Origin of the sequence: Mangrovibacter phragmitis, from assembly GCF_001655675.1 — a bacterium.
In the GTDB taxonomy this organism is placed as follows: Bacteria; Pseudomonadota; Gammaproteobacteria; order Enterobacterales; family Enterobacteriaceae; genus Mangrovibacter; species Mangrovibacter phragmitis.
The window spans coordinates 1-115,343 of the sequence record NZ_LYRP01000002.1 but is presented as its reverse complement, the minus strand read 5'-3'; the positions used below and the strand labels follow the sequence as shown (position 1 = coordinate 115,343).

Annotated in this window: 111 protein-coding genes, 2 tRNA genes, 1 other RNA gene, 1 pseudogene and 1 other annotated feature (1 of these 116 running past the window's edge); of the genes and pseudogenes, 62 read left to right on the top strand and 53 right to left on the bottom strand. The window is 49.1% G+C overall.

Features of this window, described 5'->3' with window-relative positions; genetic code table 11:
• From A9B99_RS06270 to A9B99_RS06230, 8 genes are all read left to right on the top strand, one after another.
• Positions 1 to 201: the 3' end of an aspartate aminotransferase family protein gene (locus A9B99_RS06270; RefSeq protein ID WP_064595743.1), read on the top strand. Its footprint begins 1,020 nt before the window's first position; only the last 201 of its 1,221 coding nucleotides appear in the window; the start codon falls outside the window, past its left edge; it ends in the stop codon at positions 199 to 201.
• The gene (gene astA, locus A9B99_RS06265) at positions 198 to 1,229 is read left to right on the top strand and encodes an arginine N-succinyltransferase (protein ID WP_064595741.1); all 1,032 of its coding nucleotides are present in this window, start codon (positions 198 to 200) and stop codon (positions 1,227 to 1,229) included. Before A9B99_RS06270 ends, astA begins: the two co-directional genes overlap by 4 nt.
• The gene (gene astD, locus A9B99_RS06260) at positions 1,229 to 2,710 is read left to right on the top strand and encodes a succinylglutamate-semialdehyde dehydrogenase (RefSeq protein WP_064595740.1); all 1,482 of its coding nucleotides are present in this window, start codon (positions 1,229 to 1,231) and stop codon (positions 2,708 to 2,710) included. Before astA ends, astD begins: the two co-directional genes overlap by 1 nt.
• Positions 2,707 to 4,035, top strand: coding sequence for an N-succinylarginine dihydrolase (gene astB / locus A9B99_RS06255; protein WP_064595738.1), 1,329 nt, complete (start codon positions 2,707 to 2,709; stop codon positions 4,033 to 4,035). Before astD ends, astB begins: the two co-directional genes overlap by 4 nt.
• A gap of 20 nt (positions 4,036 to 4,055) precedes the next feature.
• Entirely contained in the window at positions 4,056 to 5,042 is a 987-nt protein-coding gene (gene astE, locus A9B99_RS06250; RefSeq protein ID WP_064595736.1) for a succinylglutamate desuccinylase, read from the top strand.
• A gap of 401 nt (positions 5,043 to 5,443) precedes the next feature.
• Complete coding sequence (gene spy / locus A9B99_RS06240) at positions 5,444 to 5,938, top strand: ATP-independent periplasmic protein-refolding chaperone Spy (RefSeq protein WP_064595732.1); 495 nt, start codon at positions 5,444 to 5,446, stop codon at positions 5,936 to 5,938.
• 388 nt (positions 5,939 to 6,326) lie between these two features.
• On the top strand, positions 6,327 to 6,623 hold the full coding sequence (locus tag A9B99_RS06235) for a YfcZ/YiiS family protein (RefSeq protein WP_064595730.1): 297 nt from the start codon (positions 6,327 to 6,329) through the stop codon (positions 6,621 to 6,623).
• A 436-nt stretch (positions 6,624 to 7,059) separates the two neighbouring features.
• Positions 7,060 to 7,608, top strand: coding sequence for a HutD family protein (locus A9B99_RS06230; protein ID WP_064595729.1), 549 nt, complete (start codon positions 7,060 to 7,062; stop codon positions 7,606 to 7,608).
• Between the two features lie 37 nt (positions 7,609 to 7,645).
• Here the strand turns inward: A9B99_RS06230 and yddG are convergent, their stop codons facing one another.
• Both yddG and nadE read right to left on the bottom strand, forming a co-directional pair.
• Positions 7,646 to 8,578, bottom strand: a complete 933-nt coding sequence (gene yddG / locus A9B99_RS06225) for an aromatic amino acid DMT transporter YddG (protein ID WP_064595727.1) — start codon at positions 8,576 to 8,578, stop codon at positions 7,646 to 7,648.
• Between the two features lie 138 nt (positions 8,579 to 8,716).
• Entirely contained in the window at positions 8,717 to 9,541 is an 825-nt protein-coding gene (gene nadE / locus A9B99_RS06220) for an ammonia-dependent NAD(+) synthetase (RefSeq protein ID WP_064595725.1), read from the bottom strand.
• Between the two features lie 254 nt (positions 9,542 to 9,795).
• On the opposite strand from nadE, the gene osmE reads away from it, so the two are divergent.
• Together osmE and cedA are read left to right on the top strand one after the other, a co-directional pair.
• On the top strand, positions 9,796 to 10,134 hold the full coding sequence (gene osmE / locus A9B99_RS06215; RefSeq protein WP_064595723.1) for an osmotically-inducible lipoprotein OsmE: 339 nt from the start codon (positions 9,796 to 9,798) through the stop codon (positions 10,132 to 10,134).
• A 196-nt stretch (positions 10,135 to 10,330) separates the two neighbouring features.
• Positions 10,331 to 10,564: a cell division activator CedA gene (gene cedA / locus A9B99_RS06210; protein WP_064595721.1), complete on the top strand. Its 234-nt coding sequence runs from the start codon at positions 10,331 to 10,333 to the stop codon at positions 10,562 to 10,564.
• Between the two features lie 93 nt (positions 10,565 to 10,657).
• Here cedA and A9B99_RS06205 read toward each other — a convergent pair whose 3' ends face one another.
• From A9B99_RS06205 to hxpB, 4 genes are all read right to left on the bottom strand, one after another.
• Complete coding sequence (locus tag A9B99_RS06205) at positions 10,658 to 12,049, bottom strand: L-cystine transporter (protein WP_064595720.1); 1,392 nt, start codon at positions 12,047 to 12,049, stop codon at positions 10,658 to 10,660.
• Positions 12,050 to 12,169: 120 nt separating this feature from the next.
• Positions 12,170 to 12,760, bottom strand: a complete 591-nt coding sequence (locus tag A9B99_RS06200) for a metal-dependent hydrolase (RefSeq protein ID WP_064595818.1) — start codon at positions 12,758 to 12,760, stop codon at positions 12,170 to 12,172.
• A gap of 105 nt (positions 12,761 to 12,865) precedes the next feature.
• Positions 12,866 to 13,627, bottom strand: coding sequence for a 2-dehydro-3-deoxy-D-gluconate 5-dehydrogenase KduD (kduD, locus tag A9B99_RS06195; protein ID WP_064595719.1), 762 nt, complete (start codon positions 13,625 to 13,627; stop codon positions 12,866 to 12,868).
• Between the two features lie 88 nt (positions 13,628 to 13,715).
• Positions 13,716 to 14,381: a hexitol phosphatase HxpB gene (hxpB, locus tag A9B99_RS06190; RefSeq protein ID WP_064595717.1), complete on the bottom strand. Its 666-nt coding sequence runs from the start codon at positions 14,379 to 14,381 to the stop codon at positions 13,716 to 13,718.
• A gap of 165 nt (positions 14,382 to 14,546) precedes the next feature.
• Between hxpB and A9B99_RS06185 the strand changes: the two genes are divergently transcribed.
• Entirely contained in the window at positions 14,547 to 15,083 is a 537-nt protein-coding gene (locus tag A9B99_RS06185) for a YniB family protein (protein WP_064595715.1), read from the top strand.
• A 9-nt stretch (positions 15,084 to 15,092) separates the two neighbouring features.
• Here the strand turns inward: A9B99_RS06185 and A9B99_RS06180 are convergent, their stop codons facing one another.
• Together A9B99_RS06180 and pfkB are read right to left on the bottom strand one after the other, a co-directional pair.
• Positions 15,093 to 15,953: a fructosamine kinase family protein gene (locus tag A9B99_RS06180; protein WP_064595713.1), complete on the bottom strand. Its 861-nt coding sequence runs from the start codon at positions 15,951 to 15,953 to the stop codon at positions 15,093 to 15,095.
• 156 nt (positions 15,954 to 16,109) lie between these two features.
• Positions 16,110 to 17,039, bottom strand: coding sequence for a 6-phosphofructokinase II (gene pfkB / locus A9B99_RS06175; RefSeq protein WP_064595711.1), 930 nt, complete (start codon positions 17,037 to 17,039; stop codon positions 16,110 to 16,112).
• A gap of 286 nt (positions 17,040 to 17,325) precedes the next feature.
• Here pfkB and A9B99_RS06170 point away from each other — a divergent pair, with 286 nt between their 5' ends.
• The 3 genes from A9B99_RS06170 (at position 17,326) to A9B99_RS06160 (ending at position 19,194) form a co-directional block, all read left to right on the top strand.
• On the top strand, positions 17,326 to 18,084 hold the full coding sequence (locus A9B99_RS06170; RefSeq protein WP_064595709.1) for a DUF481 domain-containing protein: 759 nt from the start codon (positions 17,326 to 17,328) through the stop codon (positions 18,082 to 18,084).
• A gap of 265 nt (positions 18,085 to 18,349) precedes the next feature.
• The gene (locus tag A9B99_RS06165) at positions 18,350 to 18,592 is read left to right on the top strand and encodes a hypothetical protein (RefSeq protein WP_064595816.1); all 243 of its coding nucleotides are present in this window, start codon (positions 18,350 to 18,352) and stop codon (positions 18,590 to 18,592) included.
• Positions 18,593 to 18,855: 263 nt separating this feature from the next.
• A complete protein-coding gene (locus tag A9B99_RS06160; protein WP_064595707.1) occupies positions 18,856 to 19,194 on the top strand; it encodes a GlpM family protein in 339 nt (112 codons plus the stop codon).
• 110 nt (positions 19,195 to 19,304) lie between these two features.
• Here the strand turns inward: A9B99_RS06160 and A9B99_RS06155 are convergent, their stop codons facing one another.
• The 4 genes from A9B99_RS06155 to A9B99_RS06140 form a co-directional block, all read right to left on the bottom strand.
• On the bottom strand, positions 19,305 to 21,296 hold the full coding sequence (locus tag A9B99_RS06155; protein WP_064595705.1) for a methyl-accepting chemotaxis protein: 1,992 nt from the start codon (positions 21,294 to 21,296) through the stop codon (positions 19,305 to 19,307).
• Positions 21,297 to 21,502: 206 nt separating this feature from the next.
• Positions 21,503 to 23,092, bottom strand: a complete 1,590-nt coding sequence (locus A9B99_RS06150) for an EAL domain-containing protein (protein ID WP_064595703.1) — start codon at positions 23,090 to 23,092, stop codon at positions 21,503 to 21,505.
• A 366-nt stretch (positions 23,093 to 23,458) separates the two neighbouring features.
• Positions 23,459 to 25,456, bottom strand: coding sequence for a choline BCCT transporter BetT (gene betT / locus A9B99_RS06145; RefSeq protein ID WP_064595701.1), 1,998 nt, complete (start codon positions 25,454 to 25,456; stop codon positions 23,459 to 23,461).
• Between the two features lie 344 nt (positions 25,457 to 25,800).
• Positions 25,801 to 26,241 carry a multidrug/biocide efflux PACE transporter gene (locus A9B99_RS06140; protein WP_064595700.1) on the bottom strand — a complete coding sequence of 147 codons (441 nt, stop codon included), beginning with the start codon at positions 26,239 to 26,241 and terminating at the stop codon, positions 25,801 to 25,803.
• Between the two features lie 115 nt (positions 26,242 to 26,356).
• Here A9B99_RS06140 and A9B99_RS06135 point away from each other — a divergent pair, with 115 nt between their 5' ends.
• Positions 26,357 to 27,244, top strand: coding sequence for a LysR family transcriptional regulator (locus tag A9B99_RS06135; RefSeq protein WP_064595698.1), 888 nt, complete (start codon positions 26,357 to 26,359; stop codon positions 27,242 to 27,244).
• Between the two features lie 83 nt (positions 27,245 to 27,327).
• On the opposite strand, the gene A9B99_RS06130 is transcribed toward A9B99_RS06135, so the two are convergent.
• The 3 genes from A9B99_RS06130 to A9B99_RS06120 all read right to left on the bottom strand — a co-directional run bounded on the left by A9B99_RS06130 (position 27,328) and on the right by A9B99_RS06120 (position 29,584).
• Positions 27,328 to 28,089, bottom strand: coding sequence for an MBL fold metallo-hydrolase (locus A9B99_RS06130; RefSeq protein WP_064595696.1), 762 nt, complete (start codon positions 28,087 to 28,089; stop codon positions 27,328 to 27,330).
• 66 nt (positions 28,090 to 28,155) lie between these two features.
• Positions 28,156 to 28,881, bottom strand: a complete 726-nt coding sequence (locus A9B99_RS06125; RefSeq protein ID WP_064595694.1) for an alpha/beta hydrolase — start codon at positions 28,879 to 28,881, stop codon at positions 28,156 to 28,158.
• Positions 28,882 to 28,924: 43 nt separating this feature from the next.
• A complete protein-coding gene (locus A9B99_RS06120) occupies positions 28,925 to 29,584 on the bottom strand; it encodes an HD domain-containing protein (protein ID WP_064595692.1) in 660 nt (219 codons plus the stop codon).
• Positions 29,585 to 29,784: 200 nt separating this feature from the next.
• Between A9B99_RS06120 and A9B99_RS06115 the strand changes: the two genes are divergently transcribed.
• From A9B99_RS06115 to A9B99_RS06100, 6 genes and pseudogenes are all read left to right on the top strand, one after another.
• On the top strand, positions 29,785 to 30,750 hold the full coding sequence (locus tag A9B99_RS06115; protein ID WP_064595690.1) for a GlxA family transcriptional regulator: 966 nt from the start codon (positions 29,785 to 29,787) through the stop codon (positions 30,748 to 30,750).
• Between the two features lie 558 nt (positions 30,751 to 31,308).
• A pseudogene (locus A9B99_RS23565) lies at positions 31,309 to 31,561 on the top strand (antiterminator Q family protein); the annotation flags it as partial.
• Between the two features lie 195 nt (positions 31,562 to 31,756).
• Positions 31,757 to 31,984 (top strand): hypothetical protein, encoded by a 228-nt coding sequence (locus A9B99_RS06110; protein ID WP_064595688.1) that lies wholly within the window; start codon positions 31,757 to 31,759, stop codon positions 31,982 to 31,984.
• 338 nt (positions 31,985 to 32,322) lie between these two features.
• The gene (locus tag A9B99_RS06105) at positions 32,323 to 32,535 is read left to right on the top strand and encodes a cold-shock protein (protein ID WP_064595686.1); all 213 of its coding nucleotides are present in this window, start codon (positions 32,323 to 32,325) and stop codon (positions 32,533 to 32,535) included.
• A 13-nt stretch (positions 32,536 to 32,548) separates the two neighbouring features.
• Positions 32,549 to 32,740 carry a cold shock small protein YmcF gene (ymcF, locus tag A9B99_RS24130; protein WP_231889161.1) on the top strand — a complete coding sequence of 64 codons (192 nt, stop codon included), beginning with the start codon at positions 32,549 to 32,551 and terminating at the stop codon, positions 32,738 to 32,740.
• Positions 32,741 to 32,826: 86 nt separating this feature from the next.
• The gene (locus A9B99_RS06100) at positions 32,827 to 33,054 is read left to right on the top strand and encodes a hypothetical protein (RefSeq protein WP_064595684.1); all 228 of its coding nucleotides are present in this window, start codon (positions 32,827 to 32,829) and stop codon (positions 33,052 to 33,054) included.
• Positions 33,055 to 33,217: 163 nt separating this feature from the next.
• Here A9B99_RS06100 and A9B99_RS24480 read toward each other — a convergent pair whose 3' ends face one another.
• Positions 33,218 to 33,313: a YnaM/YnfT family protein gene (locus tag A9B99_RS24480; RefSeq protein ID WP_414855551.1), complete on the bottom strand. Its 96-nt coding sequence runs from the start codon at positions 33,311 to 33,313 to the stop codon at positions 33,218 to 33,220.
• A gap of 675 nt (positions 33,314 to 33,988) precedes the next feature.
• On the opposite strand from A9B99_RS24480, the gene thrS reads away from it, so the two are divergent.
• From thrS to A9B99_RS06035, 14 genes are all read left to right on the top strand, one after another.
• Positions 33,989 to 35,917, top strand: a complete 1,929-nt coding sequence (gene thrS, locus A9B99_RS06095; protein WP_064595681.1) for a threonine--tRNA ligase — start codon at positions 33,989 to 33,991, stop codon at positions 35,915 to 35,917.
• A 3-nt stretch (positions 35,918 to 35,920) separates the two neighbouring features.
• Positions 35,921 to 36,463 (top strand): translation initiation factor IF-3, encoded by a 543-nt coding sequence (infC, locus tag A9B99_RS06090; protein ID WP_072006946.1) that lies wholly within the window; start codon positions 35,921 to 35,923, stop codon positions 36,461 to 36,463.
• Between the two features lie 90 nt (positions 36,464 to 36,553).
• Positions 36,554 to 36,751 carry a 50S ribosomal protein L35 gene (rpmI, locus tag A9B99_RS06085; RefSeq protein WP_001124225.1) on the top strand — a complete coding sequence of 66 codons (198 nt, stop codon included), beginning with the start codon at positions 36,554 to 36,556 and terminating at the stop codon, positions 36,749 to 36,751.
• Positions 36,752 to 36,909: 158 nt separating this feature from the next.
• Positions 36,910 to 37,266 carry a 50S ribosomal protein L20 gene (gene rplT, locus A9B99_RS06080; protein WP_013366084.1) on the top strand — a complete coding sequence of 119 codons (357 nt, stop codon included), beginning with the start codon at positions 36,910 to 36,912 and terminating at the stop codon, positions 37,264 to 37,266.
• A 113-nt stretch (positions 37,267 to 37,379) separates the two neighbouring features.
• Positions 37,380 to 37,504, top strand: a sequence feature (Phe leader region).
• Positions 37,385 to 37,429 carry a pheST operon leader peptide PheM gene (gene pheM, locus A9B99_RS23785; protein ID WP_106120997.1) on the top strand — a complete coding sequence of 15 codons (45 nt, stop codon included), beginning with the start codon at positions 37,385 to 37,387 and terminating at the stop codon, positions 37,427 to 37,429. Its footprint overlaps the feature before it by 45 nt.
• Positions 37,505 to 37,632: 128 nt before the next feature.
• Complete coding sequence (pheS, locus tag A9B99_RS06075) at positions 37,633 to 38,616, top strand: phenylalanine--tRNA ligase subunit alpha (protein ID WP_064595678.1); 984 nt, start codon at positions 37,633 to 37,635, stop codon at positions 38,614 to 38,616.
• 14 nt (positions 38,617 to 38,630) lie between these two features.
• Positions 38,631 to 41,018, top strand: coding sequence for a phenylalanine--tRNA ligase subunit beta (gene pheT, locus A9B99_RS06070; RefSeq protein WP_064595676.1), 2,388 nt, complete (start codon positions 38,631 to 38,633; stop codon positions 41,016 to 41,018).
• Positions 41,019 to 41,022: 4 nt separating this feature from the next.
• On the top strand, positions 41,023 to 41,322 hold the full coding sequence (ihfA, locus tag A9B99_RS06065; RefSeq protein WP_036108549.1) for an integration host factor subunit alpha: 300 nt from the start codon (positions 41,023 to 41,025) through the stop codon (positions 41,320 to 41,322).
• Between the two features lie 223 nt (positions 41,323 to 41,545).
• The gene (btuC, locus tag A9B99_RS06060) at positions 41,546 to 42,529 is read left to right on the top strand and encodes a vitamin B12 ABC transporter permease BtuC (protein WP_064595675.1); all 984 of its coding nucleotides are present in this window, start codon (positions 41,546 to 41,548) and stop codon (positions 42,527 to 42,529) included.
• An 11-nt stretch (positions 42,530 to 42,540) separates the two neighbouring features.
• Entirely contained in the window at positions 42,541 to 43,092 is a 552-nt protein-coding gene (locus tag A9B99_RS06055; RefSeq protein ID WP_064595673.1) for a glutathione peroxidase, read from the top strand.
• The gene (gene btuD, locus A9B99_RS06050; RefSeq protein WP_064595672.1) at positions 43,093 to 43,833 is read left to right on the top strand and encodes a vitamin B12 ABC transporter ATP-binding protein BtuD; all 741 of its coding nucleotides are present in this window, start codon (positions 43,093 to 43,095) and stop codon (positions 43,831 to 43,833) included.
• Between the two features lie 81 nt (positions 43,834 to 43,914).
• Complete coding sequence (locus tag A9B99_RS06045) at positions 43,915 to 44,379, top strand: NlpC/P60 family protein (RefSeq protein ID WP_064595670.1); 465 nt, start codon at positions 43,915 to 43,917, stop codon at positions 44,377 to 44,379.
• Between the two features lie 294 nt (positions 44,380 to 44,673).
• Positions 44,674 to 45,402, top strand: coding sequence for an EAL domain-containing protein (locus A9B99_RS06040; protein ID WP_064595668.1), 729 nt, complete (start codon positions 44,674 to 44,676; stop codon positions 45,400 to 45,402).
• A 55-nt stretch (positions 45,403 to 45,457) separates the two neighbouring features.
• Positions 45,458 to 46,912 (top strand): protein adenylyltransferase SelO, encoded by a 1,455-nt coding sequence (locus A9B99_RS06035; protein ID WP_064595666.1) that lies wholly within the window; start codon positions 45,458 to 45,460, stop codon positions 46,910 to 46,912.
• Between the two features lie 10 nt (positions 46,913 to 46,922).
• Here A9B99_RS06035 and A9B99_RS06030 read toward each other — a convergent pair whose 3' ends face one another.
• A complete protein-coding gene (locus tag A9B99_RS06030) occupies positions 46,923 to 47,978 on the bottom strand; it encodes a 3-deoxy-7-phosphoheptulonate synthase (protein WP_064595665.1) in 1,056 nt (351 codons plus the stop codon).
• Positions 47,979 to 48,092: 114 nt separating this feature from the next.
• Entirely contained in the window at positions 48,093 to 48,923 is an 831-nt protein-coding gene (gene ppsR, locus A9B99_RS06025; RefSeq protein WP_064595663.1) for a posphoenolpyruvate synthetase regulatory kinase/phosphorylase PpsR, read from the bottom strand.
• A gap of 652 nt (positions 48,924 to 49,575) precedes the next feature.
• Between ppsR and ppsA the strand changes: the two genes are divergently transcribed.
• From ppsA to A9B99_RS06010, 3 genes are all read left to right on the top strand, one after another.
• Positions 49,576 to 51,954 (top strand): phosphoenolpyruvate synthase, encoded by a 2,379-nt coding sequence (gene ppsA, locus A9B99_RS06020; RefSeq protein WP_064595661.1) that lies wholly within the window; start codon positions 49,576 to 49,578, stop codon positions 51,952 to 51,954.
• A 258-nt stretch (positions 51,955 to 52,212) separates the two neighbouring features.
• On the top strand, positions 52,213 to 53,604 hold the full coding sequence (locus A9B99_RS06015; protein WP_064595659.1) for an MFS transporter: 1,392 nt from the start codon (positions 52,213 to 52,215) through the stop codon (positions 53,602 to 53,604).
• A gap of 3 nt (positions 53,605 to 53,607) precedes the next feature.
• On the top strand, positions 53,608 to 55,986 hold the full coding sequence (locus tag A9B99_RS06010; protein WP_064595657.1) for a glycoside hydrolase family 3 N-terminal domain-containing protein: 2,379 nt from the start codon (positions 53,608 to 53,610) through the stop codon (positions 55,984 to 55,986).
• Positions 55,987 to 56,052: 66 nt separating this feature from the next.
• On the opposite strand, the gene rprA is transcribed toward A9B99_RS06010, so the two are convergent.
• An RNA gene (rprA, locus tag A9B99_RS06005) (antisense sRNA RprA) lies at positions 56,053 to 56,158 on the bottom strand.
• A gap of 189 nt (positions 56,159 to 56,347) precedes the next feature.
• Positions 56,348 to 57,445 (bottom strand): AI-2E family transporter YdiK, encoded by a 1,098-nt coding sequence (gene ydiK / locus A9B99_RS06000; RefSeq protein WP_064595655.1) that lies wholly within the window; start codon positions 57,443 to 57,445, stop codon positions 56,348 to 56,350.
• Between the two features lie 232 nt (positions 57,446 to 57,677).
• Here ydiK and ydiJ point away from each other — a divergent pair, with 232 nt between their 5' ends.
• The 8 genes from ydiJ (at position 57,678) to sufE (ending at position 67,074) form a co-directional block, all read left to right on the top strand.
• On the top strand, positions 57,678 to 60,734 hold the full coding sequence (gene ydiJ, locus A9B99_RS05995) for a D-2-hydroxyglutarate dehydrogenase YdiJ (RefSeq protein WP_064595654.1): 3,057 nt from the start codon (positions 57,678 to 57,680) through the stop codon (positions 60,732 to 60,734).
• Positions 60,731 to 61,141 carry a 1,4-dihydroxy-2-naphthoyl-CoA hydrolase gene (gene menI, locus A9B99_RS05990; protein WP_064595652.1) on the top strand — a complete coding sequence of 137 codons (411 nt, stop codon included), beginning with the start codon at positions 60,731 to 60,733 and terminating at the stop codon, positions 61,139 to 61,141. Before ydiJ ends, menI begins: the two co-directional genes overlap by 4 nt.
• A 389-nt stretch (positions 61,142 to 61,530) precedes the next feature.
• The gene (gene sufA, locus A9B99_RS05985) at positions 61,531 to 61,908 is read left to right on the top strand and encodes a Fe-S cluster assembly scaffold SufA (protein ID WP_064595650.1); all 378 of its coding nucleotides are present in this window, start codon (positions 61,531 to 61,533) and stop codon (positions 61,906 to 61,908) included.
• 2 nt (positions 61,909 to 61,910) lie between these two features.
• Positions 61,911 to 63,386 carry a Fe-S cluster assembly protein SufB gene (gene sufB, locus A9B99_RS05980; protein ID WP_064595649.1) on the top strand — a complete coding sequence of 492 codons (1,476 nt, stop codon included), beginning with the start codon at positions 61,911 to 61,913 and terminating at the stop codon, positions 63,384 to 63,386.
• A 23-nt stretch (positions 63,387 to 63,409) separates the two neighbouring features.
• Positions 63,410 to 64,156 (top strand): Fe-S cluster assembly ATPase SufC, encoded by a 747-nt coding sequence (sufC, locus tag A9B99_RS05975; RefSeq protein ID WP_064595647.1) that lies wholly within the window; start codon positions 63,410 to 63,412, stop codon positions 64,154 to 64,156.
• Positions 64,131 to 65,411, top strand: coding sequence for a Fe-S cluster assembly protein SufD (gene sufD / locus A9B99_RS05970; protein ID WP_064595645.1), 1,281 nt, complete (start codon positions 64,131 to 64,133; stop codon positions 65,409 to 65,411). The genes sufC and sufD overlap by 26 nt, the downstream gene beginning before the upstream one ends.
• Positions 65,411 to 66,631 (top strand): cysteine desulfurase SufS, encoded by a 1,221-nt coding sequence (gene sufS, locus A9B99_RS05965; protein ID WP_064595814.1) that lies wholly within the window; start codon positions 65,411 to 65,413, stop codon positions 66,629 to 66,631. Before sufD ends, sufS begins: the two co-directional genes overlap by 1 nt.
• Positions 66,632 to 66,657: 26 nt before the next feature.
• Positions 66,658 to 67,074: a cysteine desulfuration protein SufE gene (sufE, locus tag A9B99_RS05960; protein ID WP_064595643.1), complete on the top strand. Its 417-nt coding sequence runs from the start codon at positions 66,658 to 66,660 to the stop codon at positions 67,072 to 67,074.
• 465 nt (positions 67,075 to 67,539) lie between these two features.
• Here the strand turns inward: sufE and lpp are convergent, their stop codons facing one another.
• The 5 genes from lpp to mdtK form a co-directional block, all read right to left on the bottom strand.
• Positions 67,540 to 67,776, bottom strand: a complete 237-nt coding sequence (gene lpp / locus A9B99_RS05955) for a murein lipoprotein Lpp (protein ID WP_036108615.1) — start codon at positions 67,774 to 67,776, stop codon at positions 67,540 to 67,542.
• A gap of 305 nt (positions 67,777 to 68,081) precedes the next feature.
• Positions 68,082 to 69,494 carry a pyruvate kinase PykF gene (gene pykF, locus A9B99_RS05950; protein ID WP_064595642.1) on the bottom strand — a complete coding sequence of 471 codons (1,413 nt, stop codon included), beginning with the start codon at positions 69,492 to 69,494 and terminating at the stop codon, positions 68,082 to 68,084.
• A 615-nt stretch (positions 69,495 to 70,109) separates the two neighbouring features.
• Positions 70,110 to 70,186 (bottom strand) — tRNA-Val (locus A9B99_RS05945).
• Between the two features lie 13 nt (positions 70,187 to 70,199).
• Positions 70,200 to 70,276, bottom strand: a tRNA-Val gene (locus A9B99_RS05940).
• Between the two features lie 150 nt (positions 70,277 to 70,426).
• Entirely contained in the window at positions 70,427 to 71,800 is a 1,374-nt protein-coding gene (mdtK, locus tag A9B99_RS05935) for an MdtK family multidrug efflux MATE transporter (RefSeq protein ID WP_064595640.1), read from the bottom strand.
• A gap of 227 nt (positions 71,801 to 72,027) precedes the next feature.
• Here mdtK and A9B99_RS05930 point away from each other — a divergent pair, with 227 nt between their 5' ends.
• A complete protein-coding gene (locus A9B99_RS05930) occupies positions 72,028 to 72,684 on the top strand; it encodes a riboflavin synthase (RefSeq protein WP_064595638.1) in 657 nt (218 codons plus the stop codon).
• 122 nt (positions 72,685 to 72,806) lie between these two features.
• Here A9B99_RS05930 and cfa read toward each other — a convergent pair whose 3' ends face one another.
• Both cfa and punC read right to left on the bottom strand, forming a co-directional pair.
• Positions 72,807 to 73,955 (bottom strand): cyclopropane fatty acyl phospholipid synthase, encoded by a 1,149-nt coding sequence (gene cfa / locus A9B99_RS05925; RefSeq protein ID WP_064595636.1) that lies wholly within the window; start codon positions 73,953 to 73,955, stop codon positions 72,807 to 72,809.
• Between the two features lie 280 nt (positions 73,956 to 74,235).
• Entirely contained in the window at positions 74,236 to 75,426 is a 1,191-nt protein-coding gene (gene punC / locus A9B99_RS05920; protein ID WP_064595634.1) for a purine nucleoside transporter PunC, read from the bottom strand.
• A 107-nt stretch (positions 75,427 to 75,533) separates the two neighbouring features.
• On the opposite strand from punC, the gene punR reads away from it, so the two are divergent.
• Positions 75,534 to 76,463, top strand: a complete 930-nt coding sequence (gene punR, locus A9B99_RS05915; RefSeq protein WP_064595632.1) for a DNA-binding transcriptional activator PunR — start codon at positions 75,534 to 75,536, stop codon at positions 76,461 to 76,463.
• Here the strand turns inward: punR and purR are convergent.
• A complete protein-coding gene (purR, locus tag A9B99_RS05910; protein ID WP_064595630.1) occupies positions 76,460 to 77,485 on the bottom strand; it encodes an HTH-type transcriptional repressor PurR in 1,026 nt (341 codons plus the stop codon). The two genes, punR and purR, sit on opposite strands and share 4 nt — an antisense overlap.
• A gap of 292 nt (positions 77,486 to 77,777) precedes the next feature.
• Between purR and cydH the strand changes: the two genes are divergently transcribed.
• Positions 77,778 to 77,867, top strand: coding sequence for a cytochrome bd-I oxidase subunit CydH (gene cydH, locus A9B99_RS23780; protein WP_036108633.1), 90 nt, complete (start codon positions 77,778 to 77,780; stop codon positions 77,865 to 77,867).
• A 253-nt stretch (positions 77,868 to 78,120) separates the two neighbouring features.
• Positions 78,121 to 79,287, top strand: a complete 1,167-nt coding sequence (locus A9B99_RS05905) for an MFS transporter (protein WP_064595629.1) — start codon at positions 78,121 to 78,123, stop codon at positions 79,285 to 79,287.
• A gap of 64 nt (positions 79,288 to 79,351) precedes the next feature.
• Here A9B99_RS05905 and sodB read toward each other — a convergent pair whose 3' ends face one another.
• Together sodB and A9B99_RS05895 are read right to left on the bottom strand one after the other, a co-directional pair.
• A complete protein-coding gene (gene sodB / locus A9B99_RS05900) occupies positions 79,352 to 79,933 on the bottom strand; it encodes a superoxide dismutase [Fe] (protein WP_036108636.1) in 582 nt (193 codons plus the stop codon).
• Between the two features lie 121 nt (positions 79,934 to 80,054).
• On the bottom strand, positions 80,055 to 80,894 hold the full coding sequence (locus tag A9B99_RS05895; RefSeq protein ID WP_064595627.1) for a C40 family peptidase: 840 nt from the start codon (positions 80,892 to 80,894) through the stop codon (positions 80,055 to 80,057).
• Between the two features lie 330 nt (positions 80,895 to 81,224).
• On the opposite strand from A9B99_RS05895, the gene A9B99_RS05890 reads away from it, so the two are divergent.
• Positions 81,225 to 81,569 carry a Grx4 family monothiol glutaredoxin gene (locus A9B99_RS05890; RefSeq protein WP_064595625.1) on the top strand — a complete coding sequence of 115 codons (345 nt, stop codon included), beginning with the start codon at positions 81,225 to 81,227 and terminating at the stop codon, positions 81,567 to 81,569.
• An 85-nt stretch (positions 81,570 to 81,654) separates the two neighbouring features.
• Here the strand turns inward: A9B99_RS05890 and rnt are convergent, their stop codons facing one another.
• The 5 genes from rnt to eptA form a co-directional block, all read right to left on the bottom strand.
• A complete protein-coding gene (rnt, locus tag A9B99_RS05885; protein ID WP_064595623.1) occupies positions 81,655 to 82,320 on the bottom strand; it encodes a ribonuclease T in 666 nt (221 codons plus the stop codon).
• A 257-nt stretch (positions 82,321 to 82,577) separates the two neighbouring features.
• The gene (gene gloA, locus A9B99_RS05880; protein WP_036108645.1) at positions 82,578 to 82,988 is read right to left on the bottom strand and encodes a lactoylglutathione lyase; all 411 of its coding nucleotides are present in this window, start codon (positions 82,986 to 82,988) and stop codon (positions 82,578 to 82,580) included.
• An 88-nt stretch (positions 82,989 to 83,076) separates the two neighbouring features.
• Positions 83,077 to 84,174: an alkene reductase gene (gene nemA / locus A9B99_RS05875; RefSeq protein WP_064595620.1), complete on the bottom strand. Its 1,098-nt coding sequence runs from the start codon at positions 84,172 to 84,174 to the stop codon at positions 83,077 to 83,079.
• Between the two features lie 43 nt (positions 84,175 to 84,217).
• Positions 84,218 to 84,820, bottom strand: coding sequence for a TetR/AcrR family transcriptional regulator (locus A9B99_RS05870; RefSeq protein ID WP_064595812.1), 603 nt, complete (start codon positions 84,818 to 84,820; stop codon positions 84,218 to 84,220).
• Between the two features lie 78 nt (positions 84,821 to 84,898).
• Positions 84,899 to 86,515 carry a phosphoethanolamine transferase EptA gene (eptA, locus tag A9B99_RS05865; RefSeq protein WP_064595618.1) on the bottom strand — a complete coding sequence of 539 codons (1,617 nt, stop codon included), beginning with the start codon at positions 86,513 to 86,515 and terminating at the stop codon, positions 84,899 to 84,901.
• 234 nt (positions 86,516 to 86,749) lie between these two features.
• Here eptA and A9B99_RS05860 point away from each other — a divergent pair, with 234 nt between their 5' ends.
• Together A9B99_RS05860 and A9B99_RS05855 are read left to right on the top strand one after the other, a co-directional pair.
• Positions 86,750 to 86,992 (top strand): DUF1289 domain-containing protein, encoded by a 243-nt coding sequence (locus A9B99_RS05860; protein ID WP_197499257.1) that lies wholly within the window; start codon positions 86,750 to 86,752, stop codon positions 86,990 to 86,992.
• Between the two features lie 53 nt (positions 86,993 to 87,045).
• Positions 87,046 to 87,939, top strand: coding sequence for an aldo/keto reductase (locus tag A9B99_RS05855; RefSeq protein ID WP_064595615.1), 894 nt, complete (start codon positions 87,046 to 87,048; stop codon positions 87,937 to 87,939).
• Positions 87,940 to 88,117: 178 nt separating this feature from the next.
• Here the strand turns inward: A9B99_RS05855 and A9B99_RS05850 are convergent, their stop codons facing one another.
• Genes A9B99_RS05850 through A9B99_RS05840 form a run of 3 tightly spaced genes read right to left on the bottom strand, consistent with a single transcriptional unit; the run spans position 88,118 to position 91,244 of the window.
• Positions 88,118 to 90,139 carry an FUSC family protein gene (locus A9B99_RS05850; protein WP_064595613.1) on the bottom strand — a complete coding sequence of 674 codons (2,022 nt, stop codon included), beginning with the start codon at positions 90,137 to 90,139 and terminating at the stop codon, positions 88,118 to 88,120.
• On the bottom strand, positions 90,136 to 91,002 hold the full coding sequence (locus tag A9B99_RS05845) for an efflux RND transporter periplasmic adaptor subunit (protein WP_064595610.1): 867 nt from the start codon (positions 91,000 to 91,002) through the stop codon (positions 90,136 to 90,138). The genes A9B99_RS05850 and A9B99_RS05845 overlap by 4 nt, the downstream gene beginning before the upstream one ends.
• A gap of 5 nt (positions 91,003 to 91,007) precedes the next feature.
• Positions 91,008 to 91,244 carry a DUF1656 domain-containing protein gene (locus tag A9B99_RS05840; protein WP_064595609.1) on the bottom strand — a complete coding sequence of 79 codons (237 nt, stop codon included), beginning with the start codon at positions 91,242 to 91,244 and terminating at the stop codon, positions 91,008 to 91,010.
• Positions 91,245 to 91,420: 176 nt separating this feature from the next.
• Between A9B99_RS05840 and slyA the strand changes: the two genes are divergently transcribed.
• The gene (slyA, locus tag A9B99_RS05835) at positions 91,421 to 91,855 is read left to right on the top strand and encodes a transcriptional regulator SlyA (RefSeq protein WP_156519006.1); all 435 of its coding nucleotides are present in this window, start codon (positions 91,421 to 91,423) and stop codon (positions 91,853 to 91,855) included.
• A gap of 271 nt (positions 91,856 to 92,126) precedes the next feature.
• On the opposite strand, the gene slyB is transcribed toward slyA, so the two are convergent.
• The gene (slyB, locus tag A9B99_RS05830) at positions 92,127 to 92,594 is read right to left on the bottom strand and encodes an outer membrane lipoprotein SlyB (RefSeq protein ID WP_064595606.1); all 468 of its coding nucleotides are present in this window, start codon (positions 92,592 to 92,594) and stop codon (positions 92,127 to 92,129) included.
• Between the two features lie 261 nt (positions 92,595 to 92,855).
• Here slyB and anmK point away from each other — a divergent pair, with 261 nt between their 5' ends.
• The 5 genes from anmK (at position 92,856) to pdxY (ending at position 97,458) form a co-directional block, all read left to right on the top strand.
• A complete protein-coding gene (anmK, locus tag A9B99_RS05825; RefSeq protein ID WP_064595604.1) occupies positions 92,856 to 93,980 on the top strand; it encodes an anhydro-N-acetylmuramic acid kinase in 1,125 nt (374 codons plus the stop codon).
• An 83-nt stretch (positions 93,981 to 94,063) separates the two neighbouring features.
• Positions 94,064 to 94,384, top strand: a complete 321-nt coding sequence (locus A9B99_RS05820; protein WP_064595602.1) for an MliC family protein — start codon at positions 94,064 to 94,066, stop codon at positions 94,382 to 94,384.
• 56 nt (positions 94,385 to 94,440) lie between these two features.
• A complete protein-coding gene (gene pdxH / locus A9B99_RS05815) occupies positions 94,441 to 95,097 on the top strand; it encodes a pyridoxamine 5'-phosphate oxidase (RefSeq protein WP_064595600.1) in 657 nt (218 codons plus the stop codon).
• A 145-nt stretch (positions 95,098 to 95,242) separates the two neighbouring features.
• A complete protein-coding gene (gene tyrS / locus A9B99_RS05810) occupies positions 95,243 to 96,517 on the top strand; it encodes a tyrosine--tRNA ligase (protein ID WP_064595598.1) in 1,275 nt (424 codons plus the stop codon).
• 80 nt (positions 96,518 to 96,597) lie between these two features.
• Positions 96,598 to 97,458 (top strand): pyridoxal kinase PdxY, encoded by an 861-nt coding sequence (pdxY, locus tag A9B99_RS05805; RefSeq protein WP_064595596.1) that lies wholly within the window; start codon positions 96,598 to 96,600, stop codon positions 97,456 to 97,458.
• Between the two features lie 65 nt (positions 97,459 to 97,523).
• Here pdxY and gstA read toward each other — a convergent pair whose 3' ends face one another.
• The 10 genes from gstA to A9B99_RS05755 form a co-directional block, all read right to left on the bottom strand.
• Positions 97,524 to 98,129: a glutathione transferase GstA gene (gene gstA / locus A9B99_RS05800; RefSeq protein WP_064595594.1), complete on the bottom strand. Its 606-nt coding sequence runs from the start codon at positions 98,127 to 98,129 to the stop codon at positions 97,524 to 97,526.
• A gap of 181 nt (positions 98,130 to 98,310) precedes the next feature.
• Positions 98,311 to 99,816 (bottom strand): dipeptide/tripeptide permease DtpA, encoded by a 1,506-nt coding sequence (gene dtpA / locus A9B99_RS05795; protein ID WP_064595593.1) that lies wholly within the window; start codon positions 99,814 to 99,816, stop codon positions 98,311 to 98,313.
• A 613-nt stretch (positions 99,817 to 100,429) separates the two neighbouring features.
• A complete protein-coding gene (gene nth, locus A9B99_RS05790) occupies positions 100,430 to 101,065 on the bottom strand; it encodes an endonuclease III (protein WP_064595591.1) in 636 nt (211 codons plus the stop codon).
• Complete coding sequence (locus A9B99_RS05785) at positions 101,065 to 101,754, bottom strand: electron transport complex subunit E (RefSeq protein ID WP_064595589.1); 690 nt, start codon at positions 101,752 to 101,754, stop codon at positions 101,065 to 101,067. The genes nth and A9B99_RS05785 overlap by 1 nt, the downstream gene beginning before the upstream one ends.
• A complete protein-coding gene (gene rsxG / locus A9B99_RS05780; RefSeq protein WP_064595587.1) occupies positions 101,751 to 102,377 on the bottom strand; it encodes an electron transport complex subunit RsxG in 627 nt (208 codons plus the stop codon). The genes A9B99_RS05785 and rsxG overlap by 4 nt, the downstream gene beginning before the upstream one ends.
• Positions 102,378 to 102,388: 11 nt before the next feature.
• On the bottom strand, positions 102,389 to 103,438 hold the full coding sequence (gene rsxD, locus A9B99_RS05775) for an electron transport complex subunit RsxD (protein ID WP_064595585.1): 1,050 nt from the start codon (positions 103,436 to 103,438) through the stop codon (positions 102,389 to 102,391).
• Positions 103,439 to 105,595, bottom strand: a complete 2,157-nt coding sequence (gene rsxC / locus A9B99_RS05770) for an electron transport complex subunit RsxC (RefSeq protein ID WP_064595583.1) — start codon at positions 105,593 to 105,595, stop codon at positions 103,439 to 103,441.
• Complete coding sequence (gene rsxB, locus A9B99_RS05765; protein WP_064595581.1) at positions 105,588 to 106,163, bottom strand: electron transport complex subunit RsxB; 576 nt, start codon at positions 106,161 to 106,163, stop codon at positions 105,588 to 105,590. The genes rsxC and rsxB overlap by 8 nt, the downstream gene beginning before the upstream one ends.
• Positions 106,163 to 106,744, bottom strand: coding sequence for an electron transport complex subunit RsxA (gene rsxA, locus A9B99_RS05760; RefSeq protein ID WP_036108832.1), 582 nt, complete (start codon positions 106,742 to 106,744; stop codon positions 106,163 to 106,165). The genes rsxB and rsxA overlap by 1 nt, the downstream gene beginning before the upstream one ends.
• A 74-nt stretch (positions 106,745 to 106,818) precedes the next feature.
• A complete protein-coding gene (locus tag A9B99_RS05755; protein ID WP_064595577.1) occupies positions 106,819 to 107,259 on the bottom strand; it encodes a DUF2569 domain-containing protein in 441 nt (146 codons plus the stop codon).
• Between the two features lie 504 nt (positions 107,260 to 107,763).
• Between A9B99_RS05755 and A9B99_RS05750 the strand changes: the two genes are divergently transcribed.
• Both A9B99_RS05750 and A9B99_RS05745 read left to right on the top strand, forming a co-directional pair.
• Positions 107,764 to 108,804: an oxidoreductase gene (locus tag A9B99_RS05750; RefSeq protein WP_064595810.1), complete on the top strand. Its 1,041-nt coding sequence runs from the start codon at positions 107,764 to 107,766 to the stop codon at positions 108,802 to 108,804.
• Between the two features lie 191 nt (positions 108,805 to 108,995).
• Positions 108,996 to 109,979, top strand: coding sequence for a bile acid:sodium symporter family protein (locus tag A9B99_RS05745; RefSeq protein WP_064595576.1), 984 nt, complete (start codon positions 108,996 to 108,998; stop codon positions 109,977 to 109,979).
• Between the two features lie 13 nt (positions 109,980 to 109,992).
• Here A9B99_RS05745 and add read toward each other — a convergent pair whose 3' ends face one another.
• From add to manA, 4 genes are all read right to left on the bottom strand, one after another.
• A complete protein-coding gene (gene add / locus A9B99_RS05740) occupies positions 109,993 to 110,994 on the bottom strand; it encodes an adenosine deaminase (RefSeq protein WP_064595809.1) in 1,002 nt (333 codons plus the stop codon).
• Between the two features lie 107 nt (positions 110,995 to 111,101).
• Complete coding sequence (locus A9B99_RS05735; protein ID WP_064595575.1) at positions 111,102 to 111,596, bottom strand: GNAT family N-acetyltransferase; 495 nt, start codon at positions 111,594 to 111,596, stop codon at positions 111,102 to 111,104.
• 187 nt (positions 111,597 to 111,783) lie between these two features.
• Positions 111,784 to 113,328, bottom strand: coding sequence for a YdgA family protein (locus A9B99_RS05730; protein ID WP_064595572.1), 1,545 nt, complete (start codon positions 113,326 to 113,328; stop codon positions 111,784 to 111,786).
• Positions 113,329 to 113,421: 93 nt separating this feature from the next.
• Positions 113,422 to 114,600: a mannose-6-phosphate isomerase gene (gene manA / locus A9B99_RS05725; protein ID WP_064595571.1), complete on the bottom strand. Its 1,179-nt coding sequence runs from the start codon at positions 114,598 to 114,600 to the stop codon at positions 113,422 to 113,424.
• 300 nt (positions 114,601 to 114,900) lie between these two features.
• On the opposite strand from manA, the gene A9B99_RS05720 reads away from it, so the two are divergent.
• Positions 114,901 to 115,343 (top strand): fumarate hydratase (locus tag A9B99_RS05720; protein ID WP_197499255.1); only part of this gene is annotated, 443 nt, incomplete at its 3' end.

Sequence of the window (115,343 nt, the reverse complement as noted above, 5' to 3'; positions counted from 1 at the left end):
TGCGAACTGAATGAGGCGCATGCGGGGAAAGCCAAACTGATTTCGCAGCGAGCGGCACAGGAAGGGGTAATGATTCTGATTGCCGGAGCGGGTGTAGTGCGGTTTGCCCCGGCACTGAATATACCTGAAGAAGATATTCGCGAAGGGCTAAGCCGGCTGAAACGTGCCTGTGAAGCTTTGATTGCGGAGGGCGCGTTATGATGGTTATTCGCCCTGTCAGGCATGATGATTTGGCCGGGTTATTACACCTTGCCAGTAAGACAGGTGGCGGCCTGACTTCTCTGCCTGAAGATGCGGATACACTGCGCGCCCGTATTTCCCGTTCTGTTGATACCTGGGCTGGTGTTTTGCCTCGTGCTGAACAAGGCTATGTCTTTGTTCTCGAGGATACAGAGCGTGGGCAGGTGGCAGGCATTTGCGCTATTGAGGTTGCCGTGGGGCTGAAGGAACCCTGGTATAATTACCGGGTTGGTACTTTGGTTCATGCTTCAAAAGAGCTGGATATTTATAATGCATTACCCACGCTGTTTCTCAGTAATGATCATACTGGCAGTAGTGAATTGTGTACGCTCTTTTTAGATCCAGACTGGCGGCACTCCTCAAATGGCTACTTGCTCTCCAAGTCCCGATTCCTGTTTATGGCCGCGTTCAAAGAAGCGTTCAGTAATAAAGTGGTGGCAGAGATGCGCGGCGTCATTGATGAACAAGGCTTTTCACCGTTTTGGGAGAGTTTGGGGCAGCGTTTCTTCTCGATGCCTTTTTCTCGGGCAGATTATTTGTGCGGAACTGGCCAGAAAGCATTCATTGCAGAATTGATGCCCAAACATCCTATTTATACCGACTTTCTGTCTGAACAGGCGCGCGCTGTGATTGGTGAAGTTCACCCCCAGACGGCACCTGCCCGCCGTGTGCTGGAAAAAGAAGGTTTCCGTTACCAGAACTATATCGATATTTTTGATGGCGGCCCGACACTGGAGTGCGAGCTGAGCGCTATCAGGACGGTTGCCGGCAGCCGGCAGCTCACTGTGAAAATTTGTGAGGCTCAACAGAATACACTGCCACTGTGTCTGGTAGCGAATGACGATTACGAAAATTACCGCGCAACATTAGTTCATGCAGACCCACAGGGAACATACCTGGAGATGGATGCGACAACCGCAAATGTACTGAATTGCCGGGCGGGTAGCACTGTACGGTTGGTGCAGTTATGCCCGGAGGAGACAAAATAATGACACAGTGGATTAATGGTGAATGGCTACCCGGTACTGCTGGTGCCATGGAAAAGCGCGATCCAGTAAACCTGGATTTATTATGGCAGGGTCGCAGTGCTGACAGCCTCCAGGTAAACCAGGCATGCCAGGCTGCACGCGGTGCATTTCCTGGCTGGGCCCGTCGCACGAGGCCTGAACGCCAGACTATTATTGAAGCCTTTGTTGGGTTACTGGAACAACATAAAACCCGGCTCACGACAACCATCGCTCGTGAAACAGCTAAACCCCGCTGGGAAGCGGAGACTGAAGTGACAGCGATGATCAACAAGCTGGCTATCTCAGTCAAAGCGTATGAGCAGCGTACAGGTGAACAGGTGTCACCACTGGCAGATGGCGCTGCTTCATTACGCCATCGCCCGCATGGCGTACTGGCTGTCTTCGGGCCGTATAATTTCCCAGGCCACCTGCCTAACGGACATATTATTCCGGCACTACTGGCAGGAAATACGGTGGTGTTTAAGCCCAGCGAACTGACGCCAGGCACTGGCGAATGTGTTATGCGTTTATGGGAACTGGCCGGTATTCCTGCGGGGGTTATCAATCTGCTGCAGGGGGGGCGGGAAACCGGGCAGGCGCTGGCCGCTAACCCTGAGCTTGACGGTTTGCTGTTTACCGGAAGCTCCGGTACCGGTTTCCAGTTACACCAGCAATTCGCCGGGCAACCGGACAAAATTTTGGCACTGGAAATGGGCGGCAATAACCCTCTGATAGTTGACGACCCTGTTGATATTGACGCAGCTGTACATATCGCTATTCAGTCTGCTTTTATTACCGCGGGCCAGCGTTGTACCTGTGCTCGTCGCCTGCTCGTGAAAAATGGTCCGCAAGGAGATGCATTTTTAGCGCGTTTGCTGGAAGTCGCAGGCCGTATTAAGCCCGGTGCGTGGGACAATGATCCGCAACCCTTTATGGGAGGCCTGGTTTCAGCCAAGGCTGCTTTGCATGTATTAAAGGCCTGGCAAGGGCATCTGGACCGCGGTGGAAAGCCTTTACTCACGCCGCGCATCCTTGAGACGGGGACATCACTGATAACCCCTGGAATCGTCCTGGTCAACATGGCGCAAGAGGTGCCGGATGAAGAGGTGTTTGGCCCGTTGTTGACAGTATTGCGTTACGACACACTGGATGATGCTATTACTCTGGCAAACCAGACGCGCTTTGGCCTTTCATGCGGGTTGATTTCACCGGCCCGTGCGGCATTTGACCGGTTATTAATTGAGGCGCGAGCCGGGATTGTTAACTGGAACAAACCGTTAACCGGTGCGGCCAGTAGCGCGCCTTTTGGTGGCGTTGGAGCATCTGGCAATCATCGTCCGGGTGCCTGGTATGCCGCAGATTACTGCGCCTGGCCCATGGCTTCACTGGAAAGTGACAGCCTGATAATGCCGAAAACACTTAACCCAGGGCTGGATTTTAGCGCCGGAGAGCAGCAGGCATGAGAGTTCGTGAAGCAAATTTCGATGGTTTACCCGGGTTAACTCACCACTATGCAGGTCTGTCATTTGGTAATGAGGCATCTGCGCGCCATCAGTACCAGGTATCGAACCCAAAACTGGCAGCCAAACAAAGTCTGCTGAAAATGAAAACCCTGGCGGATGCCGGGTTTTGGCAGGGGGTGATTCCACCACAGGCCCGGCCTAATATTCCGGTTTTACGCCAGCTTGGTTTTACCGGGCGTGACAGCGAGGTGTTGGCAAAAGTCTGGAAGTATTCGCCAGACCTGTTGTCTGCAGCCAGTTCTGCGTCATCAATGTGGGTGGCTAATGCGGCAACAGTTTGTCCTTCAGCCGATGCGATGGACAAACGAGTGCATTTTACTGTTGCCAACCTGAATAATAAATTTCACCGGTCAAGTGAAGCGCAGCAAACAGAACGCACCCTGCGAGCGATATTTGCTTCCGGGAAACATTTTTCTGTCCATGAGGCACTACCGCAGGTGGACTTATTTGGCGATGAAGGGGCCGCTAACCATAATCGTTTTGGTGGCGCTTATGGTGAGCCGGGGCTTCAGCTCTTTATTTATGGGCGTCAGGGTAACACAAATGGGCTTGCACCTTCTCGTTATCCAGCTCGTCAGACCCGGGAAGCCAGTGAAGCCGTGGCCCGCCTGAATCGGGTGAGGCCTCAGTCATTACTCTTCGCACAGCAAAACCCCGCAGTGATTGATCAGGGGGTATTTCATAATGATGTTATTGCGGTCAGTAACCAGCAAGTATTGTTCTGCCATGAACAGGCGTTTGTCGACCAACAGGCCTTGTTAAGTACTCTTCATGAGCGCGTTCCGGGTTTTTGCCCGCTGGTTGTTCCTTCCCAGGCAGTATCTGTTGCAGATGCGGTAAATACCTATCTGTTTAACAGCCAGTTGCTGAGTCACGAATCGGGGGGAATGACTCTGGTTTTACCACAGGAAGCGCGTGAGCATGAAGGTGTCTGGCAGTACCTGAATTTTCTGTTGGCTGAAGATAACCCGATTGAGCGGTTGCACGTTTTCGACTTACGGGAAAGTATGGCTAACGGTGGAGGGCCTGCCTGCCTGCGCCTGCGAGTGGTTTTGACCGAAGACGAATACCAGGCGGCTAATCCGGCAGTAATAATGAATGATACTCTGTTCACTGTGCTGAATCAGTGGGTTGACCGTTGGTATCGTGACCGCCTGACTCAGGCCGACTTAGTGGACCCACAATTATTGCAAGAGGGGCAGGATGCGCTTGATGAACTGACCCGAATACTTAACCTCGGTGCTGTTTACCCATTTCAGCAATAGCTGCGCAGGGAGATGTAATAATGGATGAGTTTGTACAAAAGACACTGGCGGGGTTGGTTCCTGCACAAACAAAAGGAGAAGGCCCCGGGTTTCGCTGGCAATGGCTGGAGCAGGGGGTTATCCGGCTAACACCACACAGTAAGGTGACTCAGTCGTTAATATTGTCAGCCGGAATCCATGGCAATGAAACAGCGCCAGTGGAAATATTATCGCAAGTGCTTGATGCTCTGTGGCGGGGTGACATCAATTTATGCTGGGATGTCCTGGTTGTGTTAGGTAATCCACTGGCACTGCAAACCGGTAAGCGCTACCAGGCCTGCGACCTTAACCGCCTGTTTGGTGGGCGTTGGGCGAAACTCGAACCAGGCACTGAATGTGCGAGAGCTGAGTTGCTTGAACAGGTGGTGGGTGACTTTTTCGCAAACTGCGCTCCGGTTCGCTGGCATTTGGATATGCACACAGCCATTCGCGGCTCACTCCACCCGCGTTTTGGGGTGTTACCTGCCCGTAATACCGCCTGGCCTGCGGCTTTTTTGCACTGGCTGGAGCTGGCCGGTTTGGAAGCACTGGTCTTTCACCAGACACCGGGGGGAACCTTCACACATTTTACAGCGCAATATTATGATGCTCTCAGTTGCACAATGGAACTGGGTAAAGCAATGCCATTTGGGCAGAATAATTTGAGTGTGTTCTCTGTAACCCGCCATGCACTGGGAGAATTGTTAGGTCGTGGCCCGGAGACGTTGCTGGCTCAGCAGCAACCTGTTGCGCGTTGCTACAAGGTTAGCCAGCAGTTAACGCGCACCGGGGAGAAATTTATTCTGCACATTCCTGATGATACGGTAAATTTCACACCGTTCAGTAAGGGGGTGTTATTGGCAGAGGATGGTAAGAATAAACAGGTCGTTCAGCAAGAAACCGAGTATGTGTTGTTTCCCAACCCGCTGGTGGCACAAGGTCTCCGTGCCGGGTTGATGCTGACAGAAATACCACATCCGTATGGGTAAGGATCCTGCGCCAGACAGCGGTTATGTGCCATGGACGGTACAGCTATGCGGCTCAGGCAGTGCTGTGTCAGCATAGCCAGAATGCTGGAACACACAACCAGCACCATTCTGATATTGCACCCAGCCATGGAATAAATAAATCAGTGAATATGCCTTTTCTTTATGCTAAATTAACAATTAATAATGAACTCTTCGCCATTATTTAAATATATCCTCATTAATTCTCCTTATTTTAATCATAATTGGCTTATTTTTGCTTTTTATCCTTTCATGGCTTTACGCTCGTTTTGGTTTGTTGACGAATTAGCACGTAGAATTATTTTCGTCAACGCAACAGAATGTTGTTGCTTATTTAAATGAATCCGCAATTTCGGGTTTGTTCTATAAAGAAAGGATAATATATGCGTAAGTTAACTGCGATTTTAGTAGCATCTGGTCTGGCCCTTGGCGCAGCTAATCTGGCCCACGCGAATGATACCTCTGCACAGACTTCAGATAATGGCCGTCCAATGATGAAACACCACCGTGGTCATCCCGGTGGCCCTGAAGGGATGATGTTCCGTGGACTGAATCTGTCAGATGCCCAGAAACAGCAAATCCGCGATATCATGAAAGCGCAACGCGAAGAAATGAAACGCCCGTCAGTGGAAGAGCGTCAGGCAATGCACGATATTATTGCCAGTGATACATTTGACAGCGCAAAAGCGCAGGCTCAGGTGGATAAAATGTCACAGCAAAACAAACAGCGTATGCTGGCTCGCATGGAAGCGCAGAACAAGATGTACAACATCCTGACACCTGAGCAGAAAAAGCAATTTAATGCTAATTTTGAGAAGCATCTTAAAGATAATGGCCCTGCAGAAGGTAAAATGCCTCCTCCACCAGCCGCTGAGTAATCAGGCTAAACCAGATTGAATATGGTGCGGCACACTCATAATACGTAAGCTAAACTTATTCAGAACCGTCATTTTTGCCCATCAAATGTAGTACAGGTGGGCATGGGTGGCGGTTCTATTTTTTAACGGCAGACTAATCTTATTTTTTCTTTCACTTTATTTATTTGTTGTCATTAGCAAAACATGTCGGCATAACCAGATCAAAGAAACCCGGTAGGGGAATTGTGCGTAATCGCGGGTTATTATGATCCTGGTCAATCTACACAGAAAGGCATTGCGGTTTATACTATCACCATGTTTATATGCCGGTGGCTTTCAGGTTGGCGCCTTTTGTACCACCTGGCGTGTTGTATCAATCACTGTATCAACAATAACCATGGAATAGCAGATGAAAACAACCTGTGATAGCACGTCAACACGTGAAAAAGAGACCTGTGGCTGCATGGATGTCGGCACCATTCTCGACAATGCAGATTGCGTCGCAACTTACAGCAAACAGTTTGCGACTAAAGAGGACGCGCTGGCCGCTCAGGAATCACTGGTCGCCAAAGCCCGGAGTATTGAATCTGAACCTTGCCAGATTTCCGCAGATTTAACTCAGGTGGGCAATGCTTACCAACTTGATATGAGTTTTGTATTCAGCTGCCAGGCTGAAACACTGATTTTTCAGTTAGGTACTCGTTAATTTCCAGCCACAGGGATGAGGTTACCCTCATCCCTGTGGCTTGTGTACTGCTGCCTTTCCCTTCCCAGAGTTTGCCCAGGATCGTGTTTTTACGACACCGATGACCAAAAAAACATCACTGATTTATAGTGCCTATTGCCAGCAGATTTTTTATAGATATTCTCATATATCAGCGACACAGCATGCATGGTGGTTGGGTATAGCGAATGTGTACCTTCTCCAGCCATGTCAATAGCACAAATAAAGCATGCCCTGATTAATGCCGGTAGCATTTTGTACGCCAGGTAATATGGCGGTGGGGAATGCGATAAAAGTACGCTGCACTCGGTGCCAGGAATGGCAATACCTTGGCTTCAGGGGATTTCGCACGTTATACGTGTATTTTATGGTGGGTATGAGAGCCGGCTAAGAATGACGGCAGGCTCCAGGAGTCACAATGGAATTTTTCGAACTGAGCAAACTCCCGGTTAACTTGTGGCGTAATGGCGCGGGTGAATCCAGGGAGATTTGTTGCTTTCCTCCGGATACGGGTAATTTCAACTGGCGAGCGAGTATTGCTTCCCTCGCCAGTAGTGGTGAGTTTGCTTCCTTTGCCAATGTGGACAGGGCGATAACCTTACTGGAAGGGGGGGAAGTGTTGCTGGATGGTGTGGGCAATTCCGGGCATGTGCTAAAACGCCATCAGCCCTTTTTTTTCCCGGGCGATAAACGTGTTTATGCGGAATTGACCCAGGGGATGATGTCAATGAACTTTAACCTGATTACCCAACGGGCGCGTTGCAAGGCGCGAACACGCGTGGCGGACAGAACCTTTAGTACACTGGGTACCCGGGGAGGAATAGCTTACGTATTGAGTGGTGAGTGGCAGTTTGGTGACAAACTATTACGCCCGGACCAGGGCGCCTGGTGGGGTGATGGGTTGCACACTGTCAGGTTATTAAAAAATACCGGCACATTGCTCTATAGCGAAATCACCTATCTCTAGCCCGTGCTGACTCCGGCCTGAACGCCGGAGTTTGGTATTATTCTTTGGCTGAAGAGGTGGATACAAGGTCTGAATGTGCTGAGGCCCGGCGTGTTGCCAGCCAGCACAGCAGAGAACCCGCTACGACCAAAAACACACCCTGCCAGAACCCCCACCCTGGTGTCAGACCCAGCCATAATGAAGCAATGAAGGCCGAAAGCACTGGCGTGAAATAAGAGGCTGTTGCCAGTAGTGTCAGGTTGCCATGTTGCAAACCATGATTCCAGGCTGAGTAGGCAACAGCGGTTGAAATTCCCATAAACAGTAGCTCAGGCATTGTTCCGCTATTGATATGCATGGGAGGTTGTGGAAAAAGCAGGTATTTCACCCATAGCACCAGTGCCGTAGCACAGAAAAAAAGTGGCACAGGGTTTTGCCCGTCAGACCAGCGACGGGTAAGATTGCAATAGAGAGCCCAAATAATTGCTGCACCGAATGCCAGCCCGTATGCAACAGGGTTACCCGCCAGGTTATGTACAAGCATTGCCGGGCTCCAGTCACTATCGCCTCGCATCACCTGTATAACACCGCCAAGTGCCAGTAACAGGCCGGGCACAATAAACCATTGCGCCCGTTGCTGGTTAATATACAGTGCGAACAGTAGTGTAAGACCCGGCCATAAATAATTGATCATGCCCATTTCAAGTGCTTGTGTGCGAGAGCTGGCAAGACCAACCGCCAGTGCCAGGCTGATTTCATACACCACAAACAGTGTGCCTGCTGCCAACATGTGCCATGACAGTACCAGTTGAAGCAATGCCTGCCTGTTACTTATAACCAGGCACAGGGCACTCACGGTGTAGATAAGCGCGGCGCCGCCTGTTGGCCCAAGCGCTTCACTGATACTGCGCAGTAGCCCGACAGATGTGCTCCAGAGCACTATTGCCAGCAACCCGGCAATAGTGGCCCGGGGGCCAGTTAAACAGGGCATAATCGTTATCCTGAATGGAGAAGCGGCCTGTTGCCAGACCGCGATAAGAGAAGAAATAACCAGCCGGAAGAAAAACGATTATTTTTTCAGTGTCGCTGTGTTAGCCCTGAAAAATAATCGATGAAAATGACAGGCGGCTTATTTCCAAAAATCATCGAATACAGTAATTGGCGGGCGGCGCTTGTGCTCGGTTTTAATATACCAGCTCTCAATAATCTGGCTGACTGCGTTGTCGAGGGTTTTGCCTTCCAGATAGTCGTCAATTTGTGCGTAGGTTACCCCCAGAGCTGCTTCATCGGGCAGAGAAGGGCGGTCATCTTCCAGATCCGCAGTGGGGGCTTTGATATATAAATGTTCCGGGCAGCCAAGTGATTGCAGTAACTGTTTACCCTGGCGTTTATTCAGACGGAAAATAGGGTTGATATCGGTACCTCCATCACCGTATTTGGTGAAGAAACCAGTAACTGCTTCTGCTGCGTGGTCCGTTCCCACCACAACACCATGAGTCATGCCGGCAATGCTGTATTGTGCTTTCATTCTTTCGCGGGCCTTTTCATTGCCGCGCACAAAATCACTCAGTGTAATACCGGCATCTTTTAATGTTTGTTCGCTTGCCAGTACGGCTGCTTTAATATTTACCGTCAATACCCGGTCTGGCTGGATAAAGTTGATAGCATCCTGGCAATCCTGCTCATCGGCCTGGACACCATAAGGCAGGCGAACAGCAATAAACTGGTAGCTGTTATCACCTGTTTCCTCACGCAATTCGCGAATTGCCATCTGGCAGAGTGTACCTGTCAGTGTGGAGTCCTGCCCGCCACTCAGGCCCAGAACCAGGCTTTTTAAGAAGGGGTAGCGCGAAAGGTAAGCTTTGAGAAAGTCGACACTACGCCGAATTTCTTGCTGAGGGTCGATTTGTGGTTGTACACCTAACGCCTGAATAATTTCTTGTTGCAAAGTCATTTGGGCCTCTCCTGTCCGCGGGCCTGATAAGGCCTGGTGGCAAAAAACAGATATGCTAAAGCTACCGCTTTGCCATTAAAACAACAAGCTGTGTACAATAGTAAAAACCTCTGAGTGCTGGAAATTAAAGCAGTTTTACGCAAATTTTCCTGGAAAAGAATAGTCTTAAAGTGGTTCAATTTCTGCTATCAGGTTGAAAAAACGGGGGCAGTCAACCAGGCTTGACTGGAACCGCAACGAAAGGAGGATAAAATATGAACAAAAATGTAACAGGGTTAGTCATGGTGGCGGCGGCACTGGCAGTCCTTGCGGGCTGTACAACTTATGACAGAGCAAAAGATCAATTTACTGAACCTGTCGTGAAAGATGTTAAAAAAGGTATGACGCGTGAGCAGGTAAGCCAGATTGCCGGTAAGCCCGCGTCTGAAGTCACGATGATCCATGCCCGCGGCACATGCCAGACGTATATTCTCGGCAAACGGGACGGGCAAATGGAAACCTATTTTGTCGCGCTGGATGACACGGGGCATGTTATGAACTCCGGGTATCAAACCTGCGCAGAATATGACTCAGATCCGCAAACTCATAAATAATCTTTTGTGGCTTTTGTCAGCACTGTACCTAAAATGCCAAAAAACGATTTTCAGACCGTTTTTTGGCATTTCCCACCCAATCAGTGAGCTGGCGCACCAGAGAGTAATCATATTGCCATTTTCAGAGAAAGCACCGCGGGGAAAAATCCGTTATTATGGGTGCTACTGTTAACGTGTTTTATTGTATTTTCCCGTTATGAAAACATTTCGTCACCCAAATAAAGCGATTATTACGTATAAACCGCGAGTGGAGCCTGCTCCGCCTGAGCACGCATGGCGTGTGGAAGGTTTCAAAGATGTCTATTTATTGCGTGGCAACTATGTCGCTTTTGTGCTGGTTGGCAGCAGTTTCCAGCGCTCACCTGTTTTCACGTTACCTGAATCTGCCCAGCGCTGGGCAAACCAGGTGCGACAGGAAAATGATGTTTAAATAAGCGGACAGATATTATGAATCCCTAACCGCCCCATTTCAGGAGCGGTTTTTCTCGTGAGAGATGTTTTTTTAACTGTTCAGAAGCAGCGCTTAAAGTTGAGCCAGTTCAGTATCGTCATCACTGTGCAAACGGCTGGCGTCTGTTTGCTTCATTAGCTGGCTGGTCACTGTTCCCGCGGTCATGGCACCATTGACGTTCAGCGCTGTTCTGCCCATATCAATGAGTGGTTCAACCGAGATAAGCAACGCGACCAGTGTTACCGGTAGCCCCATCGCAGGCAGAACAATCAGCGCAGCAAATGTTGCACCACCCCCAACACCAGCCACACCTGCTGAACTCAGTGTGACAATGCCTGCCAGTGTGGCAATCCATACCGGATCCATTGGGTTGATGCCGACGGTTGGCGCGACCATCACTGCAAGCATTGCAGGATAAAGGCCCGCGCACCCGTTCTGACCAATCGTTGCCCCAAATGAGGCAGCAAATGTAGCAATAGATTCAGGGACACCCAGACGGCGTGTTTGCGCCTCCACATTCAGTGGGATGGATGCTGCGCTGGAACGGCTGGTGAATGCAAAAGTCAGTACCGGCCATACCTTACGGAAATACTTGACTGGGCTGACGCCGGCAATGCTCAAAACAATGCCATGCACCACAAACATAATGCCAAGCCCAAGGTAGGAGGCCACAACAAAGCTCCCCAGTTTGATAATGTCCTGCATGTTTGACCCGGCGACGACTTTTGTCATTAAGGCCAGTACACCATAAGGTGTGAGTTGCATCACCAGGCGTACCAGTTTCATGACCCAGCTTTGCATGACATCAATGCCAGCAATAACTCGCTCACCCTTTGGTTTATCATCAGCAAGAAGTTTGAGTGCCGCCATGCCCAGAAAGACAGCAAAAATGACAACGCTGATAATGGACGTGGGGTTGGCACCGGTCAGGTCAGCAAAGGGATTTTTGGGAATGAATGAGAGTAACAACTGTGGGACACTGAGATCGGCCACTTTGCCCATATACTGGGTTTCCAGAGTATTTAACCGGGTACTTTCAACTGCCCCCTGAACCAAACCTTCGGCAGTAAGACCAAACAGGTTGGTGACAAAAATCCCCACCAGTGCGGCAATCAGTGTAGTAAAAAGCAGTGTGCCGATAGTCAGAACGCTTATCTTCCCCAGAGAAGATGCGTTATGCAGGCGGGCAACAGCACTCAGAATCGACGCAAATACCAGCGGCATCACAATCATTTGCAGTAACTGCACATAGCCATTACCCACAATGTTGAACCACTGTACTGACTGCCTGAGGACAGCGCTGTTATCACCATAAATCAGTTGCAATCCCAGGCCAAAAAATACACCCAGTACCAGCCCCAGCAAAACTTTCTTCGCCAGGCTCCAGTTCGTTTTTCGAGTGGCGGCCAGCCCCATTAGTAAAATAACAAACACAACAAGGTTTGCTATAAGTGGAAGATTCATCTCCATTCTCCTGATTATATTTTTACCCTTACCGGGCTCGCACGAAGAATAGCAGATGACGTTTGGCGTTGATTATAACTAAACGTTATTTATTATGTTTTTTGCGGCCTTGTTGGCGAATTATTCTTCTTTTTGTGCGGTTACATAGCGGTAAAATGCATTTTGTAGTGCATTAATGGTTTGTGATGACCAGCGTATTGCGCTGTTTTCCGGTAATGACTGTGGCATCCATAAAGCAAAACTGAACAGGGCGATACAAAGTACTCGTTCAAGTTGGTTACCTTTTTGAGGACGGATAATCGGCAGGCAAAAGCGCCAGCGGCACGGCCACAATAATGGTACCCCTGCCGGGGTCAGCATATCAGCGAGAATATGACTGAGGTACCCGATTACCATGCCCTGCAATACATCCGCAGGGATAATCCAGCTTTGAGGCACTTTTAAATAAAACAACGCCAGGGTAACAAATACAGCCAACAAACTATGAGTAAACCCGCGGTGCCCAAAGGCTCGCGCGATGGGTTTAGATAACCAACTGAGTCGCTGGCCGAGAAATGACTTTGGGTGGTCAATATCGGGTAGCAGGCAGGTCAGTACTGCTGCGGGCACGACATGCCACCAGTCACCATTGGTGAGCACAGGTGTCAGTTGCGCGTTTTTGGCAAACACGGCGCAGGCAATAGAAAAGAGCAGGTGACCTTCGGCCGTCATGATAAAACCCGGTATAACTGTCAATTCATCCAGTATAGGGTTTTTATACAGTAGGAAAAAGAGGTGACGTTGTAACACTTTGTCAATATCACCTCAAGTGATTAATTATCGTGCAAGCCAGCCACCATCTACGGCCAGTGTGTAACCATTGATATAGTCTGAAGCACTTGAGGCAAGAAAAACAGCGGGACCTTTCAGGTCTTGAGGTATACCCCAACGACCAGCGGGAATACGTTCCAGTATCGCCTGATTGCGTGCTTCATCATCACGCAGTTGCCGGGTATTGTTGGTTGCCATATAACCCGGAGCTATCGCATTCACGTTTATCCCGTGAATGGCCCATTCGTTCGCCATTAACCGGGTTAGCCCCAGGACGCCACTTTTAGAAGCTGTATATGACGGAACGCGGATTCCACCCTGGAAAGAGAGCATGGAGGCAATATTGATTATCTTTCCTCCTGAACCCTGGGCAATAAATTGCCGGGCAACAGCCTGCGAAAGAAAGAAGACCGATTTCAGATTCAGGTTGATTACATCGTCCCAGTCTTTTTCGCTGAAATCGATGGCATCATTGCGGCGAATCATACCTGCGTTATTAACCAGAATATCCATACGGCCCATTTCACTGACAGCCTGTGTCACCAGGCCGGGAATAAGCTCCTGGCTGCTCAGATCTGCCTGTAAAGCCAGAAAACGCCTGCCCAGAGCGATGACCTGTTCAGCTGTTTCATGGGGGATTTTACGGTTGACACTGATAATATCGCATCCGGCTTCCGCCAGCGCCAGCGCCATTCCCTGACCCAGACCCGTGTCACAACCAGTGACCATAGCGACTTTCCCGGCCAGGTTAAACGCGTTCAATATCATAGTTACCTCGGATTATGCTGTGCAGGTGAGTATTCAGGCACAGCATAATCCGGCTGAACAGTTAATTCAAATAAAATGAAATATCGTTTTATTTTAGGTGCGCGGCGGTCAATTCTTCGAGGCTGCTCAGATGGGCATCGGCCAGAACCCAGCGCGGATTGCCTGCATTCTCTCTTGAGGGCACAACAATTGAGCGCATACGGGCTGCTTTGGTGGCAATCATCCCATTCACAGAGTCTTCCAGTGTGACGCAGTTCAGCGGATTTATACCCAGTTTTTCAGCCGCATTGAGGTAAACTTGTGGGTGTGGTTTGCTCCATGCAAGATGTTCGGCAGAAGCCAGAGCGGAGAAATAGGGGCGCAATGAAAACATTTCCAGTACTTGCTCAAGCATGTGTAAGGGGGATGCGGACGCCAGGCCGATTCTCAGACCAAGGTTTTGGCATAAACTCAGCGCCTCCCGTACTCCGGGCAACAGTGGGCGGGTTTCTTCAACCAGCTCGATAGCACGACGTATAATTTGTTGTGTTACTGTTGCGCGGGAGGCTCCTTTCCAGGGTTGTTGCGCATACCAAAGGTCTACAACCACGTCAATTCGCAAACCCAGCAGGTCGGGGAGTTCGTTGCGGCGCGTAATGTCTACACCCTGAGAGGCGATAACCTCCAGTTCAGCCTGGTCCCACAATGGCTCTGAATCTATCAGTAATCCGTCCATGTCAAATATTGCTGCGAGGGTTCCTGTTACACCTGGCATACGCTATTGCTCCTTTTTACGATACGATTTCCATGAAAAGTAACATATAATTCACGACCCTGGGTGAGAGCATTAAAAAACAGGCATAATTTGCCCGTCTGGGTAGACTTGAAGACGTAACGTGAATACTTCAGCTTTCAGTATGGGAGCTGGTGAGGGGAAAAAATGACTTACCAACAAGCTGGACGCCTGGCGATTGTAAAACGCATTGCAGGATGGGTGATTTTCATTCCTGCTGTAATCTCTACGTTGATTTCGCTGCTGAAGTTCATGGATCAACACAGTGAGAAAAAAGCGGGCATAAATGCTGTTATGTCAGATTTTGCTCATGTCATGATTGATATGATTCGGTTTAATACGCCATTTTTGAACATCTTTTGGTACAACTCGCCGTTGCCTGATTTTGCTCACCAACTCAATGTGTTGTTCTGGATTATTTTTGTGCTGGTTTTTGTCGGTATGGCATTGCAGTCTTCAGGCGCTCGTATGAGCCGGCAAGTGCGTTTTATTCGCGAAGGGCTTGAAGATCAACTGATTCTGGAAAAAGCAAAAGGGGACAGCGGGCTTACTAAAAGCGCACTGGAAGAAAAAATTGTTGTGCCGCACCATACCATCCTTTTGCAGTTTTTCCCGCTGTATATATTGCCCATCGTCATCATTGTGGTTGGTTATGTCTTTTTCTCTCTGCTTGGCTATATTTGACTACCTCTGTCAATTATCCAGTATCTGCTCAAGGACCTGTTGCGCGACTGGCAGATGCTGGCCACCAAACAACCTGGCCCGGTTGAGTAGTGTATACAACTGGTAAATGGGCTGGCGTTCAATAAAATCATTGGGAAGCGGGCAGACAGACTGGTAGCCATCGTAAATTTGTGCAGGCTGTTCTGGATGCAACGGGAGCATTGCCAGGTCACATTCCCTGTCGCCCCAGTAACATGCTGGATCGAATATATAAGGGCCATTTGGCCCTACCGCGCAATTTCCAGACCACAAATCGCCATGGAGCAATGACGGTGCAGGTTGGTGCGAGGAAAGACGTTCACGTACCTTTTCAACGATGATATCTATATTACCGAACGTTATCCCTTTTTCGGCTGACAACTCAAGTTGCCAGCCAATGCGCTGCTCGGCAAAAAACGTTGACCAGCGCCGTTGCCAGGTATTGGGTTGGGGAGTGGTGGCAAGATGGTTGTCGTAATCCAGCCCAAACTGCAGTTGTTCACTCCATTGGTGAAGCTTTGCCAGCTGCTGGCCTAATAAAAATGCATTGTGGGCATCAAATGGCCGGGGGGCAAGGTAGTCCAGAACTAAAAAGCTTTGTTCACGCTCACTGCCAACCGCCCACACGCGTGGAACATTTACTGTCTGGCTACGGGCCAGCAGTATCAATTGATCGGCTTCGGCAGTGAAAAGTGGCAATAATGCCCGGTCATCACATTTAATAAATAAATCATGGCCAGCATAGCGGGCACTCCATGCACTGTGCACCTCGCCACCGGGAAGGGGGCGTTGGTCTTCGAACGTAGATTCTCCCAGAGTGTCCTTAAGTAAACGACTGATAGCCTGCCACATAGCATCTCTCCCGTGTCGTCCGATAGAAAATAAAGTTAATGTATTTCTTGCTGATAAAAGGCGATACAGCGCACATCTGAGCGGCAAAGCCACGTAAAGCCTGGCTTTTACGTGGCCTGAAGATAATTAGAGTTACCCACATGGGCGTTGTACTACTTAACTTTGCAGGAAGTAACGGTAAATTTTCTCGGTATTCTCAAAGGAGCATAAGCGTGTGCCCTGGTTTAATGTAGCCGCGCTACCTGCTGCGACACCATAACGCACCATATCTTCCAGACCTGCCCCGTCTGCCAGTTTGAGTGTCATCGCACCTACCATACTGTCGCCAGCACCAACAGTACTCTGGCTACGAACAGGTGGTGGAACCACCTGAACGCAGGCATCACGGCTTACACCCATGGCACCTTGTGGGCCCAGAGAGACAACCACGTTTTGTGCTTTACCACTTTGAATGATTTCTTGCGCTGCAAGCCGAACATCATCAGGTTGGTTGAGAGGGTGTTTGACCAGAGCACTTAATTCTTTCTGGTTCGGCTTAACCAGTGCAATATTGCCCACTTCCAGCGCCGCACTCAGCGCATCGCCAGAACTGTCTATAATACAGCGAATACCTTGTTTTTGTGCCAGATGAATCAGGCCGCATAAATAGTCGGTATCTGTTCCCGGAGGCATACTTCCACTAATAACTAACAGTGAATCAGCCGGGATGGCTTTAATTTTGGCCGCCAGTTGCTGGCATTCAGCACTACTTAACATAGCACCCGGCATTACAAAACGGTACTGTTCACCACTGGAATCAATGTGAACATGCAGGTTCTGCCGGGTCCATTCTTGTGCGGGGACGGGAATAACTGCCACATCCTCTTCCTTTAAGAGGTGGCACAAGTGCTCGCCTGTCGCACCACCTGCGGGGAAAATAGCGGTTGCGTTCCCCCCCAGATGATTGATTGCGCGTGCCACATTAATACCTCCGCCTCCTGGCTCAAACACTGGTGCACTACAACGCAATTTCCCTTCAGGATAGATTTGACTGGTACGCGTTGCACTATCCAAAGAGGGCGCCAGCGTAAGTGTATATATGTTCACTTTTTTCCTCCGGTTGCAGTTTATCTTAAATGGTAGCACTACCTTAAAAGGTATGCTGAAAATAACTCAATGATTTATTGATGGAATTGTAGAGATCGCACAGGTTTATATATAAATATAATCTCTTTTTAAGACGCGCCTTATTCAAAAAATGAAATAAGAATTCATTGCTATGTTATTCGGAGATTTTTATAATTTGTAACCTTTCCTGGGCACATAATCCGTTGATCCTCGGAAAAGTTTCCGGGACCTTTGTGGTCTCTTTTTTTGTTGTGCGGACATTATAATGAAGCTTTTTAAGACAGTACCTGCGGCAATGTTGCTGGCAGGGGGAATGCTGGTAAGTCATATCGCCAGCGCAGATGATTCTGTTTTTACTGTCATGGATGACCCTTCGACGGCAAAACAGCCGTTTGAAGGATCGGTTAATGCGGGTTACCTGGCGCAGTCAGGTAACAGTCGCAACTCTTCGTTAACGGCGGACAGCACGTTAACCTGGTACCAAACGTCCACTGCATGGTCTTTGTGGGGCACAGCGAATAATACGTCTTCCAACGACGAACGTTCTTCTGAAAAGTACGCAGTCGGTGGGCGTAGCCGGTATAATATGAACGGTAGCAACTACCTGTTTGGTCAGGCCAGTTGGTTATCAGACCGTTATAACGGCTACCATCAACGTGACGTGCTGACGGCAGGTTATGGTCGCCAGATCCTCAATGGTCCTGTTCATAGCTTAAGGCTGGAATTCGGTCCTGGTGTTCGTTATGACGAGTATACCGATGGCACGGATAAAACGCAGGCATTAGGTTATGCTGCCGGTTCTTACACCTGGCAGTTCACTGACAATGCTAAGTTTATCCAGGGGGTTTCCGTTCTGGGCAGTGATGACACGACAGTCAACTCTGAAACAGGGCTGGAAGTTGCGATTAACGCCCATTTTTCTTTGAAAGTGGCTTATAACGTAACCTGGAATTCTAATCCACCTTCAACTGCACCTGATCACACTGACACCAAAACATCAGTTACATTGGGTTATAAAATGTAAATCACTGGGCCGAATATATCGGCCCATTTTTTTATTTCTCTCTTTTGTTGTTTTAATTGTTTTAAAAAACCATTCTGGATTACTTTCTTTAAATATCCTTACACTTCGTTCCATCCTTCCTTCATTTTTTATTGCTACTTTTTTGCATGTGTTATTTTTGGCACAAATAGTTAAATAATCGCACTGGAAAAAAGTGTGATCCAGATCTACCATAATGGTATGGCTTAATCAGGCCAGAATAAATGAGTTAACCGAGAAAAATATTATGAAAACTGTAAACATTACCGTCGCAGCCCTGGTGCTGTCAGCGATGTCTTTTAGTACATTTGCTGCGCAGAGTACACAAACTACCTCATCAAATACGACCATTACAGCAACAACCGCTAACCTACAGCATGCCAGTGATATTGAAGCTGGCTCTAATATTGCGCAGGGGTCACAAAGCACCGGGCAGTCCATGGATGATGCATTTAACGTATACACACTGGTTGCTGGTGGTTGGTCGTAATAACATTGCTTATTGATATTATATTATCTTATGAAGAATAAAGCCGGAGAACGTTGTACCGGTTTTTCTTATCCAAAACTCACTCCCTTTCATCAAAAAACTGGTGCTGAGAAATAATTTGCGATAACCAATACTTAGGAATTTTTTATATATTCGGTTATTTAGATTGTTTGTCCAATACCATTCGTTAATTATTGTTTTCTGGTGTTGAACCCCCCCTGTTGGTATGCTGCTGTCTTTATACCAGACGTTTGGTGGGTTAGATGGGGTTATTGTTTAAATCAGTGATTGGTGCTGCGGTTGTTGTCCTGATAGCTTTACTTTCTCGCACCCGCAATTACTACATCGCGGGGTTAGTCCCCTTGTTTCCAACCTTTGCATTGCTGGCTCATTACATTGTTGCCTCTGAACGAGGAACGGCTGCGTTGCGCACTACTGTTATTTTTGGTATGTGGGCTATCATTCCCTATTTTGTTTACCTGCTGGCGTTGTGGTACTTCAGTTCATTAATGAGAGTGCCTCTGGCATTAGTGAGTGCCGTATCATGCTGGGGTGTGGCAGCCTGGTTACTGATTGTTTGCTGGACCCGGTGGCATAGCTAACGCCGTGACAATAGACTATCTGTATATCATGTGTGTATGACATATGTCATATGACAAAGGGCAGGGGAAGCGACCTGAAAACGCTCCCCCTGCTGTTGATGTGCATAAACTTAATCCGCAGTGTCTGCCAGCATTAGTGCTTCCTGAGACGCCATTGCATGCGAACTAACGGTTAACTGGAAAAAGGCCATCGTTTCTTCCAGTACTTTTGCCTGCTCCTCCAGTGACATTGCTGCCGCTGAGATTTGCTGCACCAAAGAGGCATTTTGTTGTGTGGCTGTGTCCATTTCATTGACTGCGATAGTCACCTGGCTGATACCCTGAGTCTGTTCATCCAGAGCCTGAACGATGCCAGTTATGACGTGCTGAATATCTTCGACTGCCGTCATAATTTGCTTCATCATTTTGCCGGTATTATTAACCAGTTCCACACCGTGAGTGACGCGCTGCGCAGACTCATCAATTAACTCTGAAATTTCTTTTGCTGCATTAGCACTGCGTTGTGCAAGGTTTCTTACTTCCCCGGCAACAACTGCAAAGCCACGGCCTTGTTCACCAGCCCGGGCAGCTTCAACGGCAGCGTTAAGCGACAGAATATTAGTCTGGAAGGCAATACCATTGATGATGTTGGTAATATCATTGATTTTGCTGGAACTCTCATCAATTTGCGACATGATAGTGACAACCTCACTCATCAGGGTGCCGCCCTCGGCAGCGATGCGTGTTGCGTCATTTGCCAGAGAAGTTGCAGTATGAGCATTATCCGCATTGTTTTTTACCGTTGATGTGAGTTCTTCCATACTGGCCGCAGTTTGTTCGATTGCCGCAGCCTGTTGCTCCGTACGTGACGCAAGATCCAGGTTTCCGGCGGCAATTTCGGCACTGCCACTACGTACTGAGTTGCTGGCAACATGAATGTCACTGACCATATCATGCAGGCGTGTTTGCATGGTATTCAGTGCGTAGAAAATACTTTGCTTATCTGAAGGGGCGACAGGAATAGAATTACTCAGTATTCCCTGTGAAACTGACAATGCTATCATTGCAGCATCGCCGGGTTCACCACCAACCGGGCGGGCTACTTTGCGGGTAAATATTAAGCCAATCACTACACTGACTACGATAATGCTCACCAGCATCAGCAAAAGTGACTGGGTCAGATCGCGCCATGCCTTAGCCATTACCACGCTGACCGGCGTGACAATGGCCAGTTTCCATGGTGTATTACTGTTACCTACTATAATGGGTTCCCAGGCAATAAAAGCGGGCTCTTTCAGTACTGGATCATCAAACTGGGTAACTTTTTCGCTGAACGGTTGGCCTTGCCATTTTTTACCTGTCTGTGCAGGCACAGGGCTTGCCACAACCCGTTGCCCGGCCGACAACAGTACGGCATAACCTGCGCCATCCCAGGGTTTAATGGCGTGAATGGTTTTTTGCAGTGTTTCCAGTGAAAAATCGGAAGTAACTGACCCCATAAACTCACCATTGCGTACAATGGGAGCAGCAATTGATGTCAGCATGACATCCACCCCGTTGTAAGGGTAAACATAGGGTTCAATGATGACGTCGGTTTTACGTTGTTTCGGCAGTAAATAATAATCGCCTGCGCCAGGCGTTGTGTAATCTACCAGGTTGTGTAACGCAGGGTTTCCGTCGGGGCCACGATCGACATATTTGGCATAGGAGCCAAAACTATTTTGCCCCGGTTTATTGGCGAACTCAGCGTCTTTACCATCGAATGCGTTATGTTCAAAACCGAGAGACATTGATAAAAAACTGGGGTGGGTGTTCAGGTATGTTTTCATCAGTTGATCAAGCCCGGCGCGGTTTGTCATTCCTGCCTCTTTCAGTGCCCATGCACTGTCCCCAAGATCGCGGGCAGTAACCAGTGCATTATTGAGTTGCCTTTGCACCTTGAGTGATTCACTTTGGGCTATCTGTTGGATATAACGTTTAGCGACAATCTCTTTTTGTGACATTGATTGCCAGGTCAGGTAGCCAATCGTAAGAACAAACCCTAGAGTGATGGTGAGAAAACTGCTGACCAACATCAATGTGCGGGTTTTGATTTTCCGTGGTGGAGTTGTAAGAAGAGCCATAGAGCCCCCAAAATGTAAAAAGAAATGCTCCTGCAGCGGTATTCCTTACTTGTGTTATCGGTTTCGGTTCGGAGAACGTTACAAATAAATCTCTGAACGGATACAATTCAGCAACAAAATGTGAGCAAACTTAAGCATCAGAAACTATGACTGCGCAGGATACTGGAGAGAAAGGTGAGTACGGTGCGTGATTTACCCCGCGCTGGTTAACCCATCGGGGAGTGTGGAGAGTATTCTTCGTTGCTATTTTGGGAAAACATTTCCTGTATTTCAGGCAACTCACGCGCCTTTGAAAAAAACCACCCCTGGCCAAGGGCATTCGGAAAATGTGCCAACAGGTAATCAACTTGTGCTTGTTTTTCAATACCTTCAAATACTACCGTCGGGTGCATGTTTTTTAATAAACTAATCAGGTTGGGGAGCAACACTTTATTGAGTGAATCGGTTTCAATAGAATCTGTTATCGACTTATCAATCTTTATTTCATCAATAGACAGGTGAGAAAGCCAGTTCAGATTGGAATACCCGGTGCCAAAATCATCAATAGCGATATTGACACCACTGAGTTTGAAGCGTTCAACCATCTCTTTAAGCGAATTGGTATTTGCACCCTGACGCTCAGTGATCTCAAGGACCAGGTTGCTGGCCGGGAATTGTGCATCTGTGATGGCATGTTGTAGAAAAAGGAGATAGTCAGTCGAACACAAGTCATGTGAGCTAATATTGATACTGATATAGAGGTTATGTTTCCTGACCAGCTCACCTGTATCATGAATAGCTTTTCGGGTAACGAGTTGTGTTATTTGTGTCATCAACCCTTTTGCTTCCGCCAGAGGAATGAAAATATCAGGGGAAATAAAACCAATATCCGGGTCTTTCCAACGTAGCAAGGCTTCAATACCAATAATTTTATTTTTTTTAAGATGGTAAATAGGCTGGTAAACCAGATGCAGTCGGTCTTTGTTAATCGCATCAAGCAGTCGTTTCTCAAGAGAACGTTTTTTATCGATATAAAGGTTGATGCTTAATGAAATAAGCAGGCCGATAAAAATAGAAATAAAAATTAGCGATGAAAGAAGCACCGCGCTGGCATTCACTATACTGTCTGGCTTACCACCCGCGATAACACAGAAATCGTACTGCTGTGAACAGGTTTTCCATACAAGAAAACGCAGGTTACTGGTGTTTTGTTTATCTCCTTCCAGCTTGTTTACATCACGGCCGTAGGTGATGATATTGTGTTGCTGATTTTTATTACTGATAATAAAGCTTAATTGGTGGCGGTCGGTGTCATCTTTGAAAGATCTGAAGACATAAGGTGATAACACAATAGCATAATTACCAAACAGCACCAGATCACCATAAATATTCTCATCAATGCCAGCATTGATAACCCAGGTGCTGTCTTTCAGTTTTATTTTTTGGTTATATAAATTAATTGCCAGAGGTGGGGATAGTTCATCCCATAATGCAGTACATATCATAGTATTGTTCTGCATCCAGCCAATGTCTTTGATCAACGTGAACGACCACAAACTGAGGCGTAAACGGCGTAAAAAGGCGGCGCTGCACGGGGTATATAACTCGAATGACTGGCTTTTGTGTTTTACAGTACTAATTTCGTTAAACAGCGTATTACTTCTGTTCGTCAATGCTTCAGAGAAGGCCTGAACATGCTGTTTACTGGCGGAATAAAACCAAGCTTCAGCCAGAATCATAACAATAGCCAGGGTCACAGCAGTAGTGGCAAGTGTAATGGGAAGACGCCTGTAAATAACCCGAAGTAATGTCTGCACTACTCACCTGAAAATGTCACATTGCCAGTATGTAAGTTACAGATTGATAGGGAATTCAATAAAAATCAAGTGGAAAAAAAATGAAGATGTGAGATATACCATCGCCGTCGGATAATTTAATTTATGGTGAGGTAATTGTATGGTTGATAAAAATAAATTATCTCATGACAATGATGAGATGATTTTAATTAAGTTGTTTGCTTTTCAATGAGATGGCTATCTAATTTTTGATGGGCTTGTTTTAATATGACCGATTCAGCTGTAAAACGGGATGCTAATTTTTTGAGGTGCAACGCCTGGGTATATAAACGGGCAGGGCATAACGTATCAGATAAGGCCCCTCTATTGGGTAAAGGGGCCTGCCCATTAGCGCACTAAATGCAGGAAGTGGAGGTGTTTTTCATACTGATCAAGAATGTCGTGAATGATTTGCTCCTGGTTCCAGCCCATCAGGTCGTAATCCTGTCCACCTTCTTTCAGGTAAACTTCAGCACGATAATAACGGTGTTGCTCAGCATTTTGACTGTCATTATCGAGGCCCGACATGGCAAATGCTGGCTGGCTATAACCGCGTAACCGGACTTCATAGATGAAATTGAGTGCTTCGCCTAAATCAACTTCCAGATGCAGCCTGTCGTCAGAAGATGAATCAATAACACTCCGTGTGCCCTGTTTACCCAGTTCTTCTTCAACCAGTACCATGGCGGGCTGAATGACTTCATCCAGGAAACGTTTGACCTGAGAACGTTTAGGAAGATAAGAGATGTTTCGTAACCTGCGCTGCCACGGAATCGGGTTACGCGATGCAGTCGGTGCTATTGTTGCCAACGTCTGGCTGTCGCGTTTGGTGATATCCACTCTCAAGGCTTTAAGTAGCCCATAGATGGAAATCAGCAGGATAATTGAGAAGGGCAAGGCACTGGCTATTGTCACTGTTTGTAATGCACTTAACCCGCCAGCTAAAAGCAGTGCGATAGCGACAATCCCCATGGCGGCGGCCCAGAAAATACGTTGCCAGACAGGCGTTCGTTCTGCTCCGCCGGATGCCAGTGTATCAACGACCATTGCACCGGAGTCGGCTGATGTGACAAAGAAGACGACGACCATAGCCATAGCAATAAAGGACAGTACGGTCGAAAATGGGAAATGCTCAAGAAAATTAAACAGGGCGAGCGACACATCCTGTTGTACGGTATTGGCGAGGTCCAGGGCTCCTTTATCTTTTATCAGATAAATGGCGCTGTTCCCAAAAAATGTCATCCACATCAATGTAAAGCCAGCGGGCACAAACAGCACGCCAGTTACAAACTCACGAATGGTTCGCCCACGGGAAACACGGGCAATAAACATGCCTACAAACGGCGACCAGGAAAGCCACCATCCCCAGTAAAGTAAGGTCCAGCCACCCAACCAGTTGCTGGATTTTGGCTCGTAGGCATACAGATTAAATGTTTTACTGACTATTTCTGAAAGATAACCCCCGGTATTTTCAACAAAGGATTTCAGCAACAGAACCGTTGGGCCCAGAATAGCGACAAGCAACAGCAGTAACACGGCAAGGCCGAGGTTTAGCTCTGATAATATCCTGATGCCTTTATCCAGACCGGACACAACAGAGATTGTTGCCAGTGCGGTAATAACCACAATCAGAATGACCTGGGTTGTTTCATTTATAGGCACACCAAACAGGTGATGCATCCCGGCATTGACCTGCAGTACGCCATAGCCGAGCGAGGTGGAAACACCAAATACTGTACCGATGACGGCAAAAATATCAACGGCATGCCCCAATGGGCCGTAAATACGTTCGCCAATGATTGGGTAGAGTGCTGAGCGCAAGGTCAATGGCAACCCGTGACGATAACTGAAGAATGCCAGAATGAGTGCAACAATGGCGTAAATGGCCCAGGCATGCAGGCCCCAGTGGAAGAATGTAAGCCTCATTGCTTCTTTGGCGGCTTCCACTGTTTCAGGCGTACCTACTGGAGGTGAGAGGTAGTGCATTACCGGTTCGGCAACACCGAAAAACATCAAACCTATCCCCATACCCGCGGAGAACAACATCGCGAACCAGGAAACGTAGCTGAAATCAGGTAATGCGTGATCCGGCCCGAGCTTGATGCCGCCATAACGGGATAACCCAAGGAAGGTTACAGTCAGGAGGATGAGTGCGACGGTCAGAATATAAAACCAACTGGCATTGGTGAATATTTGTTGTTGTAGTGCTTTAAATTTTTGATCGGCTATTTCAGGAAATAGTGCTGCAAAAGCTACTACGATGACGATGAGTGCAGCAGAAATATAAAAAACGGGCGGATTAATTTGCTTGCGGGGAACACCCGTATTAAGTTCAGTCTGAGACATAGTGGTTATAGTCCGTTAAGTTAAAATTAGGTGATTTCTCCGTTTGACAAAAAGCCAGGATGCCCGTCTATATTAGTATAATTCACTGTTTGTTGCAATTTTTGTGATATTAGTGATTGAGCTGTCCTATTTTTTGGTGAGGAAAAATCGCTTTAATCTTCGTGCCAGCCCATAAGGCAGAGTCCCATCCTGGCATATTACAATGTTATTACCTCGATAATTACCCTAATGAACACCTGACAGAACATTACTACTTATATGGAGATTGGGGGGCCAGCGGGGCTTTATTCCATAACCGTTGTGTGCTGCCCGGCTGGCCCGGGCTCGACTGGTAAGTGAGTGTGCTACACACGCAGCCCGATAAAACGAGCTCGTAGTGTGTCATACCCCCAATTATAGAAAAGTGTATAGGGCAAAAAGAAAAGTAAAAAACCGACCTCAAGTAGAAACGCGTTCAGGAGTGTCGTACTGAGAAAAAAAGCAGCAAGTGAAACACCTATTATCAGAAAACCACCTTCAAATCCTGATGCATGAATAAGGCGTATTTTCAATGTCCTGGCTGTTTGATTATGGGGTACGAAAATATCAAATACTGCGTTATAAAGGATATTCCACAGCATGGCTGCAGTCGCCAGGAGCAGAGAAAGCATCCCCATTTCAAGCAGTTCACGTTGCATTATCCAGGCTGCCAGTGGTGCGAGTATTACCGTTGCTAACCCTTCGAAACAGATAGCGTGCAGTAATCGTTCAGGTAGAGTTCGGTGCACGGTATTGACTTTTTTCATATCTATTGTCCTTGTCATTACGGTAATCAACACAAATGTGTGATGTAATGACTGGCGATACTATCGATATTTAAGATAAAATAAAGATAGATACCATCTGGAAAATCGATACATTATGCGTTATTCCCCGGAAGCCCTGCTTGCCTTTGTCGAAACCGTCTCGGCAGGTTCATTTTCTGCCGCGGCACGGCGTCTGCGAAAGAGCCAGTCAACAATCAGCTCTGCCGTGGCAAATTTAGAAACAGACCTGGGTATCACGTTATTCGACCGTTCTGCCAGACAGCCAGTTTTGACACAACAGGGCGAGCAAGTGTTGAGCTATGTGCAGGCTATCCTTGCCGCCAGTAATAGACTGGATGATCTCGCTGTGTCATTGGTGGCAGAAACGGAAGCAAAATTGTCATTTGTGCTCTCCGACACACTGGATGCAGATGTCCTTGAAAATTTACTTGCCGGGTTCGCCAAACACTTTCCTCATACTGAATTTGAATGCCTGATTGGTGAGAACGAGGATGTTATTGATTTATTGCAAAAAGAGAGAGCACATATTGGTTTGATGGAAGCACGAGAGCATTATCCTAATTTTATTGGTGCCAGCCGTATGCCTTTACTCAGTTATATGGGGATTTATGCTGCTCCCGGACACCCACTGGCAATACGTGAGAGCCTGGTGTTTGATGAGTTACATGCCTGGCGAGAGTTACGGCTCACTACTTATATCGACAGAGGTGACAACGCGGGGCGTGGGCCTGTTTGGTCAGCACCAAACTATTTATTACTGTTGAGTATGGCTGTCCAGGGGTTTGGCTGGTGCGCGCTGCCCTGTGCACTGGTGGAGGAGTTCGCGGGTGAAGGAAAACTGGTGGCATTACCTGTCGCGGGCTGGCCCAGAGCACTGTCTGTTGATGTGGTCTGGAATAAAAATGCGCCACCTGGGGTGGCGGGGCGTTGGTTAAGAGAATATTTGCTGAATCGCAACCATGAGCACCATACACAGAAGTGAACAAGGCCTGGTTTACCTGGCCGGATTTTTCTGAAAATTCAGCTATTCGGCGCGGCCTTGAGCAGTTTTGACACTAAATTTGACTAATCATGTTGGTGTCCACATTTGCCTGAAGCGCATGAATTGCCTCCCAGTCTCGCCAAAGCTTGAGCATGGCGCAGCACCTCCCGAGCCGCCAAAGGCCCCCCGTGACCCATGTGAAAACGCAGTCCGCCATTTTCCACCATCCGAATCAGTTCGCGCGACACAGTGGCGGGGTCATCTTCGAACGGTGGCCGGATTGCGCGTCCCTTCATCATTAATCCACCGATAAGAATGCCTGAGGCGACCAGGTCTCCGACCATCATGTCTTGTGAGGATAGCTCTACCGCAATTGATCCCGGTGTATGGCCCCCCGTGTGCCGCACGACACCATCTACTCCAAAATCGAGTAGATTGAACGCATTACCGTGGTTCATCATGATGTCAGGGATAAAACCTTCATACACTTCATGCGGAACTGGGGTCTTGAGAAACAATTTTCCGACCCAACTCGTCGTGCAATACGTCATCGGTTCCTTGCGGCTATAAAAATCTGCGTCGTCCTGATGAGCAAGAATGGGCGCACCTGACAATTTGCGCAAGTGTACGGCGCTGCCGGCGTGGTCGGTATGGGCGTGCGTGACGACGATCAGATTAATGTCGCGGAACGTCAGGCCATGTTGTGCAAGAACCTTACCGATCTTGAACTCTGATCCGGGAATGCCCGTGTCGATGAGTATGCAGCCAGCATCGCTGCGGATAAGATGAGCATTGACCATACCGAAGGGTAAAATCGGAATGGTAATAATCTGGGGTTGATACATGGATTATCCTTAGATATGTAAACGCCGATGACATTCGGCATATCGTATGCTGAGGTACGCATGACATTACTCCTGAAACAACCTACCGTTATGCATGTTACCATCACCTTGACATCCGGCAGCAGCCAGAGCGATGAAGTCAGCCACGACAAGCGGATGTGACAACATCGGAACATGGCTGGAAGCGACTCGTTTGATCGTTGCATTCATACGCGTGGCCATGCGTTCCTGCTCAACGGGCAGGATTGCCAAATCATTCTCGCCAATCAGATAGAAACCAGGACGACTGCGCCATGCGGCCTGTGTCAAGGTGCCGCCGAGTGCGGCGCCATTGATCGGGCCCTGAGTTGCATGCAGAATCGTCTGCTCGGCGGGATCGAGATCTTGTGCAAACAGGGTGGCAATACCTTTGGGGGTTAGCGACAGGAAGCCTTCTGCGTCGGGCCTGATTTCGTTATTGAGAGGAGCGGCTTCAAACTTGGCGAAGAGTGATCCTGCCGATTCTCCTGCGTCCGGTGCAAATGCGTCGATATAGACAAGCCGTTTCACCTTTGGTGCGTTGCCTGCCTGCCCGATCACTGCACCGGCATAGCTGTGCCCAACCAGAACGACATCCCCCTGCGCGAGCGCAATTGCACGGCTAACCGTCGCGACATCGGCATCGAAACTGGTAAGCGGGAGTTGGACGGCTGCGACAGTCATACCTTTGTCTCTCAGCAGTGGAATGACTTTGGCCCAGCTGGAGCCATCAGCCCAGGCACCGTGAACAAGGATGATGTTAATAGAACTCATGATATTTCTCCTTTGGTAATAATGGATTTGACGGGAAAGACTATTAGCCGTGCCAATGTGAGCATCGGATGAGGGAGCAGAAATTACCGCGATGGGAATGCGGTTCTTTGTCGGCGATCACGTCTGCCTTGACGTTGCCAAAGGTGGTAGCGGGCTTATGCTTGATGCCGTCGTAAAAGGCCTGGATGATATCTTCTTTGAAATCTGGTGTGCGGGGATAGGCTGCGACCACGGCCTCTCGGATTTCAGCGGAAAAGCGGTCATAAGTAAGACCCAGTACATCCATTTCGACGCCAGCGGTCGTCAGGGCGATCACCGGGTCCATGAATTCCGGTATACCCGGTGTGGTGTGCAGCGCAATGCCAGTCCACACTTTTTCAATGTCGGCCGGATCAAGCCTGTAGCTTTGCAAGAAGTCACGGGCGGCATTCGCGCCATCGACTTCGAAGCGAAGTTCGGTGCTACTATAAGATGGCATCAGGCCAATATCGTGAAACATCGTAGCGGCATACAGCAGCTCTGGATTGGCGTTCAGGCCACGTAGCTGCCCGGCGATGGCCCCGAAAAAGTAGACCCGGCTCGAATGATTGAAAAGCAATTCTGTTTCAGTGTCGCGTACAAACTCAGTGATGGCGCGGGCCAGGGTACTGTCGGGAACGACGATACCGTGAATCGCCTGCGCTGCGTAGTGAAGGCTTGTCAAAATATGTTTCCTGTTGTGTAGGTTGGTTTTCGAAGAAGGCCTTATAGCCTACCTACTCATCATCACGGCAACTGAGCCTGGCAGCAATCGCATTGCTACGCTGAAAGCTGCCAAGTGTCTGTGATAAACTGCCAAAGGCAGTTTTAGCGGGTTAGTTACCAGAACCTCGGATCATTTTTGACAAAAGTAAAAGGGTCCTGATGGCAAAGAAAGAAGTTGCACTTGTCATTTTCGAAGGCGTTCAGGCGCTCGACGTTGCCGGTCCGCTCGATGTGTTCACAACGGCTAATGGCTTTTTGCCCGAAGAGGACCATTACCACTGTGTCCTGGTGGCGGCCAGCACACAGCGTCTGCGCAGCTCCAACGGAATGTGGATGGTTGCTGACTTCACGTTCGATCAGGCCGGGCAATCTTTTCACACAGTTCTGGTGGCAGGTGGCCCGCATCTTCCTACCACTCTTCCCGACGCCGCCATGTCAGAGTGGCTAAGGCAGTGGGGTGTTGCGGCGCAAAGATATGGCTCGATTTGCACTGGCGCTTTCGCTCTGGGTCATGCCGGCCTTCTCGATGGGCGAACTGTCACGACCCATTGGCTTTGTTCGGAGCAGCTTGCAAGTCAGTTCCCCTCAGCGCGGGTCGAGCATGATCGAATCCATGCGCGCGACGGTCGGCTGGTGACCTCCGCCGGTGTGACTGCAGGCATTGACCTTAGCCTCGCTTTGGTTGGAGAAGATTATGGGCAGGCCATATCGCTTGCATGTGCCAAGGCACTTGTCGTTGTGGCACAACGGCAGGGTGGCCAATCCCAGTTCAGCCCGCTGCTTGTCGCTGGACGCGCCTCTGAAACTCCGCTGGGAAAGGTACAAACCTATGTTATGGAGCACATGGGAGAATCCTTTCCGGTTGAGCGGTTGGCGGATATTGGTGGTGTCAGTCCGCGCAGCATTGCGCGTCTCTTCGTAACAGAATTGGGCGTCACACCGCATGAATATGTGGAAGGAATACGTCTGGATCAGGCCCGAAACCTGCTTGAATCTACTGAGTTACCCCTCAAAACAATCGCTTTCGACTGTGGTTTTTCCGGCCCCGATCAGATGCGTAGTGCTTTTCAGCGGCGAATCAGCGTCACGCCCCTGCAATATCGAGGAAGCTTCAGACGCGTGTAAACGACCATTGTTCCGTGGTCTTTCATACAACTTCTGCCAAAACCAGACTTTATAATTTTACTGTATTTTCATGCAGTAGTTTGTTGTGAGAGGGAATAATGAAAAATGAGTTACCTATTGATCTGATGAAGAAACTTCCAGAAAAAATCATAGCAAAACCTGGACCAGGGTTACTTCCGAGGCTTAACGGCCAGGTCGTTTTGACGGGGTAGAATATAAAGGATGAACATCTTTTGCAGGAAACCAGGAAAAGAGCCGACCAGAGATTTTATTAATCGAGTGAACTTCACTGGAGCAGTTACGAAGAGTATCGCTGTTTGCGTTCCCCTGGCTGTTCCCGCCAAATGTTAACTGCGTCAATATGTCGCTTCGGGGGAAATAGTGTGCGGTTCCTACGCCTTTAATGTAGATGATCAATGGTATGACGTGGTCAGAAGGGCCGGTACAGCAGTTATCTATAGCTTCCCGTTAAATGGAAGATATCTGTTTTATCGAGTAAATGGATTAGTTTCATTGCGTCCCTTGCTTGAGGATGAAGAAATATTCACTCAGAAGGGTGAAATGCGGTTGTCATGCAGTGATAACGTTGGACTGATTATCGAGAGCTGTCTTTGCCGGTTGAAAGAAAAACGGCCGGACGAACACACTTGGTAATAATGCACTATTTTTATGGTATCCCCAAAAGGCGGCTTGCCCGGATGAGGAAAAAGATGAAAAGCTGATCTGTGCCGAGTTACAGATGGCTGAAGGGTTTGTAGATGGTTGCCTGTCAATGCTGAATGTCAGGTTGGATATGGATATCGAGTTTTGAATATCTGACTCAGAAATTTATTTTTGCCAGCCTGTCTTCGGTGGGCAGGTTTATGTCGAAAGCGGACATAAAAAACAATATATGTCAGTAGTAAGTAATAAACAGGTCAATAGTCTGCATGCGAGTGTATTACGACAGGTAATCAGGCAATGGATGTGATACGGTTGATTTTTAATCGATGAAGTGGACTGTGTAATGAAAAAGGTGATGGTTTTCTTCAACCATGAGCCTGTGGTTGCTCTTTCAGTAATGAGTGGGGTTTCAACAATTCGACGTTCTTATCCCAATGGAGAAGGAGTATCTTTAAAAATTATGTCAGTAAGTGTGTCAGAACCGGGATTCGAACAAAAAATTGTACATGTCGCATCTGACCGGGAGTTGTCTTATGATGAAATAAAAAACGCTGTCAAAAAACACCTGTGAATTTGTGCCTTTTTCCCTAAGAACATTTATTACGACGATTTTTTACTATAACTATCAGTGCCATGAGTTTTCTTTTTATGCAGTTAAATTTTTGTTGACTTTTTTCTGATTTTACCATTTTAACTGCCATTAAATTAAGGTTTGCAATGAAGGATAGATTGTGTGTTAATGAATGTCTGGTTTGATTTGCAGATACTTTTTGCTGGTTTTTAAGTGAAATATTCTTATCTCTAAGTGTCCTCTCGATATCTCTTTTTTGAGCTTCACACGTTGATTTGCTTTCATCTGTAGTCAGACTGTCATGCCGCAAGGTAATCATATTGAAAAGGTAATTAATTATGTCTACTACAATGACTGGTAAAGTTAAATGGTTCAACCCGGAAAAAGGGTTTGGCTTCATTTCTCCAGCGGATGGAAGTAAGGATGTTTTTGTCCATTACTCAGCTATTCAGGGAAGTGATTATAAGACATTGTTTGAAAATCAGGATGTTAGATTCATTCTTGAGAATGGAGCCAGAGGCCTCGCCGCATCTAATGTGGAGGTGATTTAAGAATGTCTCAAAATTGATGCCAAAAATACACTTTCGTTGCCCAAAGTGTCATGGATCACAATACCGAGTGTCATTGCTGAATATAACAGAAAAAAATCCTTACGGTGCAACGTGTGTGTTTTGTAAATCTGTAATGATAAAAAATGCAGATTATTTTTTTAAGGCTGCAAGTCCTGTTCTTAGCTTAGTGAAAGACAGGTCATGAAGGCAAATTATGGGCCTGACATTGACGTCCGGTTTAAAACCCTTCGAGTGTGAGCATTTTTGTCTGTTCATTGATGGGGAAAATATATGAAAGATGTGTTGGTTTTTTTTGACAATCAACCAGTAAAAGTTGTTAATGTCACTGCTCCAGAAAAGACGATATTATGTGAGTGTGTATCTGGTGAGGCGGTTGAGCTTGACATCATGGTTGCAGGAATTCATTCAATCACTGGTGACCATAAAAAAATATGCATTGCTACAGATAGAGAGTTGAATCCGGACGAAATTGTCATTGCGGTCGATCTTCTGCTCTGATTTAGAATATATCATAAGAACTTGCTGGAAAATTTAAAGAGTTGGTTACGCAGGCCACTGATAAAATCAGTGGTTTTTTTTGGATGCTTCTATGACTTTTTGCGTGGCCACGATGAAATGCAATAATATTTTTAATATAATAAATTTTCCTTTCTGGACCTCATCAGAATTTATCCGGATTATTTGACACACCTATCCAGAGCTGAATAACACCAACTATAGTTAACAAAATAGCGGCTAAGGTGCCAGCAACAAGCATTAATGTCATAAGGAAAATTCCTGAAAGATTATGTATCTACTGGTTAGACAATGACTTTTATGGATGGTTTGCTTTTCTTTAAATATATTTATACAAGGTACTCCATTTTCAGTCTACGATAATGGGGAATGCTAATTTTTAATTTAAGAAAGGATGCTAACGTGTTCTGAAAATGATGGTGTACTGTTATAGGAGCGTCACAGAGACGCAACGCTTATTAGTTCAGAAACCTCGTTTGCGCGGTTTTTTTGCGTTTAGTGGCTTAATGCCTGGCTTCTGGCCCCACAACTACATTCTTAACTTTATGCATGCACTGGTTTTTCGGGGGGATTACCGAACCTCTAATGTGGTCGCGATAAACGCCAGATTCGAAAAAGAGCGGTGCAGCACAAAACTCAATGTCAACATCCGGGAGTCTGTGCTGCTATCTTATTGATGGATTGCGCGATGAAGATTGAAACCAAAGGAAAACATGGTTGATTGACCTCAAAGCGTGTACTATTCGGGGCGAGCTTATCAATTGCCCACAGGCTACATTTGGTAATTTGTTCACTGAAATGTACACATTCCGCAGAGTGAAGCGAGAATCCCTGTGTAATCTGTTGATAAATATGTTAAATATGATTTTGTATGTGATCTTTCGTGTGGGTCACCACTGCAAATTAAGGAATTAGAATGCCTGTAATTACGCTTCCTGATGGCAGTCAACGTAGTTTTGACCATGCTGTAAGTCCACTGGATGTTGCGCTGGATATCGGTCCAGGGCTGGCGAAAGCCTGTGTTGCCGGGCGGGTAAATGGTGAACTGGTTGATGCGTGTGATTTGATTGAAAGCGACGCAACCCTGGCTATCATTACCGCAAAAGATGCTGAAGGGTTGGAAATCATTCGCCACTCTTGTGCTCACTTATTGGGGCATGCCATCAAGCAATTATGGCCTAAAACAAAAATGGCTATTGGTCCGGTAATTGACAATGGTTTCTACTATGATGTTGACCTGGACCACACCCTGACTCAGGAAGATATTGACCAGCTGGAAAAGCGTATGCACGAGCTGGCAGAGAAGAATTACGACGTCATTAAGAAAAAAGTGTCATGGGCAGAAGCACGCCAGGCATTTGTTGAACGCGGCGAAAGCTACAAAGTCGCGATTCTTGATGAGAATATCAGTCATGATGACAGACCTGGGCTTTATCATCATGAAGAATATATTGACATGTGCCGTGGGCCACATGTGCCAAATATGCGTTTCTGTCACTATTTTAAATTGATGAAAACGGCAGGTGCATACTGGCGTGGCGACAGCAATAATAAAATGTTGCAACGTATTTACGGCACTGCCTGGCCAGATAAGAAACAATTAAATTCTTATCTGCAACGCCTGGAAGAAGCAGCAAAACGGGACCACCGTAAAATTGGTAAGCAACTGGACCTGTATCATATGCAGGAAGAAGCACCAGGTATGGTGTTCTGGCATAATGACGGCTGGACGGTCTTCCGTGAACTGGAAACTTTTGTTCGCTCCAAGTTGAAAGAGTACCAGTATCAGGAAGTGAAAGGGCCATTTATGATGGACCGTGTGCTGTGGGAAAAAACCGGGCACTGGGACAACTATAAAGATGCCATGTTCACCACTTCTTCAGAGAACCGTGAATATTGCATTAAGCCAATGAACTGCCCGGGTCATGTGCAAATTTTTAATCAGGGTTTAAAATCTTACCGTGATTTGCCGTTGCGTATGGCTGAGTTTGGTAGTTGCCACCGTAATGAGCCTTCCGGTGCGCTTCATGGACTGATGCGTGTGCGTGGCTTTACTCAGGATGATGCGCATATCTTCTGTACAGAAGAGCAGGTGCGTGATGAAGTAAACAGCTGTATTCGCATGGTCTACGATATGTACAGCACCTTCGGTTTTGAAAAAATCGTTGTTAAGCTGTCTACTCGCCCTGATAAACGCATTGGTACTGATGAAATGTGGGACCGTGCTGAAGCAGACCTTGCTGTGGCACTTGAAGAAAATAATATCCCGTTCGAGTATCAACCGGGTGAAGGCGCGTTTTACGGGCCGAAAATTGAATTTACTCTGTACGATTGTCTCGATCGTGCATGGCAATGTGGTACTGTCCAACTGGACTTCTCTTTGCCGTCTCGTTTGAGTGCATCTTACGTGGGTGAAAATAACGAACGCCAGGTGCCGGTTATGATTCACCGTGCAATTCTGGGTTCAATGGAACGCTTTATTGGTATTCTGACCGAAGAGTTCGCCGGTTTCTTCCCAACCTGGCTGGCTCCTGTTCAGGTTGTCGTTATGAATATTACTGACGGACAGGCAGAATATGTGAACGAATTGACCCGAAAATTGCAAAATGCGGGCATTCGTGTAAAAGCAGACTTGAGAAACGAGAAGATTGGCTTTAAAATCCGCGAGCACACTTTACGTCGGGTGCCCTATATGTTGGTCTGCGGTGATAAAGAGGTCGAAGCTGGCAAAGTGGCCGTTCGTACCCGCCGTGGTAAAGACCTTGGCAGTCTGGACGTAAATGAAGTGATCGAGAAGCTGCAACAAGAAATTCGCAGCCGCAGTCTTCATCAAATGGAGGAATAAGGTATTAAAGGCGGAAAACGAGTTCAAACGGCGCGTCCGAATCGTATTAATGGCGAGATTCGCGCTCAGGAAGTTCGCTTAACAGACATTGATGGCGAGCAGATTGGTGTAGTGAGTCTGAGAGAAGCTCTGGAAAAAGCTGAAGAAGCCGGAGCCGACTTAGTAGAGATCAGCCCTAACGCCGAGCCGCCAGTTTGCCGTATTATGGATTACGGTAAATTCCTCTATGAAAAGAGTAAGTCTTCTAAGGAACAGAAGAAAAAGCAGAAAGTTATCCAGGTTAAGGAAATTAAATTCCGTCCTGGTACTGATGAAGGTGACTATCAGGTAAAACTCCGCAGCCTGATTCGCTTTCTCGAAGATGGCGACAAAGCCAAAATCACCCTGCGTTTCCGTGGGCGTGAAATGGCACACCAACAGATCGGTATGGAAGTGCTTAATCGCGTGAAAGACGATCTGAATGAACTGGCAGTAGTCGAATCCTTCCCTACGAAGATCGAAGGCCGTCAGATGATTATGGTGCTTGCGCCGAAGAAGAAACAGTAGGCTACCAAGTAACCAGGCCGGTAGAGCTTGCTCCGCTGGCCCGGTTCGCCTTTGTTTCATTTATTAACAATGCGAAGTGGAAGTAAAAAAATGCCAAAAATTAAGACCGTACGCGGTGCTGCTAAGCGCTTCAAAAAAACCGGTAAAGGTGGCTTTAAGCATAAGCACGCTAACCTGCGTCATATTCTGACTAAAAAAGCGACCAAACGTAAACGTCACCTGCGTCCGAAAGCCATGGTTTCTAAAGGCGATCTGGGTCTGGTAATTGCGTGCCTGCCGTACGCATAAGTCGTTAACTTTAAACTTTTATCGCCCAACAGGTTGGTATTTTCCGGTAACAGTTACTGATTCCCGGTCTGTTCAGACAAGAGTCTGCAGGAAGAGAATTAGTCTGGCTGAGTAAATACGCCAACCGGGCTTACAGAATATAGATACAGGAGAGAGCCATGGCTCGCGTAAAACGTGGTGTGATTGCACGTGCACGTCATAAGAAAATTTTGAAACAAGCTAAAGGTTACTACGGTGCGCGTTCTCGCGTATACCGCGTTGCCTTCCAGGCTGTTATCAAAGCTGGTCAGTACGCTTATCGTGACCGTCGTCAGAAAAAGCGTCAGTTCCGTCAACTGTGGATTGCACGTATCAACGCAGCAGCACGTCAGAACGGTATTTCTTACAGCAAATTCATCAATGGCCTGAAAAAGGCTTCTGTTGAAATCGACCGTAAGATCCTGGCTGATATCGCTGTATTCGACAAAGTGGCATTCACTGCACTGGTTGAAAAAGCGAAAGCAGCTCTGGCGTAAGCCAGATGGAGAGGGAGCATATGCTCCCTCTTTTCATTTGTTGCAAACAGGATTGACATTTCGCAACAAAATCAGTTGAATAGAACCGTTACACCTGACTAAAAAGGTAACTGCAAGCATGAATGCTGCTATTTTCCGCTTCTTTTTTTACTTTAGCGCCTGATTCAGGGGGGCTTTGCGCGTAAGAAAAGAAACGGAAAATAAGCGCTAAAAGCCTCCAGATGGAGGCTTTTTTTTTACCTTTCCCGGCCCCTTTGCCAGACTTTTGAGCAGCATTATGATGGCCGGGTAAACAAAGGCTAAGGCTTGTCGTTTTCGAACCGAGACTAACTACTCCGGCAATTGTGCCGGCACAAGAGGAATACCATGCCACATCTCGCAGAGCTGGTTGCAAGTGCAAAGGCAGCCATAAACGATGCCCAGGATGTCGCCGCGTTAGATAATGTACGCGTTGAATATCTGGGCAAGAAAGGGCACCTGACCCTCCAAATGACAACCCTGCGTGAACTTCCCCCCGAAGAACGCCCTGCAGCTGGTGCGGTAATCAACGAAGCCAAAGAACAGGTTCAGCAGGCACTTAATGCACGCAAAGATTTTCTGGAAAGCGAAGCATTAAATGCCCGCCTGGCCGCAGAAACTATTGATGTGACCTTACCGGGGCGGCGTATTGAAAATGGTGGGCTGCATCCGGTAACGCGCACGATTGACCGCATTGAAAGTTTCTTCGGTGAGCTGGGCTTTACCGTGGCAACCGGCCCGGAAATTGAAGATGACTACCACAACTTCGATGCCCTGAACATTCCGGGCCACCACCCGGCACGTGCTGACCACGACACTTTCTGGTTTGATGCAAGACGTCTGTTGCGTACACAAACATCTGGTGTGCAGATCCGTACTATGGAAAACCAACAACCGCCGATTCGTATCATTGCGCCTGGCCGTGTATACCGTAATGATTACGATCAGACTCACACGCCGATGTTCCACCAAATGGAAGGGTTGATTGTCGATAAGAACATCAGCTTTACCAATCTGAAAGGTACGCTGCATGATTTCTTGCGTAACTTTTTTGAGGAAGACCTGCAAATCCGTTTCCGCCCGTCTTACTTCCCGTTCACTGAACCTTCTGCGGAAGTGGATGTAATGGGGAAAAATGGTAAATGGCTTGAAGTGCTGGGTTGCGGCATGGTGCACCCGAACGTTTTACGGAATGTGGGTATTGATCCAGAAGTCTATTCCGGCTTCGCGTTCGGCATGGGGATGGAACGTTTGACCATGTTGCGCTATGGCGTAACTGACTTGCGTTCATTCTTCGAAAACGATTTACGTTTCCTCAAACAGTTTAAATAAGGCGGGACTCTGCAATGAAATTCAGTGAACTTTGGTTACGCGAATGGGTTAACCCGGCACTAGACAGTGACGCACTTGCCGGCCAAATAACCATGGCAGGTCTCGAAGTGGATGGTGTTGAGGCTGTTGCGGGAGCATTTACTGGTGTCGTGGTTGGTGAAGTTGTGGAATGCGGCCAGCATCCCAATGCTGATAAGCTGCGGGTGACAAAAGTGAATGTTGGCGGCGAACGCCTGCTTGATATCGTTTGTGGCGCGCCGAACTGCCGTCAGGGCCTGCGCGTTGCGGTGGCAACCGTGGGTGCAGTATTGCCGGGCGACTTTAAAATCAAAGCTGCAAAATTACGCGGTGAACCTTCAGAAGGGATGCTGTGTTCTTATTCCGAACTGGGTATTTCAGAAGACCACAGCGGTATCATCGAATTGCCAGCGGATGCTCAGCCTGGTACACCTCTGCGTGACTACCTGAAACTTGACGATGTCGCCATTGAAATCAGCGTGACGCCGAACCGTGCCGATTGCCTGAGTATTGCGGGTGTGGCCCGGGATGTAGCGGTACTGAACCAATTGCCGGTTACTGAACCAGAAATTGCGCCTGTGGCCGCAACTATTACAGATTCTTTCCCGATTACGGTTGAAGCAACTGAAGCCTGCCCGCGCTATCTGGGACGCGTGATTAAAGGTATTAATGTCGCTGCGCCATCGCCGTTGTGGATGCGAGAAAAATTGCGTCGCTGCGGTATTCGCTCTATTGATGCTGTTGTTGATGTGACCAACTACGTGCTGCTTGAACTGGGCCAGCCAATGCATGCATTCGATCTTAACCGGATCGACGGTGGTATTGTGGTGCGTATGGCTAAGCAAGATGAAAGCCTGGTGCTGCTTGATGGTACTGAAGCCAAACTCAATAGCGATACTCTGGTTATTGCTGACCAGAGCAAAGCACTGGCAATGGGGGGGATCTTCGGTGGCGAGCATTCTGGCGTGAACAGTGAAACTCAGGATGTTTTGCTGGAGTGTGCCTGGTTTAACCCGCTGGCGATTACTGGCCGTGCCCGCCGCTATGGCTTGCATACAGATGCATCTCACCGCTATGAACGTGGTGTTGACCCGCAACTGCAATATAAAGCCATGGAACGTGCAACTGCGCTGTTACTGGCTGTGTGTGGTGGGCAGGCAGGCCCGGTTATTGATGTGACTGCACAGGACAAATTGCCGCAGCCTGCGACAATTACTTTACGCCGCAGCAAACTGGATCGCCTGATTGGCCACCATGTGCCGGATGCACAGGTCGGTGATATTTTACGCCGCCTGGGTTGCCAGGTAACTGAATCTGAAGGCCAGTGGTTGGCTGTCGCACCATCCTGGCGTTTTGATATGGAAATCGAAGAAGACCTGGTTGAAGAAGTTGCCCGTATTTATGGTTATAACAGTATTCCGGATGAGCCAGTCAATGCGTCACTGATTATGGGTGAGCATCGTGAAGCGAATCTGTCGATGAAACGTGTGAAAACACTGCTGGTAGATAAAGGTTACCAGGAAGTGATCACCTACAGTTTTGTTGACCCGAAAATTCAGCAAATGCTGCATCCGGGTGAAGACGCACTGATTCTGCCCAATCCGATTTCTGCCGATATGTCGGCAATGCGCCTTTCTTTATTAACAGGCCTGCTCAGCACACTGGTATATAACCAGAATCGTCAGCAAAACCGTGCGCGTATTTTTGAAACCGGTTTGCGATTTGTCCCTGATACACAGGCAGACCTTGGGATCCGTCAGGATGTTATGCTGGCTGGCGCAATCTGTGGCAACCGCAATGAAGAACACTGGGATCTGGTAAAAGGCAGTGTTGATTTTTACGATCTCAAAGGTGATTTAGAGTCACTGTTCGAACTTACCGGTAAATTGTCTGAAATTGAATTTCGGGCAGAACGTCATTCAGCCCTGCATCCGGGGCAGAGTGCTGCAATTTATTTACACGGTGATTATGTTGGATTTATTGGTGTTGTTCATCCTGAGCTGGAACGTAAACTGGATTTGAACGGCCGTACACTGGTGTTTGAATTGTTGTGGAACAAGCTTGCAGACCGCGCTGTGCCTCAATCTCAGGGGGTTTCACGCTTCCCGGCGAACCGTCGGGATATCGCTGTTGTGGTCGCTGAAAATGTGCCTGCAGCAGATATTCTGGCAGAGTGTAAGAAAGTTGGCGTAAATCAGGTAGTTGGCGTAAACTTATTTGACGTGTACCGCGGTAAGGGTGTGGCAGAGGGTTATAAGAGCCTTGCTATCAGCCTGACTCTTCAGGATACCAACCGTACACTGGAAGAAGAGGAGATTGCTGCTACCGTTGCAAAATGTGTGGCGGCATTAGAAGAGCGATTCCAGGCATCATTGAGGGATTGAACCTATGGCGCTTACAAAAGCTGAAATGTCAGAATATCTGTTTGATAAGCTTGGGCTTAGCAAGCGGGATGCCAAAGAGCTTGTTGAGCTGTTTTTCGAAGAGATCCGTCGTGCTCTGGAGAATGGCGAGCAGGTAAAACTCTCCGGCTTTGGTAACTTTGACCTGCGGGACAAAAACCAACGCCCGGGGCGTAACCCCAAAACGGGAGAAGATATTCCTATCACCGCCCGTCGTGTTGTTACGTTCCGACCCGGCCAGAAGTTAAAAAGCCGAGTGGAGAATGCAACCCCACAGAACGACTAATCTGACATGTTTTAAAAAGGCCGGTTTTTGCCGGCCTTTTTCTTGTCTGCAGAAAACCCTGGTCCGGGCAATGGCTTCGTTTGTCTGCTGTTCTGCCTTTTTAACTGTATAAATACGTGTTGCCCTCCGGCCATTCACAACATCCGCACTTGTCATACTTCTCCTGCATTCTGTGAACACGTAGAATTATGGCTGGTTATTCACTGGGAACGTTTTTTTGCACATGCACTTATTAGTTGAGCGGCAACAGCGGCAGGCACGTTATGTACTGGCTGGTTTGCTAAGTGTCCTGCTGGTCGTGGTTGTTATCAGTCTGTCCAGTGGTGAGCGTTGGATATCACCATGGCACTGGTTAGCTGCAGATAACACGCTGTTTGTCTGGCAAATTCGATTACCGCGCATGGTTGCTGTTGTGCTGACAGGCGCTGCACTGGCCGTTTCCGGCACAATGATGCAGGCATTATTTGATAACCCACTTGCCGAGCCGGGCTTACTGGGGGTTTCAAATGGAGCTGGTCTGGGGTTGGTGACTGCAATGCTGTTAGGGCAAGGGCATATACCTGACTGGGCTCTGGGAATGAGTTCCATGGTGGGCGCCCTGCTTATCACATTATTACTATTGCGGTTTGCCCGGCGTCGGCTCACTACCAGCCGTTTATTACTGGCGGGTGTTGCACTGAGTATCATTTGTAGTGCACTAATGACGTGGGCTGTTTATTTCACAACTAGTGCTGATCTGCGTCAGTTAATGTACTGGATGATGGGCGGATTTGGTGGTGTGGACTGGCGGGCAAAAGGCTTCATGCTGGCAATTGTACCGGTTCTCTGGTGGGTAATTCACCAGTGGCGGCCCTTGAATATGTTGGCACTGGGAGAAACTCCGGCAAGGCAACTGGGCCTGGCTTTGCATCGCTGGCGCTGGGTGTTAGTGATAGCGACAGGCTGGCTGGTAGGGGCCAGCGTTGCTTTGGCAGGGTCCATTGGATTTATTGGCCTGGTTATCCCTCACTTATTACGCCTTTGTGGCATCACTGACCATAAAACCTTACTTCCCGCCAGCGCACTTGCGGGAGCCGTGTTATTGTTAATTGCAGATATGGTGGCCCGCCTGGTTCTGGCTTCAGCCGAATTACCAGTTGGTGTTGTCACTGCGTCACTCGGCGCACCCCTGTTTATCTGGCTACTCTTAAAAGTCAGACATGAATAAAGGAGAAAATGATGCAGGCAGATGTTCTTACTACTGATGTCGTCACTATAGATGGTCGTCCCGGCACGTTAACGGCATGGCAAGGGAAAGTCTTGCTGATTGTGAATGTTGCATCAAAATGTGGTTTGACACCGCAATATGAACAACTGGAAGCCTTACAAAAACAGTACGAAGACCAGGGCTTTGCAGTACTTGGGTTCCCGTGTAACCAGTTTTTGGAACAGGAGCCCGGGAGTGAAGAGGAAATTCAGACCTTCTGCCGTACCACATATGGTGTCACCTTTCCCATGTTCAGCAAAATTGAAGTTAATGGTGAACAGCGCCACCCGTTGTATCAAAAGCTGGTTGCCCTGGCTCCTGTTGCAAAGGCACCTCAAAACAGCGGTTTTTATGAGCGAATGGCCAGTAAAGGGCGGGCGCCAAAACAACCTGGTGATATTTTGTGGAACTTTGAAAAGTTTCTGGTTGACCGGCAAGGCAAGGTTGTTGGGCGCTTCTCTCCTGACATGTTGCCCGATGCGCCAGAACTGGTGGCTGCAATTGAACGTGCTCTGGAACAATAGATGCCACTGCTGTCGTTAAACCATATAGCGGAAAAAGGTCGGTTGGCACCATTATCTGCCGGGGTTGCATCGGGCTGCTGGTTGCATCTGGTGGGGCCAAATGGAGCGGGAAAGAGTACACTCCTGACGCGTATTTCCGGTATGAGCGAAGGGCCAGGTGATGTATGCCTGGCCGGTAAGTCTGTGTCTGCCTGGTCCGGACCTGAACTTGGAATGCTGCGCTCCTGGTTGCCGCAACAGCAAGTCCCCCCGTTTGCAATGCCGGTATGGCACTATCTGTTACTACATGCTCATGGTGCCCCTTTGGAAAAACTGGCCCCGATAATTGATGCTTTGTGGCTGGCAGATAAATTGCCGCGACAAGTTGCTCATTTATCCGGCGGAGAATGGCAACGGGTGCGTCTGGCTGCTGTTATCGCTCAGATCCACCCGGATATTAATCCGGCTGGTCGGTTGTTATTACTTGATGAACCAGTGAACAGCCTTGATGTTACCCAGCAATCGGCGCTGACTCATCTGCTTAATGAACTCGCCCAAAAAGGGGTGGCGATTATTATGAGCAGCCATGATCTTAATTACTCACTGGGGCATGCTCACCAGGTTTGGTTAATGCTGAAAGGTAACGTCGTAGCCCAGGGAAGCGCCAGTGAAGTGTTAACGCCTGAGAATTTGCATTCTGTTTATGCTTTGCCATTTCGGCGTCTTGATGTGGATAACCATAAAGTTCTTATTTGTTCCTGATCGCGTTGAAATGCTTGCCAAATTAAATACTGAAGAGCTACATTACACTGGTAGAAAATAGCCTGGAGGCAACAGCCAGTCATGAAATTGTGGGGGCTTGTCCTGTTATCTTTATTATTAGTCGGATGCAGTCACCACCGGGCACCTGCACCAGATGGCCGGTTATCTGACTCTATTATGGTTATTGCCAGGCTGGATTCGCAATTAAGTGAATGGCGGGGAACCCCTTATCGTTATGGTGGAATGTCCAGGCAAGGTATTGATTGTTCAGCATTTGTTCAATTAACATTTCGTGACCAGTTTGCACTTCAACTTCCACGTAGTACCCGGGATCAGGCCAAAATTGGCACACGCATTGATAAAGACGAGCTATTGCCGGGGGATCTGATTTTCTTTAAAACAGGCTCTGGTGACGAAGGCTTGCATGTGGGGATTTATGATACTGACAATCAGTTCATTCACGCTTCCAGTAGTCATGGTGTGATGCGTTCATCACTGAATAATGTCTATTGGCGGGATAAATACTGGCAAGCCAGGCGCATTTGATTTTTTTACTTTAATATAAGTAGGCTTCGTTTACTTCGCTAATTCTGATGTGAGTATTATTTATTTCCTCTGGTTCTGGCTGATTGGTGATTTTTTTCAAAGACCGTTCTTTGCCATTTATTTTTCAGCTCATCATTAATTCAATTCCGTTCTTTTGTGTTAGCAAAGCGTGCTGGCGAAAATCCTGAATGTTTCTAATTGTGCAAAACAGTAGTGATATCACGGGTAACACGATTGAATTCCTTTTCTGTTTCAGTCAGGATGAAAAAAACCACCAGGTAGTGGGATTGTGACATGGTCGTGACTCTGGAGTGCGCATACTATTCCCAGTGCTTGTTCCAGCCATTCAGGCGGAGCGATGGGTCTCTGTATGGCGTTGAACTGGTCACCCGCTTTGTGACAGAAGATGGCGTTGTACAGATGCCTGAGTCTCTGGTCAGTACAAGGTTATCTCCTTTGCAGCATAGCCAGCTTCTGGAAGAAAAAGTAACGTTATTACGCAGTTTCCAGGCTGCGTTTCTAAAGCATAATCTGGTGATATGGCTGCCTGTTGAGCAAAACAGTGCTCGTTGTATTTTATCTGATGAAAGTCTTGTCAGGTATTTAACCAATATTCCAGGTTTGCATTTAGGAATAACAGAGCAATTTCTGGCATCTGGTGACCATTATTTAACGAATCTTTTCTCATCACTGGAGCGCCATTTTTTACTGGCATTGTTAAATTATGGCGCCGGACATATTTCTGGGCAGTTGATTTTTCAGCGGCAATTTAATGCCATAATGCTGGATAAACAGTTCGTTCAGTCTTGTCTGAAGAAGACCTCATTCCGTTCTGTAATGTATGCCATTCTTAACCAGGTGGGTGCTGTTTGCCATGCATTAGTCATCAATGGCATTGATGATGAAAAAAGTTTTACCCGTACTCGCCTTTTACCGTTTACGGCCATGCAGGGTGCGCTCTGGCCCCCAGAGATCCCAGAAAACCTGATGTTGTTACTGTATGGTAATCCCTTATACCCCTGATAACTGCCCGTGTTTAGCTGGCGCAACTGCCACTACACTACAGGCAGGAGGGCCTATGGCTGAACAACCTGTATTTACCCATGCCTGGCATGATTTATTGCCTGGCTTTTCGCAGCAAGTCACCCCACAACCTTTGTTGTCTGCTCGTTTGCTGTGGCATAACAGCGAACTGGCAGATCAACTGGGGCTGGCAGAAAATTTATTCAACTACAACGGGCCTGCCGGAGTGTGGGGCGGAGAAGCATTGTTGCCTGGCATGTTGCCGGTTGCTCAGGCATACAGTGGCCACCAGTTTGGCGTTTGGGCCGGGCAACTGGGCGACGGGCGTGGGCTGTTGTTGGGCGAACAGCAACTGGATGACGGACAGCAATTTGAGTGGCATCTCAAAGGTGCGGGATTGACCCCGTACTCGCGTATGGGTGATGGCCGTGCGGTGATTCGCTCCACTGTGCGTGAATGCCTGGCTTCAGAGGCGATGCATCATCTCGGGATCCCCACAACACGCGCACTGAGCATGGTTATCAGTGAAACACCGGTATACCGTGAACAGACCGAAAAAGGTGCCATGATGATGCGTCTGGCACAAAGCCATGTGCGCTTTGGTCACTTTGAACATTTTTATTACCGCCGTGAACCGGAGAATGTCCGACGGCTTGCTGAGTACGTGATGACACGGCACTGGCCCCATTTGCAGGATGAATCAGAGCAAGATAAATGGCGGTTATGGTTTGAGGATGTTGTTGCACGTACAGCCAGACTAATTGCGCAATGGCAATGTACCGGCTTTTCTCATGGCGTGATGAATACAGATAATATGTCGATTCTGGGGCTGACTATTGATTATGGTCCCTGGGGTTTTATGGATGATTACCAGCCGGGTTTTATTTGTAATCATTCTGATTATCAGGGCCGCTATTCATTTGAAAACCAACCTGGAGTTGGCCTGTGGAACCTGCAACGCCTGGCACAGGCTCTGTCGTCCTTTATTAGCGCAGAGACACTGAATACGGTACTGGACACATATGGGCAACACTTACAACAGGCCTGGGCGAGCCAGATGCGTGCCAAACTGGGGTTCACCCATGTCCGGCCCGAAGATAACGCTCTTCTGGCGGAGTTATTCAGCTTAATGACGCGGGAAGGGAGTGACTATACAAGAACATTTCGGTTACTCAGCCATACAGAAACAGGAACGGCTTTGTCGCCACTTCGCGATGAATTTATTGACCGTGCTGCTTTTGATTCGTGGTTTGCCCGTTACCGGCAGCGCTTACAGATGGAGCCACTGGATGATGCCGAACGCCAGAAAAGGATGCAGTCTGTCAATCCGGCTGTGGTGCTGCGTAACTGGCTGGCACAACGTGCTATTGAAACGGCAGAACAAGGTGATGCAGGCGAAATGCATCGCCTGCTTGCTGTGTTGCGCGACCCGTTCAGTGACCGGGCGGATGATTATGTAAAACGCCCGCCTGACTGGGGCCGACGGCTTGAAGTCAGCTGTTCGAGCTGACTGCATAGTTTCAGAGGTTGTTTAACCGGTGTTTCACCGCATCGGACAACATGGCCAGCAGTGTTTCAGTATCATCCCAGCCAAGGCACGGGTCAGTGATGGACTGGCCATAAACTAACGGTTTACCGGGCTCAATCGCCTGGTGACCGGGTTCAATAAAACTCTCAGCCATGACACCCGCTATTGCCGTTGAACCGTCGCGAATTTGTTGGCAAATATTCTGAGCAACATCCAACTGGCGGCGGTGTTGTTTCTGGCAATTTCCATGGCTGAAGTCAACCACCAGTCGCTGTGGCAACTCAAAGGTTCCAAGCGCTTTAGTGGTCGCCTCTATATCTTCAGGGTAAAAGTTGGGTTGCTTACCACCCCGCAAAATAATATGCCCGTAAGGATTGCCGCTGGTCTGGTAAACCACCATCTTTCCGTGTTTATCAGGGGACAGGAACATATGGCTGGCTCGAGCTGCACGAATGGCATCAATAGCAATACGTGTATTACCGTCAGTGCCATTTTTAAAACCAACCGGGCAGGACAGAGCGGAAGCCATTTCACGGTGTACCTGGCTTTCAGTTGTGCGGGCACCAATAGCTCCCCAACTGATCAAATCGGCAATATATTGCCCAACAACCATATCAAGGAATTCAGTTGCCGCTGGCAACCCAATAAGGTTGACCTCCCGCAAGAACTTGCGTGCCTGCTCCAGACCTTTATTTACACGGCAACTACCATTGAGGTCCGGGTCTGAAATCAACCCCTTCCAGCCAATGACGGTTCGTGGTTTCTCGAAGTAGGTGCGCATAACCACTTCCAGTGTATCCTGGTATTTATCATGCAATATTTTTAGTCTGCGGGCGTAGTCCAGTGCTGCTTCGGGGGAATGTACCGAGCAGGGGCCGACAATGACCAGTAACCTGGAATCCTTACCGGAGAGGATGCGCTCAATACGTTGACGGGAATGTGTAATATGGTGTGCGAGGGGCTCTGTTACCGGGTAACGCTGGCTAAGTTCATCCGGTGTGACCAGAAAGCCAATTTGCGCGATGCGCAATTCATCTGTTTTATTCATTTACAATCTCAATACCGGGTTGGTTGGCGATACCGCCTTAAGCAAAATCAATAAACTGGCTGTGCCGTTAAACACACAGTATGTCACAATAATTCGTACCATTGAACTAGTTTGTTAGTACATGCGTCTGTTCAGCCCCATTAAATCCAGGATTTTGGTTGCGATTTCTTCCACTGAATAGTTGGTACTGTTGATGTACCTGATTTGATGTTTGCGATAAAGCGCTTCAACCTCTGCAACTTCCATGCGGCACTGGCGCAATGATGCATAGCGACTGTTTTCCCGGCGTTCCTCCCTGATAGCGGCCAGTCGCTCGGGGTTGATGGTCAGGCCAAAAAGGCGTGAACGCAGGGGCTGTAATTCTGCTGGCAAACGCAGGTTATCCATATCATCAGCAATAAAGGGGTAGTTGGCGGCACGAATCCCAAATTGCATTGCCAGATAAAGGCTGGTTGGGGTTTTCCCGCAACGCGACACGCCAAGCAAAATAACTTGCGCCTGGTCGAGGTTGCGCATCGAAATACCATCATCATGGGCCAGCGTGTAATCAATCGCAGCAATACGGGCATCATATTTGCCAAGATTAGCCGGATTCAGCCCGTGTGTACGGTGAGCGATTGGCACCGGGTCAACTTCAAGTTCTTGCTGAAGTGGTGCGACGAGCGCCTGAACGATGTCCTGGCAGAAACCTGCACTCTGCAAAATAATGGTGCGTATCTCAGGCAACACAATTGAATAGAATACCAACGGCCTGCAGCCTGTCTGCTGGTAAATAGCATCAATTTGTTCCTTCACCGCGCGGGCCCGCAGTTCTGTTTCAACAAATGGCAGGGTCACACTGTGTACGTTTACCGGAAACTGCGACATTACCGCATGACCAAGCACTTCCGCTGTAATTGCAGTACCATCTGAAATATAAAAAACATGCCGGTTTGGTATATTCACTCTTTGCGTATCCTGGTAGTTTTTACAAGATAAAGCATAAAGTAAAACCTCTCAGGGTGTGAGTCCTTTCCGTGAAATTCATCGAGCGCCTCACCGGGTTGAGTGGTGAGCGCAATACCATAGCCCGGCAAGTGTTTTGATAGCAGTTACCCGTCATCAGAATGCCAGATATTGTCATGAACAGGTGAGAATTACCTCGTATCTTACGGTCAGTGTATATGAGTATTAATAAGCAGTTCATTGTTTATTCGGGGTTTTTATCAATTTAATCACGGGGCAATAAAATAGAAACAATGTTTTTAATAAAATTGAATAACACGTTTCATTTTTCATCTCATTGATTTGCAGTCAAATAATAACAGTAGATTATTTTCCTGTTGCGCTTCATTTCATCTATTTAAGGTTGTTCTGAAATGGCTGTTTTTTATTTGCTTGAACGATTCACTGTTTTTAACTCCTCAATAATTGTGCCAAACTTAACCCGTGGCCCATTCAAAATAAGCAGTGTCTCGCTGGTGGATTTCTGGAAAGATGTTTTTGTTTGTGTTGTCACTAACTCAATAGAAACATCTGATTGATTAGAGATCAGCGAATGGGCCTGAACACTCCCATTATTTCTGTACCTGTTCATAATCAAAAAAGGATTGTTTCGATGTCCAATCATGGTGTGTCACCGCTCGTTCTTTGGTATAACCAGCTTGGCATGAACGACGTAGAAAAGGTTGGGGGGAAAAACGCCTCCCTGGGTGAAATGATAACCAACCTTTCCGGTTCTGGGGTCTGTGTTCCCAACGGGTTCGCGACAACGGCCGATGCTTTTAACCAGTTTTTGGATCAAAGTGGTGTCAACCAGCGTATCTATGCTCTGCTGGATGAAACCGATATAGATGATGTGCAGGCACTTGCAAAAGCAGGCGCTGCAATTCGGCAGTGGATTGTCGAAACACCCTTCCCACCCGCGCTGGAAGAAGCGATTCGTGGTGCTTATACCCAGCTTGCGGCAGATAACGATAAAGCGTCTTTTGCTGTCCGTTCCTCAGCCACGGCAGAAGATATGCCTGATGCTTCGTTTGCCGGCCAACAAGAAACTTTCCTGAATGTGCAGGGCATTGATGCCGTAATGGTTGCGGTAAAACATGTGTTTGCGTCGTTGTTTAATGACCGGGCCATTTCTTACCGGGTACATCAGGGGTATGACCACCGTGGTGTTGCGCTTTCAGCCGGAGTGCAACGTATGGTGCGCTCAGACCTGGCGGCGTCCGGGGTTATGTTCTCCATAGATACGGAATCCGGTTTCGACCAGGTGGTATTTATTACCGCCGCCTGGGGGTTGGGGGAAATGGTGGTGCAGGGCGCGGTCAACCCTGATGAATTCTATGTGCATAAACCTACCCTGAATGCCGGTCGTCCGGCGATTGTGCGCCGCACCATGGGGTCGAAAAAAGTGCGCATGGTTTATGGCGAAACTCAGGAACATGGTAAACAGGTACGCATTGAAGATGTGGCACCAGAGCAACAATCGGTTTTCTGCCTGAGCAGTGAGGAAGTTGAAGCGTTGGCACACCAGGCGCTGTTGATTGAGCAGCACTATGGTCGCCCGATGGATATTGAGTGGGCGAAAGATGGCCACACCGGTGAACTGTTTATTGTCCAGGCCCGCCCGGAAACGGTGCGTTCTCGTAACAAGGTAACGGAGCGTTACACACTGCATTCCCAGGGCGATATTCTGGTTGAGGGGCGTGCGATTGGGCAGCGTATCGGTGCCGGAAGTGTCAAGGTTATTCACGATATCAGTGAAATGAACCGGATTGAAGCTGGTGATGTACTGGTAACGGATATGACCGACCCGGACTGGGAGCCTATTATGAAAAAGGCTGCCGCGATTGTGACAAACCGTGGTGGGCGGACATGCCACGCAGCAATTATAGCGCGTGAACTGGGGATTCCGGCGGTAGTGGGGTGTGGCGATGCAACTGAGCGACTGAAAAATGGTCAGCGGGTTACGGTATCCTGTGCCGAAGGTGACACCGGCTATGTATACGCGGATTTGCTGGACTTCTCCGTAAGTAGTTCCAGCATTGATACCATGCCTGACTTACCTTTGAAGATCATGATGAACGTTGGTAATCCGGACCGGGCGTTTGACTTTGCCTGTCTGCCCAATGAAGGTGTGGGCCTCGCTCGTCTGGAGTTTATCATCAACCGTATGATTGGTGTGCACCCACGCGCATTGCTTGAGTTTGAAAAGCAAGAACCGGCATTGCAGGCCGAAATTCGTGAGCTAATGAAAGGGTATGATTCCCCGGTTGAGTTTTACGTTGGCCGGCTAACGGAAGGTATTGCCACTCTTGCTGCGGCATTTTGGCCCAAACGCGTGATTGTGCGTTTGTCTGACTTCAAATCCAATGAGTATGCCAACCTGTTGGGGGGAGAACGTTATGAACCTCATGAAGAAAACCCGATGCTGGGTTTCCGTGGTGCTGGCCGCTATGTTTCGCCGGATTTCAGAGCGTGCTTTGCCCTTGAATGCGAAGCCGTAAAACGCGTCCGTAACACGATGGGGCTGACCAATGTTGAAGTGATGATCCCCTTTGTTCGTACTGTTAGCCAGGCGAAAGCTGTGGTTGATGAACTGGCAAGTCAGGGGCTCAAACGGGGTGATAATGGCCTGAAAGTGATAATGATGTGCGAAATTCCGTCAAATGCGCTGCTGGCTGAAGCGTTCCTTGAACACTTTGACGGTTTCTCCATCGGTTCAAATGACATGACTCAGTTGGCGCTGGGCCTGGACAGGGACTCTGGCGTGGTTTCTGAGTTGTTTGATGAACGTAATGATGCAGTGAAAGCGTTGCTCTCTATGGCAATCAAAGCGGCTAAAAAACAAGGTAAATATGTGGGTATCTGTGGGCAGGGGCCTTCTGACCATGAGGATTTTGCTGCCTGGCTGATGGAGCAGGGTATAGACAGCCTGTCACTTAACCCGGATACGGTGGTACAAACCTGGCTTGATCTGGCAGAACTTGCCAAATAATCACCTTACTGCTTTGTTATGTAAAACGCCATGCATCTGCATGGCGTTTTTCTTTTCCACACACCGCGTCACTTCACACTTACGCCTTTTAAGCAAAAAAACATAATAGCCGGATAAATTTCGGCAATTGTTGTTTCTTGCCCGCTGCGAAATAGTTACTGGGTACCTGAGTGTTACCCACAAACAACAAAAAACAACAAGCTCCCAGTTTTCAACCATGAAGGCTTAAGGAGCTCAGCTGATGAAAGGTGGAACATCATGAATACTGTGCCGGTTCTTACATTGAAAGATAAAATTGGCTATGGGTTAGGTGATATGGCCAGTGCGCTGGTCTGGCAAACAGCAACGCTGTTTCTGGCCTGGTTCTATACCGATGTGTTTGGGTTACCTGCAGCTATTATGGGCACGATGTTTTTGGTGGTGCGGGCCATCGATGCAATTACTGACCCTTGTATAGGCGCTATTGTTGACCGGACACGTACCCGGCATGGGCGTTTTCGCCCCTGGTTATTGTGGTTTGCCATTCCTTTTGGTGTGAGTTGCCTGATAACGTTTTATGTACCGGATGTGGGGCCGACAGGTAAAATTATCTATGCCTGTGTGACCTATACACTCCTTAGCCTTGTGTACTCCGCTATCAATGTGCCTTATTGCGCCATGCCTGGTGCCTTGACACTGCATCCTGGTGAACGGCATTCGTTACAGTCCTGGCGTTTTGGCCTGTCATTTACCGGTGGGTTAATCGTCACTGTGCTGGCTTTGCCCTTGATGGAGTGGCTGGGTCAGGGTAATCAACAGAAAGGTTTTTTTCTGGCAATGAGCCTGATGGGTTTACTGGGGATTGGTTTGTTTTTCTGCTGTTTTGCCATGACCCGCGAACGCTATATACCTGAAAGCAGCGCGCCAGGCAGTATGCTGGCGGACCTGAAATCGCTGGCGAAAAACAGCCAGTGGCGTTTGGTATTTGCGTTGAATATTCTGTTGTTGACGGCGGTAGTGGTGCGCGGGTCAACCACGATGTATTACGTCAAATATCTGTTGATGCGCCCGGACATGACTTTTGTCTTTATTGTCAGTGGGATGGTAGCTGCTTTGTCTGGCGCATTGTTGTCCGGTTGGGTTCTGGGCCGGGTGGACCGGGTAAGAGCCTATCAGTTCACTACCCTGATTTTTATGGTGCCGTGCATCGCTATCTTTTTTATCCCTGCAGCGTATATCGGCTGGATACTGGCCCTGAATATTGTGTTCAGCTTTATTCAGAACCTGACCACGCCTCTGCAGTGGTCCATGTTATCAGATGTCGTCGATTATGAAGAACACCGCACAGGCCGCAGGCTGGACGGTCTGGTCTTTTCTACGGCCCTGTTCGCCATCAAAATGGGGCTGGCATTGGGGGGCGCGGTCGTGGGCTGGATTTTGGGGCTGGTCAGTTACCAGGCCAATGTCACCGAACAGGCTCCGGCTGTTCTGCATACCATCAACGCATTATTTACCTTCATTCCCGCGGCGCTGTTTTTGTCCATCGTCGTACTGTTGTGCTTCTACAAACTGAATAACCGTAAAGTGGCTGCCATCGCTAATGAACTGGCGGCCAAACGCCAACATATTTCTAACCCGGAACCCGGTTTAAACCCGGCAATACAGGAGTAACCCATGACGATGTATACAGATCCCCGCCAGCCTGTTAAGGCTCGGGTGGCTGACTTACTGGCCCGGATGACACCCGAAGAAAAGTTCGCCCAAATGGGAGCAATGTGGCTGGTGCTATCGCCGGAAGGTTTCCATAAAGAACGTCTGGATATGAGCGATACGTTTTCAGGTGCGACACAGCAAATTGCTCTGGCTGAGCAGTTGAAAAAAGGAATTGGTCAAATAACTCGTCCACTTGGTACCCACAGTGTCTCACCGCGAGAAGGTGTGATGGCGGCGAATCGTCTGCAAAAAACGCTGGTGGAAGAGAGCCGGTTAGGGATACCGGCGTTGTTCCATGAAGAGTGCCTCGTGGGGGTATTGTGCAAAGATGCCACGTTATTTCCATCACCACTCAATTATGCATCAACCTGGGATCCGCAACTGATTAACGCGGTTGCCGGTGCAATTGGCCGCGAAGCCAGAGCGATTGGCTGCCATCAGGGACTTGCGCCAGTGCTGGATGTTTCCAGGGATGTGCGCTGGGGGAGAACAGAAGAAACCTTTGGTGAGGATCCTTACTTAGTTGGGGTTATGGCTACACAGTATGTAAAAGGGTTACAAGGGCCAAACCGTGATTTGCTGGCAACCCTCAAGCATTATGCCGGCCACTCGTTTAGCGAAGGAGCGCGGAACCATGCGCCTGTGCACCTCGGCTTTTGCGAGCTGAATGACACTTTTCTGTTGCCTTTCGAAATGGCGGTACGCCTTGCCAATGCCGGTTCAGTGATGCCCGCCTATCACGATATCGATAACCAGCCCACTCACAGTGATACTTTCCTGCTTACCCGGGTATTACGTGACCAATGGGGCTTTGACGGGCTGATTGTCGCTGACTACGGTGGTGTGAGCCTGCTGCATCAGCATCATGGTGTCAGCCATAGCCCCATGGAGTCTGCTGCGCAGGCATTTAATGCCGGGCTGGATATTGAACTCCCCAAAGCGGATTGTGCCAGCCATCTTGCCGAAGCGGTGGCTGAAGGTCTGATTACTATGGACAAGATTGATGAGATTGTCTCTCGTGTGTTGACCGAAAAATTCCGGCTTGGTCTGTTTGAACACCCCTATGCAGATCTGGATAAGCTTGCTTTACAGGAGCCAGAAACACGTTCCCTTGCCAGAGAGTGTGCGGCACGTTCTGTCACTATGCTTGAAAACAACGGCATTTTACCACTCACCGATACGCCTTCACTGGCGGTGATTGGTCCGGTAGCAGACGATCCTTTGGCTTTGCTGAGTGGCTACAGTTTCCCTGTTCATCTGATAATCAGTGATGCTCAGGAACAGGCAGATCAGGTTGTGACATTACTTGCCGGAATCCGGCAGCAGTTTGGTGAAAATCGGGTTCGTTACGCCAAAGGGTGCCACATTATTGAGCACCGCCAGGCGGGTGCTCCGGTCTTTCCTGGTGAAAGTGAAGGGAAACCCCGCCAGTCGTCTCCGGTTTCACAGGATACCAGCTTAATCCCTGAGGCCGTGTCGGCGGCTCAGCAAGCAGATGTGGTGATTGCCTGTGTGGGTGATCTGGCTGGTTTGTTTCAAAGTGGTACCTGTGGTGAGGGCTCTGATACCGATACACTGGCACTGCCGGGTGTACAACAGGCATTGCTTGAGGCGCTGGTCCACACCGGGAAACCCGTTATTGTGGTGATGACTGGCGGGCGCCCGTACCATCTGGGTGGGTTGGAACAACAGGTCGCGGCATTGTTAATGGCGTGGGCTCCGGGCCAGGAAGGTGGCCATGCTGTCGCAGACATTTTGGCGGGGAACCGGGAGCCTGAAGGGCGTCTGGTATTATCTGCGCCCAAAAGTGCCGGAGCGATGCCATATTACTATAACCACAAGCTGAAAAGTGGTGGCACACCTTATGCGTTTCATTTTGGTGCCCGCTATCCCTTCGGGTTTGGTCTGGGGTGGGGGGATTTTGTTCTGGACCAGGCTGAGTTACATGAGGCAACGCTACCCGCGCAAGGAGGAACCATTAATATCGCTTTATCAGTCACCAATCGCGGCGTGCGCTCTGGCAGTGAAGTTATCCAACTTTATGTGCATGATAAAGTCGCCTCGCTGGTGCGCCCGGTGAAGGAATTAAAAGCATTCCACCGCGTCAGGCTGGCCCCGGGGGCGACTACCCGGTTAACTATCTCGGTGCCGACCGATATGCTGAATTTCACCAATAAGATGGGCCAGCGAGTCGTTGAACCTGGTGAATTTGAGCTGATGTTAGGTACTAACAGTGACGCTATCCAGCAGTGTGTTACGGTCAATCTTACGGGAGATAAACCCGTTGTTCTGGCTCGTGACTGGCGCATGTTAAGTCATACAGAGGAAACCGCAGGGTAAAAACTAACGGTAACGCGCCTGTCAACGGTGGCGCGTTGCGTTTTCCAGTGTGTCGGATTACCGGAGCAAAAAAAAAGCCCATCGTGGGAGATGGGCAAAGACTACACACAGCAATTCGTTGTTTCACTCAGGGGATTCATGTTTATAAACCAGATGTGATTTATAAGACTGAGCTTATGATAGTCATCACGTCACTGAGTCGTCGATCGGATTCGTCTCAATAGTTAAATGTTTATAAATAGTAAAAAATGTTATTCAGTGTAATGAAAAAGAATGAGTGCGAAGAGTGGGCGAAAAATGAATAAATCAATAAGCTTTGCTGAACAATCGAGTACGAAAAACCCGATTGTTCAGGTGGCAATTACCCTTGTGAAGAAGGTGGGGTATCTGTGGGAATATTTTCAATAGAGGGGACTTTTTCGTTAACCCAGGCTGCAAATAACCGGTAAGACACGGCCAGTACTACCGGGCCAATGAATACACCAATCATGCCAAAAGCAATTAACCCACCAATAACACCGGACAGGACAACAATCATCGGCAGGTCTGCCCCCATGCGGATAAGTATGGGACGAATCACGTTATCCAGCGTACCAACCACTGCACTCCATACCAGCAGAACCGTTCCCCAGGTGTTATCCCCGCTCCAGTATAGCCAGATGATTGCTGGTATCAGCACCAGCAATGGGCCAATCTGCACCAGGCAGCAAAGCACCATCACTACACTCAGTAATGTTGCATAAGGGATACCACAGATAGCCAGGCCAATACCGCCCAAAATCCCCTGAACCAGGGCAGTGACGACAACGCCTAACGCGACCGCGCGGATTGCCTGAGCGGCCAGCACAACAGAGGCATCACCGCGCTCAGACGCGAGCCGTCGGGCGAAACGGCGCAGTCCATCAGCGACGTCTTCACCACGCCAGTAAAGTAAGGCGCTGAACAGCACCATCAGAGCGCAGTGCATCAGAAAACGCCCCAAATGCGCCGCCTGGCCAACAAACCAGCCAGTAGTTGTACCAATATACGGTTTCACTTTAGCAAGCAGTGTTGTGCCGCCGCCATCGAGCAGGGCATGCCATGAACTGTATAGTTTATCACCAAAGAACGGGATGCTTTGTAACCAGGCTAAATCGGGTGGAGCGAGTTGACCAGAACTGGCTGATTTAACCAGTGGAGCGCTGGTATCCACCAGGCTATTCACTAATAACGAAATGGGGATAACAAACAACAGTATCAGCAGCAGTGTCATGACCAGAACGGCCAGAATACGTTTTCCCCACAGCAGCTTTTGCAACCGAATTAATACCGGCCAGGTGGCAATAACCACAGTTCCGGCCCAGGCAAAGCCCAGAATGAACGGTTGAACTATCCAGATACACGCGATAATCATTAACGAAATAAACAGCACAGAGATAAGGACCCGTGCAATGTCCTGGTGAGGCTTTATCGTTTCCATAATTGTGTCATCAGCCAGTAATTACGCCATGATACCCGGTAAAAAGCATCATGGTTAGCATAAGTGTCCATAATATATTGCAGATCTAATGATGATGTATTCCGCTATCTTTTTACAACTTAAAAGCGAAATAAAATCCTCCAGGCGTGGTATGCAAAAATGTGATAAAACCATGAGTGTGCTACGCAAACAATAACTCATCTCTTTTTTTGTCAGACAGAGTCAAGTGCGAATGATCCCACAAATTTCTCAGGCACCAGGTTTAGTGCAGCTGGTTGTGAATTTTTTAGAAGCACTGGAGCAACAGGGTTTTACCGGCGATACCGCTACAAGTTATGCTGATCGCCTTACAATGGCGACCGATAACAGCATTTATCAGCTACTCCCGGATGCCATTCTTTTTCCTCGTTCCACCGCCGATGTGGCATTGGTTACCCGCATTGCCAGTGAAGAACGTTTTGCAAGCCTGGTTTTCACCCCGCGCGGTGGTGGCACGGGTACCAATGGACAGGCACTGAACCACGGCATAATTGTCGACATGTCGCGGTACATGAACCGTATTATTGAGATTAACCCGGAAGAAGGTTGGGTCAGAGTTGAGGCCGGGGTAATAAAAGATCAACTTAATCAGTTTCTGAAACCTTACGGCTATTTTTTTGCACCGGAACTGTCAACCAGTAACCGGGCAACACTCGGGGGCATGATTAATACCGACGCTTCCGGCCAGGGTTCACTGGTCTATGGCAAAACCTCTGATCATGTATTAGGTGTCAGAGCTGTTCTGTTAGGGGGGGATATTCTTGATACCCGTCCAATGCCCGTATCTTTGGCTGAATCACTGGCTGAGGAAACAACCGTAACGGGGCGCATCTACAATACTGTGCTGAATCAGTGCCGTAATCAGCGTGAATTGATCCTCGAAAAATTTCCTAAGCTCAACCGTTTCCTCACTGGGTATGACTTGCGTCATGTATTCAGCGATGATATGCAACAGTTCGACCTGACACGCATCCTGACCGGTTCAGAAGGTACGCTGGCATTTATCACTGAAGCCAAACTGGATATCACGCCCATTCCCAAAGTGCGCCGCCTGGTGAACGTGAAGTATGACAGTTTCGATTCAGCGCTGCGCAGTGCCCCTGTCATGGTCGAAGCCAGTGCTTTATCGGTTGAAACCGTTGATTCGCGGGTACTCAACCTCGCCCGTGAAGATATTATCTGGCATTCAGTGAGCGAGTTGATTACTGATGTACCGGATAAAACGTTGCTCGGCCTGAACATTGTGGAATTTGCCGGCGATGACGAAGCTCTGATAGAAAACCAGGTAAGTGAATTATGTGAACGGCTGGATGGCCTGATTGCCCGTGGGGAGTCAGGTGTTATTGGCTGGCAATTATGCAGTGAATTACCCGGTATTGAGCGTATTTACGCGATGCGGAAAAAAGCGGTTGGCTTGCTGGGCAATGCTAAAGGCGCTGCAAAACCTATTCCATTTGCAGAAGATACCTGCGTGCCACCAGAACACCTTGCCGACTATATTGTGGAGTTCCGCGCTTTGCTCGACAGCCATAATTTGAGTTATGGCATGTTTGGCCATGTGGATGCCGGGGTACTGCATGTCCGCCCTGCACTGGATATGTGCGACCCGCAACAGGAAGTGCTGATGAAGCAAATCTCTGATGACGTGGTGGCGCTTACCGCCAAATATGGCGGGTTGTTGTGGGGGGAGCATGGTAAAGGCTTCCGTGCGGAGTACAGCCCGGCGTTCTTTGGGGATGAACTCTACAATGAATTGCGGCGTATCAAAGCGGCGTTTGACCCAGGTAACCGCCTGAATCCGGGGAAGATTTGCCCACCGTTGGGTGTGGATGCGCCGATGATGAAAGTGGATGCGCCTAAGCGTGGCACTCTTGACCGCCAGATCCCTGTCGCAGTTCGTCAGTCATGGCGTGGGGCGATGGAGTGCAATGGTAATGGCCTGTGCTTCAACTTTGATGCGAAAAGCCCGATGTGCCCGTCAATGAAAGTCAGCCAGCACCGGATCCATTCACCAAAAGGGCGTGCAACCCTGGTACGTGAATGGTTGCGCTTACTGGCCGACAGAGGTGTAGACCCGAACAAACTGGAAAAAGCGTTGCCGGGTGGGCACAGTAGTTTACGTAATTTGGTGGAGCGTGTACGTCACACCTGGCATGCGCACAAGGGAGAGTACGATTTTTCACATGAAGTGAAAGAAGCCATGTCCGGGTGCCTGGCCTGTAAAGCCTGCTCCACCCAATGCCCGATTAAAATAGATGTTCCTGAATTTCGTTCACGCTTCCTGCAACTTTACCACACGCGCTATCTGCGCCCGGTTAGGGATCACCTGGTTGCCAGTGTGGAAAGCTATGCGCCGTTAATGGCTCGGGCACCCAAAACATTTAACTTCTTTTTACGTCAGAACTGGGTACGGGATCTGACGGCAAAACATATTGGCATGGTTGACCTGCCGTTATTATCGACCCCCACACTGCAGCAACAACTGGTGGGGCATCGTTCTGCCAATATGACACTGGAACAGCTTGAATGCTTGCCAGCAGAAGAGCGGGAAAAAACGGTGCTGATAGTCCAGGATCCATTCACCAGTTATTATGATGCGCGTGTCGTGGCGGATTTTGTCAGTCTGGTGGATAAACTGGGCTATAAACCGGTAGTGCTGCCTTTCTCCCCAAATGGTAAAGCGCAGCACATCAAAGGGTTCCTGGCGCGTTTTGCCCGGACTGCGCAGAAAACATCAGAGTTTCTCAACCGCATTGCAGAGCTCGGTATGCCAATGGTGGGTGTGGATCCGGCGCTTGTGTTGACGTATCGCGATGAATACCGCCAGACACTGGGCGATGCCCGTGGCGATTTTTCTGTGCTGTTGGTGCATGAATGGTTGTCTCAGTCACTGGAAAAACTCAGCACTCGTGAGCTCGCGGGAGAGGCATGGTACCTGTTTGGTCATTGCACTGAAGTGACGGCACTGCCTGCGTCGACCAGTCAATGGGCGGGGATTTTCAGGCACTTTGGTGCCCGTCTGGAAGGCGTCAGCGTCGGGTGCTGTGGCATGGCGGGCACTTATGGCCATGAACAGAAAAATCACCAAAAATCCCTCGATATCTATGCGCTTTCCTGGCAACAGGCAATTGAACGTCTGCCACGCCAGCGTTGCCTGGCCACAGGCTACTCATGCCGCAGCCAGGTAAAACGTATCGAAGGTAGCGGTATGCGCCATCCTGTGCAGGCTCTGTTGGAGATACTTTCATGATTTGGCTGCGAGCAACAACTTTACAAACGCTCAATACCATGGGCGAGGGTAATATGGTTGGGCACCTTGGGATTCGTTTTACCCAGTTGGGTGATGATCATCTCGAAGCTACCATGCCCGTTGATTCGCGTACCCAACAGCCTTTTGGGTTACTGCATGGTGGGGCATCCGTTGTGCTTGCTGAGACCCTCGGCTCGGTGGCCGGGTACTTGTGTACGGAAGGGGAGCATAAGGTGGTGGGGCTTGAAGTTAACGCCAACCATTTGCGTGCTGTCACTCATGGGGAAGTTACAGGGCACTGCAAGGCGGTGCATCTGGGTGGCCGGCACCAGGTCTGGCAGATTGATATCTATAACGATAAAAACCAGCACTGCTGTACTGCACGCCTGACAACCGCAGTCGTCTGATAATACCCGCTATTTATTTAACTGCACCTTGCGTGAAGACATTCACCAGGTGCAGTTTTTGTCTGTCAGTAAACCATGTCTGTTATGTATCAATGCCAGCTAAATCAGGGCCAGCAATAGCGGTTTGCGTGGCCTGTTTGATAAATAGGTATTGCCTATACATGTTTTATTCTCCCCCGGGAAGTACCTTTCTGGAAGCAATAAAAACTTGAGTATCAATTAATTAAAAAACGTAACCGACAACAGGTAGCACGTTTTTTGAGCGTCTATGCTTATTAACAGGTAGCAAAAAATCATAATCCGGCAATACCCTTGGTATCTCAGGGTTGAATCGATAATACGTATCATTAACATTAGCTTTACAAGCTAAACATAGGTTGAGGTGATACATGGCAACAGACTCCGGTTTATTTGACCCCGCCGAAATGAACTGGCAGGGCATAACACTGACAGATGCGGCTGCGCAACAGATAGTGCACTTAGTTGAAGTGACTCCCGGCCTTCAGGGAGTGCGGCTTGGTATCAAAGTGTCGGGCTGTGCGGGTTTTGCTTATGTACTGTCCGGGGTAACGGAGCCACCACCAGACTGTCTGTTGTGCGAGCACGGCCAGGCCAGGCTCTGGGTTGAACTGGCAGCGCTGCCTGTCATCGATGGTACTCATGTGGATTATGTGCGTGAAGGCCTGAATCAGGTGTTTAAATTTCACAACCCCAAAGCACAGCATGAATGTGGATGTGGTGAAAGCTTTGGGGTTGAAGCGGAGTAATTATGGCACGAGACACACAAGCAACAGGCTATTGGCAAGGAAAACTCAATTACAAGGAGGGATTTTTCACACAGTTGCCAACTGATGAACTGGGCAAAGGCCTGAGCGAAGAGGTGGTCAGGGCGATTTCAGCACGGCGTAATGAACCCGACTGGATGCTGGATTTTCGACTGAATGCCTTTCGTGCCTGGCAGAAAATGAAAGAGCCGCACTGGCTCAAAGCCCATTATGACAAACTGAATTACCAGGATTTCAGTTATTACTCAGCACCTTCTTGCGGGCACTGCGATGATAGCTGTGCCTCCGAACCTGGTGCTGTTCAGCAGGCCAGTGGGGAGAATTTCCTAACAGAGGAAGTTGAAGCTGCGTTTAACCAGTTGGGTGTTCCGGTACGGGAAGGCCAGTCAGTGGCGGTTGACGCCATCTTTGACTCGGTATCTGTCGCCACCACTTACCGTGAAACGCTGGCAGAGCAGGGTATTATCTTCTGCTCTTTTGGCGATGCCATCGCGCACCACCCGGAACTGGTGAAACAGTACCTGGGAACGGTGGTTCCGGCCAATGATAACTTCTTTGCGGCACTCAATGCGGCAGTCGCTTCCGATGGCACATTTATATACATACCCAAAGGTGTGCGTTGCCCAATGGAACTCTCCACCTATTTTCGCATTAATGCGGAAAAGACCGGGCAGTTTGAACGAACCATACTGGTTGCCGATGAAGGCAGTTATGTGAGTTACATCGAAGGTTGCTCAGCGCCGGTTCGCGAAAGTTACCAGCTGCATGCGGCTGTAGTGGAAGTCATTATTCTCAAAGACGCCGAAGTGAAGTACTCCACGGTACAAAACTGGTTCCCCGGGGGCAACAATACCGGTGGCATCCTGAATTTTGTTACCAAGCGTGCGCTGTGCGAAGGCCAAAACAGCAAAATGTCATGGACCCAGTCAGAAACGGGCTCAGCAATTACCTGGAAATATCCCAGTTGTATTCTTAAAGGCGACAATGCCATTGGTGAATTTTTCTCGGTGGCTCTGACCAGCGGCCACCAACAGGCGGATACTGGCACCAAAATGATCCATATCGGGAAAAATACCCGTTCGACCATTATTTCAAAAGGGATTTCCGCCGGGCGGAGCCAGAATAGCTACCGTGGTCTGGTGAAAATTATGCCAACAGCCACTAACGCCCGTAATTACACCCAATGCGACTCCATGCTAATTGGCCCTGATTGTGGCGCACATACCTTCCCTTATGTGGAGTGCCGCAATAACAGTGCGCAACTGGAGCATGAAGCCACTACGTCACGTATTGGTGAAGACCAGTTGTTTTATTGCCTGCAAAGAGGAATTAGCGAAGATGATGCTATCTCAATGATTGTGAATGGTTTTTGTAAGGATGTGTTCTCCGAGTTGCCTCTCGAGTTTGCCGTCGAAGCACAAAAATTACTGGCTATCAGCCTTGAACACAGCGTTGGCTAAAACTCAAAGGTAAGGAATAAAGTATGTTGCAAATTAAAGATCTCCATGTGAGCGCAGAAGGGAAAGCGATTCTGCAAGGGCTGAGTTTGTCCATCAGTCCAGGGGAAGTCCATGCCATTATGGGGCCGAATGGTTCAGGCAAGAGTACCTTGTCAGCCACTCTCGCCGGGCGTGAGGATTATGAAGTTACTGAGGGAAGTGTCCTGTTTAAAGGAAAAGACTTATTAGCTCTGTCACCGGAAGAGCGCGCTGGTGAAGGGGTCTTTATGGCTTTCCAGTACCCGGTTGAGATCCCGGGAGTGAGTAACCAGTTCTTCCTGCAAACTGCGCTGAACGCTGTCAGAGAATACCGGGGGCTGGAGAAGCTGGATCGTTTTGATTTCCAGGATTTACTGGAAGAAAAAATTCAGCAACTGGGCATGCCGGAAGATTTGCTCACTCGCCCGGTAAATGTCGGTTTTTCCGGGGGCGAGAAAAAACGTAACGATATTTTGCAAATGGCAGTTCTTTCACCCAGTTTATGCATCCTCGATGAGACTGACTCGGGGCTGGATATTGATGCACTGAAAATTGTCGCGGCAGGTGTTAACGCGCTGCGTGACGGGCAACGCGCCTTCATTATTGTTACCCATTACCAACGGATTCTGGATTACATCAAGCCGGATAAAGTGCATGTGCTCTACCAGGGACGCATCGTCAAATCGGGTGATTTCAGTCTGGTAAAACAACTGGAGGAGCAGGGTTATGGCTGGCTTAGCGAAGGGAAATAATCCACTGCAACAATGGCACCATTTATTCGCCGCCAGTGATAACAGTAAAAACGGTGAAGCACAGGCGCATATGCAGCAGTTATTGCGGGAAGGGTTACCAGACCGCAAACAGGAAAACTGGAAATACACCTCACTGGATGCGCTATCACGTTATGTGTTCGTGCCGCCACAAACAACTCTGCCTGGGCGTGATGTCCGTGACGGGCTGGCATTACCCATGGATGCCGTGTGTGTGGTGCTGGTGAATGGCCGCTATTCGCCGGAGTTAAGTGACGACCCAACAGCCTGTGGCTTCAGGGTACAGTGGCAAAACCATCCGGGTAGTGTACCGGACGCAATACAGCAAGAGATTTTCCTGCACCTGACAGAAAGCATGGCCCCGGGTGTTTTGCACATAGAAGTGCCGCCAGAACGGGTAACTGATAAACCACTGGTGCTGATGAATATCAGTATGAGTAGCGGCAATGACCATGACGCTCTGCCATTTAGCCATACGCGTTGTCACCTTACGCTGGGGAGCAACAGCAAGGCTACGGTAATTGAATACTATGCCAGTCAACATACCCAGGCGCATTTCACGGGGGCGCGTCTGAGCATCGTTGCCGGTGAAAACAGCGAATTGCACCACGTTAAACTGGGGTTTGAAAACCCACGGGCTTACCACTTCTCCCATAATGACCTCTGGGTGAACCAGGATTGTCGTGTGTTCAGCAATAGCTACTTGTTAGGCGGCCAGCTGGTACGCCATCACACCAGTGGGCGTATCGACGGTGAGAATGCCACAGTGCGGATAAACAGCCTGGCATTACCAGTGGGACGTGAAGTGTGTGACTCCCGGACCTGGCTTGCCCATAACAAGGGCTATGGCAACAGCCGGCAATTGCATAAAACAATTGTGCAGGATACTGCGCGTGCGGTGTTTAACGGGCAGATAACGGTAGCGCCACATGCCATCAAAACCGACGGGCAAATGACCAATAACAATTTGTTACTTGGCCGTCTGGCTGAGGTGGATACCAAACCACAATTAGAAATTTATGCCGATGATGTGAAATGCAGCCATGGAGCCACGGTCGGGCGCATAGATAACGAGCAATTGTTTTATCTGCAAACACGGGGAATAAGCCAGTCTGCAGCCCGGCGCATGATTATTTATGCGTTTGCTGCGGAACTGACCGATGCCATCGCTGATGAATCATTGCGTGGCGTTGTTCTTGAGCGCATTGGGTTGCGGCTGCCGGAAGAGAGGCAATGATGAATGAGAAAATAGCACAGGCGCGGTCTGATTTTCCTGTACTGGCACAGATGGTGAATGATAAACCGCTGGTGTATCTCGACAGTGCGGCAAGCGCACAGAAACCACTATTTGTTATCGAAACCCAGTCCGACTTTGAGCAGCACCACTATGCGGCAGTACATCGGGGCATACATACCCTTAGCGCAGAGGCCACGTCGCGCGTTGAGGCTGTACGCCAGCAGGTGGCCGATTTCATCCACGCTCAGAGCGCCAGTGAAATTGTATTCACCAGCGGAACAACAGAAGGGATTAACCTTGTGGCAAACAGCTGGGGCAACCAGCATGTCAGTACTGGCGACAATATCATTATTAGTGAGATGGAACATCACGCCAATATCGTGCCCTGGCAAATGCTGTGTGAGCGCACAGGCGCCTCTGTGCGCGTAATTCCTCTTAATAGTGATGGAACCCTCCAGATTGATGCGCTGGACACACTCATCGACAGCAGAACGCGCCTGCTGGCTGTTGCTCAGGTTTCAAATGTACTGGGCACCATTGCACCACTTGAAACACTGATAGCTAAAGCAAAGCAGGCGGGAGTGACGGTACTGGTTGATGGCGCACAGGGTGCAGTCCATGGCCCGGTAGATGTTCTGTCGATGGGGTGTGATTTTTATGTATTCTCCGGCCATAAGTTGTACGGGCCATCGGGCACCGGGGTGTTATATGGGCGGGCTGATATTCTGGAATCTATGCCGCCCTGGTCTGGTGGTGGGGCAATGATTGAATCGGTCAGCCTTACGGAGGGGACACGGTATGCCCGTTCGCCGTGGCGCTTTGAAGCTGGAACGCCCAATATTACCGGAATTATTGGCCTGGGTGCGGCAATAGAGTATGTCACCCACCTGGGTATGGACGCTATTCATGACTGGGAGACTGAGCTCATCCACTATGCCATGGAAATGCTGCGAACGGTGCCAGACCTGCGCATCTACGGGCCGGCTGAACGGGAAGGGGTCATTGCATTCAATTTGGGGCAGCACCATGCTTACGATGTTGGCAGTTTTCTGGATAGCTACGGTATTGCCGTGCGTACCGGGCACCACTGTGCCATGCCGCTGATGTCGCATTACCAGGTACCGGCAATGTGCCGGGCATCGTTTGCGCTGTATAACACATGTGAAGAAGTGGATGAGCTGGTTACATCCCTGCACCGTATTCAGCAATTGCTGGGCTGAGCAAGAAGTGCCAATGGAGGCGTTGAGTGGCTGTATTACCTGACAAAGACAAACTGGTTAAAAATTTTTCCCGTTGCGCCAACCGTGAAGAAAGGTACCTGTACATGATTGAACTGGGGCAAAGACTGGATACTTTGCCCGCAGATTTACACTGTAAAGATAACCTGGTTGAAGGCTGCCAGAGCCAGGTATGGCTTGTTCTGGGTGTTACCGAAGAGGGACTGGTCCGTTTTAGGGGCGACAGTGATGCCGCTTTAGTTAAGGGACTGCTGGCTATCGTTTTTTCCCTGTACCAGGGGTTGACGCCAGAAGCGGTGGTGGCATTGGATGTTCGTCCCTGGTTTGAGCGGCTGGATATGGCTCGCCAACTTACACCATCCCGAACCCAGGGGCTGGAAGCTATGATACGTACCATAAAAAGAAAAGCCGGGCAGTTAATGTAACTACCAACAACAGTGTTTAGTGTTTACTTGCCTTAATAAAAATTTAAATACAGAACAGTCTTAATTCTAAAAATTGTCATGGTTCTGATTTTTTATTACCAAAAATTAGGTAGCACGCCTGGCGCTAAAACTTTTTTAAATAACTCAGATAACCGGTAACAACAAAACCAACTCTATATTAATACAAAAGTTTTATGCAAAAATAACTGCTGTAAATATTGACAGTGAAAAATCGGTATTCCTGTCCGAAAAATGGGGCCGGAAAAGTTTGTCAGTCCCGGAGTAAGAGGAATCTTAGATTTCAAAGGCCGGGAGCAGTATCAGGAATCGTTGTGTTTACTGCCTGTGGTATGGAGCTGGTAAACGTAGTGGGGGACACTCAGGGGGACACAACGGGCAGAAGAAGAAAGACTGATTACAAATAAAAATGCCGCACAAAGTGCGGCATTTTCATCACACGGGCTCTTACTTACGGTAAGAGTGAGCCATGTTGTCCAGACGCTGGTTAGCGCGAGCTGCGTCATCTTTAGCAGCCTGAACGTCGGAACGCATTGCGTTCACGTCGTTGCTCAGCTGGTCAACTTTAGCGTTCAGAGTCTGAACGTCAGAAGACAGCTGATCGATTTTAGCATTGCTGGAGCAACCAGCCAGCAGAGTAGAACCCAGGATTACCGCGCCCAGTACCAGTTTAGTACGATTCATTATAAATACCCTCTAGATTGAGTTAATCTCCATGTAGCGCTACAAGTATTACACAAACTTTTTTAGTATGAGAATATTTTTTTGATGGGAATACACCTATTTTTGATCGTTCGCTCAAAGAAGCATCGAATGTACACTTCCAGTTAAAAATTCGCGATTAATTCTGTTCTTTTCATCGGATTAAACTTCCATTAACGGAATTTAAATAGTAAAGGCCTATCGGTATTTTTTTTAAAAGTGTACTGGAAAAATAAAAAAAGGCGCCAGAGGCGCCTTTAACAAAGCATAAACTGCGTAAAATAAATTTAAAGTACATGTACAGAAGCGGTGTTGGTAGTACCGCTTGGTACCAGAGCACCAGAAACCATAACCACAACATCGCCTTTACGTGCTAAGCCGCTGGCCAGTGCTGCTTCTTTACCCTGGCGGTAGAAATCGTCAGTAGAGGCAATTTCAGTGACCTGCTGAGCAATAACACCTTTGCTGAGTACCAACTGGCGAGCAGTCTGCGGGTTAGTTGTCAGCGCCAGAATGGTTGCATTCGGGAAGTATTTACGAACCGATTTAGCGGACTTGCCACCCTGCGTTGCGACAACAATCAGAGGGGCATCCAGTTTCTCAGCCGTTTCCACCGCACCACGGCAAACAGCTTCGGTGATACGCAGTTTACGGCTGTCGTGGTTATCATCAAGGCGGCTGCTCATCACACGGTCAGTGCGTTCGCAAATAGTTGCCATGATAGAAACGGCTTCCAGTGGGTATTTGCCTTTGGCGGATTCGCCAGACAGCATAACGGCATCAGTGCCATCAAGGATTGCGTTAGCCACGTCACCCGCTTCTGCGCGAGTAGGACGCGGGTTCTTGATCATAGAGTCCAGCATTTGCGTTGCAGTGATAACCACTTTGCGTGCGCGGATACATTTTTCGATCATCATTTTCTGAGCGAAAATAACTTCTTCTACCGGGATCTCTACACCCAGGTCGCCACGGGCAACCATAATGCCGTCAGATGCATCAAGGATATCGTCAAAATTGTTCAGGCCTTCCTGGTTTTCAATTTTGGAGATTATCTGAATGTTGTCACCACCATGAGCTTGCAGGTGGGCACGAATTTCTTCAACGTCGGAACGTTTACGAATAAAAGATGCTGCAACGAAGTCAACGCCTTGCTCGCAACCAAAGATCAGGTCCTGTTTATCTTTTTCAGCAAGTGCTGGCAGTGCGATGGAAACACCAGGCAGGTTAACCCCTTTGTTTTCACCCAGGTCACCGTTGTTCAGTACGTTACACACAACACGGTTGCCTTCGATGGCGGTTACTTCCATACCAATCAGGCCATCGTCAACCAGAACGGTATTACCCACAGACAGGTCAGTCGTAAGGCCTTCATAAGTCACAGCAACCATTTCGCTGTTACCAACCACAGTCTTGTCAGTAGTAAACGTGAAAGTCTGGCCCGCTTTCAGAGAAACATCATTGCCGCCTTCCAGTTTCATGGTGCGGATTTCAGGGCCTTTGGTATCCAGCAGGATTGCTGCGTGCTTACCGGTTTTTGCCACGACATTACGCAGGTTTTTGATGCGCTGACCGTGTTCTTCGTAATCTCCGTGAGAGAAGTTCAAACGCATCACATTCATGCCCGCTTCGAGCATTTTAGTCAGCATTTCTTCAGATTCGGTTTTTGGGCCGATAGTACAAACGATTTTGGTCTTTTTCATGACAATCTTATCTGTAAGTTGAGAAGGTTGAGGAATTGTTCTCCAGCCGCCGGTTGATAGCAGCCAGAGCGGAAATCAGAATTACAGTGTTGCGACACCACCCGAAAGTTAAGGATAGGTGACGAAAGAAAAGCGTGCAGAATTAAGTGTGCTTGAGTTTCAGGCTGTGGAGGCGAGTAAGGGCAATTTTGCAGAAAGAAACTGTCCAATTTGCTGAAACCATTCAAAACCAATGATAGCCGCTATTATAATCCTAAATCCCAGAAGAATGAAAATAAAAACGGTGTTTCATAGGGAATTCAGGCACAGTTACAATGATTTGTTATCATCAGGTTAGTTTTGTTTTATGCGCTATGAGAAGAAAGGGGGAAGCAGGCTGAAAGGTGCACAACAAGAGGGCTGAAGAACCATGATCTGTATCACTGACAGAAAAAGTATTCAAAATAGCTGTTTTATACATTTACTTGCCTGAAATGGGCATTTCTTACTTCTTTTAACAAAAAAGATGTCTTGTCACCAGCCAGAAAAAACACGGAGAGTACAAACAATATGTGCGACTGAAGAGGTGAATCAACTGGGAGAAAATACAGAACTGACGAAGAGTATTATTTAGAATGGTGCGTCCGAGTGGACTCGAACCACCGACCCCCACCATGTCAAGGTGGTGCTCTAACCAACTGAGCTACGGACGCACAAAAGTAAGAATGGTGCGTTCAATTGGACTCGAACCAACGACCCCCACCATGTCAAGGTGGTGCTCTAACCAACTGAGCTATGAACGCATCACAGTGCCTTACAGCGGGACGCATATTAACGGCAGTGCCGTTTGGTGACAAGAGAAAAATAACAATTTTCTTTTTCCATTCACGCAATTGCTGGACAAGTGTGCAGAACGATGCAAAAACAGCCACCAGCACAGGGTGGCTGTTTGATTAGTGAGCTGCCCGGTGCAGAATGCGCTCAGCGGGTTGTTTTTGCAGGAAGCGCATCCGTATCATCATTAATATGGCGGCGGACGTTAACCCCAGGATAAACCCGGTCCAGAAGCCTGCTGGCCCCATCGGTGCAACGATAATATCTGTGAGTGCCAGCAGGTAGCCCGACGGCAGGCCAATAACCCAGTAGGCAATAAAAGTAATGTAGAAGATGGAGCGGGTATCTTTGTAACCACGCAGTATCCCGCTGCCAATAACCTGTATTGAATCCGAAATCTGGTATATTGCAGCCAGCAACATAAGATGTGCCGCCAGTGCCACAACGGCAGGGTTTTCGTTATACAGCGTGGCAATGTGATACCGGAAACTGACGGTAAACACCGCGGTAACAGCTGCCATACAAACACCAAGCAGCAGCCCGGATAATGCGGAAATTTTAGCTGCGGGTGTGGAGCCTTCCCCAAGGCGAAAACCGACCCGAATCGTGACAGCTGCGCCAAGAGACATGGGTAATACAAACATCAGTGAGCTGAAATTCAGGGCAATCTGGTGGCCTGCCACATTAACAATACCCAGAGGCGCAACCAGCAAAGCCACTACGGCAAATAATGTCACTTCGAAGAACAAGGCCAGGGCAATAGGCAGGCCGAGTTGCACCAGGCGCCATATCAATTTCCAGTCCGGGCCGGGAGAAATCTCCACCGCATAAATATCGCGCAGGCTGCGTGCCCGATGCGACCACCATAACATACATCCGAACATCACCCAGAACACCATCGCGGTGGCGACGCCACAGCCCACACCGCCCAGTTCAGGGAAACCGAAATGCCCATAAATGAACAAATAGTTAACCGGAATGTTGACCAGTAGCCCAATAAACCCCATTACCATGCCAGGTTTAGTTTTTGCCAGCCCCTCACACTGGTTACGCACGACCTGGAAAAAGAGGTAGCCAGGAGCCCCCCAGAGTAAGGCGTGCAAATAACCAACTGATTTATCCGCCATCGCCGGATCAATATCTTTCATGGCATGGATGATATAGCCTGCGTTCCACAACACGGCCATTATCAACACGGAAACAATACCCGCCAGCCAGAACCCCTGGCGTACCTGGGTCGCTACCTTGTCACGGCGACCGGAACCATTTAGTTGCGCAACAACCGGCGTCAATGCCAGTAACAGCCCATGTCCAAACAGAATTGCGGGGAACCAGATTGAAGTCCCTATCGCAACGGCTGCCATATCCGTGGCACTGTAGCCCCCGGCCATTACGGTATCCACAAAGCCCATTGCAGTTTGGGCGATTTGCGCAAGAATAACCGGAATAGCCAGTGCTAATAACTGACGCGCTTCTGTTAGATACTTCTGCACGAATACACCTATATCTTTTTGTTTTAGGAAAGAATTACATGCCGCCTCACCTGGCAGCAGGGGGATGAAACTGAGGAAATTGCCAGACTATTGTAGCGGGAGTTTACTATTACGCCAGTGAAAAAAATAGTGCCATTAATGGTTAGCTGGCATGCACCAGGGGCACCTGTTATTGTGCTTCTTATTTTGTAAAATTCAGGCGGGGTGAAACCGCTGCAGGAGAGAATATGTTTACGGGTATTGTGCAGGGAATAGCCACCGTAGTGGCTATTGATGAAAAAGAAAACTTTCGTACACACGTTGTAGAGCTGCCGGACGCTATGCTGCCCGGTCTGGAAGAGGGAGCTTCAGTCGCACATAACGGTTGTTGCCTGACAGTAACGGGAATAGACGCCAATCGCGTCAGTTTTGATTTAATGAAAGAGACACTGCGTATCACCAATCTTGGTGACATTACGCCAGGCTCGCTGGTCAATGTCGAGCGTGCGGCAAAATTCAGTGATGAAATTGGTGGGCATTTAATGTCCGGCCATATTATGACTACCGCTGAAGTGGCGAAAATCATCACCTCTGAAAATAACCGCCAGATTTGGTTTAAAATCCAGGATGCTTCCCTGATGAAGTACATTCTGCATAAAGGCTACATCGGTATTGATGGTATCAGTCTGACAGTCGGCGAAGTGACTGCCACCCGCTTTTGCGTACATTTAATTCCGGAAACATTGCAACGCACTACGCTGGGTACGCGTAAACTGGGGCAACGCGTAAATATTGAAATCGACCCACAGACGCAGGCGATTGTAGATACTGTTGAGCGCGTACTGGCAACCCGGGACGCCACTGCCGCCAGCCTGAGCCAGGCACTGGCAGAAAAGCAGGGCTGAGTCGGGTATCCTTGCGCAGGTTTAGCGCGCCTGTTGAGCCTTGTACAGGCGAATAACGCCAGGTTCAAATAAAAAAACCACCTGCGGGTTGCGGGTGGTTTTTTTACATCAGGAACCTTTATTCAGCGCGGAACACGAAGGCCATTTTCAATGCCGCGGCTAAAGACAACCTGCCACAATTGAATGTCTCGTGCACGAAATGCACCTGCACAGGCGTTCAGATAATAAGTAAACATCCGCTTAAACCGTTCCGAATAATTATCTGCTATTTCTGGCCAGCACGCCAAAAACCGCTGGTACCATGCCATCAGCGTTTTGTCGTAATCTGAGCCGAAATTGTGCCAGTCTTCCATAACAAAATAAGGCTCGCTGGCCTGAGCGATATGTTTTACTGATGGCAGACAACCGTTGGGGAAAATGTATTTATTTATCCATGGGTCAACATTGTTGTCTGTTTTGTTTGAACCAATGGTATGCAGCAGGAAGATCCCTTCAGGCTTCAGACACCGATTGACAACAGCAAAGTAAGTCTCATAATTTTTGGGGCCGACATGCTCAAACATGCCTACAGAAACAATGCGATCAAACTGCATGGCCAGATCACGGTAGTCTTGCAGCAATATTGTGACATCCAGCCCTTCACAACGCGCCTGTGCAAGTTTTTGCTGTTCAGCTGAAATTGTTACACCGTATACCGACACACCGTAATTTTTTGCTGCAAATGCCGCAAGCCCACCCCAGCCGCAACCAATATCCAGCAAGGTCATTCCCGGCTTGAGCTGCAGTTTTTCGCAGATCATTCTCAGTTTATCCTGTTGTGCAGTTTCCAGGTCAGTGGCTTTTTTCCAGTAGCCACAGGAATATTGCATAAAAGGATCGAGCATTCTGGTGAAGAGGTCATTACCCAGGTCGTAATGCTCTTTACCAACAATCCAGGCTCGTTTACGGTTTTGCAGATTAAACAGGCGGGCGGACAGAATACGCAACGTATCTTTAAAATGATGGGGGAGTTGGTTTTCCAGACCATTTCTGAGCACTTTAGTGAAAAACAGGTCAAGACGGTCGCAATCCCACCAGCCGTCCATATAACTCTCACCTAATCCCAAAGAACCTTGCTGCAATATGCGTTTAAAAAAATCAGGATTTTTTACCTGGATGTCCGCAGGACTATTACCATTTATCGCGACACCCGCATGTGACAGCAATTCACTGACAATGCGGAACCATTCATTATCTTTTATCGCGGTTTCTTCTATACACGATGAACTCATAGTTTCTCCATCACCTGACTGTGAGCAGACACTAAAAAAGCGTAGTCGCTAATTTGACATTGTGAGTTGTCTCACAGCAAAAAAAACATAAGCCCGGAACCGGACGCGATATAAAAGCAGGTGGTCGCCTGATGACAGGCCATCTGAAAACGGGAGTCGGGGCCCCCGAAAGAAAGAATGCAGGCCCGGTATCCCGAGCCTCATATCAGTATATGCCGCGTAACAATGTGATTCAATAGAAAATTGTTAGCAAGCTAATTACAAAAAAATGACATTATCGCTAACGTGTGGAGCGGACGGGATGAGGGTTTTTGGCAACGGCTATTGCCTGTAACTGGTAGCCTACCCAGGCAGGAACCAGGGTGCTTAACATAATGCTGGTTGTGGCAATCAGCGGTGTGGATACCATCATGGAAACCAGCAGGCTTGCCAGAAAACAAAGCCCCAGTTGCAGCGTGTTTTGTAATGCGGCTGCCCGCCCGGCAGCCTGAGGAAACGGCTGCAGGGCCTGTGCCACGACAACAGGATAAATTGCACCGTTTGCCAGCGCCATCAGGCAGAAGGGTACCAACAGGCTGACCAAAGAAGGCGATGTGGTCAGTGACACACCAAAAACAGTGGCAACACTCACGGTAAATATCCCCAGCATCCAGGGTAACATTTGCCGCCCTTGCCACTTTTTCAGTGCACTACGGCAACCAAAACCGCCCAGCAAAAAAGCCAGTGTTTGTGGTACATAGCTCAGTCCTATTGCCTCAGGCCCGAACCCCATTTGGTGAAGAATAAAGGGGGAACCTGTGAGCCAGGCAAAAAAACTGGCTGAGCAGGCCGCATATATGATGACATTGCCGCAGTACCCTTGATGACGCAACAAAGAGGAGTAAAGGGTGGGTTGAGAATGCGCTGTACGTTGTGGGCGTTGTGCACTGGTGTAATGCCTGAGGGGTAAAATCAGCAGAAGTGTAATGAATAACAGACAGGCGAATATTGCCTGCCAGGTAAAATGGCGCAGTATCCAGCTACCGGCAAGAGGAGCCAGTGCCGGGGAAAGCGCAACCAAAGGCATAATGGTGGCAAAGACGCGATTAGCCTGTTGCCCGGAGAAACGGTCAGTAACCAGTGCCTGCCAACTTACTGTTGCGCAACATACCCCAACGGCCTGCATAAACCGCAAAACCAGAAATGCTGTTGGTGAAGTGACGAAAAAAATCCCGGCACAACTCAGTGCAAAAATCACCAGCCCGGTCAACAAAACAGGGCGGCGACCAAAATGGTCTGAGAGTGGGCCCCAAATTAACTGGGCCAGAGCGAAACCGGCGAGAAACACACTCAAACTGGCACTGATGGCAGACGGGGGAGCCCCCAGTGAGACCTGAATGGCACTAAACGCTGGCAGGTACATATCGGTTGCCAGAAAGCCCAGCATGCTTAGCCCTGCAAGCCAGGTAATAAAGAGACGGGAGGTACTCATGGTCAATCCTGATATAACAAAATTCGTGGCGTGAGTGTAAAAAGTGCATCCATCTTTGTGAAACGCTAAAATTTGCTTATTCCTTTCAAAATTTTTGCAGGCAGGTTATGTGGTCAGAATATGCACTTGAAGTGGTGGATGCCGTCGCTCGCAATGGCAGTTTTAGCGGCGCTGCCCAGGAGTTACACCGTGTACCTTCGGCAATCAGTTATACAGTGCGACAACTGGAATCCTGGCTGTCGGTCGAACTGTTTGAACGCCGCCATAAAGATGTAGAACTGACTGCCGCTGGCCGGTGTTTTTTACAGGAAGGTCGCAGTGTTATCAAAAAAATGCATGAAACACGCCTGCAGTGCCAGCAGATAGCGAATGGCTGGCGTGGTTCACTGGCTATTGCGGTCGACACCATTGTTCGTCCGGCAAGAACCCGTCAGTTGGTGCAGGATTTTTATCATCAATTCCAGGATGTGGAGTTGCATGTACGGCCGGAAGTGTTCAACGGTGTGTGGGATGCGCTGGCAGATGGGCGGGTCGAACTGGCGATTGGCGCGACACAGGCTGTGCCTGTCGGTGGGCGGTACGGCTTTCGTGATATGGGGAGCATGGCATGGCGTTGTGTGGTCGCTGCATCGCACCCGCTTGCGCAGATGACAGGTTTTATTGGCGATGACGTACTTCGCCAGTGGCCATCTCTGGTTCTGGAAGATACCTCGCGTGAACTGCCTAAAAGGATAACCTGGCAACTCAGTAATCAGCGTCGGATAGTGGTACCCGACTGGCAGTGTGGTTTTGCCTGCCTGAGTGAGGGCATCGGTATCGGCATGGTGCCGGCGCACATGGCACAGCCATTTATTGAACGCGGTGAATGGGTGAGTCTGCGGCTTGAAAATCCTTACCCCGATTCTGCCTGTTGCCTGACATGGCGGCAAAGTGATGCCTCGCCGGCTTTACAGTGGGTGCTGGATTATCTGGGAGATAGCGGCACTCTGAACAGTGAGTGGTTGCGGGAGCCGGGTCAACTCCCGCAGGATGATTAACGGCGATAATCCATGAACGGGCCATCAGCAACAGAACGACGTTCAATAAGGCGGGGATGAACCTCAATAGTCTGAGACTCTTCGCGCTTATTGATAATTCTGTCGAGCAGCATATTAAAAGCCGTCTCGCCGAGAGAATCTTTGGGCTGGTGAACCGTGGTCAGTGCCGGGGTAAAGTAACGCGCGTTGCGCACGTTATCGTAACCAATAATCGAGATATCCTGCGGCACACGCAGCCCCATTTCATCGGCAGCACAGATAGCCCCCATCGCCATTATATCTCCGCCACAAAACACAGCTGTTGGGCGTTGCGGACAGGTAAGGATTTGCTGCATAGCGTTGTAGCCAGACTCGGGTTCGAAATCGCCGTGGACAACCCATGACTCAGGGACATTGATACCGGCTTCGCTCATTGCTTTCATGAAGCCGGAAAGCCGTCCTGAGCCGGTGTTGCGTTCCAGTTGACCTGATATCACGCCAATTTCCCGGTGTCCACGCTCAATTAAATACCGGCCAGCCATGTAACCGCCTTCGAAGGCGTTATCAATGACAGAGTCGGTAAAATCTGCCCGTGCTTCACCCCAGTCCATAACCACCATCGGAATATGGCGGTACTCTTCCAGCATAGACAGCAGTTCCTGGGGATATTCTGAACACATAACCAGCAGGCCATCAACGCGCTTTTGCGCCATCATTGACAGGTAGGCTCGCTGCTTTTCAAAATTATTGTGCGCATTGCCGAGAATCAGTGTGTAGCCTTTGGCAAAACAGCTGTTCTCAACCGCTTCAATAATTTCAGCAAAATAGGGGGCCTCACTGCTCGTGGAAAGCAGACCAATAGATTTTGTGTGGTTCACTTTCAGGCTGCGTGCTACCGCGCTGGGTGAATAGTGCAGTTCTTTAATTGCTGCCCACACCGCATTACGGGTGTCTTCCGCAACAAAACGCGTTTTGTTAATAACGTGTGATACGGTTGTAGTGGAAACGTTTGCGCGTTTCGCGACGTCTTTTATAGTTGCCATTTGATGTCACTCCAGACCATACCCTAAACTCCTGAAATATAATTGGTTAAACGTTTGCCTGGGCTTATCCCTGTAAGCAACGAATTGGGTTGCCAGCATGCCGGGATTGCGACATAAAACGAAAAGGAGGGGATAGTGGCCGGTACGTAATAAGTCAGCGTGCGATTTTGTCTTATATTGAGTAAAAGTGGAAGTGCTAAAGCACATATCAAACTAAATCTTTAAGGATTTTACGGCCAAACTGTGTAAAAATGATCTACACCCACTTTTTACAGGGAATAAGGAATTAATCATGCCAACTGAATTGAGATATTCACTGACTACGACTGTTATTACCTTAGGTCTGATTGTTGCAACGGCGCTGATTGCCATCCTGCATTAAGGCCTGTACTGTTTTTACACAGTTATCGTTGCCCAGGCGGTGGCGTTGTTAGTTTTGTGCCTTACTGACAACTAATACACTATCGCCTGGTTGTTGCGTTTTTCTCCCTTCCTGCCCCACTGATTCTTTACCGTTTAGCAAAACTCTATTATCACTATTGCCACTTTTCAAAATGAAGTGTGACTGACATCATGTTTTCATCTTTTTTGTCTGTGCCTGCGTTGCTTTGCGCTGGCTAAAAATTGAGGTAGTGATGAAAGTCAATTTTCCATTACTCGCTCTCGCAGTAGGCGCTTTTGGGATTGGTACCACTGAGTTTTCACCTATGGGGCTGTTACCTGTTATTGCCGAAGGTGTGCATGTTTCGATTCCCGCAGCCGGGATGCTGATTAGCGCCTATGCTGTTGGGGTAATGATTGGCGCCCCTTTGATGACACTGTTGTTGTCGCGTTATTCACGGCGAAATGCCCTGGTTTTTCTGATGAGTATTTTTACTTTGGGTAATGTGCTCTCTGCTGTGGCTCCGGATTATGGCATGTTGATGTTTGCCCGTGTGATAACCAGCCTGAACCATGGGGCATTTTTTGGCCTGGGGGCTGTGGTGGCTGCCAGTGTTGTCCCCGCGAATAAACAGGCCAGTGCTGTCGCAACGATGTTTATGGGGCTGACGATTGCCAATATCGGTGGGGTGCCGGCGGCAACCTGGCTTGGACAGTATATTGGCTGGCGTATGGCTTTCCTGGGGATTGGTGCGCTGGGGCTGGTAGCCATGTTCAGTTTGTTTATGACAATTCCGGCTGGCATTCAGGGCCACAAGCCTGATGTGGCGAAGGAACTGAAGGTTCTTGTCCGACCTCAGGTACTGGCAGCACTGCTCACAACTGTCCTGGGTGCTGGCGCGATGTTCACGCTGTACACCTACATTGCTCCCGTACTTGAAACTATTACAGGCGCAACACCCGGGTTTGTCACGGCCATGCTGGTGCTTGTCGGTGTTGGCTTTTCTATTGGGAATTATTGGAGTGGGCGGTTAGCGGATAAATCAGTGACAGGCACGCTGATTGGTTTCCTGGTGCTACTGATTACCAGTATGGCACTGGTGCCCTGGGTGGGTAAAAGCTATGCCGGTGCCGCGTTGATGATGATTGTTTGGGGGGCTGCAACATTTGGTGTGGTTCCGCCTTTGCAGATGCGAGTTATGCGTGTTGCCAGTGAAGCTCCGGGCCTTGCTTCATCTGTTAATATCGGCGCTTTTAATCTGGGGAATGCGCTGGGAGCTGCAGCTGGTGGGGGGGTAATAACTGCAGGCCTGGGTTACAGTACGGTACCCGTTATGGGCGCAGTAGTTGCCGCGACAGGGTTGTTACTGGTATTAATTAACCGCCAGGTGGATAACCGTGTTTGTGACACAGTTGACTAATTTCACACTTTTTCGGTCAAAAAAAAAGCGAAGCACGAGCTTCGCTTTTTTATCGTTACCGCGATTATGCAGCGAGATTTTTCGCAACAAATTCCCAGTTTACCAGAGCCCAGAAGTGCTCCAGGTAGTTAGGGCGAGAATTACGGTAGTCAATGTAATAGGCGTGTTCCCACACATCAACAGTCAGTAACGGTGTCGCACCTGCAGTCAGCGGTGTACCGGCGTTAGAGGTGGAAACGATAGCCAGGCTACCATCTGCCTGTTTAACCAGCCAGGTCCAGCCAGAACCAAAGTTCTTAGCTGCGGCATCGTTAAATTTTGCTTTAAAATCAGCAAAGCTACCGAAAGCAGCATTGATGGCATCAGCAATTGCACCAGTCGGTTCGCCACCTGCGTTAGGTGCCAGACAGTTCCAGTAGAAAGTGTGGTTCCAGACCTGAGCTGCATTATTGAACACACCACCTTCAGAAGAGCAGATGATCTCTTCAAGGGACTTGCCTTCGAAAGGGGTACCTTTAACCAGGTTGTTCAGGTTGGTCACGTAAGTTTGATGATGTTTACCGTAGTGGTATTCCAGTGTTTCCACAGAAATGTGCGGTTCAAGCGCATCTTTTGCATACGGTAATGCAGGTAATTCAAATGACATTGCTTCACTCCTTGTTATTGTGTACTTAACAAAAATAACACACTTTATAAGGCTTTATGTTACCAATATAAAACTAGAATAAAAAGAATGCCTTGCCTGCTCCAAAAAAGCAGGCAAGATTTTATCGCAGGGTTTTTGGCGTCATTACCCGGCGCGCACCTACATAATGGCGCTGCCAGTAATCTTCACTCAGGGAGGTTATCTGGATGTCCTGCCCACTACGCGGAGACTGAATAAATTTTCCACCCCCAATGTACACGCCTACGTGGTCTGCACTACCCCGGCCTTCAGTACGAAAGAACACTAAATCGCCACTTTGTAGTTCCCCTCGCTCAACAGGGGCTGCGTCTCTCAGGTGATACATTTCATTGGCGGTACGCGGAATATGGAATTTAACTAAATCTTTGTAGGCATAGTAGACCAAACCGCTGCAGTCAAACCCAGTACGTGGGGAACTGCCTCCCCAATGATAGGGTTTGCCAATCTGATTCATTAGGGTAGATATAGCTGCAGTTTTGGCCCGTAACACTTTCTTATGTGCTGCGGTTGTTAACGGACGTGTTGTTTTTACCTTCACACAATGTTTTTTATGGCCTTTGCGTGCCCGTGAGCACTGCTCTGTCCACACCGTTTCCATTTGAACTTCATTGCGCACCAGGCGAGAAGACCTGCCCTGACGAACCGTGGCCCGGGTATGATTTTTAGCTGTATGTGTGGTGTGCCTGGTGGTTTTTATTACTGGCTTTTTGGCAGAAGCCGAAACACTGTGGGTTTTACGATTAGTGGATTTGGTGCTGTGGGTACTGGTTTTTTTGCTGCTGTGTTTGGGAATAACATTGCTGTGGTGCGCCTTCTGCAAAGCCGAATGGCGGGTATGTTCCGACGCCTGAGTTGAAGGCGTCCATGGCAAGGTTATTAGCAGTGCACAGAACGAAATAGAGAGTTTGCTTATCCGCGCCACTCGTCTGAGTCCCCTGAAAATGCAGGCTGCATGCCTGCCATAAAATGATTAAACCAAAGGATTCTAATATAGATAAGACGATAATGTTAATAATCTTTTTATATTGCCTTGCGCTTTTGTGTTCATGCGCGAAAAAAATAACCAAAATGACGTTTATCTGACCAGTGTTTGACCTGGCGCAGGGTATTCTCTGTTTGAGAAAACTGTTATCCTTAAAGCATGTTTAACGGTTTCGGTATTGTCGGCCAGGTAAGACAGCGCAGACCATGATTTTGTGGCCTGTTTACTGTGACCAGCAATGCCTTCCTGCCGCTTTGAGGAAGTAAGATAATGAGCTCTACAATTGAAAAAATTCAGCGCCAGATAGCTGAAAACCCAATCCTGCTTTATATGAAAGGCTCCCCTAAATTACCAAGTTGCGGCTTTTCCGCACAAGCGGTGCAGGCGTTATCCGCTTGTGGTGAGCGCTTCGCTTATGTTGATATTTTGCAAAACCCGGATATCCGCGCCGAGTTGCCGAAATACGCTAACTGGCCGACATTCCCTCAATTGTGGGTAGAAGGTGAACTGGTTGGCGGTTGCGATATCGTGATTGAAATGTACCAGCGTGGTGAGTTGCAGTCGCTGATTAAAGAAACGGCAGAGCGCCACCGCGAAGACAGCCAGAGCGAGTAATTAATTACCCGCAAATAAAAAGGCGACGCAATGTCGCCTTTTTAATGCCCGTAGTCTGAGAAATGTCGCCAGAGTCTGGAGAACGTTACACCTGCCCGCTCTCTGCTGTATCTTGTGGCAGTACCACAGGCCAGCCACCGAGGCGTTTCCAGCGATTCACGATTTCACAAAACAGTAGGGCTGTTTGTTCAGTATCATACAAGGCGGAGTGCGCCTGAGCGTTATCAAATGCGATGCCTGCAGTCTGACAGGCTTTAGCAAGCACAGTCTGGCCTAACGCCAGGCCGCTGAGTGCAGCGGTATCAAATGTACCAAATGGGTGAAACGGGTTGCGTTTAAGTGAGCTACGTTCTGCCGCCGCCATTAAAAAACTGTGATCAAAATTAGCATTGTGCGCCACGATGATAGCCCGCGAGCACCCCTGTTCCTTGATTCCCTTACGTACCATTTTAAAAATAGCGTGCAGCGCCTCATACTCTGTAACCGCACCGCGCAATGGGTTGTGAGGGTCGATACCTGTGAAAGCCAGTGCTTCCGGGTTAAGAATGGCACCCTCGAACGGCTCGACATGGAAATGCAGAGTCTGGTCAGTTGAAAGCCAGCCTTCTTCATCCATTTTTAACGTGACAGCGGCAATTTCCAGCAGTGCGTCCGTCTGGGCGTTAAAGCCAGCCGTTTCAACATCAATCACAACAGGATAAAAACCACGAAAGCGGTCATTCAGACCGTTTAGTTGAACATTTTCCGACATCAGCGTCTCATTATTGCGGTAAAAGCTGCGCGCATTATGGCAAATTTCAGGAGGGGATGCAGCAGGCGGGCATAAAAAGCCCGCCAGAGTCTGATGACAAACCTCATGTCCGCACAGAAAGAAAGGATGTCACCTAATAAAAAACCAGGAAAATCAATTCATTGATTTTCGGCTGCTAACTAAAAAGAAGGGAAAACCACGTTTTTCCCTTCTTTTTCATCAATCTAAGGCGGGCATAAAAGCCCGCCAGAGAGTGATTACGCGTTGCCCAGGCCTTTGCCTGCATCTTTGGCTTCAATCAGCTCGATTTTATAACCATCCGGATCTTCAACAAATGCGATAACAGTTGTACCGCCTTTTACCGGACCTGCTTCACGGGTGACTTTCCCGCCGTTCTGGCGAATACGCTCACATGCCTGCGCGGCATCATCTACGCTAATGGCGATATGACCAAAAGCGGTACCCATTTCATAACTGTCAACGCCCCAGTTCCAGGTCAGTTCAATAACCGCTTCATCGCTTTCCTGACCATAGCCAACAAATGCCAGGGAGTATTTATATTCCGGATTTTCACTGGTACGCAGGAGCTTCATACCCAGAACTTCAGTATAAAACGCAATAGAGCGCTGGAGATCCCCGACGCGGAGCATAGTGTGGAGTAAGCGCATAATTTTCCTCTTCCGTTAGTGTTACATCAGTTGGTACACAGGGGAATCAAGTATAGCGGCGAACCTGCGCCGCTATCAATGCAATGAGTCAGAGCGTGGGGTAATCGGTGTAACCCTGAGCATCGCCACCGTAAAAAGTTTCCGGGCGCGGGGGATTGAGCGGGGCGTTATGCTGGAGGCGAGCAACCAGATCAGGGTTGGAGATATAACTACGCCCAAAGGCGACGGCATCAATTAAACCGCGCTCGATAAGCGCCTGCGCTTTCTCAGGTGTGTAAGCACCGGCGCCAATGATAACCCCGCTAAAGCGGTCACGCACTGCCTGACGGAAGGCATCGCTATAGGGTTTGCCGCCTGCCCAGTCGGGTTCGGAAATATGCAGGTAAGCCAGCCCACGTTTATTCAACTCTTCAATAAAATAAAGTGCTGCTTCTTCCTGGTCTTCACCATTATCCAGACCATTAAAAGGCCCCAGAGGCGAGATGCGGATACCAATACGGTCGGCTGACCATGCTTCGCAGGCTGCATCAACCACTTCAAGGGCCAGCCGGGTGCGGTTTTCAATACTGCCTCCATACTGGTCAGTACGCTGGTTAGAAGCCGGAGACAGAAACTGGTGCAGCAAATAGCCATGGGCACTGTGCAATTCAATCAGGTCGAAACCGGCTGTTCTGGCATTAACGACCGCCTGGCGAAAGTCCGCCACTATTCCCGGAATTTCCTCTGTTGTTAGCGCCCGTGGTTCTGTGGTATCCACCCTTACTGCATGTCCGTTTTCATCTCTGAGTGTGGTGCGAGTTTCAGCACGAATAGCAGAAGGTGCAACCGGAGCTTTACCCTCTGGTTGCAGGGATGAATGGGAAATACGGCCTGTGTGCCACAATTGAACAGCAATATGGCCATTTTCCTGGTGGACGCTGTCAGTAATTTTATGCCATGCCGCAATCTGCGCTTCGCTGTGAATACCTGGCGCACCTTCATAACCCCGGGCTTGTGGGGAAATGTTAGTCGCTTCAGAAATAATCAAACCTGAAGATGCACGCTGGCGGTAATACTCAGCCATCAGTGCGGTAGGCACCTGCCCTGGTTCAATGCTACGCAGGCGAGTAAGTGGCGCCATCAGTACACGGTTAGATAAGGTAACTGCGCCCACTTTCAGTGGAGTGAATAATTTATCTGTAGACATAAAACCTCTTTAGTAGACCGGTCGTCTTGTTGAGAAGCAAAAATTAATCGGGTTTGTTTGCAAAGAGTTGCTTCACATGGGCCAGTGCATTTTCCAGTGGAGCGACAGACCGCCCGGTCTTCGCCTGCAGGTTGGCACCAAGCCAGAGTGAATAAAGAACCTGGGCCAGGGCATAACTCTCAGTGTGAAGCGAGACAGCACCAGACTGCTTTGCCTGTTCAATCGTCCTGGCCAGATGTTCCTGCACTTTACAGGAGCCAGCTTCCATACTGGCGCGCATTGCTTCTGATAAATCGCAGACTTCCGCCGAGAGCTTTACCGCAAGGCAGCCTGTAATATGGGTTTGCTGACGGAACTGTTCTACCGCGTTCTCGAACCAACGAATTACCCGTACCTCAGGCGCATCCCCGCAATCACAACCAAAGAGTGTGGCAAGGCGGTTATCATATTGTGCGTAATACCGCTCCAGCATTGACACACCAAAGGCTTCTTTAGACGGGAAATAGTGGTAGAAGGAGCCTTTGGGAACACCTGCGGTTTTCAGAAGCTCACTCAACCCCATCCCCGTAAAACCTTTCTTCAGGCACAACTGCTCGCCTGTATTCAGGATATGTTCACGGGTGTCACGTTCGGCATGTTTTATCATGAGTGCAATGTAATAGACCAACTGGTCGCACGCAAGAGACAGGCCTTATCCTTGCGTGCGGTTTCTTTATTACGGGCCTTACTGGCGGCAGGTGGCCAGCAAGTCCAGACCTTGCTGGTAGACGTGGGTGCGAATATCCATCATCCCAAGCAGCGTGGAGAAAAGGTTGTCCTGAGAAACCTCATCATTTTTGCCTTTTTGCTGCAGGCATTGGCGGTTGATATGAAAACCCTGAGAGTAGTTATCCGACAGCCAGAATAACAGTGGAATATGAGTTTGCTGGTCTGGCGCGATAAGCCAGGGCGTACCGTGCAAATAGATTCCATTCTCGCCCAGTGATTCGCCATGATCGGATAAATACACCAGGGCGGTATTCATATCCGTGTGCTGTTTCAACATATCTATTGTGCGGCTGACAATATCATCGGTATACAAAATCGAATTGTCATAAGTATTGATGAGCGCTTCACGGGTGCAGTCCTGGATCTGGTTGGTATCACAGGTTGGCGTGAAACGGCGCATTTTGGGTGGATAACGTTCATAATACGCCGGGCCGTGACTGCCCATTAAATGCAAAACAATAACTGTATCATGCTGAATACCATCCAGAATATTTGGCAGACGATACAGCTCGGCATCATCCAGGCAAATACCATCGTGGCAGACATCGTTCAGGTTCCATTTAGTCATGTCGGTATGGGGAATTCGGGTACAGGCACCTTTACAGCCACCGTCGTTTTCCCGCCACAGCACATTAATACCACCATGAGCAAGAACGTCCATCAAACCTTCTCTGTGGTGTGCCAGGTCAGCATCATACTGGCTGCGGGTCATTCCAGAGAACATGCAGGGCACCGATACGGCCGTTTCCGTGCCGCATGAAGTGGCGTGGTTGAACCAAATAACATCACGCTTGCTCAGTTCCGGGTTGGTTTCGCGCGTATACCCACCCAGCGAATAGTCTTGCGCCCTGGATGCTTCGCCCAGAACCAGAATTACGACTGTTTTTTTACTCTGGCTGCGAATCAATGCACCTTTGGTCGCATCTTCACCCTGCCTGATAAGTTGACTGGTATTGCCAGCTATCTGTTTATGCGCGAACTGAATAAAACCGGTGACATAATTAGGCGGGGTCACCATCTTCACAATTTCCTTGTTATTACGAAACAGTGACGCATAATCTTTGTACAGTGTGCTGGCAGATAACAGAATAACCATAATGGCACTGATAACCATTAATCCACGCAATAACAGCACACTCCACCAGCGCTCCTTGCGTATTTTAATGGCACACAATAAAGCCGCAGGAACAACCCCGGTAAGTCCCAGCCATACAAACAGTTGCGGTGTTAGCAGTGCCGTGACTTCTTGTGTATTGGTATCAAAAATGTTGAGCATCATGTTGCGGTCAATAACCGCACCATAGGTGAACATAAAATAGTTACTTGCGGCGCTGCCAACGAGCAGCAATACAAGCAGGGGCTTTCTCAGCCAGGGCAAAGCGAAGAGGCTGAAAATAATCGTCCAGGCGGAAAACAGCACCAGAGGAATACTCAGTGCAAACAGCATTGTATGCAGGCTGCCCGGATGAATTATTGCCCAACACCGTGCAATAAACAGGCTGTTAATCAAAGTAAAAATGAGCGCACTGAAAAGTGTAAACTGTGAATCGTTACACTGTAACTTATTAAACATTATTTTAATCGTAGTCAGGGAGTTGAACAGACTATCAATTTATTCCGTTAAGATTAGTAAAACCTTAATCCCTTGATTAATGAGTGGTCAGTACAAATAAGGCGTATCAATTTCCTGATATATGCTATGAGTATTGAGTGTTTTTTCACATGCTCCAGTCAGGCTTATGGCCTGTGAAACTTGCACCACTGGCAGATAACGTCTTCAATAACTAAATGGGGTTGATGAGGTTGAATTGTGGCTGAGCAGTTAGAGTTTTTTCCGGTACCGAGCCCGTGTCGGGGAATTTGCCAGAGCGACGATAAAGGTTATTGTCGTGGCTGCATGCGTAGCCGCGAGGAACGCTTTAACTGGCAAAAAATGTCGGATGCGCAAAAACAGGATGTTATCCGGCTTTGTCGCCAGCGTATGCTGCGCAAATTGCGCGCAGGTAAGCCTGTGTCTGATGAGACAGACCAACAACCGTCACTGTTTTAACTGGCGAGGCGGGCTATACTCGCCTGAATTTTTTGTTAAAACAGGAACAGACTATGCAGCGTTTAGCCATCGCGCCCCAGGGGCCAGAGTTCTCTCGTTTTGTGATGGGGTACTGGCGGTTAATGGACTGGGGAATGTCGCCTCAGTCGCTGGTTACATTTATTGAGCAACATCTTGAATTAGGTATAACCACGGTTGACCATGCCGATATCTATGGCGATTATCAGTGTGAATCTGCGTTTGGTTCGGCGTTGAAACTGGCACCTGCGCTACGCGAAAAACTGGAGATCGTCACTAAATGCGGTATTGCCACGCTGGCTCGCCCTGGCAATACGATTGGTCACTACATTACTGATAAAAAACATATTATTAGCAGCGCCGAAAACTCGCTACGCCACTTCTCCACAGACTACCTTGATTTACTCCTGATACACCGTCCGGACCCACTGATGGATGCAGACGAGGTGGCACAGGCTTTCCTTGAACTGCACCAGAGTGGCAAAGTGCGCCATTTTGGCGTGTCGAATTTTACACCGGCTCAGTATTCCCTGCTTCAGTCGAGGTTGCCTTTCTCCCTGGTCACGAACCAGGTGGAAATCTCCCCTGTGCACCAACCTCTGTTACTTGACGGCACACTGGATCAGATGCAGCAATTGCGTGTCCGCCCAATGGCATGGTCGTGTCTGGGTGGCGGGCGTCTGTTTTCTTCTCCTGAATTAGCTGCACTGCGGGATATGCTGGGGAAAGTTGCTGAGCAAACCGGCGCTCAGAGCCTTGAGCAGGTTGTATATGCCTGGATTCTTGCACTCCCGAGCATGCCACTGCCAATTATTGGCTCTGGTAAAATTAACCGGGTGCGTGATGCTGTGGGGGCGCAGGGCGTTAAATTAACCCGCACGCAGTGGTTCAGTATCCGCAAAGCCGCACTGGGTTACGATGTTCCCTGAATAAACCGTCTTCCCCACAAAAAAAAGCCCGTCCTGAGGACGGGCAAACAATACTGGAAGCAATGTGAGCAATGTCGTACGGTACGATTGAGGTCGTCACTCGCCGTACCGTGGAAAATAATCTAACAGTAATGATAATCATTATCAACCATGAGTTATGTAAGGTTGCGGTACAGAGTTATGTATTTTGCTCAATAGCGGGAAGAACGGGCGCCAGTTGTAACTGAGACAACGAGCAATATAACATCCAGATATGGGAAGCCAGATTACGGGCATCCTCCCGGTGATGGCGCTCAAGTGTTGTTGTCAGCGTTTTCAACGTTGCGAGTGCATTGTCGAGACTGTGGTGGTGAACTCCCCGCTCAGTCATCACGCCCTGTACCAGGTGAAGTGCAACATCACGTACCTGTGTCAGCGGGTCGCCAGGTGTGCCCCAGGAACGCAATTGCCATACAACATGAGAACAATTCAGTAGTACCACTCCCCAGCGCAGCAACCAGCGGCGGCTGGTTTCGTCTTTACTGCTATTCAACTGACTTACCAGGTGATACACCAAAGATTCGAACATTGACTGTGTACGTGCAGGGCGGCGACTTAACTGGTCAATAAAAGCCCGGCGTAATGCGCGAATATGGCGACGGCTTTTCAGGTTATCAGACCCTGGCCTCAATACAGAAAAGGCGACCCATGCCACACCGACACCCAAAATTTTAGCCAGATTCTGATTCAGAAAGTCTGCAAAGTTATAAACCGGCGGGTTAGTGACGGCAATAAATGATCCCATAAAAACAATGAGCTGCCCCCATAGCCCGGCAAACCTGGGCTGCTGCTGTTTTATCAATTGCATGGTCAGTAATAAAGGGAACAGAAACAGCAGAAATTGCCACAACTGCGTTATCTGCACCATCAGGCCGAATTTCACTGCAAAGCTGAACAAAGACAGCAGTAACAGAGTACGCAATAACAGGGTTAAGGAAAATAATGCTGTGGGTGTAGTGGCATAAAGAACACAACAAATGGCTGCCAGCGTCAGGGCCGCGCCTCCTTCATCCCACTGGCTGCCAATACTCCAGGCACTGGTGACGCTAATCACACAAAAAGTGCGCAGTGCGGCCCAAACGGATTCAAGCCAGTCGGTATGGCGGGCAAGCGCGGGTGTACGTGGCACAGTTTTAACCGGGTGGCCTGCCGGCAACGTGAGTTGCAGAAGCTCCCGGCGGCAGTTTTGCAATAACTGGCAATAATGCGACAGACGAAACCATAAGGCACGGTGGCGGTAATCTGCGTGTTCTGGCGGCTTCAGTCTGGCAAGGCTTCGGGCAATATGCAGTGCATCTGCTTGTGGGTTGCCTAACTGCGCCAGTAACTGTTCAATTGCCGGCCAGAGATATGCTGGCGCATTGGGCCAGTTAATCAGTAAACGGCGTATACCCGAAGTGACACTGATTGCCCGTAAATATTGGTGCAGCAGGTAGTTAATGCGGGGGTTTTGGTGGCGAAAACGATAATGGCTCCAGAATGCCTGAACCCGCAGCAGGTTCGTGGTCAGGATCTGGCTTATCATGCGCTCGTGAGCTGTACGGATCTCATCCGTTGTTTCCTGGCGCCAGAGCAATTTAGCATGCTCAAGTAACCGTTGGTGCAGGTTGGTAAGTGTACTGATAAGGGTTGCCCCATCAGCGGTGCCTGGCAACGCCATCATCATTAACCCACCGCATAAAATCCCGACAATCACTTCGCACACTCGCGATTGCGCGACATCCCAAAGCTCGGTGGTTGATACTGTGTTGAGTAATGGAAATGCAATAATAGCCGCGGTATAACCCGCCAGAGAAAAACTGTAGGCAACATTGTATTGAAACTGGCTGGCCATTAGCGTGCACACAGCCAGCCAACTGGCCATCGCCCAGGTAAACAACCAGGGATCATCAAGGGTGTGCCCGGCAATAAACAGCGCGGCAAATGCGCCCAGAACACTGCCTGCAATACGCCCGAGGCTTTTGCTGATAACGCCGCCCTGAGTGGGAAAACTGACAACGGCCGCCGATGTCATGGCCCAGTAGGGTTCGTCCAGTTGCAACGCATAAGCGATGGCAAGCGCAAGGCACATGGCAATGGCATTGCGTAAAGCATAGCGCCACTGTCCTGGCCGGGTATTAAACCAGGGCAGGGATGTGAGCCGAAAACTGTTCGGTGTCATCGTTTTTCTGGCTCAATGGCGACAGTACAGGTAGTCCCGGACACCAGCGTTACCCCCTGAGGAATGGTGTCCAGAGTAATTCTGACCGGGATACGTTGCGCCAGGCGCACCCATGGCACGTTGGGTTTGATATCGGCAATCAATCCGGAGTCAGCTTCCACGCTCTGGTCATAAATCGCCCTGCCAATGCTTGCGACCCTACCTTGTAATGGGGTGTCATCACTGTACAGCAGGATTTTCGCCAGGTCGCCGGGTTGTATGTGGCGGAGTTTGGTTTCTTCAAAATAACCGACAACATAGAAAGAGTGGCTTTCAACCAGAGCAAATACGGCTTTGCCCGCTGTGGCATAATCCCCCACGCGGGTGGATAAGTTAGTTACCCAGCCATCCTGAGGGGCACTGACAATAGCCTGGCTAATCTCCCAGTTGGCCTTATCCAGTGCCGCCTGTGCCGCATTAACCCCAGCCTGTGCTGTTTTCACATTGATGTTGGCGTTATCCATCTCTTCGCCTGCCAGCAGGTTTGCCGGCAGGTTATGGCGGCGTGCGGCTTCCCGTGTTGCTTTTGCCAGTGCAGTCTGAGCGCTGGCAAGTTTGGCTGTTGCATCAAGTTTTGCAATCTGCCAGGGGGTATCGTCGAGCCGGAACAGGACACTACCAGCACGGACAAACTGGTTATCCTTGACATTAAGGGCAACAATGCGCCCTGAAACCTGGGGAGTAATACCGATTTTTTCAGCCCTGACTTTGCCATCCCGGGTCCAGGGTGATTGCATATAGTAATTCCATACCATCCACCCGGCCACCAGAGCACAGGCAAGAATCAGCAGGCCAGAAAAATACTTAAGGGTCTTCAGGTTCATGCATGTTATCCCAGAGCAAGCATTAACATACCGCTGCTAACACACAGGGTAAAAAGTGAGAGGTCCATAAGCGTGGGGTGCCAGATGTCACCGGAATACATCCAGTCTCGCAATAATCTGTGCAGAATAAGCCAAATAAAGAAACCAATCAGAACCGCTTTAAATAGTGGTGGAAAATAGACCGAAGACCCGGTAACCAGGTCACGGGAGGCCAGTCCAGACGAGAAGACAAAAAAATTCACAGGAATATCCCTTTAAACCATGCAGATGCTGCCATTCACCCGACAACTATGTAGAATAAATTATCGATACTTGTTTAACTTCACTAAAACTAAGGGTTTGTATTGAAATCTGAGCGTCTGCAAACTAGTCTGTAACAAGTATAATAACTTAGCAAGCTAATTATAAGGAGATGAAATTGGAATCACCACTCGGATCTGACCTTGCTCGTTTAGTTCGTGTATGGCGCGCTCTGATTGATCTGCGGCTGAAGCCACTGGAGTTAACGCAAACCCATTGGGTTACTCTGCATAATATTCATCAGCTTCCGCCGGAGCAGTCACAAATACAGCTGGCTAAAGCTATCGGGATAGAACAGCCTTCTCTGGTTCGTACTCTCGACCAGCTTGAGCAAAAAGGTCTGATTTCACGCCATACCTGTGCAAATGACCGTCGTGCCAAGCGTATTAAGCTAACGGATAAAGCACAACCGATTATCGAACAAATGGAGCAGGTAATTAGCCGCACTCGCGGTGAAATTTTAGGTGGGGTAAGTCAGCAGGAAATAGACATACTGATTAGTCTTATTGGGCGGCTGGAACGGAATATTCTTGATCTACAAGCAAAAGAATAAATGATTCAAACGGGGTAATAGTCAGACGAACAAAGAAAAATCAAAAAAATAATAGAATAATGATGATACAGGCCATATACCGCAGTAGCGTACTTTGCTGCAATTTGCTGTGACCAGTTTGAATGCCGGCCTGTATGCTTTCCTGCTGAGGTAAGAGGCCGATACTGAGTAGGTATTCCCCTGCATTTTTGAGACGATCTGTATCATAGACAGCAATGAATGATACAGATCATCAGTCTGAGGTGGCCTGAACAGGCCACCAATTAGCATATTAGTTTGGTGAAACGGTGATTTGGCGGCCATCGGAGGCCATTTTCACACGCTGGCCCACAGAGAAACGGGTAGCTCCCTGTTTCTGTACAACCTGGATGGTATTCCCGTCATCTTTACGAATAACCAGTTCTACCCCCTGAGTTTTGTTCATGGCGCCCTGAACGTTCTGGCCCGCAACGCCACCTGCAATGGCGCCAGCGGCTGTAGCCAGAGAACGACCAGTACCGCCGCCAACTGTATTACCCAAAAATCCGCCTAACACAGCACCGCCAATTGCACCAATAACGTTACTGTCGTCACCGCCCTGAATCTGAACCGGACGAACGGACACCAGGGTACCATAGGTCACGCTTTGTACTTGCTTAGCTTCAGACGCGCTGTACACATCCCCTGACAAGGTATCATTGTTAACACAGCCCGCCAGCGTAAGCCCGACGAAAGAGATAACCAGTACACGTGAAATCATCTATGACTCTCCTTTTTCCTGGTAATGCCCGGACAGGGCATCATCCTGGATAAATTATACGGTAATAAAGGGACGAATTTAATGCTGTCGCCAGGAAACATGCTCAAAATAATAAAAGTCCATGTTTGAACCGGACGTCAACATACGTCAGACCAGGGGCGAACGGCTGTAGTGAGTTGTTAGAAAATATTACGCTTTCATGGCAATACCCAGGGATATGTGGTGCAATTGTTAATGTAAAATAATGACAAAGGACGGTATATGAGATCGGGGCGATACATCGGCGTAATGTCCGGGACCAGCCTGGATGGTGTGGATGTGGTGCTGGTGGCGATAGACAGCCATATGGTGGCACAACAAGCCAGTATCACCTGGCCCATTCCTCTGGGAATCAAACAGGCTGTACTGGATATTTGCCAGGGGCAGGTATTGACACTCTCGACACTGGGGCAACTTGATTCCCGTCTTGGGCAACTGTTTGCCGATGCCATTCTCGCGTTAATGCACAATGAAGGAATACAGGCAAAAGACGTAGTGGCGATAGGTTGCCATGGTCAAACAGTGTGGCATGAGCCGCTGGGCGAAACACCGCATACAATGCAGATTGGCGACAATAATATTATTGCGGCACGAACCGGCGTGACTGTTGTCGGCGATTTTCGCCGTCGTGATATTGCTGTTGGCGGTCAGGGTGCTCCCCTGGTGCCCGCTTTTCATGCGGCATTGCTATCCCACCCCGTTGAGCGCCGTGTCGTGTTGAATGTTGGCGGCATCGCCAATATGACTATCCTGACGCCAGGTTTACCCGTCCGCGGCTACGATACCGGTCCGGGAAACATGCTAATGGATGCATGGATTTGGCGTAATAAAGGCAAACCTTTCGATAAAGACGCCTTGTGGGCTCGTAAAGGCCAGGTTGTAGTGCCGTTGCTACAACAAATGCAAAGTGACCCGTACTTTGGGTTGCCGGCCCCTAAAAGCACGGGGCGCGAGTATTTTAACCTTGGCTGGCTGGAACGGCATCTCTCTGCCTTCCCGGTATTACCTGCCGAAGATATCCAGGCGACGCTACTGGAGCTTACGGCAGGGTCTGTTGCTGAACAAGTTCAGTTAAGTGGCGGTTGTGAGCGGTTGCTGGTGTGTGGTGGTGGTAGCCGAAATCCACTACTGATGGCACGGCTGGCGGCGTTGTTGCCAGGTACCGAAGTGGGAACAACAGATAGCGCCGGGATCAGTGGTGATGATATGGAAGCACTGGCATTTGCCTGGCTGGCCGCCCGTACCATTGCTGGGTTGCCCGGTAATATGCCTTCGGTGACTGGCGCACGCGAGGAAACTATCCTTGGAGCCGTTTATCCGGCTAATAACAGGATAAATCAGAGTTAACTGACAGGGATGGCTTGCTAAACAGGCTAGACTCAAACAAACGGAGTGATTGTGGCTCCGCTTGTTTGCGGATGGACTGCATTATGAAAAAAAGCCTGCTGCTTTTCCCGCTTATACTGAGCGGCTGCACTACTTACCAACATCTTATCGATGCGATTCACACCGATACATTTCACTACCAGTGTGATGAAAAACCCCTCACCGTTGAAATAAACCAACAAAAGCAGTCTGCCAGTTTTGTGCTGGACAATACGGTATTGCACCTGCAACAAGGCTTGTCGGCTTCAGGAGCCCGGTATACCGATGGCATATATGTCTTCTGGTCTAAAGGTGATAAAGCCACGGTATACCGGCGGGATACGGTGGTACTGCACAACTGTCAGTTAGTGGGTAACAAGGATTGAGATTTAGCGATGCGGGGCGCAGAATAGACCAACCTGTTGATTTCTGAATACCTGCTATGTCTGACAATGAATCCTTACAGCAGATTGCCAGTCTGCGCCGTGAATACACCCGAGGCGGGTTGCGTCGTAAAGACCTGACGGACGACCCGCTGACTTTATTTGAACGCTGGCTTGGGCAAGCGTGTGATGCCCGCCTTGCGGACCCGACAGCTATGGTTGTCGCCACTGTGGATGAGAACCAGCAACCCTGGCAGCGCATTGTACTGCTCAAACATTTCGATTCCCGGGGCATGGTGTTTTACACCAACTTAGGCAGCCGTAAAGCCGCTCATTTGGAGCATAACCCACGTATCAGCTTATTGTTCCCCTGGCATATGCTTGACCGCCAGGTCGCTGTGACGGGCAAAGCAGAACGCCTGTCCACTGTGGATGTAATGAAGTATTTTCACAGCCGCCCACGCGACAGCCAGATTGGCGCCTGGGTTTCCCGTCAGTCTTCGCGCATCAGTGCCCGCAATATTCTGGAAAGTAAATTCCTTGAGATAAAACAGAAGTTTCAGGCCGGAGAAATTCCGCTGCCCAGTTTCTGGGGGGGATTCCGGGTGAGTATTGATCAAATGGAATTCTGGCAGGGGGGAGAACACCGCCTGCATGACCGTTTTTTATACCAGCGTGATGCGGATACCTGGAAAATCGACCGCCTGGCACCTTAATCACCGGAAATAGTCTCGTTAGCGCTGGCGCAATGCAGGCCGGCGCTTTATTCTATTGCCTCCCTGACTTTTAATGTCTCAGCGCCAGTGCGCGACAGACTTGTGTACCGGTAAAGGTGCAATCGTATAAAACATGGAGAATTTGATGGCAAGCAGCAACTTGATTAAACAATTGCAAGAGCGTGGGCTTATTGCTCAGGTGACGGATGCAGACGCGCTGGTGGAACGACTGGCGCAGGGGCCAATCGCTCTCTATTGCGGCTTCGATCCGACTGCCGACAGCTTGCATTTGGGCCATCTGGTTCCATTGTTGTGCCTGAAGCGTTTTCAGGAAGCTGGCCACAAACCGGTTGCACTGGTTGGTGGCGCGACCGGGTTAATTGGTGATCCCAGTTTTAAAGCAACAGAACGTAAGCTCAATACCACCGAAACTGTTCAGGAGTGGGTCGATAAGATTCGCCGCCAGGTTGCGCCATTCCTTGATTTTGACTGTGGCGATAACGCCGCTATTGCTGCAAATAACTATGACTGGTTTGGCAGCATGAATGTGCTGACTTTCCTGCGCGACATTGGCAAGCACTTTTCTGTTAACCAGATGATTAACAAAGAAGCGGTAAAACAGCGCCTTAACCGCGACGATGTCGGTATTTCATTTACTGAATTCTCCTATAATCTGCTCCAGGGCTATGATTTCGCCTGCCTGAATGATTTACACGGCGTTGAATTGCAAATTGGCGGCTCAGATCAGTGGGGGAACATTACATCCGGTATCGATTTAACCCGCCGCCTTCACCAGAAACAGGTATTTGGCCTTACTGTACCGCTTATTACAAAAGCAGACGGCACCAAATTTGGTAAAACAGAAGGTGGTGCGGTGTGGTTGGATCCGAAGAAAACCAGCCCGTACAAATTCTACCAGTTCTGGATTAATACCGCCGATGCGGATGTTTACCGCTTCCTGAAGTTCTTTACTTTCATGAGCCTTGAAGAAATCAACGCACTGGAAGAAGAAGATAAAAACAGTGGCACTGCACCGCGTGCGCAGTATGTGCTGGCAGAGCAGGTTACTCGTCTGGTGCATGGTGAAGAAGGGCTGGCTGCGGCGAAACGTATTACTGAAAGCCTTTTCAACGGGCACCTGGAAGACCTTACCGAAAATGATTTTGCGCAACTGGCGCAAGATGGCGTGCCGATGGTTGAACTGGATAAAGGAGCAGACCTCCAGCAGGCTCTGGTGGACAGTGAACTACAACCCTCCCGTGGGCAGGCGCGTAAAACCATCGCGTCCAACGCGGTTTCTGTTAATGGGCAAAAACAGAGCGATGCTGAGTACAGCTTTACTGACGCAGACTACCTGTTTGGCCGCTACACTCTGTTACGCCGCGGTAAGAAAAACTACTGCCTCATTTGCTGGAAGTAACCAATAGTCATAAGGCGTGGGAAATCACGCCTTAATTTTTTGTCTCAATAACACTCACAACACTCATCACCGGGTTAGTCATGAAAAATATCCTCGCTATACAATCACACGTGGTTTTTGGCCACGCGGGGAACAGTGCGGCTGAATTTCCGATGCGCCGCCTTGGCGCTAACGTCTGGCCACTGAATACCGTTCAGTTTTCCAATCACACGCAATATGGCAAATGGACCGGCATCGTCATGACGCCATCGCATTTAACCGATATTGTCCAGGGCATTGCGGATATCGGCGAATTAGCACGTTGTGATGCTGTTCTTAGCGGATACCTTGGCTCAGCAGAGCAGGGGCAGCACATTTTACGTATCGTGGAACAGGTAAAGCAGGCTAATCCTTCAGCCCGTTATTTCTGTGACCCGGTTATGGGACACCCGGAAAAAGGCTGTATTGTGGCACCTGGTGTGGCGGAATTTCATGCCCGCAGTGCATTGCCGGCGGCAGATATTATTGCGCCGAATCTGTTGGAACTGGAAATGCTCAGTGGTCACTCTGTCAGTAACGTCGCCGAGGCTGTCAGCACTGCGCGTGAACTGATTGCCAAAGGGCCGGAAATCGTCCTGGTGAAACATCTGGCGCGAGCTGGTTATAACCAGGATTGTTTTGAAATGTTGCTGGTAACAGATGATGCCGCCTGGCATATCAGCCGTCCGTTGGTCGACTTTGGCACTCGCCAGCCCGTGGGCGTGGGTGATGTAACCAGTGGTTTGCTGTTAGTGAAATTGCTACAGGGTGCAACCGTTCAGGATGCGCTGGAGCACGTTACTTCTGCAGTGTATGCCATTATGCAAACCACAAAACAGATGGGCGAGTATGAGCTGCAAGTCGTTGCTGCACAGGACGAGATAGTCCGCCCTGAGCAGTGGTTTTACAGTAAACAGCTCTGACTGCACGCACAAGTGTTACTTATACGGTGCTGGCACAAGCATCGAGTGCTCCAGGGATGGAGCAATTATTTGAGCCCTTCAGCCTTCAGTGCCGCCATAACAGCCGGGCGAGCACGCATCCTTTCCATAAATGCATTGATATGTTCGAACTGGCTCATATCCAGTGACAGCGCGTATCCCCAGTTGAGCACAGTAAATAAATAAGCGTCAGCTACGCTAAAACGCTGCCCCATCAACCAGGGTTTATCACTTAGCGCGTTGTTGACCAGCCCCATTTTTTTCAACAATTTAGCTATACAGGCAGATTTATATGCTTCGGGTGTCTCGGACGAAAACAACGGAGTGAAACCTTTGTGTAATTCCGTCGCAATGAAGTTAAGCCAGGAAAGCGCCTGGTAGCGCGACAACGTTCCGACCGGTGGAAGAAGCTGGCGGTCCGGTACCTGGTCTGCGATATATTGCACAATAACTGCACCTTCAGTCAGCAAGGTATCATTATCTAACAGCAGCGCCGGAACCTGCCCGGCAGGGTTAATGGACCAGAAATCCTCACCACTTTCAGTGGACTTTTCCTGTAAATTAACCTGTGACAGGGTGAAATCAAGCCCGCTTTCACGCAGGACAATATGTGGCGACAGTGAGCACGCGCCTGATTTATAAAACAATTTCATCGTAAGACTCCTTGTATAAGCGCCAGGTAGTAAGATATCACTTATCAAGGATGGTAGTTGGCAAGGAAGAGAAAGAAAAGCAGAAAAAGTGCAGAACAAACGCGGTAGTTATACGAGCCGGGAAGAGTCAATCGCCACTGTACTCAGGTACAGTGGCGATAACGCTGTTTCCCCAGAAAAATCAGACAGTCACTGTTTGTGACGTGCTGGCTTTTTTATCGTCATCCTGCGTCATGCGGTGCAATTTTGGCGCAGTCAGCAGCATCAACAGTGCAATGATACCGGTGGTAATCCCAATTTGCAGGAAGACATGTCCGTATACCTGCAGAGATTCTACCGGGTTAGTGACATTCTCTGGTACAGCCATCAGGTTGGCGACTTTACCGGCAATAATGGCCGCGCCAGCCGTAGTCAGGAACCAACTGCCCATAATAAAGCCCATCAGGCGCTGTGGAACCAATTGTGCCACCATGGCCAGGCCCAGACCGGAGATCATCAGTTCACCAATACTTTGCAGTGCATAGCTGGCAATTAACCAGTTAACAGAGACAATCCCGGCATCTGTAGCAAAACGCGCACCTAATGGCAGAATAAGGAATGCGCCAGAGCACAGAACCATACCAATCGCAAATTTAACGGACATTGGCAGGCGGTCACCCATTTTGTTGTAAATCGCTGCAAGAATTGGGCTACCAATCATAATCCAGAACGGGTTCAGTGCCTGGTATTGTTCAGGTTCGAACGCAATACCAAAAATACTGTGCTCAACATTGCGGATAGCAAAAAAGTTCAGGGAGGTTGGCATCTGGCTGTAGAGCACAAAGAATACTACGGCTTCCAGCATCAGCAGAAACGCAACAATCATTTTACGGCGTGCCGCGCCTTGCAGGGCAGAGGCTTCTTTGGCAAAAATCGCGATAATCCCCAGAGCGATGACACCCAATGCAATACGGGCGACTTGCTGGTTATGCAACAACCAGGTGGCAAGGGCAATCAGGACCAGAACACCGACCAGGGTGGCAAACAGTTTACGCAGGTCAACCGGTGCAAAATCCGGTTTGGAACCGAAATCTTTTACCCATTTCTTACAGAATGCAAAGTTCACCACGGTAATCAGCATACCCACAACGCTCAGTGAAAATGCGATACTCCAGCCGAACTGTGCTGCCAGCCATGGCGTGGCGAGCATGGAAAAGAATGAGCCAATGTTGATGGACATATAGTACATCGTAAATGCGCCATCAAGACGTGGGTCATCTTTTGGATAACAGGTAGACAGTAAAGCAGACGGGTTAGCTTTGAACAAGCCATTACCGACAGCGATGGTTGCCATACCGGCGTAGACGATAGCGGCATTGTGCCCGGACCAGGCAACTAACGCATACCCAACAACCAGAACAAGCGCCCCCAGCATAATGACGCGTTTGGTACCCAGTACTTTATCGCCTAACCAGCCGCCAATAGCGACCAGACCATAGACAAGCGCACTGAAAGAAGAGAAAAGCGTAATTGAGTCCGCTTCAGACATACCCAGTTGTTTAACCAGGTAAACAGCCATGATTCCCTGCAGGCCGTAGTAACCAAAGCGTTCCCATAATTCAATGGAGAAAATGAGATAAAACGATTTCGGTTGTTTGAAAGCATTTAAACTAATGCTTTCTGCTGGTTTATTGTTTGCAGTCGACACATATACCTCTTATTTTACAGCCCGTACTAACAGGGCGTTTTTCAACCAGATGGCGCTAAGACGACTCTGATTTTGTTATGGGAGGGGAAAACGGCAGGTACTTTTCCCTAATATGAGGCATCTGGCAAGTTATTTGTCATATTCTTTTACATTTGTGTTTGGTAGGGTATTGCCTGGGTAGATGAATTGTTATGCAGATTTAAATTTTGATAGACTAAAAAATATAAGTTTTTTCTTTTGTGAAGCTGATTTTTTTCTGATACAAAGAGTTATATGTCGGTTTTTGCGGTTATAACCAGTTAATGAAACCACTATTATTTCATATTTCGGTTTAATTGTTTGTTTTGTGTAATTTTTCTTTATTAAACCATAGGTTGGGAAAACTTGTGGCGATAAATTTTAACATTTATCCCTGCCTGAAGCGGCCTGTGGAAAATCTATAGAAATTTTGGGTTTTAAAAAAACAATTAACCACATGTGGTGCTGTCTGGAATGTTTTATGTAGCTAAAATCTACAATGAAAAGTGTTTATGTTGTTGAATGAGGGTTTTTTAGTGAGGGAGGTAAACGTTTGCGTCAGCGCCTGACGCAAACAGCTATCAATGTCATCCGGTCAGATTTCGGTCTTCTCTTTGTACTCACAAAGATCTTCAATCAGGCAGGAGCCACAGCGGGGTTTACGTGCCACACAAGTGTAGCGCCCATGCAGAATTAACCAGTGGTGGCAGTCAACTTTAAATTCGGCAGGAACGACCTTCAGTAGTTTATCCTCTACCTGCTCAACATTCTTGCCCGGGGCAAAACCCGTTCTGTTACACACCCGAAAAATATGTGTATCCACGGCGATGGTAGGCCAGCCAAAAGCGGTGTTAAGCACGACATTCGCAGTTTTCCTGCCAACACCTGGTAATGCTTCCAGTGCAGCACGGTCTTCAGGTACTTCGCCACCATGTTTTTCGAGCAAAATGCGGCAGGTTTTAATCACATTCTCAGCTTTGCTGTTAAACAGGCCGATTGTCTTGATATATGACTTCACGCCTTCCACCCCCAGCGCGAGAATGGCCGCTGGCGTGTTGGCTACCGGGTACAGCTTCGCTGTAGCCTTATTGACGCTGACATCAGTTGCCTGAGCCGAAAGCAGCACAGAAATGAGTAATTCAAAAGGTGATGAGAAGTGCAACTCCGTTGTTGGATGCGGATTACTCTCTCTAAGGCGCGACAAAATAGCGATGCGTTTCTCTTTGTTCATCAGGCTTTTTCTGCTCCCTGAACGTTGCTTTCCCTGGCGTGAGTTGCAGCTCTGCGTTTACTGCGCTCGTCAATGACATATTTAGCGGCAAGCATTAAACCCAGGCCAAAAAAGGCACCTGGTGGCAACATGGCGAGTAAAAAAGGCGTGTCTGTATGGTAGATTTGGATACGCAGAATCTTAGCCCAGCTCCCCAGCAGCATATCGGCACCATCAAATAATGTTCCATTGCCTAAAATCTCACGCATTGCGCCCAAAACAAACATGGCACATGTTGCGCCCATCCCAATGGCAAGACCATCAATGGCTGCAAGGCCTGGTGGATTTCTGGAGGCAAAGGCCTCAGCGCGCCCAATAACAATACAGTTGGTGACAATCAGTGGAATAAAGATCCCCAAAGACTGATAAAGCCCGAAGGCAAAAGCATTGATTAACAGTTGAACCGAGGTTACCACGGAAGCAATGATCAGCACGTAAATCGGAATGCGAATTTCACTGGGTACAAAGCGACGCAGTAATGAAACCGCAGTGTTCGTCAGCACCAGTACCAGCGTCGTTGCCAGTCCAAGACCCAAAGCATTGGTTGCAGTGGACGTGACAGCAAGCAGAGGGCACAAGCCAAGTAGTTGCACCAGCGCCGAGTTATTTTTCCATAACCCCTGGATAAAAATTGTTTTTACATCACTCATGAAGATGCTCCACAAGAGGGGAGTGTTGCCAGTTCAGGCGGCAGCGTTTTGGCAAACAATGCGGCACGTTTAACGGCGTTAACCACGGCTCGTGGAGTAATGGTCGCACCGGTAAACTGGTCAAATTGTCCGCCGTCTTTTTTCACAGCCCATGCGGCATCGTCGGGGCCAGTTACCTGTTTACCGGCAAAACCCAGTATCCAGTTTGACACCCGCACATCAATTTTATCGCCAAGGCCCGGTGTCTCGTGCTGCTCAGTGACCCGTGTTCCTAACACAGTGCCGGAGAAATCGGAAGCAACCAGCAACTGAATCGCTCCACCATAACCATCAGGTGCTGTGGTTTGCATAACCACAGCAACCGGTTTGCCCTGGTTACGGGCAATATAGATATCGTGAGCACCAGAGCCCAGTGGCGTATTGTTCGCCACCACGCAATCTTGCTGGATAGCATTATCATAGCTGTCCGGGGCGATAACCTGGTCGAACAATTTCTTTTGTTGCAACATGGCCTGATGAGCAATCACCGGCTGTGTCAATGTGTTCACTACGGCAACCAGGCCGGTAAAACCTGCCGCGAACAGCGCCAGAGTGACACCGTGTTTACGCATTGTGTTCAGCATCACGAGTCTCCTTAGCGGTGTCCATAGGTTTGCGGGCGCGTAAAGTAATCAATCAGTGGTACGGTGATATTTGCCAGCAAAGTCGCAAAAGCTACGGCGTCGGGGTAGCCGCCGAATGAACGAATCAGCCAAACCAGTAACCCAGCCAGCGCACCGAAAATTAGCCTGCCTTTTGGTGTGGTGGATGCAGTAACCGGGTCTGTAAAGATAAAGAATGCACCCATCATCGTTGCCCCGGAAAACAGATGAATTGCTGGAGAAGCACAGCTATTGGGAAGTAGCCACCAGCCAAGCGTTGAGCAAACGAGCAAAGTCAGCAGGAAACTCACCGGAATATGCCAGCGTATTGTCCCTTTCATTAACAGGAAGAGGCCTCCCGCCAGCCATGCCACGTTAACCCATTGCCAGCCTATACCGGCAAGAATGCCGCCATAAATCGGTGCCTGTTTGAGTTCAGCAACGGTATGCCCGGCACGCAGACCGGTTTTAAACGTGTCGAGCGGAGTGGCCTGGCTGATGCCGTCAATGCCCATTTTTAACTGGGTAACGGTGTCGCCTGCCAGTGTATGACCGGTGAAAATGGTATGCAGAACGTCACTGACACCGGGCACGGTTGCTGCCAGTGTCTCGGGAGGTAACCAGGATGTCATGGATACCGGAAACGCAATAAGTAACACCACATAACCGGTCATCGCAGGGTTAAAAGGATTATGGCCCAGTCCACCATACAATTGCTTGGCAAAAATAATGGCAAATAAGGTACCAACAATCACCATCCACCAGGGGGCCAAAGGCGGGATACTGACGCCAAGCAGCAAACCTGTGAGGAGTGCTGAGTTATCGCCCAGTTCGGACATCGATTTATTGCGCAATTTGAGTATGGCGCTTTCCCCGGCAAGTGCCGCGAGGCAGCCAAGGATGACCTGAACCAGACTGCCAGGCCCAAACCACAGCGTCTGGACAATAATGGCGGGAACTGCTGCCAGCGTAACCAGCAGCATAATGCGGCTGGTTTGGCGTTGGTTATGGGTATAGGGTGAACTGGCAATACGAAAAACCATTTATTCCTCACTGACAGCAGACTGCGCTGCACGTTTTGCTTTGGCACGGGCAATCGCCGCTTCAACCGCGGCTTTGCGCGGGTCCACTGCCACTGGCTCACTGACTGGCTCAGGAGTGAGGGTTGCTTCCGGTGCCGAATTCTCCACTGCCTGCGCTTTGCGTGCTTTGGCGCGGGCAATCGCCGCCTCAACCGCAGCTTTGCGCGGGTCCACAGCCACTGGCTCACTGACTGGCTCACTGACTGGCTCAGGAGTGGCGGTTCCTTCCGGTGCCGAATTCTCCACTGCCTGCGCTTTGCGTGCTTTGGCGCGGGCAATCGCCGCCTCAACTGCAGCTTTGCGCGGGTCCACAGCCACTGGCTCACTGACTGGCTCAGGAGTGGGGGTTGCTTCCGGTGCCGAATTTTCCACTGCCTGCGCTTTGCGTGCTTTGGCGCGTGCCAGTGCTGCGGCAACCGCCGCTTTACGTGGGTCTTCTGAGCCAGTATGACTGTCGGTGACGGTTTGCTCAGCGGTTTGTAAGGCTGCTTTCTCTTGTTGTCGGGCGCGTGCTTCGGCTTTACGTGCAGCACGGGCTGCAATCGCAGCCTGGTTATCTGGCTGGGTACCAGCCTGAATCACAACGGTGTTTGTGGCGGCAGTATGTTTTTCTTTGACTCGCGCCAGTGCGGCCTCAATTGCCGATTTGTCTTGTGCTGATCCTGGTTGCACCGCTGCCTGTTGATGACGGGCCTGACGCGCCTGTTTTTCGCGCTCAAGGCGAGCCTGCCGGGCCTCAAAACGGGTTTTTGCTTCTGCTGCCCGGCGAGTTTCGTCGGCAATGGCCCGAATTTCTGCTTTTTCCTGACGGAAATATTGCACCAGCGGGATCTGGCTGGGGCACACCCAGGCACAGGCACCGCATTCAATGCAATCATTCAGATGGTGCGCCGTCGCTTTATCATGTTGCTGCCCTAAGCTGAACCAGTATAACTGTTGGGGTAACAGGTCTGCCGGGCACGCTTCGGCACAGGCGCTGCAGCGAATACAGTGCTGTTCTTCTTGTGCTGGCTCCATTTCTTGCACAGAAGGTGCCAGCAGGCAGTTAGTGATTTTAACTGCCGGGACATCAAGTGAGGGCAAAGTAAACCCCATTAATGGCCCACCCATAATTACCATGGGCTGGGCATTACTGCGGTAGTCTGCAAAATTAAGCAAGTGACGTACTGGTGTGCCTATTCGCGCCCAAACGTTTCCGGGTTTGCCAACGGCTTCCCCAGTCAGCGTCACGACACGTTCAGTGAGTGGTTCACCATCGATAATGGCTCGTTTAATGGCATAAGCAGTACCGACATTTTGCATTAATACACCGATATCAGAAGAGCGCCCACCATGGGGAACCTGCTTGCCTGTCAGGATCTGGGTTAGCTGTTTGGCGCCTCCGGAAGGGTATTTCGTGGGAATGACCCGCAACTGCGTCTTGTGTTCATTACACAAAACCGCTCTGAGCATGGAAATTGCCTGAGGTTTATTGTCTTCAATACCAATCAAAATCTGGCGCGGATTAAGTATATAGTCGAGGATTTTTATCCCCTCGAGTATTTGTGCAGCGCACTCCTGCATTAAGCGGTCATCAGCCGTGATGTAAGGTTCACACTCAGCGGCATTAATTATCAGCGTCTCGATTCGGCCAGCCCCACCACGCAATTTTACGCCAGTAGGAAAACCTGCGCCGCCAAGGCCGGCAACGCCAAACTGCTGAATTCGCTCGATCAGGCTCGCTTTTTCACGCTGCTGGTAATCACTCCAGCCCTCGCGTGGGAACCATTCGTCTTTACCGTCTGCTGCAAGAAAAACGCAAGGCTCCATCAAACCGGAAGGGTGAGCAGTGGTATGAGGCGCGATTGCGGTAATCGTCCCGGAAGTGGGCGCGTGTACCGGCAACATTTTCCCCCAGCCACGCGTCAGCGGTTGCCCACGCAACACAACGTCACCGGGTTTTACGCACAGTTCACCTTCATCGCCAATATGTTGCCTGACGGGGATAATATAATCTGTAGCCAGTGGAACCTGCCGCAAGGGGGTGCCACTGGACTGGTGCTTCATTTCTGGAGGGTGGATCCCCCCATGAAAGTCCCAGATTTTGTCTTTTTTAAACGCTGAAAAAAACTTAAGCATGGTTTTCCACAGGGATAATCTTCACGGGGATAGTTTGCAGATCCCATTTCCAGGTTGCCGGCGTCGGGTTTACGGGCACCAGAGTAATGCACTGTGTCGGGCAAGGGGCGACACATAAATTACAGCCAGTACACTGTTCACTGATTACGGTGTGCATTGCACGGGTGGCCCCCACTATTGCATCAACCGGGCAGGCCTGAATGCACTTGGTGCAACCAATACAGTTATCTTCATCGATAACGGCCAGCATCCGTTCAGGCTCTGCGGCGTCACCGCCTTCTGTTGGTTGCGGATCAACCCCCATTAAACCAGCAATTTTTACCATGACGGCTTCGCCGCCTGGTGCACAACGGTTTATGTGCTCACCATTTTTACCAACCGCTTCAGCATAAGGGCGGCAACCCGGGTAGCCACACTGGCCGCACTGGCTTTGTGGTAATATTTCATCGATTTTATCGACAATAGGATCATCTTCCACTTTAAAGCGGCGCGAGGCGTAACCAAGAATCAGCCCAAAGAACAAGCCGAGCAACGCAAGCGGGATGATGGCTATCCAAATCATACTCATCAAAACTTCACCAGTCCGCTAAAGCCCATAAAGGCAAGGGACATTAATCCGGCCGTAATCAAGGCAATGGCATTGCCACGAAAAGGCGCGGGAACATCAGCAACTGCCAGGCGCTCACGCACGGCAGCAAATAATACCAAAACCAGAGAGAAGCCTACTGCCGCAGAAAACCCATACAAAGCAGCCTGGAAAAAGTTTTGCTTCAGGTTAACGCTCAATAACGGCACAGCAAGCACCGCGCAGTTAGTGGTGATAAGTGGCAAAAAAATACCCAGCAACCTGTACAAAGCCGGGCTGGTTTTTCTTACCACCATTTCGGTGAACTGAACCACAACGGCAATCACCAGAATAAAACTCATGGTGCGCAGCCAGGTTAAATCCAGAGGGATGAGAATTAAATTGTCAATTAACCACGAACTGATTGACGCCAGTGTCATGACGAATGTTGTCGCCAGCCCCATGCCAATGGCGGACTCCAGTTTTTTGGACACCCCCATGAAAGGGCACAGGCCAAGAAATTTTACCAGCACATAGTTATTAACCAGTACCGTGCCAATAAAGAGCAACAAATAATCAGTCATAATCAGGTCTGAAACTAACGCCATTGGTCACCCGGCGCACCCGGGCGTGATAAATGTAAAGTACCGCTCTGCAATCAGGTATTAACAAATGTATGCTTAACCCGTTGCGATTTCCTGAAGTAAGGCGCAAATACGGCTGCAGCCAACAACGGGAATAATAACTGACGAACTGCAATTGCATCAGTTACCGGGGAAAACGCAAAGGCTTTTACCGCCAGCAGAACGCAAATCAGTAACCATAAAATATAATGCCGTGGTACTTTGCTCCGGCGTTTAAAAAACGCGATAACTAACCACAAACTGTAAAACCACATGGCTACGGTAAAGACCAGTGAGAGGTACCACATCACCACTGTTTGTGGGAGTTGTGCCGCCAAAGCCTGATGGGCCTCTGGTGTACTGAGCGCCATTATATACATCACAATACCCAGTGATGTGCTCAATAGTGTCATCAAAAGCCAGGCCAGTGGGATAAGTAACCACCCGCCAATTCGTAACGCCGTTGCGTTATTCATTAATTGCTCCGAGAATTGCTCCGAGTCAGGCCCGCCAGAGAAACGGCCTGTAAGAATACGAATTAGCGCGGAATTATAAGGATTTTACTCGGGAATACCAGATTCAACACGTTACAGAACGTACTTCCATGCAACTGTGAATGCCTGGCATGTTTTTATCGCCAGCAGACTGTTGCTGGTTAGTCTGGCATGTCCATATCAACTGTTACGAAGCATGCGCCTGGGTGTCCAGGGGAAATTCAGAACATTCTTTACCGGCTTAACACTGGAGTCAGAGAATGGGACCAGGCCAATCCAGTTGAGCAGCGTAGTAATGGTTTCAGTTTTTCCTCGGGTTAAAAAATGCGGGGAATCCGCGCAAATCAGCCCCAATGGTTTAATCTGATGGCAAGCTGTGTTAACTATGGCAACTGCCTGTGGGGGCGGCAGGATAGTTCACCTGCCGTTGTCATGGTTTCCGGCAGAGTCGTCAAACCAGATATGAAGAACAAAGGAACGAGTGTAATGAACGACATTATTCGGGTGGGCATTTTAGGCTATGGTTATGCGACAAAAACTTTCCACGCGCCATTAGTTGCGGGCACGCCGGGTATGGAACTGGCGGTTATTTCCAGCAGTGATGCCAGAAAAGTGCATGCTGACTGGCCTGGTGTAACTGTTGCTGATACCCCAGAGGCTGTTATCCATGCCACTGACATTGATCTGGTGATTATCCCCACGCCGAATGACACTCATTTCCCGCTGGCAAAAGCGGCACTTTTGGCAGGCAAGCATGTGGTGGTGGATAAACCGTTCACAGTGACATTATCGGAAGCCCGTGAACTGGATGAGCTGGCAAAGCATACCGGTTTGTTGCTTTCCATCTTTCACAACCGCCGCTGGGACAGCGATTTCCTGACACTTAAATCCATACTGGCAGAAGGCTCGCTGGGTGAAGTTGTGTATGTAGAATCCCACATGGACCGCTTTCGCCCGCAGGTGCGTAACCGCTGGCGCGAACAGGCCGGTGTTGGTACCGGCATTTGGTATGATCTGGGGCCACATTTGCTTGATCAGATGCTGGTACTGTTTGGCATGCCTGTCAGCATTCAGGTTGATCTTGCTCAACTGCGCCCGGGAGCACAAACCACTGACTATTTCCACGCCGTACTCACCTGGCCGCAGCATAAAGTCGTATTGCACAGCACCATGCTGGCCGTGGCAGAAACGGCTCGCTACATTGTGCATGGAACCCGTGGTAGTTATGTAAAATATGGTGTTGACCCGCAGGAAGACTGTTTAAAAGCCGGGCAAAGACCTCCTCAGGACGGCTGGGGGTACGACATGCGTGATGGTGTTCTGACGGTTGCCCATGGCGATACCATAGATGAAGCACCGGTTCTGACTGTGCCAGGGAACTACCCCGCCTATTATGCTGCCGTGCGTGATGCACTTAATGGCAAAGGTGAAAATCCGGTACCGGCAGGCCAGGCCATCAAAGTGATGGAACTGATTGAGATGGGCATTGAATCTGCTCGTCACCGCACGGCTCTTTGTCTTGTGTAGTGTGCTAACAGGGCTTCTGCTATTTTGCGCAGCTCAGCCCTTACTTTGAGTATAAGTAAAGCGGGCGAAAATCAATGAGTTGATTTTCCTGGTTTTTTATTGGGTGATATCCTCTCGTTCTGTGCAGACATGAGGTTTGTCATCAGATTCAGCCAGGTTGTATCTGGCTTATTTATCTGCAAGGAAAAAGAATGGATTGGTTCCAGCGCCTTAAAATTGACAAATTTTTGCTGGTGATGATTTGCGTGGTAGTTGTCGCATCGGTATTCCCTTGTGAAGGTTACGTAAAGACAGGTTTTGAATACCTGACAACAGCTGCCATTGCGTTACTGTTTTTTATGCACGGAGCCAAGTTATCCCGGAATGCGATTCTTGCCGGAGCAGGGCACTGGCGCTTACATTTGTTGGTCTTTCTCAGCACTTTTGTACTGTTTCCCATTCTCGGGTTGGGGATGTCGGTACTGGAGCCTGGCATTCTTAACCAACCGCTTTATATGGGGTTCCTGTACTTGTGTGCGTTGCCTGCGACAGTACAGTCTGCTATCGCTTTCACGTCAGTAGCCGGTGGAAATGTCGCCGCGGCGGTATGCAGTGCGTCGGCCTCCAGTATTCTGGGTATTTTCCTTTCGCCTGTCTTAGTTGGCATGCTGATGAATACTCAGGAAGGGGCGACAGATACCCTGCACGCGATTGGCAAAATTATCATGCAGTTGATGGTGCCATTTGTTGTGGGGCATTTATCACGCCCACTCATTGGGCGCTGGGTTGATAAGCATAAAAAGCTTATTAACATTACTGACCGGTCATCGATTCTGTTAGTTGTCTATGTGGCATTCAGTGAAGCGGTAGTGGGCGGCATTTGGCAGCAAATTGATGCAGAGGCGCTGTTGTGGGTAGTGGCGTGTTCGATTGTGTTGCTGACTATCGTTCTGGTTATTAATACCTGGGCGGCCCGGTTACTGGGTTTTAATACTGAAGATGAAATTACCATTGTCTTTTGTGGTTCGAAGAAAAGCCTGGCGAATGGCATCCCGATGGCAAATGTTCTGTTCCCAGTGAGCACTGTCGGGATTATGGTACTGCCGCTGATGATCTTCCACCAAATCCAGCTTATGGTGTGTGCTGTGCTGGCACAGCGTTATGCGAGAAGGCTGAAAACCCCGTCACCCAGGTAACGGGGAACAGGCGTTAACGGGCGCTGGCCTTCAGGCGCAGTGCCTGTTTTTCTGCCTGTGACAGGAACGCAATTTCCAGCCCATTTTCCTGAGCCTTGCGAATTTGTGCCGGAGACAGGCCAGCTGCAGGTGCCGCATGTTCATATTCATGGCGAATATCAACGCCCTGTACCGCAGGGTCATCTGAATTAATGGTTGCCAGCACACCATGGTTCAGGAATGTTTTTAGCGGATGAACGCCAATGGCGCTGACGGTGCTGGTCTGGATATTCGACGTAATGCAGGATTCAATACCAATACGGTGTTTTGCCAGGTAATCCATTAATGCCGGGTCCTCAACAGCCTTAACACCGTGGCCAATCCGCTCTGCACCCAGTTCCTGAATGGCCTGCCAAATACTTTCCGGCCCGGCGGCTTCCCCTGCATGGATAGTGATTCGCCAGCCCACATCCCGGGCTTTACGAAAATGTTCACGAAAACGGCTTCCAGGGAAACCCAGTTCATCGCCAGCTAAATCGAGCGCGGTAATGCCATCCCGATGAGCCAGCAATCCGTCCAGTTCTTTCTGGCAGGCCTCTTCACCGAATGTCCGGCTCAGAATACCGGTCAGCCTGGCAACAACCCCGAAGTCTTTGCTCCCCTGGCGTACACCATCGATAACGGCCTCAACAACACCCGCAATAGGGAGATTATGCGCCATTGCCATATAACCCGGCGAAAAGCGTAATTCTGCGTAATCCAGCCCCTGGAGGGCGGCATCTTCCATATTTTCCCAGGCGACGCGATGGCATGCTTCCAGTGACCCGAGGACTTTGACTCCCCAGTCCAGCTTTGCCAGAAAACTGACCAGGTCTGGTTCAGTTGATGTGACCTGCACATGAGGGATCAGCGCATCAAGTGTTTCAGCTGGCAGGGCAATATTGAATTCACGCCCAAGACTCAGGATAGTGTTCGCGCGGATATTGCCGTCAAGATGGCGGTGCAGATCAGTTAACGGAAGGGTGGTATCAATCATGGTCGCACTCATTTCAGGAAAAGTGCAGAACATTATAAAGCCACAACCGGCAGTATGCGCAAGTTACCTTGCGTATTGCGCATGCCGGGCGAGCAGGGAATAGCCAATTAAAGGAATTTTTCCATTAGCCAGATGGCGAACTGTTGGCCACGTAATTCGGCCTGAATGGGATGCACTACCTGGAACCCCTGCGCAAGAAAAAAAGGCCGGGCAGTTTCACTGGCTTCAACAAACACGCGTGATAATGATTGCTGTTGTGCCACTCGCAACAAATGGTCCAGCAATAAACGACCAATGCCCTGGCGCTGGTAACGGTAATCGCAAAAGAAGCAGTGAATTAGCCCCGAGGGTTGTACATCACCCCAGGCCAGCAGCATTTGCGTTTGTGTGTCCTCCACCACCCATGGGTTGTGGTCAAAAATAAGTTTCTCCCACCAGCGCTGATCCGGCTCAGTTGGTGCCCAGGCATCAAGTTGAGCGGGTGTGTAATCCCGGCAATTTACCCGGTGTACGGTATGCCAGGTGAGTGACCATAACCGGGGGATATCTTCACGCTGCCAGGGGCGAATAACCCGGTGTGTGGGTGTGCTGCAGTGAGGCATATCATTCCTTACTGATGGGGCGTATTGGTACAGAGTACGCTCCTGGAGAGCTGGGACAAACTCATGGCAAAGACAAAAAACAAGGCGCCCTATGGCGCCTTCCAATTCATTGATTTTCCCAGTCTTTATCAGGTGGCTTTTTCTCGTTCTGTGCAGGCATAAGTCTGACAGACAGAGAAAAGGCGCCTTACTGCACTGGGGGTGTCGCTGGCTGAGCAGGAACGGCAGGCACAGCAGGCACTGCGGGAGTACCGTTGCCTTCCGGCACTGGGGGCATAATGTCGCCACCAAGGCCAAACATACCGACAAAATCACTCAGTGGCATTTTTTGCCCGTTCAGCGTAACTTCACCATTTGCATAATCCAGGCTGGTGGTGATGTTGTTGTCTTTTACCGTGGTGATACGGAACATTTGCCCCATAGCCGCCAGGCCTTTCACCTGTTGCTCAGCAAGCTTCGCTGCTGCGTCATCCTGATACCCTTCAATACGTGCCACCTGAGTCATTAACTCAGTGGCCATATCCAGCGGGATAACCAGGTTGCTGTCCAGATGCTTAATGTAGCGGTCTGCTGCCTGGTCGAGTGTTTTGGGTTCGGCGCTTTTCGCCGGGTCATTGAAGTTCAGGTTCAGCGTAAAGCGGCTTTCACCTTTGGCATTTTTCCAGCTCAATGGTGAAATATGAATAGCCGGTTCCCCTTTAAGCAACTCAGGCAGGCCAGCCGCCAGAACTTCGACCAGTTTCTGCTGATACAGTTCTGGATTTTCAGCAACATCGGGTTGGGCCATTAATGCTTCCACTTGCTGGTTATACTGCTCGCGGAACTGATGCAGTGCAGCGCCATCCAGATTGCTGATAGCAACAGAGAGTTGCCCGCTACCCAGGTTCTGATTTTGTACTTTCAGGTCATTGAGTGCGTAATCAATCTGGCCACCCAGATGTTTGCCATCGGCAGCAGGTTCAGATTTGGCGGCAACATTCAGCCCACCGAGTTGCGCCATTTCTTTGCCTTCCACACTCAGGGTAAGACCTTTAGCCTGTAAGGATTGTGTGCCAACGCGCTCAGCAAACGAACTGATATGTGTCTCGCCACTGGCACTGATACTACTAATCGCCAGGCCCACTTTCTGGTCAAATTCATTGACACTGTCAATCGTCAGACTACCTAAATCACCACTGGTGGAGATTTTATCGCCCTTGTTATCAACGCTGACATCAAATTTCCCGCCAGCGAAAGCAACTTTGTACGGCGCTTTATCATAATTGAGTGATTCAAGTGTGATGTCTGAATTGGTATCACCGTTGTAACTGATTCGGGTATCCACCACCACAGGAGATTTACCCTGAGTCAGGGTAAACAACTGCTTGGTAGTGTCGTTATTGATCAGAGTGGTATTTACCGAAGCCATAGACGGCACAATGCTTCCCGGGAATGGCCCGTGGCGCACAGTTTCATCCAGCACAATTTCTTTGCCTTCAGGAAGAAGGGAAGATTTCGCACCTGCTTGTGGTTTAATGACGAGTTGAACATGGCTCGAAAAAATGCCACGTTGGTAATCACGCGGGCTGATAGTGAGCTCTGCAAGAGGCGCGACTTTTTTGAGTTGTGTATTCACCTGGGCGATGGCATCGTCCATATGGCTTTCAATCATTTTTCCTGTGTACCAGGATGCACCTGTCCACACCACACCCAGCGCGACGATAACACCCACTGCGACCATCGATTTTTTCATTAAACCATCCCTATTAGCAGTTAGCCGGGCAGAAAGCCCGGCCAGATAAGCAATCTACGAAGCTTATCAATCCTGAAGTAAAAAATCAGTACCTTAGTTAAGTTTGTTATATACGCGTGCCAGTCGCCCGCTGCCCGTTACCTCAACATTCGGCTCATTGGCAGGGATAAACGCGGATTCACCTGGTTTCAACACCAGAGATTCATCACCCAATTGCAGGCGGGCTTCACCTTCCACACAAAAGACAATTGCAGCGCTGTTTTGCGTTAAAACCTGGGGTTGCATAGCCAGGTTATGCAGTGAAAACGCAAAATCATCCACCGGGATAGGGAATACCAGTGTGTCTGCTTCCTGCACTGGCTGAGTCAGCAGTGAATCGGCAGCGCGAGGCGCGAATTTTACATTGGCCACCAGTTCAGGAATATCAATGTATTTTGGTGTCAGCCCGGCGCGCAGTACGTTGTCTGAGTTCGCCATCACTTCCAGTGCCACGCCATCGAGGTAGGCATGAGGGGTTTCGGCGAACAGGAACATTGCTTCACCCGGCGCCAGTTCCACCACGTTGAGCAGTAACGGCGAAAATAACCCGCTGTCATCCGGATAGATGGTGGCAATTTTGCGAATCGTATCCCAGGGTTGCCCTGTTTTCCCTTCAAGGACGGCATTCAGGCGGGCAAGGGCGTGCTGTTTTTCCTGTTGTGGCATACTTAACAGGGCGGCAAACAGCGTTTGCATATGGTGGGTATCAGGGCTTGACAAAAATGCCGCGATTGCCGGGTGTGCATCTGCCAAAGGTGTGAGCAGCGCTGCGCTGTCGCTGAATTCACGGAAGGCATTCATGGCAAGAAATGGCGTCAGTGCAAACACCAATTCCGGTTTGTGATTAGGATCTTTGTAGTTACGTTCCGGGGCACTCAGCGGTATACCCGCCGCGTTCTCACGGGCGAAACCGGCTTCAGAAGCCTGTTTATTCGGGTGCACCTGAATTGAAAGGGGCTGGGCGGCGCAGAGTACTTTGAACAAATATGGCAGTTCACCAAAACGTTGTGAGACAGCTTTGCCCAGGAGGGCATCTGGTTGTTGGGCAATAACGTCACGCAGTGCAATTTTTTCACCCTGACGCGTTTCGATAAATGAACTGCTTTTAGGGTGTGCCCCCATCCATAACTCCGCCATCGGCTGCTGCTCCGGGTTGGCGATACCATACAATTCGGTTAATGCTGTTTTACTTCCCCATGCATAGTTTTGCACTGAATTGATGAGTTTTTGCATAATCAGGCCCTGTAATAAAAATAGATTACCACAGCATCAGATAACCCGCCGACATGCAACTTGTGCCCTGTAAAGCCACGAGGTGACGGAAAACGAGTGTGCTAATCAATTGAGGTAGAATAACTTCCCGCTATTAAAGCAGTTTCTGCCGGGCAGGGTAACTGTGCAGACAAAAAGTCGTATTAATCTCAGTTTTTGTTAAAAAAATGTGTACACTTGAGCGGTGACTTTGTGGTTGCCGCGCAGAGATGGCGCGCTGTGCTGGAATGCAATACAACGGATTTAGCGAGTGAGATAACAATGTCAACCAAACCCTTCTACTACCAGAATCCTTTTCCTGTAGCAAAAGACGATACCGAATACTATCTGTTAACCAAAGACTATGTCTCTGTCAGTGAATTTGACGGCGAAAGCGTCCTGAAAGTGGACCCCAAAGCCCTGACTCTGCTGGCTCAGCATGCATTCCGCGATGCCGCGTTCCTGTTGCGCCCGTCGCACCAGAAACAGGTGGCGGCCATTCTCAGCGACCCACAGGCCAGTGAAAACGACAAATATGTGGCGCTGCAGTTCCTGCGTAACTCGGAAATTGCCGCCCGTGGCGTGCTGCCCACCTGCCAGGATACCGGTACCGCCATCATTATGGGGAAAAAAGGCCAGCGCGTCTGGACCGGCGGCGGCGATGAAGCGGCCCTGGCGCAGGGGGTGTACAACACCTATACCGAAGAGAACCTGCGTTATTCCCA

Excerpts from the sequence above, each read along its gene's own strand:
- astA (WP_064595741.1), top strand. The coding sequence starts at position 198 with ATGATGGTTATTCGCCCTGTCAGGCATGATGATTTGGCCGGGTTATTA.
- astD (WP_064595740.1), top strand. The coding sequence starts at position 1,229 with ATGACACAGTGGATTAATGGTGAATGGCTACCCGGTACTGCTGGTGCC.
- astB (WP_064595738.1), top strand. The coding sequence starts at position 2,707 with ATGAGAGTTCGTGAAGCAAATTTCGATGGTTTACCCGGGTTAACTCAC.
- astE (WP_064595736.1), top strand. The coding sequence starts at position 4,056 with ATGGATGAGTTTGTACAAAAGACACTGGCGGGGTTGGTTCCTGCACAA.
- spy (WP_064595732.1), top strand. The coding sequence starts at position 5,444 with ATGCGTAAGTTAACTGCGATTTTAGTAGCATCTGGTCTGGCCCTTGGC.
- A9B99_RS06235 (WP_064595730.1), top strand. The coding sequence starts at position 6,327 with ATGAAAACAACCTGTGATAGCACGTCAACACGTGAAAAAGAGACCTGT.
- A9B99_RS06230 (WP_064595729.1), top strand. The coding sequence starts at position 7,060 with ATGGAATTTTTCGAACTGAGCAAACTCCCGGTTAACTTGTGGCGTAAT.
- yddG (WP_064595727.1), bottom strand. The coding sequence starts at position 8,578 with ATGCCCTGTTTAACTGGCCCCCGGGCCACTATTGCCGGGTTGCTGGCA.
- nadE (WP_064595725.1), bottom strand. The coding sequence starts at position 9,541 with ATGACTTTGCAACAAGAAATTATTCAGGCGTTAGGTGTACAACCACAA.
- osmE (WP_064595723.1), top strand. The coding sequence starts at position 9,796 with ATGAACAAAAATGTAACAGGGTTAGTCATGGTGGCGGCGGCACTGGCA.
- cedA (WP_064595721.1), top strand. The coding sequence starts at position 10,331 with ATGAAAACATTTCGTCACCCAAATAAAGCGATTATTACGTATAAACCG.
- A9B99_RS06205 (WP_064595720.1), bottom strand. The coding sequence starts at position 12,049 with ATGAATCTTCCACTTATAGCAAACCTTGTTGTGTTTGTTATTTTACTA.
- A9B99_RS06200 (WP_064595818.1), bottom strand. The coding sequence starts at position 12,760 with ATGACGGCCGAAGGTCACCTGCTCTTTTCTATTGCCTGCGCCGTGTTT.
- kduD (WP_064595719.1), bottom strand. The coding sequence starts at position 13,627 with ATGATATTGAACGCGTTTAACCTGGCCGGGAAAGTCGCTATGGTCACT.
- hxpB (WP_064595717.1), bottom strand. The coding sequence starts at position 14,381 with ATGCCAGGTGTAACAGGAACCCTCGCAGCAATATTTGACATGGACGGA.
- A9B99_RS06185 (WP_064595715.1), top strand. The coding sequence starts at position 14,547 with ATGACTTACCAACAAGCTGGACGCCTGGCGATTGTAAAACGCATTGCA.
- A9B99_RS06180 (WP_064595713.1), bottom strand. The coding sequence starts at position 15,953 with ATGTGGCAGGCTATCAGTCGTTTACTTAAGGACACTCTGGGAGAATCT.
- A9B99_RS06170 (WP_064595709.1), top strand. The coding sequence starts at position 17,326 with ATGAAGCTTTTTAAGACAGTACCTGCGGCAATGTTGCTGGCAGGGGGA.
- A9B99_RS06165 (WP_064595816.1), top strand. The coding sequence starts at position 18,350 with ATGAAAACTGTAAACATTACCGTCGCAGCCCTGGTGCTGTCAGCGATG.
- A9B99_RS06160 (WP_064595707.1), top strand. The coding sequence starts at position 18,856 with ATGGGGTTATTGTTTAAATCAGTGATTGGTGCTGCGGTTGTTGTCCTG.
- A9B99_RS06155 (WP_064595705.1), bottom strand. The coding sequence starts at position 21,296 with ATGGCTCTTCTTACAACTCCACCACGGAAAATCAAAACCCGCACATTG.
- betT (WP_064595701.1), bottom strand. The coding sequence starts at position 25,456 with ATGTCTCAGACTGAACTTAATACGGGTGTTCCCCGCAAGCAAATTAAT.
- A9B99_RS06140 (WP_064595700.1), bottom strand. The coding sequence starts at position 26,241 with ATGAAAAAAGTCAATACCGTGCACCGAACTCTACCTGAACGATTACTG.
- A9B99_RS06135 (WP_064595698.1), top strand. The coding sequence starts at position 26,357 with ATGCGTTATTCCCCGGAAGCCCTGCTTGCCTTTGTCGAAACCGTCTCG.
- A9B99_RS06130 (WP_064595696.1), bottom strand. The coding sequence starts at position 28,089 with ATGTATCAACCCCAGATTATTACCATTCCGATTTTACCCTTCGGTATG.
- A9B99_RS06125 (WP_064595694.1), bottom strand. The coding sequence starts at position 28,881 with ATGAGTTCTATTAACATCATCCTTGTTCACGGTGCCTGGGCTGATGGC.
- A9B99_RS06115 (WP_064595690.1), top strand. The coding sequence starts at position 29,785 with ATGGCAAAGAAAGAAGTTGCACTTGTCATTTTCGAAGGCGTTCAGGCG.
- A9B99_RS06110 (WP_064595688.1), top strand. The coding sequence starts at position 31,757 with ATGAAAAAGGTGATGGTTTTCTTCAACCATGAGCCTGTGGTTGCTCTT.
- A9B99_RS06105 (WP_064595686.1), top strand. The coding sequence starts at position 32,323 with ATGTCTACTACAATGACTGGTAAAGTTAAATGGTTCAACCCGGAAAAA.
- A9B99_RS06100 (WP_064595684.1), top strand. The coding sequence starts at position 32,827 with ATGAAAGATGTGTTGGTTTTTTTTGACAATCAACCAGTAAAAGTTGTT.
- A9B99_RS24480 (WP_414855551.1), bottom strand. The coding sequence starts at position 33,313 with ATGCTTGTTGCTGGCACCTTAGCCGCTATTTTGTTAACTATAGTTGGT.
- thrS (WP_064595681.1), top strand. The coding sequence starts at position 33,989 with ATGCCTGTAATTACGCTTCCTGATGGCAGTCAACGTAGTTTTGACCAT.
- rpmI (WP_001124225.1), top strand. The coding sequence starts at position 36,554 with ATGCCAAAAATTAAGACCGTACGCGGTGCTGCTAAGCGCTTCAAAAAA.
- rplT (WP_013366084.1), top strand. The coding sequence starts at position 36,910 with ATGGCTCGCGTAAAACGTGGTGTGATTGCACGTGCACGTCATAAGAAA.
- pheS (WP_064595678.1), top strand. The coding sequence starts at position 37,633 with ATGCCACATCTCGCAGAGCTGGTTGCAAGTGCAAAGGCAGCCATAAAC.
- pheT (WP_064595676.1), top strand. The coding sequence starts at position 38,631 with ATGAAATTCAGTGAACTTTGGTTACGCGAATGGGTTAACCCGGCACTA.
- ihfA (WP_036108549.1), top strand. The coding sequence starts at position 41,023 with ATGGCGCTTACAAAAGCTGAAATGTCAGAATATCTGTTTGATAAGCTT.
- btuC (WP_064595675.1), top strand. The coding sequence starts at position 41,546 with ATGCACTTATTAGTTGAGCGGCAACAGCGGCAGGCACGTTATGTACTG.
- A9B99_RS06055 (WP_064595673.1), top strand. The coding sequence starts at position 42,541 with ATGCAGGCAGATGTTCTTACTACTGATGTCGTCACTATAGATGGTCGT.
- btuD (WP_064595672.1), top strand. The coding sequence starts at position 43,093 with ATGCCACTGCTGTCGTTAAACCATATAGCGGAAAAAGGTCGGTTGGCA.
- A9B99_RS06045 (WP_064595670.1), top strand. The coding sequence starts at position 43,915 with ATGAAATTGTGGGGGCTTGTCCTGTTATCTTTATTATTAGTCGGATGC.
- A9B99_RS06040 (WP_064595668.1), top strand. The coding sequence starts at position 44,674 with ATGGTCGTGACTCTGGAGTGCGCATACTATTCCCAGTGCTTGTTCCAG.
- A9B99_RS06035 (WP_064595666.1), top strand. The coding sequence starts at position 45,458 with ATGGCTGAACAACCTGTATTTACCCATGCCTGGCATGATTTATTGCCT.
- A9B99_RS06030 (WP_064595665.1), bottom strand. The coding sequence starts at position 47,978 with ATGAATAAAACAGATGAATTGCGCATCGCGCAAATTGGCTTTCTGGTC.
- ppsA (WP_064595661.1), top strand. The coding sequence starts at position 49,576 with ATGTCCAATCATGGTGTGTCACCGCTCGTTCTTTGGTATAACCAGCTT.
- A9B99_RS06015 (WP_064595659.1), top strand. The coding sequence starts at position 52,213 with ATGAATACTGTGCCGGTTCTTACATTGAAAGATAAAATTGGCTATGGG.
- A9B99_RS06010 (WP_064595657.1), top strand. The coding sequence starts at position 53,608 with ATGACGATGTATACAGATCCCCGCCAGCCTGTTAAGGCTCGGGTGGCT.
- ydiK (WP_064595655.1), bottom strand. The coding sequence starts at position 57,445 with ATGGAAACGATAAAGCCTCACCAGGACATTGCACGGGTCCTTATCTCT.
- ydiJ (WP_064595654.1), top strand. The coding sequence starts at position 57,678 with ATGATCCCACAAATTTCTCAGGCACCAGGTTTAGTGCAGCTGGTTGTG.
- menI (WP_064595652.1), top strand. The coding sequence starts at position 60,731 with ATGATTTGGCTGCGAGCAACAACTTTACAAACGCTCAATACCATGGGC.
- sufA (WP_064595650.1), top strand. The coding sequence starts at position 61,531 with ATGGCAACAGACTCCGGTTTATTTGACCCCGCCGAAATGAACTGGCAG.
- sufB (WP_064595649.1), top strand. The coding sequence starts at position 61,911 with ATGGCACGAGACACACAAGCAACAGGCTATTGGCAAGGAAAACTCAAT.
- sufC (WP_064595647.1), top strand. The coding sequence starts at position 63,410 with ATGTTGCAAATTAAAGATCTCCATGTGAGCGCAGAAGGGAAAGCGATT.
- sufD (WP_064595645.1), top strand. The coding sequence starts at position 64,131 with ATGGCTGGCTTAGCGAAGGGAAATAATCCACTGCAACAATGGCACCAT.
- sufS (WP_064595814.1), top strand. The coding sequence starts at position 65,411 with ATGAATGAGAAAATAGCACAGGCGCGGTCTGATTTTCCTGTACTGGCA.
- lpp (WP_036108615.1), bottom strand. The coding sequence starts at position 67,776 with ATGAATCGTACTAAACTGGTACTGGGCGCGGTAATCCTGGGTTCTACT.
- pykF (WP_064595642.1), bottom strand. The coding sequence starts at position 69,494 with ATGAAAAAGACCAAAATCGTTTGTACTATCGGCCCAAAAACCGAATCT.
- A9B99_RS05930 (WP_064595638.1), top strand. The coding sequence starts at position 72,028 with ATGTTTACGGGTATTGTGCAGGGAATAGCCACCGTAGTGGCTATTGAT.
- cfa (WP_064595636.1), bottom strand. The coding sequence starts at position 73,955 with ATGAGTTCATCGTGTATAGAAGAAACCGCGATAAAAGATAATGAATGG.
- punC (WP_064595634.1), bottom strand. The coding sequence starts at position 75,426 with ATGAGTACCTCCCGTCTCTTTATTACCTGGCTTGCAGGGCTAAGCATG.
- punR (WP_064595632.1), top strand. The coding sequence starts at position 75,534 with ATGTGGTCAGAATATGCACTTGAAGTGGTGGATGCCGTCGCTCGCAAT.
- purR (WP_064595630.1), bottom strand. The coding sequence starts at position 77,485 with ATGGCAACTATAAAAGACGTCGCGAAACGCGCAAACGTTTCCACTACA.
- cydH (WP_036108633.1), top strand. The coding sequence starts at position 77,778 with ATGCCAACTGAATTGAGATATTCACTGACTACGACTGTTATTACCTTA.
- A9B99_RS05905 (WP_064595629.1), top strand. The coding sequence starts at position 78,121 with ATGAAAGTCAATTTTCCATTACTCGCTCTCGCAGTAGGCGCTTTTGGG.
- sodB (WP_036108636.1), bottom strand. The coding sequence starts at position 79,933 with ATGTCATTTGAATTACCTGCATTACCGTATGCAAAAGATGCGCTTGAA.
- A9B99_RS05890 (WP_064595625.1), top strand. The coding sequence starts at position 81,225 with ATGAGCTCTACAATTGAAAAAATTCAGCGCCAGATAGCTGAAAACCCA.
- rnt (WP_064595623.1), bottom strand. The coding sequence starts at position 82,320 with ATGTCGGAAAATGTTCAACTAAACGGTCTGAATGACCGCTTTCGTGGT.
- gloA (WP_036108645.1), bottom strand. The coding sequence starts at position 82,988 with ATGCGCTTACTCCACACTATGCTCCGCGTCGGGGATCTCCAGCGCTCT.
- nemA (WP_064595620.1), bottom strand. The coding sequence starts at position 84,174 with ATGTCTACAGATAAATTATTCACTCCACTGAAAGTGGGCGCAGTTACC.
- A9B99_RS05870 (WP_064595812.1), bottom strand. The coding sequence starts at position 84,820 with ATGATAAAACATGCCGAACGTGACACCCGTGAACATATCCTGAATACA.
- eptA (WP_064595618.1), bottom strand. The coding sequence starts at position 86,515 with ATGTTTAATAAGTTACAGTGTAACGATTCACAGTTTACACTTTTCAGT.
- A9B99_RS05855 (WP_064595615.1), top strand. The coding sequence starts at position 87,046 with ATGCAGCGTTTAGCCATCGCGCCCCAGGGGCCAGAGTTCTCTCGTTTT.
- A9B99_RS05850 (WP_064595613.1), bottom strand. The coding sequence starts at position 90,139 with ATGACACCGAACAGTTTTCGGCTCACATCCCTGCCCTGGTTTAATACC.
- A9B99_RS05845 (WP_064595610.1), bottom strand. The coding sequence starts at position 91,002 with ATGAACCTGAAGACCCTTAAGTATTTTTCTGGCCTGCTGATTCTTGCC.
- slyB (WP_064595606.1), bottom strand. The coding sequence starts at position 92,594 with ATGATTTCACGTGTACTGGTTATCTCTTTCGTCGGGCTTACGCTGGCG.
- anmK (WP_064595604.1), top strand. The coding sequence starts at position 92,856 with ATGAGATCGGGGCGATACATCGGCGTAATGTCCGGGACCAGCCTGGAT.
- A9B99_RS05820 (WP_064595602.1), top strand. The coding sequence starts at position 94,064 with ATGAAAAAAAGCCTGCTGCTTTTCCCGCTTATACTGAGCGGCTGCACT.
- pdxH (WP_064595600.1), top strand. The coding sequence starts at position 94,441 with ATGTCTGACAATGAATCCTTACAGCAGATTGCCAGTCTGCGCCGTGAA.
- tyrS (WP_064595598.1), top strand. The coding sequence starts at position 95,243 with ATGGCAAGCAGCAACTTGATTAAACAATTGCAAGAGCGTGGGCTTATT.
- pdxY (WP_064595596.1), top strand. The coding sequence starts at position 96,598 with ATGAAAAATATCCTCGCTATACAATCACACGTGGTTTTTGGCCACGCG.
- gstA (WP_064595594.1), bottom strand. The coding sequence starts at position 98,129 with ATGAAATTGTTTTATAAATCAGGCGCGTGCTCACTGTCGCCACATATT.
- nth (WP_064595591.1), bottom strand. The coding sequence starts at position 101,065 with ATGAACAAAGAGAAACGCATCGCTATTTTGTCGCGCCTTAGAGAGAGT.
- A9B99_RS05785 (WP_064595589.1), bottom strand. The coding sequence starts at position 101,754 with ATGAGTGATGTAAAAACAATTTTTATCCAGGGGTTATGGAAAAATAAC.
- rsxG (WP_064595587.1), bottom strand. The coding sequence starts at position 102,377 with ATGCTGAACACAATGCGTAAACACGGTGTCACTCTGGCGCTGTTCGCG.
- rsxD (WP_064595585.1), bottom strand. The coding sequence starts at position 103,438 with ATGGTTTTTCGTATTGCCAGTTCACCCTATACCCATAACCAACGCCAA.
- rsxC (WP_064595583.1), bottom strand. The coding sequence starts at position 105,595 with ATGCTTAAGTTTTTTTCAGCGTTTAAAAAAGACAAAATCTGGGACTTT.
- rsxB (WP_064595581.1), bottom strand. The coding sequence starts at position 106,163 with ATGAGTATGATTTGGATAGCCATCATCCCGCTTGCGTTGCTCGGCTTG.
- rsxA (WP_036108832.1), bottom strand. The coding sequence starts at position 106,744 with ATGACTGATTATTTGTTGCTCTTTATTGGCACGGTACTGGTTAATAAC.
- A9B99_RS05755 (WP_064595577.1), bottom strand. The coding sequence starts at position 107,259 with ATGAATAACGCAACGGCGTTACGAATTGGCGGGTGGTTACTTATCCCA.
- A9B99_RS05750 (WP_064595810.1), top strand. The coding sequence starts at position 107,764 with ATGAACGACATTATTCGGGTGGGCATTTTAGGCTATGGTTATGCGACA.
- A9B99_RS05745 (WP_064595576.1), top strand. The coding sequence starts at position 108,996 with ATGGATTGGTTCCAGCGCCTTAAAATTGACAAATTTTTGCTGGTGATG.
- add (WP_064595809.1), bottom strand. The coding sequence starts at position 110,994 with ATGATTGATACCACCCTTCCGTTAACTGATCTGCACCGCCATCTTGAC.
- A9B99_RS05735 (WP_064595575.1), bottom strand. The coding sequence starts at position 111,596 with ATGCCTCACTGCAGCACACCCACACACCGGGTTATTCGCCCCTGGCAG.
- A9B99_RS05730 (WP_064595572.1), bottom strand. The coding sequence starts at position 113,328 with ATGAAAAAATCGATGGTCGCAGTGGGTGTTATCGTCGCGCTGGGTGTG.
- manA (WP_064595571.1), bottom strand. The coding sequence starts at position 114,600 with ATGCAAAAACTCATCAATTCAGTGCAAAACTATGCATGGGGAAGTAAA.